The 113351-nt window shown below is 64.4% G+C and carries 112 protein-coding genes, 3 tRNA genes, 2 pseudogenes and 2 riboswitches (2 of these 119 cut by a window edge); of the genes and pseudogenes, 58 read left to right on the forward strand and 59 right to left on the reverse strand.

The window, feature by feature from the left end; all coding sequences use genetic code 11:
* The 3 genes from G4223_RS01815 to G4223_RS01825 form a co-directional block, all read right to left on the reverse strand.
* Positions 1-3220, reverse strand: the 5' portion of a protein-coding gene (locus G4223_RS01815) for a beta strand repeat-containing protein (RefSeq protein ID WP_163674192.1). It extends 4988 nt beyond the left edge of the window; 3220 of the gene's 8208 nt are visible here — the first part of the coding sequence; it begins with the start codon at positions 3218-3220; its stop codon lies beyond the left edge, outside the window.
* A gap of 366 nt (positions 3221-3586) precedes the next feature.
* Positions 3587-3775: a hypothetical protein gene (locus G4223_RS01820; protein ID WP_163674194.1), complete on the reverse strand. Its 189-nt coding sequence runs from the start codon at positions 3773-3775 to the stop codon at positions 3587-3589.
* Between the two features lie 104 nt (positions 3776-3879).
* Positions 3880-6138 (reverse strand): nitrate- and nitrite sensing domain-containing protein, encoded by a 2259-nt coding sequence (locus G4223_RS01825; RefSeq protein WP_163674198.1) that lies wholly within the window; start codon positions 6136-6138, stop codon positions 3880-3882.
* A gap of 171 nt (positions 6139-6309) precedes the next feature.
* On the opposite strand from G4223_RS01825, the gene G4223_RS01830 reads away from it, so the two are divergent.
* Positions 6310-7062, forward strand: a complete 753-nt coding sequence (locus tag G4223_RS01830) for a Crp/Fnr family transcriptional regulator (RefSeq protein ID WP_163674200.1) — start codon at positions 6310-6312, stop codon at positions 7060-7062.
* 7 nt (positions 7063-7069) lie between these two features.
* On the forward strand, positions 7070-7852 hold the full coding sequence (locus tag G4223_RS01835) for a Crp/Fnr family transcriptional regulator (protein ID WP_163674203.1): 783 nt from the start codon (positions 7070-7072) through the stop codon (positions 7850-7852).
* A 106-nt stretch (positions 7853-7958) separates the two neighbouring features.
* Here the strand turns inward: G4223_RS01835 and G4223_RS01840 are convergent, their stop codons facing one another.
* From G4223_RS01840 to G4223_RS19825, 4 genes and pseudogenes are all read right to left on the reverse strand, one after another.
* Entirely contained in the window at positions 7959-8537 is a 579-nt protein-coding gene (locus G4223_RS01840) for a heme utilization protein (RefSeq protein ID WP_205762324.1), read from the reverse strand.
* An 85-nt stretch (positions 8538-8622) separates the two neighbouring features.
* A complete protein-coding gene (locus G4223_RS01845) occupies positions 8623-9642 on the reverse strand; it encodes a glycosyltransferase family 4 protein (RefSeq protein WP_163674206.1) in 1020 nt (339 codons plus the stop codon).
* Between the two features lie 83 nt (positions 9643-9725).
* The gene (locus G4223_RS19820; RefSeq protein WP_241003909.1) at positions 9726-9965 is read right to left on the reverse strand and encodes a hypothetical protein; all 240 of its coding nucleotides are present in this window, start codon (positions 9963-9965) and stop codon (positions 9726-9728) included.
* A 121-nt stretch (positions 9966-10086) separates the two neighbouring features.
* A pseudogene (locus G4223_RS19825) lies at positions 10087-10665 on the reverse strand (glutamate racemase); the annotation flags it as partial.
* Between the two features lie 155 nt (positions 10666-10820).
* Here G4223_RS19825 and G4223_RS01855 point away from each other — a divergent pair.
* From G4223_RS01855 to G4223_RS01890, 8 genes are all read left to right on the forward strand, one after another.
* Positions 10821-11594: a hypothetical protein gene (locus G4223_RS01855; protein WP_163674209.1), complete on the forward strand. Its 774-nt coding sequence runs from the start codon at positions 10821-10823 to the stop codon at positions 11592-11594.
* A gap of 8 nt (positions 11595-11602) precedes the next feature.
* Positions 11603-13705 (forward strand): MFS transporter, encoded by a 2103-nt coding sequence (locus tag G4223_RS01860; RefSeq protein ID WP_163674211.1) that lies wholly within the window; start codon positions 11603-11605, stop codon positions 13703-13705.
* Positions 13702-14730, forward strand: coding sequence for an ABC transporter substrate-binding protein (locus tag G4223_RS01865; protein ID WP_163674214.1), 1029 nt, complete (start codon positions 13702-13704; stop codon positions 14728-14730). Before G4223_RS01860 ends, G4223_RS01865 begins: the two co-directional genes overlap by 4 nt.
* On the forward strand, positions 14727-15647 hold the full coding sequence (locus G4223_RS01870) for a formyl transferase (protein ID WP_163674218.1): 921 nt from the start codon (positions 14727-14729) through the stop codon (positions 15645-15647). The genes G4223_RS01865 and G4223_RS01870 overlap by 4 nt, the downstream gene beginning before the upstream one ends.
* Positions 15626-18433 (forward strand): SpoIIE family protein phosphatase, encoded by a 2808-nt coding sequence (locus G4223_RS01875; RefSeq protein WP_163674220.1) that lies wholly within the window; start codon positions 15626-15628, stop codon positions 18431-18433. The genes G4223_RS01870 and G4223_RS01875 overlap by 22 nt, the downstream gene beginning before the upstream one ends.
* Before the next feature lie 62 nt (positions 18434-18495).
* Positions 18496-18822: an STAS domain-containing protein gene (locus tag G4223_RS01880; RefSeq protein ID WP_163674223.1), complete on the forward strand. Its 327-nt coding sequence runs from the start codon at positions 18496-18498 to the stop codon at positions 18820-18822.
* Positions 18823-19069: 247 nt separating this feature from the next.
* Positions 19070-20173 (forward strand): tetratricopeptide repeat protein, encoded by a 1104-nt coding sequence (locus G4223_RS01885; RefSeq protein WP_163674225.1) that lies wholly within the window; start codon positions 19070-19072, stop codon positions 20171-20173.
* A gap of 82 nt (positions 20174-20255) precedes the next feature.
* Positions 20256-21164 (forward strand): SphA family protein, encoded by a 909-nt coding sequence (locus G4223_RS01890; RefSeq protein ID WP_163674228.1) that lies wholly within the window; start codon positions 20256-20258, stop codon positions 21162-21164.
* Here G4223_RS01890 and G4223_RS01895 read toward each other — a convergent pair.
* A complete protein-coding gene (locus tag G4223_RS01895; protein WP_163674230.1) occupies positions 21161-21673 on the reverse strand; it encodes a hypothetical protein in 513 nt (170 codons plus the stop codon). The two genes, G4223_RS01890 and G4223_RS01895, sit on opposite strands and share 4 nt — an antisense overlap.
* A 148-nt stretch (positions 21674-21821) precedes the next feature.
* Here G4223_RS01895 and G4223_RS01900 point away from each other — a divergent pair, with 148 nt between their 5' ends.
* The 3 genes from G4223_RS01900 (at position 21822) to G4223_RS01910 (ending at position 24481) form a co-directional block, all read left to right on the forward strand.
* Positions 21822-22529, forward strand: coding sequence for a phosphatidylserine decarboxylase (locus G4223_RS01900; protein ID WP_163674233.1), 708 nt, complete (start codon positions 21822-21824; stop codon positions 22527-22529).
* Entirely contained in the window at positions 22529-23353 is an 825-nt protein-coding gene (gene pssA / locus G4223_RS01905; protein WP_163674235.1) for a CDP-diacylglycerol--serine O-phosphatidyltransferase, read from the forward strand. The genes G4223_RS01900 and pssA overlap by 1 nt, the downstream gene beginning before the upstream one ends.
* A 171-nt stretch (positions 23354-23524) precedes the next feature.
* Entirely contained in the window at positions 23525-24481 is a 957-nt protein-coding gene (locus G4223_RS01910) for an OmpA family protein (protein ID WP_163674238.1), read from the forward strand.
* Positions 24482-24634: 153 nt separating this feature from the next.
* On the opposite strand, the gene modC is transcribed toward G4223_RS01910, so the two are convergent.
* From modC to G4223_RS01925, 3 genes are read right to left on the reverse strand one after another with little or no spacing between them, the layout of a single operon-like run.
* Positions 24635-25723 (reverse strand): molybdenum ABC transporter ATP-binding protein, encoded by a 1089-nt coding sequence (gene modC / locus G4223_RS01915; RefSeq protein WP_163674241.1) that lies wholly within the window; start codon positions 25721-25723, stop codon positions 24635-24637.
* 4 nt (positions 25724-25727) lie between these two features.
* Positions 25728-26420 carry a molybdate ABC transporter permease subunit gene (gene modB, locus G4223_RS01920; RefSeq protein ID WP_163674242.1) on the reverse strand — a complete coding sequence of 231 codons (693 nt, stop codon included), beginning with the start codon at positions 26418-26420 and terminating at the stop codon, positions 25728-25730.
* Positions 26408-26809 carry a winged helix-turn-helix domain-containing protein gene (locus G4223_RS01925; RefSeq protein ID WP_163674245.1) on the reverse strand — a complete coding sequence of 134 codons (402 nt, stop codon included), beginning with the start codon at positions 26807-26809 and terminating at the stop codon, positions 26408-26410. Before G4223_RS01925 ends, modB begins: the two co-directional genes overlap by 13 nt.
* 134 nt (positions 26810-26943) lie before the next feature.
* On the opposite strand from G4223_RS01925, the gene G4223_RS01930 reads away from it, so the two are divergent.
* Positions 26944-27681 carry a DUF6125 family protein gene (locus G4223_RS01930; RefSeq protein WP_163674248.1) on the forward strand — a complete coding sequence of 246 codons (738 nt, stop codon included), beginning with the start codon at positions 26944-26946 and terminating at the stop codon, positions 27679-27681.
* A 57-nt stretch (positions 27682-27738) separates the two neighbouring features.
* On the opposite strand, the gene G4223_RS01935 is transcribed toward G4223_RS01930, so the two are convergent.
* A complete protein-coding gene (locus tag G4223_RS01935) occupies positions 27739-28101 on the reverse strand; it encodes a hypothetical protein (protein ID WP_163674251.1) in 363 nt (120 codons plus the stop codon).
* 195 nt (positions 28102-28296) lie between these two features.
* On the opposite strand from G4223_RS01935, the gene G4223_RS01940 reads away from it, so the two are divergent.
* The 6 genes from G4223_RS01940 (at position 28297) to G4223_RS01965 (ending at position 35135) form a co-directional block, all read left to right on the forward strand.
* Entirely contained in the window at positions 28297-29421 is a 1125-nt protein-coding gene (locus G4223_RS01940) for a porin (RefSeq protein ID WP_163674254.1), read from the forward strand.
* Positions 29412-30803: a diguanylate cyclase gene (locus G4223_RS01945; protein WP_338086796.1), complete on the forward strand. Its 1392-nt coding sequence runs from the start codon at positions 29412-29414 to the stop codon at positions 30801-30803. The genes G4223_RS01940 and G4223_RS01945 overlap by 10 nt, the downstream gene beginning before the upstream one ends.
* A gap of 86 nt (positions 30804-30889) precedes the next feature.
* On the forward strand, positions 30890-32272 hold the full coding sequence (ccoG, locus tag G4223_RS01950; RefSeq protein WP_163674256.1) for a cytochrome c oxidase accessory protein CcoG: 1383 nt from the start codon (positions 30890-30892) through the stop codon (positions 32270-32272).
* A gap of 52 nt (positions 32273-32324) precedes the next feature.
* Complete coding sequence (locus G4223_RS01955; protein ID WP_163674259.1) at positions 32325-33713, forward strand: aminotransferase-like domain-containing protein; 1389 nt, start codon at positions 32325-32327, stop codon at positions 33711-33713.
* A gap of 110 nt (positions 33714-33823) precedes the next feature.
* The gene (gene arfB, locus G4223_RS01960) at positions 33824-34243 is read left to right on the forward strand and encodes an alternative ribosome rescue aminoacyl-tRNA hydrolase ArfB (protein WP_163674262.1); all 420 of its coding nucleotides are present in this window, start codon (positions 33824-33826) and stop codon (positions 34241-34243) included.
* A gap of 818 nt (positions 34244-35061) precedes the next feature.
* A tRNA-Gly gene (locus G4223_RS01965) sits at positions 35062-35135 on the forward strand.
* 125 nt (positions 35136-35260) lie between these two features.
* Here the strand turns inward: G4223_RS01965 and G4223_RS01970 are convergent.
* Together G4223_RS01970 and G4223_RS01975 are read right to left on the reverse strand one after the other, a co-directional pair.
* Positions 35261-35440, reverse strand: a complete 180-nt coding sequence (locus G4223_RS01970) for a helix-turn-helix transcriptional regulator (RefSeq protein ID WP_163674265.1) — start codon at positions 35438-35440, stop codon at positions 35261-35263.
* 64 nt (positions 35441-35504) lie between these two features.
* The gene (locus G4223_RS01975) at positions 35505-35645 is read right to left on the reverse strand and encodes a hypothetical protein (protein WP_163674031.1); all 141 of its coding nucleotides are present in this window, start codon (positions 35643-35645) and stop codon (positions 35505-35507) included.
* Between the two features lie 167 nt (positions 35646-35812).
* Between G4223_RS01975 and G4223_RS20330 the strand changes: the two genes are divergently transcribed.
* Together G4223_RS20330 and G4223_RS01985 are read left to right on the forward strand one after the other, a co-directional pair.
* Positions 35813-36109, forward strand: coding sequence for a RepB family plasmid replication initiator protein (locus G4223_RS20330; RefSeq protein WP_163674268.1), 297 nt, complete (start codon positions 35813-35815; stop codon positions 36107-36109).
* A gap of 9 nt (positions 36110-36118) precedes the next feature.
* The gene (locus G4223_RS01985) at positions 36119-36892 is read left to right on the forward strand and encodes a hypothetical protein (RefSeq protein ID WP_338086799.1); all 774 of its coding nucleotides are present in this window, start codon (positions 36119-36121) and stop codon (positions 36890-36892) included.
* Here the strand turns inward: G4223_RS01985 and G4223_RS01990 are convergent.
* From G4223_RS01990 to G4223_RS02070, 17 genes are all read right to left on the reverse strand, one after another.
* A complete protein-coding gene (locus G4223_RS01990; protein WP_163674274.1) occupies positions 36831-37295 on the reverse strand; it encodes a HEPN domain-containing protein in 465 nt (154 codons plus the stop codon). The two genes, G4223_RS01985 and G4223_RS01990, sit on opposite strands and share 62 nt — an antisense overlap.
* A 1-nt stretch (position 37296) precedes the next feature.
* The gene (locus G4223_RS01995; RefSeq protein WP_163674277.1) at positions 37297-38412 is read right to left on the reverse strand and encodes a GmrSD restriction endonuclease domain-containing protein; all 1116 of its coding nucleotides are present in this window, start codon (positions 38410-38412) and stop codon (positions 37297-37299) included.
* Positions 38413-38542: 130 nt separating this feature from the next.
* Positions 38543-38956, reverse strand: a complete 414-nt coding sequence (locus G4223_RS19830; RefSeq protein WP_241003899.1) for a helix-turn-helix transcriptional regulator — start codon at positions 38954-38956, stop codon at positions 38543-38545.
* Complete coding sequence (locus G4223_RS02005; RefSeq protein ID WP_163674280.1) at positions 38883-39323, reverse strand: hypothetical protein; 441 nt, start codon at positions 39321-39323, stop codon at positions 38883-38885. The genes G4223_RS19830 and G4223_RS02005 overlap by 74 nt, the downstream gene beginning before the upstream one ends.
* Positions 39324-39560: 237 nt before the next feature.
* A tRNA-Phe gene (locus tag G4223_RS02010) sits at positions 39561-39636 on the reverse strand.
* 97 nt (positions 39637-39733) lie between these two features.
* Positions 39734-40078 (reverse strand): AzlD domain-containing protein, encoded by a 345-nt coding sequence (locus tag G4223_RS02015; RefSeq protein ID WP_163674283.1) that lies wholly within the window; start codon positions 40076-40078, stop codon positions 39734-39736.
* A complete protein-coding gene (locus G4223_RS02020; RefSeq protein ID WP_163674286.1) occupies positions 40068-40769 on the reverse strand; it encodes an AzlC family ABC transporter permease in 702 nt (233 codons plus the stop codon). Before G4223_RS02020 ends, G4223_RS02015 begins: the two co-directional genes overlap by 11 nt.
* Positions 40766-40951 carry a DNA gyrase inhibitor YacG gene (locus G4223_RS02025; protein WP_163674289.1) on the reverse strand — a complete coding sequence of 62 codons (186 nt, stop codon included), beginning with the start codon at positions 40949-40951 and terminating at the stop codon, positions 40766-40768. Before G4223_RS02025 ends, G4223_RS02020 begins: the two co-directional genes overlap by 4 nt.
* Complete coding sequence (locus G4223_RS02030; protein WP_163674292.1) at positions 40948-42261, reverse strand: ribonuclease E/G; 1314 nt, start codon at positions 42259-42261, stop codon at positions 40948-40950. Before G4223_RS02030 ends, G4223_RS02025 begins: the two co-directional genes overlap by 4 nt.
* The gene (locus G4223_RS02035) at positions 42251-42847 is read right to left on the reverse strand and encodes a Maf family protein (RefSeq protein WP_205762325.1); all 597 of its coding nucleotides are present in this window, start codon (positions 42845-42847) and stop codon (positions 42251-42253) included. The genes G4223_RS02030 and G4223_RS02035 overlap by 11 nt, the downstream gene beginning before the upstream one ends.
* Positions 42847-43065 carry a translation initiation factor IF-1 gene (infA, locus tag G4223_RS02040; RefSeq protein ID WP_163674295.1) on the reverse strand — a complete coding sequence of 73 codons (219 nt, stop codon included), beginning with the start codon at positions 43063-43065 and terminating at the stop codon, positions 42847-42849. The genes G4223_RS02035 and infA overlap by 1 nt, the downstream gene beginning before the upstream one ends.
* A gap of 825 nt (positions 43066-43890) precedes the next feature.
* Positions 43891-44337 (reverse strand): arsenate reductase ArsC, encoded by a 447-nt coding sequence (locus tag G4223_RS02045; protein WP_163674298.1) that lies wholly within the window; start codon positions 44335-44337, stop codon positions 43891-43893.
* A 1-nt stretch (position 44338) separates the two neighbouring features.
* Complete coding sequence (locus G4223_RS02050) at positions 44339-44812, reverse strand: UPF0262 family protein (protein ID WP_163674300.1); 474 nt, start codon at positions 44810-44812, stop codon at positions 44339-44341.
* 6 nt (positions 44813-44818) lie between these two features.
* Positions 44819-46120, reverse strand: a complete 1302-nt coding sequence (gene hisD, locus G4223_RS02055; RefSeq protein ID WP_163674305.1) for a histidinol dehydrogenase — start codon at positions 46118-46120, stop codon at positions 44819-44821.
* On the reverse strand, positions 46107-46775 hold the full coding sequence (gene hisG, locus G4223_RS02060; protein ID WP_205762326.1) for an ATP phosphoribosyltransferase: 669 nt from the start codon (positions 46773-46775) through the stop codon (positions 46107-46109). The genes hisD and hisG overlap by 14 nt, the downstream gene beginning before the upstream one ends.
* Before the next feature lie 55 nt (positions 46776-46830).
* Positions 46831-47865, reverse strand: a complete 1035-nt coding sequence (locus tag G4223_RS02065; protein ID WP_163674310.1) for an SGNH/GDSL hydrolase family protein — start codon at positions 47863-47865, stop codon at positions 46831-46833.
* An 89-nt stretch (positions 47866-47954) separates the two neighbouring features.
* Complete coding sequence (locus G4223_RS02070) at positions 47955-48371, reverse strand: hypothetical protein (protein WP_163674313.1); 417 nt, start codon at positions 48369-48371, stop codon at positions 47955-47957.
* Between the two features lie 194 nt (positions 48372-48565).
* Between G4223_RS02070 and G4223_RS02075 the strand changes: the two genes are divergently transcribed.
* The 4 genes from G4223_RS02075 (at position 48566) to G4223_RS02090 (ending at position 51650) form a co-directional block, all read left to right on the forward strand.
* Positions 48566-49306: a response regulator gene (locus G4223_RS02075; protein ID WP_163674316.1), complete on the forward strand. Its 741-nt coding sequence runs from the start codon at positions 48566-48568 to the stop codon at positions 49304-49306.
* A complete protein-coding gene (locus G4223_RS02080) occupies positions 49303-50679 on the forward strand; it encodes an ATP-binding protein (protein WP_163674319.1) in 1377 nt (458 codons plus the stop codon). Before G4223_RS02075 ends, G4223_RS02080 begins: the two co-directional genes overlap by 4 nt.
* A 104-nt stretch (positions 50680-50783) precedes the next feature.
* Positions 50784-51305, forward strand: coding sequence for a hypothetical protein (locus G4223_RS02085; RefSeq protein ID WP_163674322.1), 522 nt, complete (start codon positions 50784-50786; stop codon positions 51303-51305).
* A gap of 174 nt (positions 51306-51479) precedes the next feature.
* A complete protein-coding gene (locus G4223_RS02090) occupies positions 51480-51650 on the forward strand; it encodes a hypothetical protein (protein WP_163674325.1) in 171 nt (56 codons plus the stop codon).
* Between the two features lie 88 nt (positions 51651-51738).
* On the opposite strand, the gene G4223_RS02095 is transcribed toward G4223_RS02090, so the two are convergent.
* The 3 genes from G4223_RS02095 to galU all read right to left on the reverse strand — a co-directional run bounded on the left by G4223_RS02095 (position 51739) and on the right by galU (position 55172).
* Complete coding sequence (locus G4223_RS02095; protein WP_163674327.1) at positions 51739-52863, reverse strand: NapC/NirT family cytochrome c; 1125 nt, start codon at positions 52861-52863, stop codon at positions 51739-51741.
* A gap of 88 nt (positions 52864-52951) precedes the next feature.
* A complete protein-coding gene (locus G4223_RS02100; RefSeq protein ID WP_163674329.1) occupies positions 52952-53953 on the reverse strand; it encodes a cytochrome-c peroxidase in 1002 nt (333 codons plus the stop codon).
* A 343-nt stretch (positions 53954-54296) separates the two neighbouring features.
* Positions 54297-55172, reverse strand: a complete 876-nt coding sequence (gene galU, locus G4223_RS02105; RefSeq protein ID WP_163674331.1) for a UTP--glucose-1-phosphate uridylyltransferase GalU — start codon at positions 55170-55172, stop codon at positions 54297-54299.
* A gap of 208 nt (positions 55173-55380) precedes the next feature.
* Between galU and G4223_RS02110 the strand changes: the two genes are divergently transcribed.
* Both G4223_RS02110 and recQ read left to right on the forward strand, forming a co-directional pair.
* The gene (locus G4223_RS02110; protein WP_163674333.1) at positions 55381-56058 is read left to right on the forward strand and encodes a Crp/Fnr family transcriptional regulator; all 678 of its coding nucleotides are present in this window, start codon (positions 55381-55383) and stop codon (positions 56056-56058) included.
* A 53-nt stretch (positions 56059-56111) separates the two neighbouring features.
* The gene (recQ, locus tag G4223_RS02115) at positions 56112-57899 is read left to right on the forward strand and encodes a DNA helicase RecQ (protein WP_163674335.1); all 1788 of its coding nucleotides are present in this window, start codon (positions 56112-56114) and stop codon (positions 57897-57899) included.
* Here the strand turns inward: recQ and G4223_RS02120 are convergent.
* From G4223_RS02120 to G4223_RS02130, 3 genes are all read right to left on the reverse strand, one after another.
* Entirely contained in the window at positions 57896-59962 is a 2067-nt protein-coding gene (locus G4223_RS02120; RefSeq protein ID WP_163674337.1) for a methyl-accepting chemotaxis protein, read from the reverse strand. The two genes, recQ and G4223_RS02120, sit on opposite strands and share 4 nt — an antisense overlap.
* An 81-nt stretch (positions 59963-60043) precedes the next feature.
* On the reverse strand, positions 60044-62059 hold the full coding sequence (locus tag G4223_RS02125; protein WP_163674540.1) for a YgiQ family radical SAM protein: 2016 nt from the start codon (positions 62057-62059) through the stop codon (positions 60044-60046).
* Between the two features lie 83 nt (positions 62060-62142).
* Complete coding sequence (locus G4223_RS02130) at positions 62143-62346, reverse strand: hypothetical protein (RefSeq protein ID WP_163674339.1); 204 nt, start codon at positions 62344-62346, stop codon at positions 62143-62145.
* 96 nt (positions 62347-62442) lie between these two features.
* On the opposite strand from G4223_RS02130, the gene G4223_RS02135 reads away from it, so the two are divergent.
* The 4 genes from G4223_RS02135 to G4223_RS20335 all read left to right on the forward strand — a co-directional run bounded on the left by G4223_RS02135 (position 62443) and on the right by G4223_RS20335 (position 66340).
* Complete coding sequence (locus G4223_RS02135; protein WP_163674342.1) at positions 62443-62850, forward strand: DUF1489 family protein; 408 nt, start codon at positions 62443-62445, stop codon at positions 62848-62850.
* A gap of 55 nt (positions 62851-62905) precedes the next feature.
* On the forward strand, positions 62906-63322 hold the full coding sequence (locus G4223_RS02140) for a DUF2946 family protein (protein ID WP_163674346.1): 417 nt from the start codon (positions 62906-62908) through the stop codon (positions 63320-63322).
* Between the two features lie 85 nt (positions 63323-63407).
* Positions 63408-65576, forward strand: a complete 2169-nt coding sequence (locus G4223_RS02145) for a TonB-dependent receptor (RefSeq protein WP_163674350.1) — start codon at positions 63408-63410, stop codon at positions 65574-65576.
* A gap of 62 nt (positions 65577-65638) precedes the next feature.
* The gene (locus G4223_RS20335; RefSeq protein ID WP_163674352.1) at positions 65639-66340 is read left to right on the forward strand and encodes a TonB family protein; all 702 of its coding nucleotides are present in this window, start codon (positions 65639-65641) and stop codon (positions 66338-66340) included.
* On the opposite strand, the gene G4223_RS02155 is transcribed toward G4223_RS20335, so the two are convergent.
* Positions 66341-66769, reverse strand: coding sequence for a DUF2141 domain-containing protein (locus G4223_RS02155; RefSeq protein WP_163674355.1), 429 nt, complete (start codon positions 66767-66769; stop codon positions 66341-66343).
* Between the two features lie 109 nt (positions 66770-66878).
* Here G4223_RS02155 and G4223_RS02160 point away from each other — a divergent pair, with 109 nt between their 5' ends.
* From G4223_RS02160 to G4223_RS02210, 11 genes are all read left to right on the forward strand, one after another.
* Positions 66879-67400 carry a ferritin-like domain-containing protein gene (locus G4223_RS02160; RefSeq protein ID WP_205762328.1) on the forward strand — a complete coding sequence of 174 codons (522 nt, stop codon included), beginning with the start codon at positions 66879-66881 and terminating at the stop codon, positions 67398-67400.
* Positions 67401-67586: 186 nt separating this feature from the next.
* Positions 67587-69152, forward strand: a complete 1566-nt coding sequence (locus G4223_RS02165; protein ID WP_163674358.1) for a tetrathionate reductase family octaheme c-type cytochrome — start codon at positions 67587-67589, stop codon at positions 69150-69152.
* Positions 69145-69795, forward strand: coding sequence for a cytochrome b/b6 domain-containing protein (locus G4223_RS02170; RefSeq protein ID WP_163674361.1), 651 nt, complete (start codon positions 69145-69147; stop codon positions 69793-69795). The genes G4223_RS02165 and G4223_RS02170 overlap by 8 nt, the downstream gene beginning before the upstream one ends.
* 12 nt (positions 69796-69807) lie before the next feature.
* Positions 69808-70104 (forward strand): hypothetical protein, encoded by a 297-nt coding sequence (locus tag G4223_RS02175; RefSeq protein WP_163674364.1) that lies wholly within the window; start codon positions 69808-69810, stop codon positions 70102-70104.
* A complete protein-coding gene (locus G4223_RS02180) occupies positions 70101-70955 on the forward strand; it encodes an alpha/beta hydrolase (RefSeq protein WP_163674366.1) in 855 nt (284 codons plus the stop codon). Before G4223_RS02175 ends, G4223_RS02180 begins: the two co-directional genes overlap by 4 nt.
* A 92-nt stretch (positions 70956-71047) precedes the next feature.
* Entirely contained in the window at positions 71048-72037 is a 990-nt protein-coding gene (locus G4223_RS02185) for a dihydroorotate dehydrogenase-like protein (protein ID WP_163674369.1), read from the forward strand.
* Positions 72038-72051: 14 nt separating this feature from the next.
* A complete protein-coding gene (locus G4223_RS02190) occupies positions 72052-72222 on the forward strand; it encodes a hypothetical protein (RefSeq protein ID WP_163674372.1) in 171 nt (56 codons plus the stop codon).
* A gap of 88 nt (positions 72223-72310) precedes the next feature.
* On the forward strand, positions 72311-72769 hold the full coding sequence (locus G4223_RS02195) for a DUF2946 family protein (protein WP_163674375.1): 459 nt from the start codon (positions 72311-72313) through the stop codon (positions 72767-72769).
* 63 nt (positions 72770-72832) lie between these two features.
* Positions 72833-73411 carry an RNA polymerase sigma factor gene (locus G4223_RS02200; RefSeq protein WP_163674378.1) on the forward strand — a complete coding sequence of 193 codons (579 nt, stop codon included), beginning with the start codon at positions 72833-72835 and terminating at the stop codon, positions 73409-73411.
* Positions 73412-73418: 7 nt separating this feature from the next.
* Positions 73419-74252, forward strand: coding sequence for a FecR family protein (locus G4223_RS02205; RefSeq protein ID WP_163674381.1), 834 nt, complete (start codon positions 73419-73421; stop codon positions 74250-74252).
* Between the two features lie 77 nt (positions 74253-74329).
* Complete coding sequence (locus G4223_RS02210) at positions 74330-76699, forward strand: TonB-dependent siderophore receptor (RefSeq protein WP_163674384.1); 2370 nt, start codon at positions 74330-74332, stop codon at positions 76697-76699.
* Positions 76700-76820: 121 nt separating this feature from the next.
* Here G4223_RS02210 and G4223_RS02215 read toward each other — a convergent pair whose 3' ends face one another.
* From G4223_RS02215 to kdpF, 8 genes are all read right to left on the reverse strand, one after another.
* Positions 76821-77501, reverse strand: coding sequence for a response regulator (locus G4223_RS02215; protein WP_205762338.1), 681 nt, complete (start codon positions 77499-77501; stop codon positions 76821-76823).
* The gene (locus G4223_RS02220) at positions 77501-80197 is read right to left on the reverse strand and encodes a sensor histidine kinase (RefSeq protein WP_205762329.1); all 2697 of its coding nucleotides are present in this window, start codon (positions 80195-80197) and stop codon (positions 77501-77503) included. The genes G4223_RS02215 and G4223_RS02220 overlap by 1 nt, the downstream gene beginning before the upstream one ends.
* 10 nt (positions 80198-80207) lie before the next feature.
* Positions 80208-80549, reverse strand: a complete 342-nt coding sequence (locus G4223_RS02225; RefSeq protein WP_163674391.1) for a potassium-transporting ATPase subunit C — start codon at positions 80547-80549, stop codon at positions 80208-80210.
* The gene (locus tag G4223_RS02230) at positions 80539-80688 is read right to left on the reverse strand and encodes a winged helix-turn-helix domain-containing protein (RefSeq protein WP_163674393.1); all 150 of its coding nucleotides are present in this window, start codon (positions 80686-80688) and stop codon (positions 80539-80541) included. Before G4223_RS02230 ends, G4223_RS02225 begins: the two co-directional genes overlap by 11 nt.
* On the reverse strand, positions 80670-81287 hold the full coding sequence (gene kdpC / locus G4223_RS02235; RefSeq protein WP_163674397.1) for a potassium-transporting ATPase subunit KdpC: 618 nt from the start codon (positions 81285-81287) through the stop codon (positions 80670-80672). Before kdpC ends, G4223_RS02230 begins: the two co-directional genes overlap by 19 nt.
* Before the next feature lie 114 nt (positions 81288-81401).
* The gene (kdpB, locus tag G4223_RS02240) at positions 81402-83453 is read right to left on the reverse strand and encodes a potassium-transporting ATPase subunit KdpB (protein WP_163674400.1); all 2052 of its coding nucleotides are present in this window, start codon (positions 83451-83453) and stop codon (positions 81402-81404) included.
* An 11-nt stretch (positions 83454-83464) separates the two neighbouring features.
* A complete protein-coding gene (gene kdpA / locus G4223_RS02245) occupies positions 83465-85156 on the reverse strand; it encodes a potassium-transporting ATPase subunit KdpA (RefSeq protein WP_163674402.1) in 1692 nt (563 codons plus the stop codon).
* 16 nt (positions 85157-85172) lie between these two features.
* The gene (gene kdpF / locus G4223_RS02250; protein ID WP_163674406.1) at positions 85173-85262 is read right to left on the reverse strand and encodes a K(+)-transporting ATPase subunit F; all 90 of its coding nucleotides are present in this window, start codon (positions 85260-85262) and stop codon (positions 85173-85175) included.
* A 335-nt stretch (positions 85263-85597) separates the two neighbouring features.
* Between kdpF and G4223_RS02255 the strand changes: the two are divergent.
* Positions 85598-85813, forward strand: a pseudogene (locus G4223_RS02255) (transposase); the annotation flags it as partial.
* A 417-nt stretch (positions 85814-86230) separates the two neighbouring features.
* Here the strand turns inward: G4223_RS02255 and G4223_RS02260 are convergent.
* Positions 86231-86306: transfer RNA gene (locus tag G4223_RS02260), tRNA-Thr, on the reverse strand.
* A gap of 134 nt (positions 86307-86440) precedes the next feature.
* On the opposite strand from G4223_RS02260, the gene G4223_RS02265 reads away from it, so the two are divergent.
* The 8 genes from G4223_RS02265 (at position 86441) to G4223_RS02300 (ending at position 93616) form a co-directional block, all read left to right on the forward strand.
* Positions 86441-86626, forward strand: a complete 186-nt coding sequence (locus tag G4223_RS02265; protein ID WP_163674408.1) for a hypothetical protein — start codon at positions 86441-86443, stop codon at positions 86624-86626.
* Between the two features lie 122 nt (positions 86627-86748).
* A complete protein-coding gene (murA, locus tag G4223_RS02270; protein ID WP_163674411.1) occupies positions 86749-88044 on the forward strand; it encodes a UDP-N-acetylglucosamine 1-carboxyvinyltransferase in 1296 nt (431 codons plus the stop codon).
* Positions 88045-88127: 83 nt separating this feature from the next.
* A complete protein-coding gene (locus G4223_RS02275; RefSeq protein WP_163674412.1) occupies positions 88128-88568 on the forward strand; it encodes a BLUF domain-containing protein in 441 nt (146 codons plus the stop codon).
* A 33-nt stretch (positions 88569-88601) separates the two neighbouring features.
* Entirely contained in the window at positions 88602-89471 is an 870-nt protein-coding gene (locus tag G4223_RS02280; RefSeq protein ID WP_163674415.1) for a diguanylate cyclase, read from the forward strand.
* A gap of 104 nt (positions 89472-89575) precedes the next feature.
* Entirely contained in the window at positions 89576-89890 is a 315-nt protein-coding gene (locus tag G4223_RS02285; protein ID WP_163674418.1) for a hypothetical protein, read from the forward strand.
* Between the two features lie 128 nt (positions 89891-90018).
* On the forward strand, positions 90019-91776 hold the full coding sequence (locus tag G4223_RS02290) for a peptide ABC transporter substrate-binding protein (RefSeq protein WP_163674420.1): 1758 nt from the start codon (positions 90019-90021) through the stop codon (positions 91774-91776).
* Positions 91773-92729: an ABC transporter permease subunit gene (locus tag G4223_RS02295; protein ID WP_163674423.1), complete on the forward strand. Its 957-nt coding sequence runs from the start codon at positions 91773-91775 to the stop codon at positions 92727-92729. Before G4223_RS02290 ends, G4223_RS02295 begins: the two co-directional genes overlap by 4 nt.
* On the forward strand, positions 92726-93616 hold the full coding sequence (locus G4223_RS02300) for an ABC transporter permease (RefSeq protein WP_163674426.1): 891 nt from the start codon (positions 92726-92728) through the stop codon (positions 93614-93616). Before G4223_RS02295 ends, G4223_RS02300 begins: the two co-directional genes overlap by 4 nt.
* On the opposite strand, the gene G4223_RS02305 is transcribed toward G4223_RS02300, so the two are convergent.
* A complete protein-coding gene (locus G4223_RS02305) occupies positions 93613-93834 on the reverse strand; it encodes a helix-turn-helix domain-containing protein (RefSeq protein ID WP_163674428.1) in 222 nt (73 codons plus the stop codon). The two genes, G4223_RS02300 and G4223_RS02305, sit on opposite strands and share 4 nt — an antisense overlap.
* 2 nt (positions 93835-93836) lie before the next feature.
* Positions 93837-94409 carry a DUF2975 domain-containing protein gene (locus G4223_RS02310; RefSeq protein ID WP_163674431.1) on the reverse strand — a complete coding sequence of 191 codons (573 nt, stop codon included), beginning with the start codon at positions 94407-94409 and terminating at the stop codon, positions 93837-93839.
* A 205-nt stretch (positions 94410-94614) separates the two neighbouring features.
* Here G4223_RS02310 and G4223_RS02315 point away from each other — a divergent pair, with 205 nt between their 5' ends.
* Positions 94615-97071 carry a putative bifunctional diguanylate cyclase/phosphodiesterase gene (locus tag G4223_RS02315; RefSeq protein ID WP_163674434.1) on the forward strand — a complete coding sequence of 819 codons (2457 nt, stop codon included), beginning with the start codon at positions 94615-94617 and terminating at the stop codon, positions 97069-97071.
* Here the strand turns inward: G4223_RS02315 and G4223_RS02320 are convergent, their stop codons facing one another.
* From G4223_RS02320 to G4223_RS02335, 4 genes are all read right to left on the reverse strand, one after another.
* Positions 97072-97452, reverse strand: coding sequence for a hypothetical protein (locus tag G4223_RS02320; protein WP_163674435.1), 381 nt, complete (start codon positions 97450-97452; stop codon positions 97072-97074).
* The gene (gene bluB / locus G4223_RS02325) at positions 97449-98162 is read right to left on the reverse strand and encodes a 5,6-dimethylbenzimidazole synthase (protein WP_163674438.1); all 714 of its coding nucleotides are present in this window, start codon (positions 98160-98162) and stop codon (positions 97449-97451) included. Before bluB ends, G4223_RS02320 begins: the two co-directional genes overlap by 4 nt.
* Before the next feature lie 59 nt (positions 98163-98221).
* A riboswitch (cobalamin riboswitch) is annotated at positions 98222-98376 on the reverse strand.
* A 33-nt stretch (positions 98377-98409) separates the two neighbouring features.
* A complete protein-coding gene (locus G4223_RS02330) occupies positions 98410-99600 on the reverse strand; it encodes a hypothetical protein (protein ID WP_163674441.1) in 1191 nt (396 codons plus the stop codon).
* 83 nt (positions 99601-99683) lie between these two features.
* On the reverse strand, positions 99684-100508 hold the full coding sequence (locus tag G4223_RS02335; protein WP_163674444.1) for a universal stress protein: 825 nt from the start codon (positions 100506-100508) through the stop codon (positions 99684-99686).
* 167 nt (positions 100509-100675) lie between these two features.
* On the opposite strand from G4223_RS02335, the gene G4223_RS02340 reads away from it, so the two are divergent.
* The 5 genes from G4223_RS02340 to G4223_RS02360 all read left to right on the forward strand — a co-directional run bounded on the left by G4223_RS02340 (position 100676) and on the right by G4223_RS02360 (position 106430).
* Complete coding sequence (locus tag G4223_RS02340) at positions 100676-102052, forward strand: aspartate aminotransferase family protein (RefSeq protein ID WP_163674446.1); 1377 nt, start codon at positions 100676-100678, stop codon at positions 102050-102052.
* Between the two features lie 121 nt (positions 102053-102173).
* A complete protein-coding gene (gene hemA / locus G4223_RS02345) occupies positions 102174-103397 on the forward strand; it encodes a 5-aminolevulinate synthase (protein ID WP_163674449.1) in 1224 nt (407 codons plus the stop codon).
* A 123-nt stretch (positions 103398-103520) separates the two neighbouring features.
* The gene (locus tag G4223_RS02350; RefSeq protein WP_205762330.1) at positions 103521-105347 is read left to right on the forward strand and encodes a sensor histidine kinase; all 1827 of its coding nucleotides are present in this window, start codon (positions 103521-103523) and stop codon (positions 105345-105347) included.
* Positions 105348-105424: 77 nt separating this feature from the next.
* On the forward strand, positions 105425-105790 hold the full coding sequence (locus G4223_RS02355) for a hypothetical protein (RefSeq protein ID WP_163674453.1): 366 nt from the start codon (positions 105425-105427) through the stop codon (positions 105788-105790).
* 4 nt (positions 105791-105794) lie between these two features.
* The gene (locus G4223_RS02360; RefSeq protein WP_163674455.1) at positions 105795-106430 is read left to right on the forward strand and encodes a LysE family translocator; all 636 of its coding nucleotides are present in this window, start codon (positions 105795-105797) and stop codon (positions 106428-106430) included.
* Positions 106431-106577: 147 nt separating this feature from the next.
* Here the strand turns inward: G4223_RS02360 and G4223_RS02365 are convergent, their stop codons facing one another.
* The 6 genes from G4223_RS02365 to ppdK all read right to left on the reverse strand — a co-directional run.
* The gene (locus G4223_RS02365) at positions 106578-108008 is read right to left on the reverse strand and encodes a tetratricopeptide repeat protein (protein ID WP_163674457.1); all 1431 of its coding nucleotides are present in this window, start codon (positions 108006-108008) and stop codon (positions 106578-106580) included.
* Between the two features lie 88 nt (positions 108009-108096).
* Positions 108097-108714, reverse strand: a complete 618-nt coding sequence (ribB, locus tag G4223_RS02370; protein ID WP_163674459.1) for a 3,4-dihydroxy-2-butanone-4-phosphate synthase — start codon at positions 108712-108714, stop codon at positions 108097-108099.
* A 94-nt stretch (positions 108715-108808) separates the two neighbouring features.
* Positions 108809-108961: riboswitch (FMN riboswitch) on the reverse strand.
* Between the two features lie 41 nt (positions 108962-109002).
* Positions 109003-109458 (reverse strand): response regulator, encoded by a 456-nt coding sequence (locus tag G4223_RS02375; protein WP_163674461.1) that lies wholly within the window; start codon positions 109456-109458, stop codon positions 109003-109005.
* 37 nt (positions 109459-109495) lie between these two features.
* Positions 109496-110227: a hypothetical protein gene (locus G4223_RS02380; RefSeq protein WP_163674463.1), complete on the reverse strand. Its 732-nt coding sequence runs from the start codon at positions 110225-110227 to the stop codon at positions 109496-109498.
* Positions 110228-110274: 47 nt separating this feature from the next.
* Entirely contained in the window at positions 110275-110823 is a 549-nt protein-coding gene (locus G4223_RS02385; RefSeq protein WP_163674465.1) for a sugar O-acetyltransferase, read from the reverse strand.
* Positions 110824-110892: 69 nt separating this feature from the next.
* Positions 110893-113351, reverse strand: the 3' portion of a protein-coding gene (gene ppdK / locus G4223_RS02390; protein WP_163674468.1) for a pyruvate, phosphate dikinase. The gene runs 226 nt beyond the window's last position; the window shows 2459 of its 2685 coding nt (coding positions 227-2685); its start codon lies off the right edge, out of view; its stop codon occupies positions 110893-110895.

The raw sequence follows: 113351 nt of genomic DNA on the forward strand, positions 1-113351 counted from the left end.
CCACCACCTCGACCGGCAAGGCGGCCATTTGGGTGCTGGTCAACGCCCGCAACTGGGTCGAGCCCAAAGCCGCCATCTGTTCAATGCTGATCCCCGCCAGGGACGCGCTTGACAACGCCGCGACCTGACTGGCCGACAGCGCCGCCAATTGGGCCGTTCCCAATTGCGACAATGTGGTCGAGCTCAGACCGCGCAATTGGGTGGTGGTCAACATGGCCATGTCGCCGACGTCCAGCATGGCCAATTGTTCTTCGTTCAACGCCGACAACTGACCGGCGGACAAGGCCCGCAACTGGCTGCTGGTCAGGGCGTCAAGCTGGCTGGTCTCGAGCCCGCTCATCTGGTCGGCCGACAGCGCCGACAACTGGCTGGAATTCAGCGCGGCGACCTGGGTGGCGCTCAGCGCGTCCATCTGTTCGTCCGACAGCGCGGCCACGGCGGCGGTGTTCAAGGCCGCGATCTGGGACGTGGTGAAGGCGGCGATCTGGCTTTGGCTCAGCCCCTGGATGTTGGTCGCGCTCAGTCCCTTGACCTGGATGGCGCTCAGCGACGACAGTTGGGTCGGCGACAGCGCGGCCACGGCGCTGGCGGACAACGCCCCCAGCTTGGTCATGGTGAAGGCCTGAAGCAGGGTCTGGGAAATTCCCGCCATCTGCGTGTCGGTCAGACCAGCCAATTGCACGATGTTGAGCGCGCTCAGATGCGACAGCGACAGGGAGTTGAACTGGGCGGTGCTCAGGGTGCCAAGCTGGGTCGAGGTCAAATGGGCGATCTGGGTGACCGACAACCCCGCCACGGCGGTCTCGGTCAGGCCGCCCAGGCCGAATTCCGACAACGCCCCGATCTGGGTGGCGGTCAGACCGCGCAATTGGGTCGAGGTCAGGGCCGACGTCTGTTCGGCCGACAACGCGGCGATGACCGTCCGCGACAGCCCGCCCACCTGCTGCGAGCTCAGCGCCTGCATCTGGGTGGAAGAGAGCGCCGCCAACTGGTACTCGCTCAACCCGCCCATGGCGGTGACCGACAACGCCTGCAACTGGGTCGAATTCAACGACCGCAATTGCTCGTCGCCAAGATAGCCGGCCTGGGTGCTGGTCAAGGCCGCCAACTGGGTGGTGCCCAGCCGGCCAAGCAAGGTGGCGGACAGGGCCGAGACCTGCATCTCGCTCAGCGCCGCCATCTGGGTGGTGGTCAGGGCGCGAAGCTGGGTGTCGGAAAGCGATTCCAGTTGTTCGACGCTCAGCCCTTGAATCTGCCCGATGTTGAAACCGGCGATCTGGGTCTGGGTCAGGGCCGCCAGTTGATCGGAGGTCAAGGCCCCCATCTGGTTGGCCGCCAGCCCCTTGAGTTGGGTCGAGGTCAGACCGGCCAGTTGCTCGCTGGTCAGTTCGTCGATCCCCAGGGCGCGAACCTGAAGGGCGGAAAGACCGGCCAGTTGCGTCCGGCTCAGCGCCGCGACCTGGGTGGCTGTCAGCCCTTCCAGTTGGGTGGTGGTCAACCCGCCCACTTGTGTCGAGGTCAGCGCCGTCATCTGGGTCGAGGACAGGTCGGACAACTGGACCGCATCCAACGCCGCCAGCGCCGTGGTGGAAAGCGACCGCAACTGCTCGCTGCTCAGCGCGCCCAGTTGTTCGGCGGTCAGGCCCGCCGCCATGGTCGAGGTCACACCCTTGATCTGGGCGGCACTCAGGCCGGCCACCTGTTCGGCGGTCAGGGCGTAGACCTGATCGGCGGTCAGGGCGCCAACCTGAAGCGAGGTCAAGGCCGCCAGTTGCGACGTGGCAAGCGACCGCACCTGTTCCTGGGTCAAGCCGGGAATGGCCACCAGCGACAAGGACGCCATCTGCGCGGCACTGAACGCCCCCAGTTGGGTGTCGGACAGCGCCGCCATCTGGGTCGAGCGCAAGCCCTTGATCTGGGTCGCCGACAGAACCGAAATCTGGGTTTCCGACAGCACCGCCAACTGTTCCTGGGTCAGGCTGGCTATGGCGGTGGCCGACAACCCCTTGATCTGGGTCAGGGTCAGCCCCGCCACTTCCTCGACCGTGAAGGTGCGGATCTGATAGATGCCCAACGCCCCCATCTGGGTCGCCGACAGGCCGTCGATCTGGGTGGCGTCCAGGGATTCGACCGCCTCGGTCGCCAGGGTGCGGACCTGAGTGGTGCTGAGAGCGGCGATCTGGGTGGTGGTCAGGCCATCCGCCTGGGTCTCGTCGATCGAACCGATGGCCGACGTGGTCAGATAGGGCACCTGTTCGGCGGTAAAAGCCGAAATCTGGGTGCTGGAAAGCGAATCCACCATGGTCTGCGTCAGCATGGCCACCTGGGTCGTGGTCAGCGCCGCAATCTGAGCGGAGGTGAAGGCGCCGATCGCCGTTCCCGACAACAGCTTCATCTGGCTGGTGGTCAGACCGGCAAGCTGACTGGCGGCCAGACTGGCGACCTGGGTGGATTGCAGCGCATAGATGCCGGCGTTGCTGATGGCACCGATCTGGGTGGCGCTCAGCGCCGCCAATTGCTCTTGCGTCAGCGCACGTACGCCGGTGGTGGTCAATCCCTTGATCTGGGCCGGGGTCATGGCCCGGACCTGGGTCACGGTCAGGGCCGCCACGCGGTCGCCGTCCAGGGCGGCGAAATCGGCCGCGACCAGACCGGCCATCTGGGTGGTGGTCAAGGACGCCAGGGTTTCGGGCTGCAAGCTGCCGACCTGCGCCGAGGTCAGGGCCGACAATTGGGTCGAGGCCAACCCCGCCACCTGGGTCGAGACCAACGCAGCCATCTGATCGTTGCCCAGCGCCGCCAATTGAGTGGAACTGAGCGCCGCCAACTGGGTCGAGGTCAAGACCTGGATCTGCGACACGCTGAAGCCGGCCAACTCGGTTTCGGTCAGTCCCTTCATCTGAAGGGTGCTGAAAACGGCGATGTCTTCGACCCCGAAGGCGTCGATCTGGGCGTCCAGCAGCACCGACAATTGCAGGGGACTGAACGAAACGATCTGGGCGGCGCTCAGCGCGTCGATCTGCGCCGGTGTCAGCGCGGTCATCTGGCTGGTGGTCAGCGCCCCGATCTGGGTCGCATCCAGCACCTCGATTTGCGCGACCGAAAACGCGCTGACCTGCGTAGTATCAAGAGAGGCGATATCCGACGCGCTGAGCGACTGGATGCTGGTCAGGCTCAATTGAGCGATCTGCGCGGCGCTCAGAGAGGAGATTGACGACATCGCCGGACCTTTCGACCTTGGAACGCGCCCTCCAGGAAGGGCACGTACACTGGCGCGTGGGTTAAACACGCGCCCCCCAACAAAACCTGCGTCTTCCGAACGACTTCCCCGAAAAGTGCCCGCCAGGCGGACGCAATCAGAACGCGCAGGTGCGTCACCGCCCATGCATGCTCCGTGCCGTCAGTTAAGGTCACGTTAAGTATGTTGGTTTTCCGCCATTTTCGACGGTTTCAGAACGGTTGCGCCACCGGCTGACGGCAAGAAATGCCGCGTCCTTCCGACCCGGTCGGAAAAAATTTCCCAGTTCGCCCCACCGGACAGAGGTGCCGCGCCCCTACTCACTGACCGTGCGGCCCGACAGGAACCTCAGCCTTCGGGCAAGGGCGGCAAGACACCGGCGACGATCTGGTCGGGGCGCTTACGTTGGCGTTCCAGCACACACAGCGCATAGCGGGCGGCGCGCACTTCGTCGGGATGGGCGCGAGGGTTGCGGATCACCTTGCGGGCCATCGACTCAACCTCGGCATCACCGCCACCGGCCGCGAAATCCGCCATGTTCGCCTCCGCTCAAACGATACCTTGGAACTATGCGCAATGGCATGGCGCAAGACCATCGGGTGAAGACCCTATATTTCGCCATTGCAACATGCCGGAAACGCTCAGGTCTTGCCCTTGAACGGAATGACGGTGGCCGAAGCCTCACGCGGGCCGTCCCGGTCGTCGGCCAAGGCCGGGACCGTCAGCTCGGAAACCAAGCGTTCCAGCCGACGGACGTCGGCCAGGATGGCCTGGATGTCCTCGAAACCCGGCGTGTCGGGCGGCAGGTTGCGCAACGCCTGCTCGGCATGTTGGGATAACGGCCGCAACCCCAGCGACACCTGGATGGCGACGCCACGGGCGGTCGGCACCGGTTGAGAGGGGGCAGCGCCCAGACGCCCCGCCTCTCCGGCGATACGGTTACGTTCGCGTTCCGCCGCCTTGAGGCCGCTGACGTCCAGCGCCACCCCGTCCCACAGCCAGCCGCCTTCGGTCGGCGTGGGCGACACCACCACACGCAGCCAACGGGGCGCACCCGGCCGGTCGTGGCGGATCTGGAACTCGAAGCTCATGGATGACGGTTCCTGCCGTCGCATCATGTGCAAAAGACCGCCCCAATCGCTGGGGGCGACCATCCGACGCAACAATCGCCGGACCGGGATATCGACGATGTCGGCCGGCGACAGTCCCAGGATGTCGCGCGCCTTGCGGCTGGCGCAAACCACCACCGAGGACCCGGTTTCCGCCTGGAACACCCGAAAGACGATGCCGGGCGTGTTGTCGGCGACCACGCGCAGACGTTCGGCGTTGGCGGTCAGGCGGCGGGCGTCCAAAAGGTCGCTGTGCACCAGCCGTTCCTTGAGCTGTTCGACGAAACGGGCCACCCCGCCCAACTCGTCGCGCGAGGCCAGGCCGGGAATGGAGACGGCGCGTTCGCCGTTGGCCAGCCGCCGCACCGCCGCAGCCAGCCGCGCCAGGGGAGGCAGGATGCTCCACCCCAGGCTCAGCACCATGACCAGCGACATCAGCATCAGCACGGCCATGCCGGAAACCATGACCAGATAGCGCTGGTTGGTGGTGCGGTCCAGATTGTCGGCCTCGGCGTCCAGGCGCTCGGTCAGCATGCTTTCGACGTCGCGCATGGCGTCGATGCGATGGCTGGTCACCTCGAACCATTCCTGGGCCGAAAGATAGGTCAGCTCGCCGGTTTCAAGAGCGTTGCGCATCCACGTCATGGGACCTTCGTTCAACCGTTCGGCGGCGCGATACGCGGCCGCCAGATCGGTCGGGGCCAGGGCCATGAAACCGGTGGCCAGGGCGCGCTGTTCGGCGGCGAGGTCGCGCACCGACACGATCGGCCGCCCCGGCGCCCCCGACGACAGGATAGCCACGCCCGCGGCGCGCTCGTGCCCGGCGCGTTCCTTGACCTGTTGCAGGAAAACCTGGGCGAAGGTCAGCTTGGCGAAATCCGACGGCAGGAAGGTCCGCACCACTTCGGGAACCAGAAGCGCCAGATCCTCGATGGCGGTGGTATAGAAATCCATGTTCTCGACGGCGTCGAAGCTGCCGGTATCGACGTCGTCGCGCACCTCCTTGATCAAATCCAGCGAATGCAGGGCACCATCCAGCTTGCGGGCCGCCGCCCCGGCCGGCAGGTCGGTCTCCAACTCCGTGGCCAGGTCACGGAAGCTTTGCATGGCCGCGTCGGTGGCACGATACTGGTCCTGCAACTTGTCGCGTCCCAGGCGGCGGTCGTAATAGACCAAGGTGGCAAGGCCGCGCTCGTGCTGCAATTCGTGCATCAGGTCGCTGATGTGGGCGTTCAGGTGGTTCATGCGCGACATCAGCCGCATGGCGGCGGCGTTGCGTTCCAGTTCCATGCCGGACACCACCACCAGCCCGGTCAACGCCACCAACGGCACCAGCGCCAGGGCGGCGATGCGCCAGCGCAGCTTGATCACGTCGAACCGGAACCGCCGTCGCTCCATCGCCGCCGGCGGCGCCAACAATCCCCGCACGGGGCTGTCCTGGCGGACGATGTGGTCCAGCAACCAGGCGTTGGCGTAATTCAGCAATTGGCCGATGACCTCGACGTCGTCGGCCTCGAGCGGATGGGCGGCGAAGATGAAATGCGACGTGCTGTATTCACGCTCACGCTCGGTCACCGTGTCGCAACCGAGTTCCGTCAGCCGGCGCTGTTCGTCGGCGAAATGAGCGGCGAACTCGGCCAGGAACCGGCGCAACAGCAAAACCGCGCCCCGCACGTCACCGGTTTGGAAGGTCGCGTTGGCGTCGGACAGGACATCGACCAGCACACGGTGCTGCACGTCCACCTCGGCCGCTCCGAGTGCGAGGTCGTCGCTCCACACTATGCCCGTCATGCGCCTGCTCCCACGAGACGACAGCACAGTATAATCGGCGCCACGTCCCGGTAGTAAAGCCGAATGCGCGCGCGCGTCATGTCCTGGGGCCGGAACTGACTTGACGCACGTCATGTTCCGCCCGCTCCAGAGATGGCACACTCGGGGTCGGACGTTCAGGGGGTTCCACGCATGGCCACACATCCCGAAGACGACGGCTACGCCGCACTTCCCGCCCTTACCGCGCGCTTCGTCGCGGCGGCCGAGCTTCTGTGCTCGGCACCGGGACAGCCTGTGGTGTCCTGGGTGCGCAAGGGCAACTGGCTGTTCCAGGCCGGCCAGGACGTGGGGGCCGTCTACGCCATCCTGGACGGGTCCGTGGTCCGCCGCAAAGCCAACCTGGGCGGCGATCCGCTGGCGCTCGACCTCTTGTCGCGTGGGACGTTCGCCGGCTTCCGCGCCTATCTCAGCCGCGAGCGCCGCCATCGCATGAGCGCGCAATGCGTCACCGACTGTCTGGTGTGCCGGGTCGAGCTGGGCAACCTGGACACGCTTTTGGAGGCCGACCGCGTGCTTGAGCACGAATTGCTGGCCGCCGTCGCCCAAGACCTGGGCAACGCCCAGGAACGCATGCTTCAGGTCGCCACCTTGTCGGTGCGCGACCGGCTTCTGGTCCTGTTGGCCCAGTTCAGCCGCGATTTCACCACCATGAACGACGAACGGACCGTGGTCCTGGCCCCTCCGGTCAGCCGTACCGACATGGCGGCGCTGGCCGGCATGACCCCGGAAACCCTGTCACGATGCATCCGCACGCTCGAAGGGGAAAAACTGGCGCATTTCTCGCGCCATCACGTGGTCATCCCCTCGTTGCCGGCCTTCCGCGCCGCGTTGGTCGACATCGGCGTCGAGAACGAGGAATATCGCCAAATCCCGCTCGCCAGCTGAAAGTCAGATGCCCAACCAGAACCAGTGCCCCCATGGTGGGGACCACAGCGAAAGCTGCGACGCCTGCGACTTCGCCCCCGCCTCTGTCTGGAGCGACATGCCGGCTGATTTCATGACGTCGTTGGCCGAACGCAAGACAGTGCGCAAACTCAAACGCGGAAACTACCTGTTCCATCAGGGCGACCCCTGCGACGCGGTGTTCCGACTGCTGTCGGGGGTGTTGCTGCTGCGCAAGGGCGACCACGACGGAAACTCCCTGGTGGTTCGCATGGTGCGGCCGGGATCGACCCTGGGCTATCGCGCCCTGGTGCGGGGCGAAGTCCATTCGGTGTCGGCCCATTGCGCGACCGAGGTGGTGGTGTGCCACATCCCCGCCCGCGCCGCGCGCTGGGCGTTCGAACAGAACCGGGCGCTCGAACGCGACTTCGTCGCCAATCTGGTCCGCGACATCGACCAGATCGAGGATCAGGCGCTCAACATGCTGACTCTGTGCGTGCGGGATCGGGTGCTGGTCCTGTTGTACCAGATGGCCGAACATTTCGGCCGCGACGAGGGCGAGGCGCTGTGCATCGACACGCCGGTGTCAAAATCCGACATGGCGGCCATGCTGGGCATCGCCCGCGAATCCATGTCGCGCTGCATTCGCCTGATCGAGGAACAGGGGTTGTTGCGGTTCCACCATGATGGCGTGGTCGCACCGTGCCGTAAACGCTTCCAGGCGGCGGTCGACGCCATCCTGGGCGAAGTGGCCCCCAAGTCAGAGGATGACCGGCCGGCATCGAACGGATAGCTGACGCGACAATCGTCGGCTGACTGATGAACGAAAACGGGGGCCGTCCGATGGACAGCCCCCGTCTGTTTCTTATCCTGCCGTCAGCGCGCAGGCCGCAAGCGGCTCACCCCTTGGGGGCGGCCTTGTCCTTCTTGTCCATCTCGGCCTTTTTTTCGGCCTTGGGCTTTTCCAGCTTGGCCGAAGCCTTGGGCTTGATCTGTGCGCTGGCCTGCCGGACCGGGGCGGACGCGCAGACCGGACGGTCGGGCTTGTCCACGGTGGCGGCGGCGAAATGCTCCAACTCGGCCGGCTTCAGGCCGGACAGCTTCTCGAACAGCGGCACATGGCTTTCGCAATAGCCTTCGACCAGATGGGCACGCTGGGATTCGTCATTGGCCAACACCGTCTGATAGCGGTCGATGCTGCCGCCGCTGCGGGCGAAATGCCCCCGCAGGACTTTGGCGTTCTCGCTCAGTTGGCCGCCGAAACGCTGAATGTAGGAGGCATACTTCCCCGGCAGGCTGGGGTCGTCGGTACGGCAGTTCAGGGACGCGACCTGAAGCTGGATGTGCAATTGCCGCACCTGAAGCGCGCGCGCCTCGGTGGGGTTGATGCATCCGGCAGCGCCGGCAGGCAACGAGGCGGTCAGCGCCAGCAAGGCGACGGCGGCGGCACAGGAGAAACGGGTCAACGGCAACCTCATGCATCGTTCGAAGAGGCGAGCGGGCGCCAGTTTGGAGAAGCGGGCCGGAAATAGCAACACTTGCGGTAGGGAACATCGACCAACGTCAGGCGCAGCGCCGCCTTTCCCCTGCCAACGGCCGCAACAGCGACAGGAACTGGCCGGCGACCCGCTCCCAGGAAAAGCCCGCGGCATAGTCGCGACAGGCATCCGGGTCCACGTCAAGCGCCGCCAGCGCGGCAGCCTTGAGATCAGGCCCCAGCACCCCCACCGGCGCGTCGCCGACCACGTCCAGCGGACCGGGCACGGCGAAGGCGGCCACCGGCACGCCCGAGGCCAGGGCCTCCAGCATCACCAGCCCGAACGTGTCGGTCAGCGACGGAAACACGAAGCAATCGGCGGCGGCGAAATAGCGCGACAATTCGGCGTCGCCATTGGCGATGCGCCAGTCCACGTCCGGGTAACGCTTCATCAGCGCCGCCCGTGCCGGACCGTCGCCCACCACCATCTTGGTCCCCGGCAGATCCAGCGCCAAAAAGGCCGGCAGATTCTTTTCCACCGCCACCCGCCCCACATACAGGAACAACGGACGGGGGACGTTCAGGAAATCCTTGGGCTGCGGCCGGAACGTGCGGATGTCGACGCCATGCGACCATTCCACCGCGTTGGCGAAGCCCCATTGCCCCAATTCCTCGAACACGCTGGGCGACGGGCACATCACCGCCGAGGACGGCGCGTGGAAGCGCCGGATCAAGGCATAGGGCCACGCCAGCGGCACCCCGGTCCGGGCCCGCACGTAATGGGGAAACTTGGTGTGATAGGCGGTGGTGAAGGGATGGCCGTTCTTCAGGCACCATCCCCGCGCCGCCCAACCCAGCGGGCCTTCGGTGGCGACGTGCACCGCGTCGGGGGCGAAGTCCTCGATCATCGTCGCCAGCCGCCGGCCGGGAAACAGCGCCAAGGGAATTTCAGGGTAGCTGGGGCACGGCATGACCCGGAACTGGCCGGGTTCGAACACCGCCACCTGATGGCCCATGCCCCCAAGGGTCGCGGCCAGGGTGTCGAGCACGCGCACCACGCCGTTGCGTTGCGGATGCCAGGCGTCGGTCACGATGGCGATACGCATGAAACCACTCCGTCACGGAACCTTCCGCATGCCTAGGACCGGGCGCCGGCCGGAGCAAGTGACAGGATGGTGAATTCAACACGCTACAGGTTGGCCAGTTCCACCGCCGGCACCGCCCCCAGGGCGGGAAACAACCGGCTGGCGATACGGGCGAAGCGGTCGGGAGCGTCGGTGGCGATCAGCGACAGCCCCCCTGCCCCCTCCGGCGGTGCCGCCAGACCGGCGGCAGCCAGCACCGTTTCGGCCTCGGCCGCCACCGCCTCGGCACAATCGACCAGCGCCGGGCCGCCCCCCAGGACACGCCGCAGGGTCCCGGCCAGCAACGGGAAATGGGTGCAGCCCAGAACCAGACAATCGGCCGCCGCCCCCCCCCCGGAAGTAATCGCCCAGATAATGGCGTACCATGGCCTCGGCGATGGGGCCTTCGGTCAGCCCTTCCTCGGCCAGGGCCACGAACATGGGGCACGGCACCTGGATTACCTCGGCGTCGGGACGGTGGGCACGGATGGCCCGGACAAAGGCGGCCGACCGGCACGTTCCCTCGGTCGCCGCCACCACGATACGGCCGGAACGCGATTGCCGCGCCGCCGCCGCCGCGCCGGCTTCCACCACCCCCAGCACGGCCAGCCCGGAATGCACCGAGGCCAACGTGTCCAGAGCATGGGCCGAGGCGGTGTTGCAGGCCACCACCAGCATCTTGATGCCGCGCGCCGCCAGGAAGTCCGTCGCCTTGCCGGCATAGCGCACCACCGTCTCGGGCGATTTGGTGCCATAGGGCAACCGCGCCACGTCCCCCAGATAGAGCAATTGTTCGGATGGCAATCGGCGGCGCAGGGCAGCGGCCACCGTCAACCCACCGACGCCCGAATCGAAGACGCCGACAGGTTGCAGAGAATGCGGGCACGCTACGGTATTCACCGGAGACGGCACTGGACTACCCACGTCGCCCCCTGGCCATTTGGCATAATCTAGCGATGATTTACACGAGTCTGACACGATATTACAACCTGCCCCCACCGCCATCTTGGCCGGTGAACGTAAATGTCCTATAAATCCAGCTTAACAGAGGCAAGCCCTTTCACGGGGCGCATCGGATTATGGCGGGGGGCGACGTGACGCACAGTGCATTCTTGGCATGGCTCCCTTCCGGTGCCGCCTTGGTCGCGGGGAACTGAAGCATGGCGTGGTCGTTGTCGCGCAAGGTGTCGGTGGCGTTGCTGGGCATCTTGCTGTCCACCATGGTGATGACCGGGGCGTTCGGCTATTACAAGTTCCAATCCGTCCTGTCGGATCAGGTCAACTCGCGCTACAGCTTCGTCGTCTTCACCATCAAGCGCAAGATCGAGGACCGTCTGGCCTTGGGCCTGGCGCTGCGGGCGCTTCGCCAGATCCAGGAACTGGCCGAACTGGAAAAAGCCCGAGACAGCCAAATTCTTGGCATCCAGATATACGATTCCAACCGCGAGGTGCTGTTCGACACCGACCGCGGCACCATCGGCTCACGGGTGCCATCCACTTGGCTGGAACCGCTGTCGGCGCAGGGCACGCAACCCTTTTCACTGACCGACGAGGATTCGGCCCTGGTGGGGCTGCCGCTGGTCAACACCTTGGGCAAGGTCGAGGGCGCGGTGGTGCTGCGCTATCCCGCCACATACCTCGAACAGGAGTTGGGGCGACTGTTGCAACGTCTGGCCGGAGAATTCGCCGTGGTCTTGCTGGGCAGCGCGGTCCTGTCCGTGATCGCCGCGTCATGGCTTCTGCGCGACGTCCGCCAGCGCCTGGTCGCCATGGAGAACACCTTGAACCAGAGCGTGACCAAAGGGGCGCCCGCCAAACCCGGCCGCGACGCCTTCGAAGGCGACTTCGTGCGTTTTTGCGGCAAGGCGCGCGAGGCGGTGGAGCAAATCGGCGAAGCCTCGGACGAGGTTGAACGCCTGGACCGGCTGGCGTAGAGGACATCATGAAGCTCGACAGCTCGCGTTCCCTGCTGATCCGCCTGTTCGCCCTGGCCGTCCTGGTGCTGGTGACGCCGCTCTCCATCCTGTCCCTGCGCGCCTTGGGCGAATTCGAACAGGGCATGGTCCCGGAACTGGACAAGAAAGCGGCGGCCATCGGCCGCGACGTCGCCGGACAGGTGTCCCGCGCGCTCGGCTACGGCATTCCGGTGGACCGGCTGGTCGGCGTGGACGAATTCTTTTCGCCCATGCTGGAAGCCAATCCCGAGATTCGCTATCTGGCCATCACCGACCCGGTCGGCCGCGTCAAATTCATCAACGGCGTCGACCGGGACGAACTGGAGCCCCATTACCGTTCGGCCGACATGAACGCCGTCGGCGCCGACGGCGTCAAATCATCCATCGGCGCCTATATGGATCTGGCCTTGCCGCTGACCGCCGGCCAAACCGTCGCCGGCCACGTCCATGTCGGCTTCGACCAGAACCATATCGCCACAAGGCTGAGCGACATCCTGGCCGATGTGGCGGTGGTGATCGTCTCTTCCCTGATCATCGCCTTCGAAATCCTGTTGTTCGTGGTGTTCGTCAACGTCACCGGCCCGCTCAAGCTGTTGCGTGATCTGGTGAACCGTGCCGGACACGGCGACTTCACCCATGTCCCGACCAGCGGCTCGGACGACGAGGTCGGGCGCTTCCTGCGGGCTGTCCAGGGAACCTTGCGCCAACTGGACGGCCGTTACCGGCAATTGATGGCCTATGTGGACGAAGTCCGCAGCGGCCATTTCGACAAGGGCGTGGTGGCCAAGGTCGGCGATGTCGCCGACCGCATCAACTTCCTGTACCGCTTCTCGCCTTCGGGCAAGCCCGAACCCATGGTCGAGCGCCGTGCCACCGACATTCGGCTGGCACTGTTCCTGTTCGTTTTCGCCGAGGAACTGTCGCGTTCGTTCATGCCGCTGTTCGCCGGCCGACTGGCGTCGTCGGTACCGAACGTGCCCATCGATCTGGTGATGGCCTTGCCCATCGCATTGTTCATGGCCGCCATCGCCATTGCCAGTCCGCTTGCCGGACAATTGGCCGAACGGGTCGGCCCGCGCAGATTGTTCCTGATCGGTGCGGTGCCGGCGACCATCGGCTCGCTGATGACCGCCGCGTCGTTCGGCATGTTCGACCTGATATTGTGGCGGACGCTGACCGGCTTCGGCTACGCCATGGCGACCATGGCCTGCCAAAGCTACATCTCGCACGCGGTGAAATCCGACCGCCGGGCCCAGGGATTGGGCGTCTATGTGGCGGCGGTGCTGACCGCCGGCATCGGCGGCAATGCCCTGGGTGGGGTCATCGCCGACCGCATCGGCTTGCGCCCGACCTTCGTGGTGTCGGCGATCCTGGTCGTGCTGGCCGCCATGCTGGTGTCGCGTCTGTTGTCGTCGGCCGATCCGGCGCCTGGGGAAGACCAGCCCCGCCCGCCCGGTGGACGGCATCTGCTCAGGCTGTTGCGCAACTGGCGTTTCACTGTGCTGATGGTGTTCGCCGCGGTGCCGGCCAAGATGGCGCTGACCGGCTATCTGTTCTTCCTGGTGCCGGTGACCCTGTCGCAACAAGGCTGGGAAGTGGCGGAAATCGCCCGCATCATGGTTCTTTATCCGCTGGTCATGGTCGCCGTCTCTCCGCTGGCGGCGCGGCTGGCCGACGGCCTGGGATGGCGGGCCGGCCAAGTGGCGGTGGGCGGCCTGATCGGCGGCGTCGGTTTGCTGGCGCCGTTGCTGCTGGGGGGCGGCCCCTTGTCCATCGTGGTGTCCATCACGGCCTTGGGGGTTTCACACGGTATGTCCGCCTCGCCACAACTGGCCCTTCTGCCCGACTTGTGCTGGACCGAGTGCCGCCGTCTGGGCAACACCCGCGTACTTGGCTTCTCACGCTTCGTCGAGCGCCTGGGTTCGGTGGCCGGCCCGATCCTGGCGGCACTGTTCATTCCACTGTGGGGGATGTCGGGGGCGGTGGCCGGATTAGGCGTTGTCGTGCTGTCCATGGCCGTGGTGTTCGCCATCGCCTCGGCCGCCTACGGCTCGGGTCCTCACATCGAAACCGAGGAGGACCCGGCATGAAGCGGCGCCACCTGATCGCCGGGCTGGCGGGACTTGGAATCGGCGCCGCCAATCCGGTCCTGGCCCAGCCCCGCCCGCGCTCCGGCGAGAAACCCTTCCGCATCTACATGGCGCTGTTTCGCGGCTGGGAAGATTGCGCCCAGGGGTTCAAGGATTACTTCGTCAACCAGGGCATCCCGGTCGAGCTGATCGTGCGCGATGCCGGCCAGGATAAAAGCAAGCTTGCCGGCTTCGTCGCCGAAGCCAAGGAAATGAAGGTCGACCTTGTGTTCACCTGGGGCACCACGGTCACCCAGGAGATGCTGGGTCCCTGGGACAAGCCGGACCCGGCACGCCACATCACCGACATCCCGGCGGTGTTCGCCATCGTGTCGCAGCCGGTGGGGGCCAAGGTGGTGCCCGATCTGGTCTCGTCCCGGCGCAACGTCACCGGCACCACCTATCTGGTGCCGCTCGAGACCCAGATGGCGCTGATCCAGTCCTATCGCCCGTTCTCGGTGCTGGGCATGGTCTACAACCCGCTGGAACCGGCGTCACGCATCACCATCGACGAGTTGACGGCGCTGGGACGGCAACTGGACTTCCGGCTCGAGGCGGTTCCGGTCGACGTGGCCGACGGCAAGCCGCAGCCAACCTCGATCCCGGCCAAGGTCGCCGAGGTCAAGGCGGCAGGCGCCCTGTTCCTGTACATCCCGCCCGACACCTTCATCAACGTCAACCGCGACGTGCTGACCGGCGCGGCGCTGGAGGCGGGGCTTCCCAGCTTCGCCGCCGCCGAGAACCCGGTCGTCAACTCCAAGGCCATGTTCGGTGCGGTCTGCCGTTATTATCCGGTGGGACAACTGACCGCCTATAAGGCGGAACAGATTTTGGTGCAAAAGCGCGCCCCCGCCGACATTCCCATCGACGCCCCAAAACGCATGGCGATCATGATCAACATGCCGGTGGTCCGCGCGCTGGGCTTCTATCCGCCCATGAACCTGTTGGGATTGTCGGAAGTGATCGACCCGGAGAGCCGGCCATGAACATCGTCATCTGCACCAAGCGCGATCTGGCCGGCGCGCTGGTTCTCAACCACCTGATGCCGCATCTGGCCGAAGACCGGGTCATGGTCCTGTTGTCGGACAAGACCCGGCCGGCGGAAAAGGCCCAGCCGGAACTGGCCGAAATGAAGTTCCTGGAACGCGAATTGCCGGTCGACGTGCTGTTTCCGCTGATCGACCGGCTTGGCGGAAACGGCGACGCGCCTTTGGCCACCTTCGCCGGCCTTCAGAAGCGTTACGGCATCTCGTTCCACACCTTGTCCGACATCAACGCCCCCGAGGCGCAGACCCTGCTTGGGGACTTCGCCCCCGACGTCGTGCTGTCGGTGCGGTTCTCCCTGATCTTCAAGCGCCCGGCCCTGGATATCGCGCGGCTCGGCACCTGGAACGTCCATCCCGGTGCTCTTCCCCGCTATGCCGGATTGTTCGCGCCATTCCGCGCCCTGGTGGACGGCCAGGATCGCATCGGCTGCACCTTGCACCGCATCGACGATGGCATCGACACCGGCCCCGTGGCCGGCATCGGCTGGCTGCCGGTCCAGCGGGAGCGTTCCTTGCTGTGGCACGTGGTCAACACCTACGGCCCTGGGCTGGAGCTGTTCTTGTCCATGCTGTCCGACATGCGCCGGGACAGGGTGCCGGAACTGTCCGCCCAGGACCGCACGCAACGCCAATACCTGTCCATGCCCGACGCCGCCCAGTTCGCCGCCTTTCACCAACAGGGGCTGCGCCTGTCCGACCGCGAGGAATACCTGGAGATCGTCGCGGGTTTCCTGGCCCCCGGCCAGACCATGCCGACAGCGGTGCACGAAGCGCTCGACGCCGTCGAGGCCGGAACCCTCGGCGCGGCGGCGCCGGTTGAGAAGGTGGGAGCGCCATGCTGCTGCGCACGCGCGTAACGCTGATCGTCTCGGCCACCTATTGCCTTTTGGTCGGTGGCTTGCTGTTCGCCGGCATCAAAAGCGAGGAACTGGCCAACGAGCGCTATTCCCAGGCCACCCTCAACGGCCAGGAAATCTTCTGGCGCAAGCTGGTGGAAAATTCCGTCCAGCGGCTGGAGACCGACGCCAACACCGTCGCCTCAGACAGCCATCTGGTGCAGGCGGTGGAAAAGGGCGACCCGACCACCGTGCTGGCGGCGGTGGCCCCGGTCGCCGACGCCTTGCGCGCCCGCGGCACGGTCGCCCGCTTCGAGGTGATGAACCGCGACGGCCTGTTGCTCTATTCCACCCGCTCGTTGCTGGAATCGGCCTCGATCGATGTCGGCACTGTGCGCGGCATCGTCGAAAGCCGCCAGGCGGTTCGCGGCGTCATCCAGGATGCCAACCGGACCTTTTCCGCCACCCTGGCCTTCCCGCTGACCTCGGACAAGGGGGTCGTCGGAATCGCCGTGCTGGCCGCGGATTTGCGGCCGCCGCTGAACGAATTCAAGGCATCCACCGGTTCCGACATCTTCATGGTCGATCATTCCGGCGTCATGGCCATGGGCACCGACGACACGCTGTGGCAGCACTTCGTCGGCAACATCTCGGCCCGCAAGAGCCGGATGGAAACCCGCGAGGAAGGCGGGCGCTTCTATTCCGTGGTGGTGCTGCCGCTGCATGACGGTGTCGGACGGGTGATCGGCGCCTTGGTCACCGCGCGCGACTTCACCGAGACGCAAAGCCGCCAGAACCTGATCCGCAAGGTGTCGGTCGGCACCGTGGCGGGCTTTCTGGTCCTGGTTCTGGCGCTGTTCACCATCTATTTGCGGCGGTCGTTCAATCCGCTGAACGAGGCTATCGCCGTGCTGAACGCCCTGTCGCGCGGCGACACCACGGTGGCGCTCGAGGTCAGGAACGAACAAGACGAAATCGGCCGCATCGCCGGCACGGTCGGCGTGTTCCGGGAAAACGCCATCGCCCTCGACATGATGCAGCAACGGCGCGAGCGCCAGCGCCGTCGCCAGGAATTGTTCATCCGCATGCAGATGCAAAGCCTGTCGGGCATGCTGGACGAAGAGGCCCGCGCCGCCGTTCTGGCCGACCTGAAACAGATCGAGGAATTGTCCAACCGCAAGCTGTCCGCCGATGGCGAGGTCCAAGACAGCGGCAAGGGCGAGTTGGAGGTGCTGGGCGTCGCCTTCCAGACCATGTCCGACCGCATCCGCGAACAGCACCAAAGCCTGGAAGCGCTGATCGCCGAACGCACCCGCGACGTCGAGGTTCTGCGCGAAGCCTTGCACAACCGCGATCAGTTGGCGGCGTTGCGCCAGGAATTGGACTTCGCCCGCGAACTGCAATTGTCGTCGCTGCCCCAGGTGTTCCCGCCCTTCCCCGACCGCGACGAGTTCCAGATTCACGCCTCGATGGTGCCGGCCAAGGAAGTGGGCGGCGATTTCTACGACTTCTTCCTGATCGACCGCCATCATCTGGGCTTCGTCATCGGCGACGCCTCGGGCAAGGGCGTGCCGGCCGCCATGTTCATCGCCATCACCCGTTCGCTGATCAAGGCGGTGGCGCCGCTGTCCTCGACCCCCGGCGAGTGCCTGGCCTTCGTCAACACCATGCTGGCGGCCGACAATCCCCAGACGCTGTTCGCCACCTGCTTCTATGCCGTGCTTGACGTGCGCAACGGCGAGGTGGCGTTCTGCAACGCGGGCCATCCGCCGCCGCTGATCCTGCGGGCGGGAACCGGTGTGGTCGACGCCATTCGCGACGTATCGGGCGTGGCCCTGGGCGTGATGGAGGACCTGGACTACGAAACAGGCAGCTTCCAACTGGCGTCCGGCGACATGGTCGTGCTTTACACCGACGGCGTCACCGAAGCCCAGGACGTGGCCGAAGCGCTGTACGAAGAATACCGCCTGATCGACAAGGTGGCGACGTTGGGAGGACGCGAACCGTCCGAGGTGATCACCGATGTCGAAACGGCCGTGGCCGCCTTTGTCGGCGACGCCCCGCAATTCGACGACATCACCATGCTGACCCTGCGCTTCGACCGCCCGTCCGAGGACAAAGGCGAAGAGAGCGAACCCCAACGCCGCTTGCGCCTGACCGGATTCCAGCCGGTGCCGGAAACGGTCGCCCCCCCGGCGCCTCAGCCCGCCACGGCGCCTGCCGCCCCAGCCCCCGCCCCCGCCAAGGCGGCGCCCAAGCCGCTGGTCATCCAGTTGGGGCCGATCCGCTCCAAGATGAAGCCGACGCCGGCCCCTGTCGAACAACCGTCGGCCCCGCCGGAGGAACAGCCCCACCCCACCACCCCTGCCGTCCCCGAGACGACCGCGCCCGCACATCCCCATCTGGACATCACCATCGGCAACGACCTGGACGAGTTGGGCCGTCTTGCCGTCATGGTCGATGACTTCGTCGAAAAGAACGGCCTGCCCGAACGTATCGCCTTCAACTTGAACCTGTGTCTGGACGAGTTGATCACCAACATCGTGTCGTACGGCTACGACGACGACAGCCGGCACGAAATCAACCTGCGGCTGGCGGTCGAGAACAATGTGCTGAGTTGCCGGATCGAGGACGACGCCAAGGAATACAACCCCTTCATCGAGGCCCCGGAACCCGACCTGGAGCTCGACGTCGACGACCGTCCCATCGGCGGGCTGGGGGTGTTCCTGGTCAAGGAATTCATGGACCGCACCGAGTATCGTCGGGACGGAAACCACAACGTGATCACGCTGTGGAAGAACACGTAGTTTAAAGGTATCTCTTAAGTCCGCCCAGGATGGACGGATGGCGTAACAGGAGCTTTGAAGTTATGGAGATCAAGCTAGAGACCTTTGGCGAGGCGACCGTGGTGATCCCGGTGGCCCGCGTGGACAGCGCAACCGCCAAGGCCTTCGAAGCCAAGGTTTTGCAGGTGGTCAACGCCGGTGGCCCGCGGGTCATCCTGGATTTTTCCGAACTGGATTACATTTCCAGCGCCGGGCTGCGCGTGGTGCTGGTTGGTGCCAAGATGACCCGCGCCCCGCGCAAGTTCGTGCTATGCGGCATGAAGCCGCACATCCGCGAGGTCTTCGACGTGTCCGGTTTCGCCAAGATCCTGTCCATTCAGCCCGACCGCGCCACCGCCGCCGCGATCTGAGCGGACATTCCGTCCGGGTTACGCCAGAGCCGCCCGCCGATCCGTTCGGCGGGCGGTTCCCGTTACGGATGCGCACAGGATGCGCACACCACTCTTCATCGATGCATGAACACCGCGAGCACCTTGCCCATCCGCCCGCCCCGCCCGGCGATGCCAGCCCCGCGAGGGCAGCCATTTACAGGCAACGGACGGTATGGAATCATGTGATCAAGATACACTCCCGCCCCATGTGAAAGCCGCCCCCATCATGAGGATCGCCGCCGCCGCCGCCCTGCTCGCCGTCTTGTTCGCGAGCCCGGCCCTGGCGCAGAAAAGCCGTCCGGCCAAGGCACCGGCCGTTTCAACCTTGTTGCAGCAGGCCACCGGCGGCGACGCCGCCGCGCAATATCAGTTGGCCCAGGCCTATCTCGACGGGAAAAGGGTCAAACGTAACGCGCAGACCGCGACGGAATGGTTCGCTTTCGCTGCCGCCAACGGCCAGGCCGGGGCCGCCACCGAGTTGGCCCAGATGTTCGAACGCGGCCAGGGTGTCAAGCGCGACGCCAAGCAAGCCGCGCTGTGGTGGTTCCGGGCCGGCATGCTGGGAGACGAAGCCGCCAGGAAACACTTCGTCGAAATGTTCCTGGACGGCGAGACCGACGACATCGGCGGCCCCACCGGCGCGGCCTGGCTTGAAGCCGCGGCCAATGCCGGCGACAGCCGGGCGCTGCTGGCATTGGGGTTGGCCTATGAACAGGGATCAGGCATTCCCGCCGACCCGCAATCGGCTCGCCACTGGTACGAGCAAGCCGCTTTTGCCGGTGACGCCGAGGCCATGTTCCGCCTGGGCAGCATGCTGCTGCATGCCCCCGGTTCCTGGCGTCTGGTGTATGTCGATCCCGAACGCGAGGCCAAGAACACCGAACGCGACGTCTATTATTCCGACCGCGACACCGCCGCCAAGGCCGGTGGCAAGGACCGCGTTCCCGACCCGATGCGTCCGGGCATGATCGAGGGCGAGCAATGGCTGCGCCAAGCCGCCCGCCAGGGACACGCCGAAGCCCAATATACCCTGGGCATGGCGTTCCTGAACGGATTCGACCTGCCGTTCGACATGGCCGAAGCGGTGCGCTGGCTTTCCGCCGCCGCCTTCGGCGGCCACGCCGAAGCGTTCATGCAAGTGGCCGAACTGGCCGCCAAGGGCCAGGGCTTTGGCGCCAAGGACCCGATCCGCGCCTGGGCCAGCTACGACCTTGCCGCCGCACGCGGCATCAAGGGGGCCGACGAAGCGCGCGACCGGATCGCCAAGTCCATGAATCAACGCCAATTGTCCCGCGCCAGACAGGTGGCGCAGGAAATGCGCGGTAACTGAGCGCGCCGCCCCCTTCTGCCCAAGGTCAATTTCCCGCCCGCTTCAGCACGTTACTTCTTGGGGAAACACAAGGAGGGGCGGCATGCGGTTGGCGTTGACACTTGGCACGATGGCCTGTTTGGCGGCAGGGGCGGCCCTCGCCCGCGAGCCGGGGATCGCCCCGCAATTCCCACCGGGACAGACCCTGGGGCTGACGGTGGCCAAGAACCCGCCGCCCGGCCTTTATCTGACCAACCGTCTGGCATGGTACGACGCGCAATTGCGTGACGACCAGGGGCGGGCCATGGGCCAGCACGTGATCGCCCGCTCCGAGGCGGTGCAACTGACCTGGGTGCCGGGCTGGCGGATCTTGGGGGCGTCGTACAAGACTTTCGTCAACGTCCCCTTCGTCGACCAGACGGTGACCCGCACCTCCCCTGCCGCCGGACGGATGGGCCGTTACCACAGCTCGGGACTTGCCGATCCCAAGGTCCAGCCGTTGGACCTGACCTGGGACGTGGGCGACGGCTGGCATGTGGGCGCCGGACTGGGCGTATACCTTCCGGTCGGCACCTGGGATTCTGGAGCCGACATCAACATCGGCCAGCATTTCTGGACCGTGGAACCGGGCCTGTCGCTGACCTACCTGCAAGACGGATGGCACGCCTCGCTGCATGTCCTTTACGACGTCAACGCCGAGAACCCGAACAACCACTACCGCTCGGGCGACCAGATGTTCGTCAACGCCACCCTGACCCGTTCGCTGTCCGGCTGGGAAGTCGGGCCGGTGGCCTATGGTCAGAAACAGGTGACGGGAGACGAGAACAACGGCGGCGCATCCACCTTCCGTGGCACCACGGCCGAACCGTCGCGGCAGGTTGGCGTCGGTCTGCTGGCCACTCACGCTCTGGGACCGGCAAAGGTAACGGCCTTCGTCACCCGCGACGTGGACGCCCGCAACACCTTGGGCGGCGACAAGTTCTGGCTGAACCTGTCGCTTCCTTTGCGTTAACGCTGTTTTTCCGGCTTGGGCAGCGGTTTGCGCCGCCATTCGGCGCGCAACGCGCTTTCGCCCGGCCGAGCCTTGGCCAAAGGCGGACGGATATAGACCGAAATCAGGTCGAGATAGGGCCTCGCGGGAATCAGGATGGTCGCCGCCGCCGTCACCACGTTGGTGGCGGTCAAAGGCGGCATGACCGGCTCTCCCGCCAGCAACAGGATGCGGCCCTGACTGAAACGGAAGGTTGGGCCCAACACGTCGTTGGCGTCCAGCACGATCTGGGCGAGGCCGGCACGCGCCGCCGGACTTTCGGCGGAATAAGGCAACGGCCCGACGTCACCGGCCAAACGCAGGGTCCCGCCGCCGCCGTTTTCGTCCTGGTAGCGGCAGGTAAAACGGATGTCGCAATAGGAGAAATCGAACTGGATGATGCCGCCGGGCGGCACCGGAAGGGTTTCCAGAGTTTCGATGTCCAGCGGCAGGGCGATACCGCCCAGGGTCATCTTCTTTGCTTCGGCCATCCGTGTTTCGGACCCAAAATGCACAACGTCGCGCACACTATCATGGTGTCATGATGGATTGAACCGTGAAGGAGGGGTATTGCTGGCTATTAACGTCGGCGCGCGGGCGGTCTAATATGCCTGCCGTCTTTCATCGATCGAGGTCACCGTGCAGGCTCAAGACATATCGCTGGCGAAGTACATTTGGCCCACCGTCCACCGTGAGGGCTATCCGTTCATCGCCTTGTTCGCCGTCGCCTCGGGTCTGCTGGGCCTGCTGTGGGGTCCGCTGTTCTGGGTCGGCCTGGTGTTGACCGTGTGGTGCGTCTACTTCTTCCGCAACCCCGACCGGGTCACGCCCAGCCGCGACGGATTGGTGATCAGCCCAGCCGATGGCGTGGTGTGCCTGTTGGGTCCGGCGGTGCCGCCGGCCGAACTGGGCATGGGCGAAGAAGCGCGGACCCGCATCTCGGTCTTCATGAGCGTGTTCGACGTGCATGTGAACCGCGTCCCGCTCAGCGGCAAGATCCTGCGTCTCGCCTACAAGTCGGGCAAGTTCCTGAACGCCGCCCTGGACAAGGCCAGCGACGACAACGAACGCATGGCGATACGCATGCAGACCGAAAGCGGCGCCGAGATCGCCTTCGTCCAGATCGCCGGATTGGTGGCGCGGCGCATCAAATGCGACCTGTCCGAAGGGCAAGAGGTCCGCACCGGGGAGCGTTTCGGCCTGATCCGCTTTGGATCGCGCGTCGACGTCTACCTGCCCGACGGCGTCGCACCGTTGGTTGCCTGCGGTCAGCGCTGCATCGCCGGCGAAACCGTTCTGGCCGACATGGTGTCCGCCGAACCCGCCCGCCAGGGAGAAATCCGCTGATGTTCAAACCCAAGGCGGATCGCGTCCGCCGCGCCAGGGGATTGCGCCCGCCGCGCATCCCCGGCCTGTCCATCAACCGGCTGATTCCCAACATCCTGACGCTGCTGGCGTTGTGTGCGGGGTTGACGTCGATTCGCTTCGGGCTGCACGGCTCGTGGGAAAAAGCGGTGCTGTCCATCATCCTGGCCGGCATTCTGGACGGCCTTGACGGGCGGGTGGCGCGGCTGCTTCAGGGAACGTCGAAATTCGGCGCCGAACTGGATTCGCTGTCGGATTTCGTCAGCTTCGGCGTGGCCCCGGCCATGCTGCTGTATTTCTGGACCATGCAAGGCGCCGGTGGCCTGGGATGGGCCCTGGTAATGCTGTACACCGTGTGCTGCGGCCTCAGGCTGGCGCGGTTCAACACCATGCTGGGCCAAGCCGACCTGCCGCCCTATGCCTACAATTTCTTCACCGGGGTTCCGGCGCCGGCGGCGGCGGGCGTGGTGCTGTTGCCCATGGTCGCCAGCTTCGAATTCGGAAACGGCTTCTTCGACAGTCCCACCGTGGTCGCGGTGTTCCTGTTGGGGGTGTCGTTCCTGATGGTCAGCACCATTCCCACCTTCTCGTTCAAGAAGGTTCGCGTTCCCAATAACTGGGTCCTGCCGATCCTGCTGATCATCGGCGTGCTTGCCGCCTTCCTGGTCACCGAGCCGTGGAAAACCCTGGCGATGATCGGCGCCGGCTACGTGCTGATGATCCCGCTCAGCATCCGCTCTTTCCGCCGCCTCAAGGCGCAGGCGGACAAGATGGCCGAGAGCGGAGAGCCCCCTCCGGCCGCGTGACCTCCCTCGGCCGGCCGCTGTGCATAACGCGCTGTGCGCGTCACAGCGTTGCTCCAATGCAACAGTAAGGGGGAATCTATGGGATCATCCCGATGCCGGCTTGAGAGTCGAACCGCGCTGGGGTAGAAACTTTCCAAAGCTTGCGAACCAGCCTAAAGGAAGGCCGCAGACATGCGCACCATGAAGTCTTTGATCGCCGCCGCCGCGCTGACCGTCGCGGTCCCGGCCGTTGCCAACGCCCAGTGGTACCTGGGTGCCGATGCCGGCGCCAACTATATGGAAGATCCGGGCGTGACCGGTTCCGATTCCGAATGGGGTGGCGTGGGTGTCGCCCAGTTCGGTTACAATTTCGGCGGCCCCAAGGCTGAGTTCGAAGTCGGTTACCGTGACAACGACGACATCTCGTCGTGGAGCACCATGGTCAACGGCATCTACGAGTTCATGCCCAACAGTTCGTGGCATCCCTTCGTCGGTGCCGGTATCGGTTGGGCTTGGCTGGACGGCGACTTCAACACCGCCGGCTCCAAGAACTCGGACAACCAGTTCGCCTATCAGGGCTTGGCCGGCGTGGCCTATGACCTCAGCACCAATTGGGCGCTGAAGGCTCAGTACCGCTACTTCGCCACCCTGGACACCGACCTCGGTCCGAACAACCAGGACGCCGATTACCACAATCACTCGATCATGGTCGGCTTCACCTACAAGTTCGCCAAGCCGGCCCCGGTCGCCGCTCCGGCCCCCGCTCCGGTTCCGGTCGCCGCCCCGGCCCCGGCCCCGGTTGCCAAGCCGGCCGCCGTGCAGAAGCAGTATCTGGTGTTCTTCGACTTCAACAAGTCGAACATCACCCCTGAAGCCGCCAAGGTCATCGACCAGGCCGCCGCCGCCGCCAAGCGCGGCAACGTCGCCCGCGTCGCCCTGACCGGCCACGCCGACCGCTCGGGTTCGGACAAGTACAACATGGCCCTGTCGCTGAAGCGCGGCAACGCCGTCAAGGACCAGTTGGTCAAGCTGGGCATCCCGGCCGACCAGATCTCGGTCATCGGCAAGGGCGAAAGCGAGCCGCTGGTGGCCACGCCGGACGGCGTCCGCGAGCCCCAGAACCGCCGCGTCGAGATCGTCCTGCCCTAATCCGGCAGCGGTCAGAAGCTGAAATCGGCCAGCCTGGAGAACCCTCCAGGCTGGCCGAAGCTTTTTTAAAACTCACAGCCGTTGCCGCCGAGGGCATGCAAACGTCACGGAGCGGCCCTTGCCGCGCCGTCACCAAGACCGTTTCTGTGTCGGCTATTGTTCCGCCAGATCGCCGCGGGTGATGGTCGCGGCCTTGATCAGGGCGGTGACATGCATGCCCGGCCGCAACGCCAGACTGGCCTGGGCGCTGGCGGTGATCTGGGCCCAGATGTCGCTGCCACCACATTCCAGCATCACGTCCACCAGCCAGTCCTCGGCGGGAGTGACCGACTTGACCACCGTCGGCAGGGCATTGCGCATGCTGATGCGCGATGGCGGGTCGACGGCGATGGCCACGTCGCGGGCATGGATACGCACGCGGACCTTGGTGCCCACCGGCAAGTCAGTCTTTCCCACCTGCAACACCCCGCCGGCAAAGGCCAGCATGGTGTCGCCATAGGTGGAATCGTGGCCGGCAATGGTGGCGCGAACCACCGCCCCCGCCTCGTAACGCCCGGTCAGCGGCCTGAGATCGGTCCGTGACAACAACTCCTCGACCGCCCCCACCGCCGCCGCCTTGCCGTCATCCATCAGGACCAGCGTGTCGGCAAGACGCAAAACCTCGTCCATGGAGTGGCTGACGTAGAGGATAGGAATGGCGAACTGGCGCGACAGCTTGGCGATGAAGGGCAACAATTCGGCCTTGCGCGACGAATCCAACGCGGCCAACGGTTCGTCCATCAGCAAGATGCGCGGGCTGGCCAACAACGCCCGGCCGATGGCCACGCGCTGTTTCTCGCCACCCGACAGCTTGGCCGGGCGACGATCCAACAGATGACCGATACCCAACACCTCGACCACCGACTCAAAGCCGATCCGGCGTTCCGCCGCCGCCAGCCGGTTCATGCCGAAGGTCAGGTTGCCGTGAACCGACAGATGGGGGAACAGCCGGGCGTCCTGGAACACATAGCCCAGACGGCGCCGTTCGGGCGACACGTCCACCTTGGCCGAAGAGTCGAACAGAACCTTGCCCTCGACCGTGACGTGACCGCTGTCGGGGCGCGACAGCCCGGCAACCATGTTGATGACCGAACTTTTGCCCGATCCCGACGGACCGAACAGGGCGGTGGTTCCCGATCCGGCGACAAGCGCCAGATCCACCAGGAACGGGCCTTGCTGGCGGCGCAACAAGATATCCAGCATGCGCCTACCCCCTCAACCGCGCCTGAACCCGGCGCGACAGGATTTCCGAAGCGATCAGCGCGGCGAAGGCCACCGCCACCGAGATGACACACAGCCGAAGCGCCTCGACCTCGGTGCCGGGAATCTGGGTCATGGCGTAAAGGGCGATGGGAAGCGTCCGGGTCTCGCCGGGAATGTTGGAAACGAAGGTGATGGTGGCTCCGAATTCCGACAACGAGCGGGCAAAGGCCAGGATCACCCCGGTCAGCACCCCCGGCGCCACCAGCGGAAGCGTGACCGTGAAGAAGGTTCGCATGGGACCGCAACCCAAGGTCCGGGCCGCCTGTTCCAAACCCCGGTCGACGCCTTCCAACGACAGTCGGATGGCCCGGACCATCAGCGGGAAAGAGATCACCGCGCTGGCGATGGCCGCGCCTTTCCAGGTGAAGGCCAAGGTGATGCCGAACCAGTCGAGCAACGCCGAACCGACCACGCCACGCCGCCCCAACACCACCAGCAAAACATAGCCGACCACCACCGGCGGCAACACCAGCGGCAGGTGGATCAAACCGTCGAACAGGGACTTTCCGGGAAAATCACGCCGGGCCAGCAACCACGCGCAGGCTATGCCCAACGGCAACGACCCGACAACGGCCCACCCCGACACCAGCAATGAAAGACGAAGCGCCTCGATCTCCAACGGGGTCAGGGTGAACATCCGCCCTCGTCCTCCTCTTTCCCTTGGGCCTCGGCTTCTTCTTCGACTTCGGGAGCCAGCATGGCGCTCAGCGCCGCCAGTTCGTCGGCGACGGCAGCGCGCGTCTTGTCCTCGATGCGGCGATAAAGCTCGACCACGGCCACGCCGCTGGGGGTCAGCCGCGCACCGCCGCCCTTGGCGCCGCCGAAGCTGGCCTCGACCACCGGCTCGGCCAAGGCGCGATTCATTTCATCCAACAGGAACCAGGCACGGCGATAGGACATACCCTGGTCCTTGGCGGCGGCGGTGATCGAGCCAAGGCGTCCCACCGCCTGCAACAGCGCCACCTTGCCCGGCCCCAACGCCGCCCAGGCACACAACCTGATCCTGATCTTGAGGTCCCGCGCCATCACGCCTCTCGCTATATATGCTGCGTATACTACGCGATTGAACGGACCCTCGCCAGATTTGTTGCAACGCCAATATTCGTGGTATTTAAGCGTGCCCTAAAATGAAACCGATACGTCCAAGAGGGATACTGGAAATGGAAAACGACACCCGGCAACTTGCTCAAGCGGTCATCGACGCCGTGCGCCGCATGGCCGTCCATTACGGCTTGTGGTTCTCTGGTGCCGCCGACAAGTTCGGCATCGACCGTGCGCTTGAAATGGAAAAGGACGCCGGCGACCGCGCCACCGCCATCATGATTGACCGCCTGTGCGCCACCTTGGGGGCCGACAAGGACGAGAACGGGATGCCGACGGCGTTGACCGCGCTGGGGTCGGAAAAGCTGTCCAAGCTGCTGGAGGCCATGGCCGTCAACTGGCTGGCGCTGGACGGCGTGTGGTTCCAGGCGGTGGAAACCCGTGAAGGCATGGACGCCGCCAAGACCATCAACGACGCCTGCTGGTCCCGCTTTTCGCCGCTCGAGGCGGCGCGCATCAAGGAACTCAAGGGACTGCCCGAAAGCGGTGGCCTGGAGGCCCTGGCCGGCACCTTCCTGCACCGCATGTACGGCGCCATCAACGAACAGAAAGTGTTCTTCGAGGAAGATGGCGCCCTGGTCATGCAGATGACTAAATGTCGGGTTCAAAACGCCCGCCAGCGCAAGGGACTGCCCGACTATCCCTGCAAGTCGGCCGGCGTGGTCGAATATTCCACCTTCGCCGCCACCGTGGACAAGCGGATCGAATGCGAATGCATCGCCTGCCCGCCCGACCCGCATCCCGCCGATTATTTCTGCGCCTGGCGCTTCCGCCTCAAGGAAGACGGCGCCGCCTGACGCAAACGAAACGGGCCGGGGTTTCCCCCGGCCCGCATTGTTTCAGCAACCCCGCCTTTATTCATATTCGGCCGAGGTTTCCTCGGTCTTGCGATCATACTTGATGATGATCTTCGAGGTTTCACACAGGTTGAAATCCTCCCATTCCGCATCCTCGCCATCGGAATAGACCACCTTGATGTCCCATTTGCAGGTCTTGGCCGCACGATGGAAGCGGATATGGATCTTCTGGCCGTTGCCCAAGGCGTCTTGGCCCAACACGTCCTCTTCCCAATCGTCCCCATCGGACGGAGACACGAACACCTGGTCGATGGTATAGCCGGTCTTGTTGACCAGGTCGAAATCCTGCTTGGCCTGGGCCCAGGCCGTTCCCGCGACGACCATCCCCATCGACGCCAGCACCGCGATCTTGCGCAACATGTGCCCCCTCCTTGTTTAGCCGGGGCCACCCCCGGCTTGGCCATCACCATACCCCACAGCCAGCCATCATCGAAAGAGAGGTCGGAGTATATCCAACCACAGCGTTCATTCCAAAGTGTCACAACCTGTGAGTGGCCGACCGCATCATGACCATTGTATTATAGCGGCCTCTTACGCGAAGGAAGCATTGGAAGGATGCAAAAGCTGGCGGCAACCGCGGCGATCGGTCTTGCGACCCTGGCCCAGGGCATTTCATCCGCCGCGGCCGAACCGGTTCGGCTGCGGATTGGCGGCTATGCCAAATGGTGGGTGTCGGGCGGCACCAACGATGCCGGCTATCTGGCGGCGAGCGGTTCCGACGTCAATTCCATGGACGTCAAGGGCGACGCCGAAATCCACATCCTGGGAACGGGTCGCCTGGACAACGGCCTGATCCTGGGCTTCAAAAGCGAACTCGAAGCCGGCGGCGACACCAGCCAGAGCAGCGATCCCATCGACAAGTCGTTCGTGTGGATCGAGGGCGGCTTCGGCAAGATCGAGGCCGGCACCGACTACAACGCCGCCTCGCTGTTGCATGTGGCCGCACCCGAGGCGGCGGGATTGTGGAACGGCCCGCCGGTCGGGCTGATGGCCAACACCAACGTCGCCCGACCGGCGGCGGTATCCACCATGTACAGCGGTAACCAAACCGAACTGGACCACGACGACAACGCCGACAAGGTCCTTTATTTCACCCCAAGCTTCGCCGGCCTCGCCGCCGCGCTCTCCTACACCCCCTCGGCCCTGGCCGAGGACCGGCGCGAACCGACACGCGCGTCGGAGGTCTATGCCCTGGGCCTGGGTTGGAACGGCACGGTCGGGCCGGTGACGGTCGCCGCGTCCTCGGGTCTGTTGACCGGCTCGTTGGCTTCCGCAGCCGGCGGCTCCACCGTCCGCGCCTTCTCCGCCGGCCTGCAACTGTCCTATGACGGCGTCACCATCGGCGGGTCGATGGGCGACGACCACCACGATTACGGACCCGGCGCACGAATCGCCACCGACGACAGCGGCCGTTCGTGGGACATGGGCATCATGGTGGAACGCGGGCCTTGGGCGCTCAGCCTCGACTACTACCACTCCTCGGTGCGGGGAGAGGTGATCAATCCGGCTGACGACCGCATCGATGTCTGGCAGATTTCAGGGAAGTACGTACTGGGGGAAGGCGTGGCGCTGATGGCCGCCTTTGGCCATGTCGCCTATGACGACGAAGGACCAGACACCGACCACGCGGCCCACAATGACGGTACCAGCCTGATGACCGGACTTGGACTGTGGTTCTGATCGCCGCGCTTTTGGCCATGGTGATGGCCTGGGCAACGGTTCCGGCACAAGCGGCCGGGCTGACCGAGGCGGAGCGTGCCTATGTGGCATCGCACGGCCCCTTTACCTATTGCGTCGATCCCGATTGGCCGCCTTACGAAGTGATCACCCCCCAGGGCGAACACCAGGGCATCGCCGGCGACCTGTTGCGGCTGGCGGCCGAGCGGGCCGGCATCCAACTGACCTTGTTGCCGACCAAGGATTGGAGCGATTCCATCGCCGCCTCGCAAGACGGGCGCTGCCAGTTCCTGTCCTTCCTCAACAAATCCCCCAAGCGCGAGGAATGGCTGAGCTTCACCCGGCCGCTGTTCACCGACCGCAACGTCATCGTCACCCGCGAGGACCACCCCTATATCGACGACCTGGCCCACGAAACCGGCAAGGTGATGGTGCTGCCGCGCGGCACCTTCATCGAGGAGATGGTGCGCCGCGACTTTCCCGGCCTGAAACTGGTCACCACCAACAGCGAGGCGGAAGCCTTCTTCATGGTGTCCAACAAACAGGCGGACATGACCGTGCGATCCATGATCGTCGCGGTCTACACCATCAAGAAGGACGGCTGGTTCAATCTCAAGGTCTCGGGCGAGATACCGGGATACGAGAACAACCTGCGTATCGGCGTGCGCAAGGACATGGCGTTGTTGCGCGACATCCTGGACAAAGGCGTCGCCGACATCAGCCCCAGCGAACGCAACGCCATCGCCAACCGCCACGTTTCCATCAGCGTCCAATACGGCGTCGATTACGGCTTGATCGCCAAGATCGTCGGCGCCTTCATGATCGCCTTGCTGACCAGCCTGTTCTGGCTGTCACGGCTGCGCGGCATGAACCGCAAGCTTCTGGCCTTGTCACTGACGGACCCGCTGACCCTTCTGGCCAACCGTGCATGCCTGAACCAACGCCTGGAACAGGAGTGTCAGCGCGCCCGACGCCACGGCACGGCCTTTTCGGCGATCCTGTTCGACCTTGACCATTTCAAGCGCATCAACGACGAATTGGGCCACCTGACCGGCGACACGGTTCTGGTGCAGTTCGCCGCCATCGCACGAGCCACCGTCCGCACCCAGGACGTGGTCGGCCGCTGGGGCGGCGAGGAATTCCTGGTGCTGTGCCCGGAAACCAATTTGGAACAGGCGGCCATCCTGGCCGAACGGTTGTGCCGGGCGGTGCGGGAGCATGATTTCCAGACCACCCGCCGCCATACCGTGAGCGCCGGCGTCGCCGAATTGTCCGAAAGCGACACCGTCGATTCCTTGCTGAACCGCACGGACCAAGCCTTGTACCAGGCCAAGAACGGCGGCCGTGACCGGGTCCAGGCACGGGCCGCGACCGACAGGCAATAACTTTCCGCAATCAATCTACATACATTATTGCATTCCGTGAAATTTAAGGACATACAATTCCGGCACACAATGCCGGAGGCGTTTCCGTGAACCATCTTGCCAACCAATCCCAGGCTCCTGGCGGTCTGTACGCCCATCGCCCCACCATCCATCCACGCACGGTCACGGGGGCCAACCGACGCCGCAAGAACGCGGTCAACCTGACCATCCTGGGCCTGTTGGCCATTGTCCCCTGGCTGCGCTGGGACCGCGGCCACGGCATGCCGAATCAGGCCGTTTTGTTCGATTTCGCCGCCATGCGCGGTTATTTCCTGGATCTCGCCATCTGGCCCCAGGAATTCTATTTCCTTACCGCCATCCTGATCATCGCCAGCTTCGGATTGTTCCTCGTCACCGCCTTACGGGGACGGATGTGGTGTGGCTTCGCCTGCCCACAAACCGTATGGACGGATATATTTGTATGGATAGAAAATTCCATACAAGGCGACCGCAACGCCCGCCTCAGGCTTGAGCGCATGCCGCTTTCGTTCGGCAAGGCGGTAAAAAAGGGAATCACCCACGCCCTGTGGCTGACGGTGTCCGCCGCCACCGCCCTATCCTTCGTCGTCTTCTTCACCGACGCCCCCACCGCGTTGACCGCCCTGACAAGCGGCACGGCCAGCGTCACCTTGCTCGGGTTCGTGCTTTTCTTCACGCTGTCCACCTATTTGCTGGCGGGTTGGGCGCGCGAACAGATGTGTTTCTGGATGTGCCCATGGCCACGCATCCAGGGCGCCATGCTGGACCACCACACCGTCATGGTGGAATACGACCGCGCCCGTGGCGAAACCCGTGGCCAGGCACGAATCGGCCAGGACATGAAGGGACGCGGCCATTGCGTCGATTGCCGCCTGTGTCTTCAGGTCTGCCCCACCGGCATCGACATCCGCGAGGGATTGCAGATGGAATGCATCGGCTGCGGTCTGTGTGCCGACGCCTGTGACGGGGTGATGGCGCGTTTCGGACTGCCTTCCGGTCTGGTGGGATGGAAGGCGCAGATCCCGAAGCCATGGTTCCACCGCCCCCGCGTGCTGCTCTATGCCGGCCTGATGGCGGTGGTGATCGCCTGCATGGTGGTGGCCGGCGGCCGGCGCAACATGCTGGAACTCAACCTCTTGCACGAACGGTCGCCGTTGTTCGTGACCCTGGCCGACGGCTCGACCCGCAACGACTACACCGTCAAGGTGATCAACCGGGAGCGACGCGAACGCGACCTGCGCCTCAGTCTGTCCGGGCTTGACGGCGCCACCGCCGACCAGGACCGAATTCGGACCACGGCCGACGACGTCACCACCTTTCGACTGGGAATCCGGGTTCCGGCCCGATCCGTTCCCGGTGACAGCGCTGCCTTGCGGGTGCGTCTGACCGACACCGAAACCGGCGAGTGGACCGAGGCGCAGACCTTCTTCGCCGGTGGAGTGGCGCGGTGACGGACAGCCTGACATAATCCCCCCGGCAATCGGAAAGGCAGGACGGCAGGCAATGGATTCGGGCAAAGGGTGGACGCCACGGCTGAATGGCGACGGCAAACCCATCTACCAGGCCATTGCCGACGCCATTGCCGCCGACCGCGACAATGGCGTGCTGTCTCCCGGCACCCGCCTGCCTCCCGTGCGAACCCTGGCCGAGCGGCTGGGACTGGACTTCACCACCGTGTCACGCGCCTATGGCGAAGCCCGGCGGCGGGGACTGGTGGTCGGGCGGGTCGGACAGGGAACCTTTGTCTGCGCCGCCCCGCCGGCCGCCGAGACGGCACCGGCGACGGCCATCGACATGAGCATGAATGCCCCGCCGATTCCCGCCGATTCCAAGATGCTGGAACGCATGCGGCGCGAGATGGCGGAGTGCGCCGCCGACATCCCGCCGCGAATAATGTTCGGTTATGGCACCACCGCTGGGGCCGGGGAAGACCGCGCCGCCGGCATCACCTGGCTGAACCGCCGCCTTGAAGGACTGGACCAAGAGCGTGTCCTGGTCTGTCCCGGCGCCCAAGGGGCGTTGCTGGCGCTGTTCTCGTCGCTGGCGCGGCCGGGCGACACCGTGCTGTGCGAGGCGCTGACCTATCCCGGCGCCAAATCCCTGGCCGCCCATCTCGGTCTGAAACTGGCGGGGGTCGCCATGGACGACCAGGGCTTGCGACCCGACGCCTTCCGCGCCGCCTGCGAAACCCTGGGCGCCAGGGTGCTTTATTGCAACCCGACCCTGCACAACCCCACCACCGTCACCTGGAGCGAGGCCCGCCGCGTCGAGATCGCCGCCATCGCCCGGCATTTCGGCGTCGTCATCGTCGAGGACGACGCCTATGGCATGCTTGCGCCACAGTCGCCGCCGCCTCTGGCGGCGCTGGCACCCGACCTGACCTATCATGTCGCCGGCCTGGCCAAATGCCTGGCGCCGGGGTTGCGGGTCGCCTATCTGGCCGTTCCCGACCGCCGTCTGGCGTTGCGGGCGACGGCGGCCTTGCGGGCGACATCCATGGCGGCGTGCCCGGTCACCACACGGCTGGCCACCCGCTGGATCGCTTCGGGACTGGCCGACGCCCTTTTGCACGCCATCCGCGCCGAGGCCCGCATTCGCCAGGGCATCGCCCGCGACATCCTGCCCGCCGACAGTTTCCGCACGGCCGACGGCGCCTTCCACTTGTGGCTTCCCCTGCCCGCCGGCTGGCGCCCCACCGAGTTCGCCGACGCCTTGCGCGCCGCCCGCCTGATCGCCGCCGGCACAGACGCTTTCGCCGCCACGGACGACGCGCCGCAGGGGGCGCGCCTGTGCCTGGGCACCCTGAACGGCGCCGACGAAACCCGCCGCACCCTGGAATTGCTGGCCGAGTTGCTGGATCAGGCACCGGCCCTGACGCGCTCGGTGATCTGAACGAGCCCTGCGATCAGTAGGTAGCAAATGAGGTCCCCTCCCTTGCCCGTCTACCAATAGCGCTTCACCGACCAGTGGACGAAGGGGCGCCAGCGTCGATATAAAGCCGGATGATCCGCATCACCCATCGCATCAGCATCGACGAGAAGGAACTGGAGGAGAGCTTCGTCCGTTCGTCCGGGCCAGGGGGCCAGAATGTAAATAAATTGGCCACCGCAGTTCAACTGCGGTTCGACGTGCGGAACTCCCCTTCCCTGCCGGACAGGGTCAAGGAGCGGATGGTCGCCATCGCCGGTGGCCGCATGACCCAAGACGGGGTGCTGATCATCATCGCCCAGCGCCACCGCACCCAGGAGCGCAACCGCGCCGACGCGCTGGAGCGCCTGATCGATATGCTGCGCGACGCCGCCGCCCCACCGCCGCCAGTGCGCCGCCCGACCAAGCCCACCAAGGGATCGCAAACCCGCCGGCTGGATAGCAAATCCAAGCACTCGGCGACAAAGCGCCTGCGGTCAGAGCGCCTGGATTAGGTATGGGCTGGCCCGCGCCTCTCGAAACGATCGGGTAAGATCGCTGAGCTTTGAGAGAGGGAGAGGAGCGGACCGATGGATATCGTGGTTCTTGGGATCGATCTGGGCAAGAATTCTTGCAGCGTGGCCGGACAGAATGCGGCGGGGCAGGTCGCTGGTGTCTGCGGGTGGTGGAAACAGATGGCCTGACAGTCGAACGGCAGCACGGAAACCGGGCCCATTGAACGGCCTTCGAGGCCGGTGTGATTATGAGGACCGGGCTGCACGGATCTCCATCTTGGCCGGGGGCATCGCTCCGAGGCCGGATACGTTGAAGCAGACTGATCGAAGCCGGAGCATCAAACCACTTGCGGACGGGGCGGGCCATACGGTCAATGGCTCCCGCTGCGAACGCGGGGTGGATATCACCTGCGCCGGTTCAGCCTGGCATCGCCGTCAAGGCCTATCATACAGCTTCATGACTGGCGGGATTTCACCGCCTGCACAATGCTGAAAGGCTTCTGCTCACGATCAGCCGTGAACTGTGTGCGACTGGATCGTAGGCACCTCTGCGTTGGGTCGTGCCCATAAGTTTCCGCCCTGTTCCACAAGCACGGGGGCCACTTTCGGGAAATTTGGCACAGTTCCGCAGTCGGTTATGCCCAGCGTGGCCGGAACCGGCATCCTGCCACTTTTGGGGTGGGTGAAGGGAAGCGAACCCTCGGCGGAAGCTGGGCAAAAGCTGCCACTCCGAACGCCGTACTTGCCTAAAAACGGGGTTCTGGCATAATGCCGGTCCCATCGTGGGAATGGCAGTTTTCCGCCAACTCCCAGCGGACGCGGGTGTAGCTCAATGGTAGAGCAGAAGCTTCCCAAGCTTACGACGAGGGTTCGATTCCCTTCACCCGCTCCAAGCCTTTCCCCTTAAAAATCAAACAGTTAGTGACGCGCCGCAAGGCGCGATGACTACCTTTCCCCGTGATGAATACGCCTATAGTACGTTCGTCACCGGGATTTCAGGGGAAGGGGCGGGAAGGCTCACGCCTCCCCATTCACCCATGCCTGAAGGTCTTCGATAGCGTACAGGACCAGCTTGCCGCTGGGCTTCCTGAACTTCGGCCCCTTGCCCTGGCTGGCCCAATTGGCAAGTGTCTTCGGCTGGACGTGCAGGAAGGCGGCGGCTTGTTCACGGCTGAGATAGGTGGGGCGGATGTCCATAGCGTCTCCATGAAATGAGAAAACCCCCGCCAGTTTCCCAGCGGGGGCACCATGTCCGGCATTGTCACCAGTTGGCGACAACCCGGCTGTCTTCGGCGTAGCTGTTGCGCTTGCCGCCCACGAACAGGTTGGTGGCCTTCTGCCAGCCTTCGGTGTGGCGGGTCGGCGGGCGCGCATTCGGCGCCTGGACCGAAACTTCGATCACCGCCTTAGGCAGGGCGATGCACCATATCGCTTGTGCAACCAGGTTGAAGGCGACCCGTAAAGGCCTGGAGCTTCGAAATCTCCTCACCGGCTTTGCCAGAAAGGAGGATATCCAGGCTTTGTGGGTGGAAGCCGGCGAAACCGAGGAATGGGCAGGGCGCATCATTGATGGGCACCGGGCGCCTGCGCAAGCGCGAGATCGACCTGGAAGACATCGGGCGCAACGTCATCGTCCAGGCCACCTGGATAGCCTCGGCCGAGTACTATTTGAACGAGGGAATGGTGGAAATCTGCCTTGCACCCGCGCTCATGCCGTACCTGCTCGACCTCAAGCGCAATTTCACCACCGTGGCGCTGAAATACGCCATCGGCATGAAAAGCGCCCATGCCATCCGCATCTATGAACTGTTGAAGCAATACCAGGGCATCGGCCACCGCCTTGTCACCATCGCCGATCTGCGGTGATTTTGCGGCATCGGGGCGGGGGATTATCGCTTCTACAAGGATTTTCGCGTGCGCGTGGTGGACATGGCGCGGCGCGAGATCAACGCCAAGACCGACATCGCTTTCGAGTACGAGGAAATCAAGGAAGGCCGCAAGGTGGCGGCGCTGCGCTTCACCATCACCCGCAACGCCCGCGCCGACAAACCCGACCCGCTGCGCGACGATCCCCGCCTTGCCCGCCTCGTCACCCGCCTGACCACCCACGGCATGACCGAGGACGCCGCCCGCGCCATTGTCCAGACGCACGAGCCGGAATTGGTGGAATGGGCGACAACGACCTTGGCCCGCAAGCTCAAGGCCAAGGAGCCGGTGGAAAACCCCGCCGGATGGCTGCGTAAGGCCATCGAAGAAGATTGGCGACCGCAACCCACCCTATTTGCCCAGAAGCAAACCCAGGCCCGCGAAACCGAGCGGCAGGCCGAACGGGAGCGCCTGGACTTGGAGGCAAAGACAGCGGAGGGACGCAAGGCAGACGCTGCCCACGAAAAAGCCGCCATCATGGCCTATGTCAACTCACTGTCCCCGGAGGAACGGGAAGCCCTGGAACAGGGCTTCCGGGAACACCTCACTGCCACCGTCCCGGCGATAGTCGCGAAGCGGTTTACCGGTGGGGAGACGTGGGGGTTGGACCCTTTAATAAGAAAGCAAGCAATTCTATTACTGACAGATATAAAACAAAAAACTACACCGTTGATGAAACAACTCCATCTACAACAACTTTTGCAGCTAAATACAATTCCCTAACGCCTGCCAACCCCCTATTCTGTTCGCCGCCATGTGCAACAGAATTTCTGAGTGTGTACGCGGAATCAAGCTGATCAACAACCATTCCATTTTCATCCATAAAAACTTTGAAATTTCTTGACCAATTTACATCAAACTTCTCAAGCAGCTGCTTTATTTGTTCGCACGAATAATTCGTTCCCTTTTTAAAATACGACTGTATGAATTTTGTAATTCTCGGGTGGGCACGCCCAGACAGTCTTTCAAGAACGATTATCTCAACAGAACGCTCCACAAAACCACATATTAATATGGCACCGAATTTTGCCATATCTGCTCGAATTTCATCGTCAACACTGTTCGCCCCCGCTCGCGAGAAAAAACTATCAAGCTTTTTGACGCGAGATTCGATAGCAAACCTCATCTTAAACTCCCGAAAATGCTTCAACCGCCAACATAAGGCGCTTTCTTACATTATCTTCCAGTGATGTGGACTGCTCACAAGCCTGCTTAAATTCATCATTAGCAATTAGAGAGTCGTAAGCAAATTCAAGTTTGCTATCATTGATGGGATCACTACGGTCTAGTCTTTTTGCCACTCCGACCATCACCGAATCGAATACAGCGGCATTTAGAGCCCGGACAAGGCGAAATGCTCTTGGGCCAATGACACGATCAATCACCTCTATCGTATTAGAAAATACGCGCCCCAACACATCCAAATCATCCTTATTTGACCTATTAATTCGCGCAGAAAAGTCATTCAAAAATTTATTCATTGGCCTGCTATACGTATCTCCAGACGCATAAAATGCCAAAAACCTAACAATCAGCTCCTCATCCTTTGCTCTGTTATTAACTGAACCAAAAACACGCCTCCAGGCAACATTACTGTTGAGTCGTTTTGCCATTAAAATAAACGGGCCGAGATTAACGCAGTTTCTTATTTCCTGTGGAGACAAGCGAATCCCACCGGTGTTAATCCGCTCAAAAACAAAATATATGCTATCAAGCACATCTTGCGGCTGATCTTGCTGAAAAATTGTTGCGTGAACAATTGAGTCATCAAGCTTCAATACATCAGCCATATCGAGCTCGGAATAGGATTTTCCATTCCAAGGCTCCCTCACTCCCGACAAGCGGAATTTTTTATCATTAAAAAGGCCATCATAATAGGCTTGAAGAGTTCTTAATCTCTGCTGCCCATCGATAACCAAGTGTTCATTAGTTTCAGATTCTTTGTATAGAAAAACTCCCGGAACAGGTAGTCCCATCAGTAGCGATTCTATAAATCTAGATGCATGCTTAAGACTCCAAACATAACGGCGCTGGAACTCCGGAACCTTAAAAGCACCGCCGCGCATCCTCTTTACGAGCGAATCAACAGTGTAATCAGCCCCATAACTGTTAATGGAAAACTTCCTAAGACCGGGATTTTCTAAAAGAGACTCGTCCTCAATGCCTTCTTCAAGTGCCAGCTCGTATTCATCTTTGGATACGTCATCATCGCGAATAGTGTCGGCGGCGTTGGCTTGAGTCACAAAGTCCTCCATAGGAAGCAAAAGCTGTTCACTGAAATGACTGTTAGTAGAGCAGCGCGCATCACATTTGGCAAGACGCTGAAAACATAATTGGGCTGGCCGGTTGTGCACACCGACCAGCCCAGCCCCGTCAAAAGGAAGGATCGTGAGAGGGTGTATCGCGTTCGGCGATACGCTCGCGCAGCCACGCATCCACCTCAGCCAACACCCATGCGACCCGACCCGGCCCGAGATTTACCCGCTTGGGAAATTTCCCCGCCGCTTCCAATCGCCCGATGTGCTGGGGCGTGTACGGGATGCCGCAAACGCTCTTCAGCTCCTTTTTCGACACGAGCCGCTTTTCGTACTGAAACATCGGATTTCTCCCTTTCGGGAGGCATCGCGATGCCTCGGTTTGAAATAGCCGCACCGGTAGGCCCGTGAAGGCTACCGCCACCACCTGGAGGATGTCGAGACGAGAAAAGAAAACATCATTGATCGCATCGGCTCGATAGAGCGGCGGCAAGGGCTTGAGAGAGCTGTTGTGCATCGCCGATACCAACATAGTCCCCACCTTGCGGCGGCGGCTCATCCCCCCGCAAAACTCGATTCAGATTGGCGGAGCGCAGATTTAGCCACCTGTCTTGTAATTCCAGCACCTTAGGGCGCAGATCAGCCGGTACGAGGGCGATCATCGGGTGAATGTTCCCCAAAACAGGAAGAATCGGCCAATTCTGATCTTCGATCAGTTCCCCACGCCGGAGCGCGGCAATCGTTTTCTCGACAACGCGCACATCCTGGAGGATCGGGCAAGAAATCTCAGCCTCTTTGTCTCTTGCCTCCTTCCACGTCCAGATGACGAGGGATAGCAAGGAAGCCAAAACACCGCTCAACACGGCCAAGGCAAAATCACGCCAAATGGACTTAGACATCCGCCCCCCAAAAAAAGCCACCACGCTTCCAGGCTAGATGACCGATTAAAGGGTGTCGAGGGCACTACATATTCACGCCTTGCGCTTTTTGCCCATGCGCCACCCCGGAAACGAAAAATATTTTTCGTTTCTGCGGCCAAAAGCCGGTTGTTACCTGGGATGTTACCTAGAAGGGGGATGCGGGATACCGCTTGAAATGGAAAGGCCCTGAAACCGGTTTGGTTTCAGGGCCTTAGATGGTGCCCAGGGGCGGAATCGAACCACCGACACTGCGATTTTCAGTCGCATGCTCTACCAACTGAGCTACCTGGGCACACCGCGAAGCGAGGTTGGTAAGTTGCCCTCGCGGCGAAGAGGAGGCGCTTATAACGGGATTTCCTGAGGCTGGCAAGAGGGGGACCGCATTTTTTTCAGGAAAAATTCAAAGCCTGTCCCAGGCCCACCGCCAGCGCCCCCGCCAAGGTCGCCAGGGCCGGGTTGTGGGTCAGCCGCTGCACGAGAACGACCACCGCCGCACCAGCCGCCAACACCCCAAAAGGAAGGGACAGCGTGTCGCCATCGGCCACGATCAGGTCGCGTGCCGACAAGACCAGCAAGGCCACGATGGCCGATGGTCCCAACGCCAACAGGAAACGGCGCGACCGCCCCTTCCCGCTCAGGGCCGCCAGACGGTCGCCGGCCAGCATGGGCAGGAAACGGATCAGATAGGTCCCTACCCCACCTGCGACAGCGGCCAGCAACAGCTCAGTCCGCATCGTCACCTCCGCCTTGCGGCCGTAGGGCCGCCACCGCAGCCCCCGCCACCATGGCGACAAGCATGGTCACATGGCCGGGCAGCCATCCCGCCAGCATCAACGCCGTTCCACCAGCGACCACCAGCGACAGGACGTGGCGACGGGTCAGCATCGGCAACAACAGAGCCAGGAACAGAGCCGGCAGCACGAAGGCCAAAGCGGCGTCCACCGCCGGCAAACGAGCCACATCCCAACGGCTGGCGAAAGCCCCCGCGGCGGTTCCGGCCAGCCATGCGCCATAGGCCGCCATCTGAACCCCGAACAGCCAGCGATCGCCATGGGCACGTGTCAGGCTGGCCGAAGCCAGCGCGAACACTTCGTCAGTCATGCCAAAGGCCAGAAGCGGGCGTGGCAGACGCGGGCCATCGGCCGGCATCCGCGACAGCAAGGCCGGACCATAGAACAGATGGCGCAGGTTCATGGCCACCACCACCCCGGCCACCGACCACGCCGAGGCTCCCACGGCCAACAACGACACCAAGGCGAACTGGCTGGCCCCGGCATAGACCACGGCCGAGACCATTTGCGCCTCAAGTGGAGAAAAACCGAGACGGACGGCCAGCAGACCGAACGACAGGGCGATGGAGAAATATCCCACCACCAGCGAGATTCCGTCCCACAAACCACGCCGGAACCCCGCCTGAGCGGTCATTGCCGGCCTTCGCCGTCGTCGCCGTCGCCCGTCTCCTCGGTTTCAACCCGATAGACCCCACCCAGCCACCGGTGCAGATCGATGTCGGCACAGCGTGCCGAACAGAACGGCTTGAACGTTTCCGCCGCCGGCTTGCCGCAGATGGGGCACGGCTTGTTGGAATTGGCCGCCGGCTTGCTCATGGCTTGTCCTCGACGCCGATGTCGGCACGGGCCCGCCCCGCCTCGGCCCGGACCGACAAGGCATAGCCCAGACGTTCCCCGGCCTCGGCCACCGCCGTCGGGCGGTTATAAAGCGCCGCCGCCACGTCGGGCGCCACCACCAGGGACAGAACCCGGCCAGGACGCCCCCGCTGTGCCGACAGAACCCGGCGCAGCGCCTCGAGCGCCATGGAATCGGCGCAGGGGCCGTGGTTGCGTTCCTGGGTCAACTCGGCCAGCGACGGTCCCTTGCGCTCGCGGGTCATCTCGACCAATCCCAGCGGCGTGACGCCGATAACGTGGGTGGCGACCGAATCGCGGGTCACCGCTTGCTTCAACGAGGCCACCAGCTTGAACAGCGCCCCCTTGCCCTTGCCGGTGGTGACGAAATCGACGACGATCTGACCGGCAATATTGCGCAGCCGCAACTGGCGAGCGATCACCGCCACCGCCTGGGTGTTGGCCTCGATCCCCGAGGCGCCGCCGGAATCCACGTCGATGGCGGTCAAGGCCGCCGTCTGCTCGATGGTGACACGCCCGCCGCAAACCAGTGGGACCACCGGGTCCAGGGCGGCGGCGATGGCGTCCTCGACATCGTGAAGGTCGAACAGCGGTCCGTCGCGGTAATGCTCGACTGGACCGTCGAACACCGCCCTGGCGGCCGGCAGCAACACCGGGTCGTCCACCAGCACCCGCCCAACGCCGGGATTGTCGGCCAGCAGCCGGAGCAACGGATCGGGGCGCCACAACACCGCCGGCGCCCGCTCGCTTTCCGCGGCGTCCCCGATCGCCGCCCACGTCGCGCGCAACGACAGCAACTCGGCCTCCAGCACGCCATCGGCGGCCGTGCTGGCATGAGTCCGCAGCACCACCCCCTCGTCCGGTTCCATCAACGGTTCCAAACGTTCCAACAGGCGTTCGCGCTTTTCGTCGGACAGCTTGCGCGACACCGCAAGGCCCGGATGGCCAGGGGTATAGGTCAGAACGCGGCCGTTCAGCGAAATGTCGGCGGTCAACGCCGCCCCCTTGCCGCCCTGGGGGTCGGCCTTGACCTGGGCCAGCACCAGCGATCCCTGGGGCACCCCCTTGGCATGCAGGAAAGCCGGCTGGTCCTGGCCGATGTCGACGAACACCGCCCCCAGCTTGGGCGCCACCTCGACCACCCGGCCCAGCACCACGGCACCGGCCATCAATTCCGGCCGGGCCAACACCAGATCGGCCAGACGGCCGTCACGCACCAGGGCGATCCGGGTTTCCCCCGGCCCCCACGACATCAAGATTTCAGTGGCCATGAAGCCCGACACCCTTGAACAGTTGCGCGGTCTCGAACAGCGCCAGGCCGACCACGTTGGAATAGGACCCACCCAGATAGCGCACCAGCGCCGCCGCCGATCCCTGGATGGCGTAGCCGCCGGCCTTGCCGTGCCATTCGCCCGAAGCCAGATAGGCGGCGATTTCGCCGTGATCCAGGCTCTTGAAGGTGACGATGGTGGTGACGGAGCGGGTGTGAAGATACCCCTCGGGCGTCAGCAACGCGATGCCGCCATGGACGCGATGGCGCCGCCCCGACAACAGCGACAGGCAGCGTTTGGCGGTTCGCTCGTCCTCGGCCTTGGGCAGGATGCGGCGGCCACAGGCGACCACCGTGTCAGCCGCCAGGACGAACTTGCCGGGATGGCGCGCCGCCACGGCGCGAGCCTTCTCCTCGGCCAAACGCATGGCGTGAGGCAACGGCAGTTCGCCTTTTTTCGGTGTTTCGTCCAGTTCGGCGGGATCGACGGCACCAGGGACAATGCCGATCTGTCGCAGCAGATCCAGACGGCGTGGAGAGGCGGAAGCCAGGATCAGTTCCGCGATCTCGACGGGTTCTCCCGTCATCACTTGAATCGAAATGTAATGCGCCCCTTGGTCAGGTCATAGGGGGTCATCTCAACGTTGACCCGGTCGCCCGCCAGCACGCGGATGCGATTCTTGCGCATCTTGCCTGAAGTGTGGGCAAGAATCTCGATCTCATTGTCGAGCTTGACGCGGAACATCGCATTGGGCAGCAGTTCGACCACCGTACCCGAGAACTCGATCACGTCCTCTTTGGCCATCTTTCCTTCCATCGGCTGAAGCTTGAGGAATCGCGCGAAAAGTGAGCGTTCGAGACCGTAAGGTCAAGCGATTTCAGGGGATTTTCCATTCCCGCGACAGAGACCTGGAACGTTGCCCGGCAATACTCCGGCGTTTTCACCTACAGCATGCTGACTATCATCGACGCCACGCCGTGCCAGGATTCCGACCTGCCAGAGGTGATGAGACATCACCCACGGCGAACAGCCAAATACACCAATGGTAGACAATATATTGACGATATGCTATTTTATGACATAAAATTTAGGAGACTTGCGATGAACAAGCGCATAGCCCTTGTTGTCGCCGGTGTGCTTGCAGTTCTGATGGCAGCGAGTCTGTGGGGCGGCAAGACGGTAGCCCGTAGCGAGGACTGCACGGCTTATCCCTCCGGCAGTTTCGAATCCCAACTATGTTACGCGAGAAATTGCGATAGGGGCGATACCTCCCAATGCGGTTTTGTTAATGCCTCGCCACGCCACCCCGCTCCGGTGATCAACGAGCGCTACAGCAAAGCCAGTTGCGAATCCGACTGTCGGCGCAGCCAGTCAGCATGCAGTAAATCGTGCTCCTTCGCCCTCGTGGAGGATCGGCCAGACTGCCGCAGGGAATGCGACAGGGAATACTCGACTTGCAAAAGGCGGTGCTGAACGACGCGGACGACGACCGGCCTGATCATTTTCGAAAACGCTGGGCCGCTGAGCTGACGGCGAGCATTTGCTTCTGTTGTCGCCCCTCAACCGGACGCCCGTGAGATCAAACCCAGGGATAACGTAGCAGAGGTTCCCCACCGGAAGCTCTTTCGCCTATTCCCGCGCCAGACTTTGGGTGGGGAAACGCTGGAGGATATGGCGCATCAACTCGTCACGCACCTGACGATAGGCGTCAAGCCGCGCCTCACGCGATCCTTCGACCAAGGTGGGGTCGAAGGTGGGCCAGAACTCGACCTCGCAGGAATTGGTGCGCGTCAGTTCGACCGCCTTGTGCTGGGCCTCGGGACTCAGGCTGACGATGACGTCGAAGCTGTCGTCCTCCAGTTCCTCGAAGGTCTTGGGCTTGTGGCGCGAGATGTCGATGCCGATTTCATCCATGACCTGGATGGCGAAGGGATCAACCAGGTCGGTCTTGACCCCCACCGAATCCACATAGACGCTTTTACCGTGGAAACGATGGAAGATGCCGGCCGCCATGGGAGAGCGGATGGCGTTGAAGGTGCAACAGAACAAGACGGCCGAAGGCAGGTCGCCGGCCATGTCAGCCCCGGATATGCAGGACACAGACCAGCGTGAACAATCGCCGGGCGGTGTCGAAATCCACGTCCACCTTGGCCCCCAGCCATTCCCTGAGCAGTTCCGAGCCCTCGTTGTGCAGACCGCGCCGCCCCATGTCGATGGCTTCGATCTGCGACGGCGTCGCCTTCTTGATGGCCGAGTAGTAGCTCTCGCACATCAGGAAGTAATCCTTGACGATGGATTGGAACGGCCGCAAAGGCAGCCCGAAATCCATCAGGTCGGTCCCCTCGGGCGTACGCACGTCGAACATCAGCCGGTTGTCGGCCAGACTGAGATGCAGATGGTAGGGGCCGACGAACTCGCCGTGAGGAGCGAAGTAGTTCTCCTCCAGCAGGTCGTAGATGGCGATGTTGCGCTCGTGCTCGACCTCGGGCCGGCGCCGCACCATGGTCTTTTCGTCCAGTTGGACGTGTGCGATGCGGCTGCGGTGCGGCACCCGACCCTAGCCCCTGGGCAGGTTGAGCCTGAGCGCCACCGACAGGCCGTGGGCGCTCAACCCCTCGGCCCCGGCCAGGGCGACCGCCGCCGGCCCGATGGCCCGCAGGGAATCCGCGTCACAGCCCAGCATGGTGGTGCGCTTCATGAAATCGTGCACGCCAAGCCCGGACGAGAACCGGGCCGAACGCGCGGTCGGCAGCACATGGTTGGGTCCGCCCACGTAATCGCCCACCGCTTCGGGGGTGTAGCGGCCGAGGAACATGGCGCCCGCGTTGCGGATCTTGGCGGCCAGGGCATCCGGGTCGGCCACCGCCAGTTCCAGGTGCTCGGGCGCCATCCGGTCCACCAGCGGCACGGCGGCCTCTAGGTCGGGAACCACGATGATGGCGCCGTGCGCCTCCCAGCTTTCGCGGGCGATGGCTGCGCGCGGCAGCACCGCCAGATGGCCTTCGACAGCCCCGGCCACCCGGTCGGCGAAAGCGGCATCGTCGGTGATCAGGATGGATTGCGCGGCGGTGTCGTGCTCGGCCTGGCTGAGCAGGTCGGCGGCGATCCAGGACGGATCGTTGGCGCCGTCCGCCACCACCAGGATTTCCGATGGCCCGGCGATCATGTCGATGCCGACGGCACCGAACACCTGACGCTTGGCGGCGGCCACATAGGCGTTGCCGGGGCCGACGATCTTGTCCACCGGGCGGATGGTCGCGGTGCCAAAGGCCAAGGCGGCCACCGCCTGGGCACCGCCCACGCGATAGATTTCGTCCACACCGGCCAGACGGGCGGCGGCCAGGACCAGCGGATTAAGCTTGTCGTCGGGGGTGGGCACCACCATGACCAGACGTTCGACCCCGGCCACCTTGGCCGGAAGCGCGTTCATCAGCACGCTGGACGGATAGGCGGCGGTTCCGCCCGGCACGTAAAGGCCGGCGGCCTCGACCGCGCTCCAGCGACAGCCCAGCCGCACGCCCGCGGCGTCGGTATAGGCATAGCTTTCCGGCAATTGGCGACGGTGGAAATCGCGGATGCGTTCTGCCGCCAGTTCCAAGGAACGGACCAGTTCCGCGTCCACCTGGGCGACGGCGGCGTCCACCTCGGCGGTGGTGATGCGCAAGGTGTCGGCCGACAATTGGACCAGACGGTCGAAGCGCTTGGTGTACTCGACCACGGCGTCGTCGCCACGCTTGCGCACGTCGGCGATGATGGCGGCGACGGCGGCGTTCACGTCGGCGTCGTTTTCCCGCTTCATGTCCAGCAATTCGAGGAAGCGGTCCTCGAAATCGCCCTGGGATGCGTCAAGCCGCAACATTGACGGCCTCCACGGCGGCACGGAACTTCTCGATCCATCCGGTCAATTCGCCCGGACGGGTTTTGAGCGCCGCGCGGTTGACGATCAGCCGGCTCGTCACCTGGGCGATCACCTCGACCTCCTTGAGGCCGTTGGCCTTCATGGTCGAACCGGTGGACACCAGATCGACGATACGCGAGCAAAGCCCCAGGCTGGGCGCCAGTTCCATGGCGCCGTTCAGCTTGACACATTCCGCCTGGACACCGCGTTCGGCGAAGAACCGCTTGGTGGTCTCGGGATACTTGGTGGCGATGCGCACATGGCTCCAGCGGCGCGGATCGTCGTTTTCCGCCATGTCCACGGGTTCCGCCACCGACAACCGGCAGGCGCCGATGCCAAGGTCGAGCGGCGCGTAGATCTCGGGATAGTCGAATTCCATCAGCACGTCGTTGCCGGCGACGCCCAAATGGGCCGCGCCAAAGGCGACGAAGGTGGCGACGTCGAACGACCGCACCCGGATGATGTCGATATGGGGATGGTTGGTGGCGAAACGCAACAGACGGGTCTTGGGATTGTCGAACTCCGCCTGCGGCTCGATGCCGGCGGCCCGCACCAAGGGCATGCATTCGTCGAGAATGCGCCCCTTGGGCAACGCGATCACCAATTTGTCTTCCATCACCACGATCTCGGAACTCCGCGAAAGGGGGGCATCTTTACCCAAAAACCCCCCGCTATACCAGCCCCGCCAGCTTGGTCGCCAGCCAATGGCCAACCTTGGCCGCGCCTTTCGGGGTATTGTGCAGATAGTCGTAGAAGTCGCCCACTTCAAATGTCACTTCACGGGCCATGTCCAGGCACACCCAGCCTTGCTCGGCGCACACCTCGCGCAGGGCGGCGTTGAACGCGCTGACCCGGATATAATGATCCACGCCGTTCAGGCCACCTTCCTCGACCATCCCCAGAACCTTGCCGTCCACGACCTTGAAGTCGCCACGGGTCTGGGTCACGAACACCGGAACCGCGTCCATGTCGTGAGACAGCCGCGCCAGTTCACGCAGCCGATCCTTGTAGGAATCGATGTCCGCCGCAGCCTTGGACGGCCAGTCGGGCTCGACCGCGATGTCCGTCCACTGCGCTGTGTCATAATCTACCCGCTGGTGGGTCAACCGGGCACGGCGGGCGACGAACATGCCCACGACCTTGGTTCCCGCCTGCCACAGGGCGCTGTGCTGGCGGAACCATTTGATACGGCTGGAATGACGAAGGGTGTCGACGGAACCACCGCCGGTGTGCACGTCGTTGAGGCCGACATAGAACAGCACGAATCGCGGCTTGAGCCCCGGCACATGGGGAAACCATTCGGTCATGGCGCGCAGGTGGCCGATGGTGCTTTGCCCGTCGATGCCAGCATTGGCCACGACCACCGCGTGCCCGCGTTCCGCCAATTCGCGTTCCATCACCGCTTGCCAGGTGGCATCGTCGGGCAGGTAAAGCTGGTTGGTGGTGCTGCCGCCGACGGTCAGGATGATGACTTGCGCCGGATCGACGCCGGGACCGCGAAAGCCCCATTGGTCACGCTGATAGGCGAAATCGCCGCCGCCCTCGTACAGGCTTCCGGCGGAGATGGTGGTCTTGAGGTTACGCACCAACCCCAACTGGTCCAAAGGTTCCGAACTGAACCATGTGCCGAACACCAGTTCGGCGACGACGGCCGCGCTCAGCAGCAGACCAAGGTTGACGGCGATAACGGTCAGAATCTTGCGCATTGCGCCTTATAGCCGCCTGGGCGGTAACGGTCAAATGAACCAAGGCGGGCGGAGGGGAAAGGGGGGAACCCCTCCGCCCGTCCCCTCGGTCAGCGCTGGACGGCGCCGGGACCGAACGCGGCGGGACCGAAGCCGCCCATGGCACAGCCACCGGGGCCGCCGAAGCCATGATGACGGCCGAACCGGCCCATCTGAAGGGCGCCCGAGGGACGGCCGAAAATCTTGTCGACCAGCGCGTGTTCGGCAATCGTGCCGTCAGCCTTGAGCAACTCGACGTCATAGGTGTCGGCGTCCTTTTCCGTCACCTTGCCGACCTTGAGGTCGCTGCGCATCTGGATCAGGCGGGCGGAAACCACAACCTTCATCTGTTCGGCGGTCAGCGGGGACGGCAACTCGGCTTTGGCCGGCGGGGCGGGGGGAACCGGCGCGTTCTGGGCGCTGGCGTCGATGGCGCCAATACCAAGACCGATCAGGGCGGCGGCGGCGATACGGGTAAGAATCTTCATGACATCCTCCGATGGGGGAAATGAGTGGGGAAGAACCGATGGCCTCATTCCACCGCCGGCGTGTAACAGGACGATTGTGAAAATGGTAACGACGGGTATCGTCTCTGTTACCCGCCGTTACCAACTTCCACGACGGAAAACCCGGCCTCGCGCTATACTGAAGCCGAGGAAAGCCAACCCCATATACTGAAGCCATGGAAAACCAACCCCACATCCTGGTGGTCGACGACGACCGCGAAATCCGCGATCTGCTGGCCCGCTTCCTGGACAAACACGGTCTGCGCGTCACCACCGCCAAGGACGGCGTCGAGATGGAGCGCGCCCTGGCCGATTGGCCCATCGACCTGGTGGTGCTGGACCTGATGATGCCGGGCGAGGACGGGCTGAGCCTGACACGCCGGCTGCGCGGCCAGGGCGTGGTGGTCCCCATCGTCATGCTGACCGCCATGGGCGAGGACACCGACCGCATCGTCGGATTGGAGATGGGGGCCGACGACTACGTTCCCAAGCCGTTCAACCCACGCGAATTGCTGGCCCGCATCAAGGCGGTGCTGCGGCGGGCCCAGCCGGGCGGCACCCCTGTCCCCTCCTCCGCTCCGATGGCGGAAGGTAGTGGGCAACGATACCGTTTCCAGGATTGGGTCCTGGACGTGGCGACCCGCGACCTTCTGGGCGCCGACGGCGTGGTGACCACCTTGTCGGCCGGCGAATTCGACCTGTTGCTGGCTTTCGTCGAACATCCGCGCCGGGTGCTGTCCCGCGACCAGTTGCTGGACTTCGCCCGTGGCCGACAGGCTATTCCCTTCGACCGCTCCATCGACATCCAGGTCAGCCGGCTGCGCCGCAAGCTGGGCGACGACGCCAAGGACCCGCAACTGATCAAGACCGTGCGCGGTGGCGGCTACCTGTTCACGCCCGAGGTGACGCGGTCATGAGGTTCAAGGTCTTGCCGGACACCCTTTTGGGCCGGACCGCGCTGGTCCTGGTGGCGGCGCTGGTCGGAGCGTTGGGAGCCGCCCTGCTCACCTTCGCCAACCAACGTTCCGAGGCGCTGGCCGCCTTGGGCGGACGCAACGCCGCTGAACGGGTGGCGTCCATGGTCAATCTTTTGGAAAGCACCGCCCCCGAGGCCCGGCGGATCACCTTGCACAACATGGACACCCCCGGCTTCCGTGCCGGCTGGGGCGTCAACCCGGTGGTGCCCGAGAACAGCGACCCGGACGGGCTGGGCGCGGCGGTGGCCCGCCATCTGGGGAAGCACCTCGAAGGCCACGAGATCCGCGTCTCGATCAAACCGCCGCCGGAACCGCCACCGTCCGAGGAAACCGGCCGGCGCTACAGCCGCGGACGGGGAATGATGGGCGGCTTCGGCTTCGTCCATGGCCCGGCCTTGCGCATCTCGGTACGGCTGGTGGACGATTCTTGGTTGAACGTGATGGTGCCGCTTGAAGGCGGCGAAACCATGTGGCAACCGCGTTTCCTGGTCCTGCTGCTCGGCGTGCTCGCCATGGTCACCGGCGCCGCCCTGTGGGCCGTCCGCCGCGCCGCCCGCCCCTTCGCCACCTTCGCCGCCGCCGCCGAGCGGCTGGGCACCGACGTCGCCGCGCCGCCGCTGCCGGAAAAAGGCCCGCGCGAGATCCGGGCCGCCGCCCACGCCTTCAACGTCATGCAGGCACGCATCCGCCGCTTCGTCGAAGACCGCACCCAAATGCTGGCGGCCATCAGCCACGACCTGCGCACGCCGATCACCCGCATGCGGCTCAGGGCCGAATTCGTCGAGGATGACGGGGAACGGGCCAAGATGCTGGCCGACCTGGAAGAGATGGAGCACATGATCGCCGCCACCTTGGCCTTCGCCCGCGACGACGCCACGCGAGAGGCGCGCCGGCCGGTGGATGTCGCCGCCCTGGTCCAGGGATTGGCAGACGATCTGGGCGCCAGTTACGACGGTCCCGAGCGTCTGGTGCTGCCGGCCGGTCCGCTGGCGCTGAAACGGCTGATGGCGAACCTTTTGGACAACGCCCGCAAATACGGCGGCAACACCCGCGCGACCTTGTCCGAAACCGGCAGCACGGTAACGGTCACCGTCGACGATGATGGCCCCGGCATCCCGGAAGCGGAATTCGAACGGGTCTTCGCCCCCTTCGTCCGGCTCGAGGCCAGCCGTAACCGCGAGACCGGCGGCACCGGGCTGGGATTGTCGGTGGCGCGGGCCGCCGCCCGCGCCCACGGTGGCGACATCACTTTGTCCAACCGGCCGGAAGGCGGTCTCAGGGTCACCCTGACCCTTCCCCGCCCACGAAACTGAACCCACGCGACAATTCGATTCTTTTCGCCGTTGGACGACGGAAGCGCACAGTGGGAGAATGCCAACAGGTTGGGGGACGGGGCGTCCACCCGAGGGAGAACAGGTTGAGACGCAAAGCGGTACTGGTCATGATCTCGGCCCTGTCCCTGGCGGCGCTTGCACCCGCGGCGACCGCGTCGTCGGGCAGCGGCGACAAGGAAGCGCCCCCCGCCATCGCCATCCAGCAGGCTCGGCTACAGCCTCCCGCCATCGTCACCGACCGGGTGGAAGGGCTGAAGATCACCGTGACACAGGTGATGTACCCAGGCGTGCCCGACCGGGCCGCCTGCCGTTTCGTGGTGCGTTCGGTCAATTCCGGTTCCGCCACCATCTCGACCTACGCGCTGATGCGGACCCTGGACCGCGAGAAATCGGAACTGAATACCTGGATGGTGCCTACCGGCGCGCTGGCGCCAGGGCAGGCATCGGAACGGCTCTACTCGTGCAAGACCGCGCAGTACCTGGTTTTGGACCAGGAAAGCCTGGGCGGCTGGCCCGGCCGCTGCATCGTCAACGGCGAGGAACGCGCCCCCTGCCCGCTGACTTTGGCGCTGGAGGCCAATCTCAACATCGTCTCAAAGCAATAGCCGCCGCCCCAAAAACAGATCGCATTTTATGCGTCTTCGACGGGTTACTATACCAAGGCTGAAGAAAAAAACCGTTCGCCACCGTTCCGGCGAAGCATATACCTCCGATTTCTTTCTCTTCGCGTTACAGCATGGTCAAATTCGACCAACGAACTCCGGTGGCGGGAGAGAAAAATGAAGACTTACGACGACATGATTCAATTGGCGAAGTTGCTGGAAGTGGAGTTCAACTCCGGTTCCATCGACCGCGTGCGTGCCCATGAACTGGCCGAACGCCTTCTTCCCCACCACCCGGAGCTGCGTAACACCCTGACCAGCGTCCGTAACCGCATGCTGCGGCGCTGAGAGTATTTGCCGCTCCTTGTTTCCTGGGAAAACCAACGCCGGGCAAGTTCCCCCCTTGCCCGGCGTTTTCATGTTCACCCGACGCCGTTCAGCGGGCATCCTTGGCGTTGGCCTGCATATAGGACAGCAACATCCGCGCCTCGGCCTCGGTCAGTTCTGTCTGGCGTTTCATGGAATTGATGTGGCCGATCCAACGGCTGACCGTGAACTCCTCGCCGCGGCGCGCGTCGTGACACAAGGTACAGGCGTCCTGGTTGATGTGCGCTGCATAGTCCCAGAGCGGCGCCGGATCGGACAGGAAACGTCCATCCTTGACCCACGCCTCCACACGCACCTTGGTCCATTCCTCCTCGCTGTCGGGATCGACGGCCTTGTCGCCTTTCACCACCCCTTCCTGGGCGGCAACGGCCAGGGTCGCCAGCGTGTTGCGGCGTCCCAGCTGACTGAAGACCGTATCCGTCATGTCCTCGCGGAACCAGCCGTCCAACCGAACCTTGAGGACGTCGCCGTCGCGCGCCAGCACATGCAACGCGACAGCCGCCGAAAACTGTCCATCGGCGGAATCGGGATCGGATGGCGGCTGCTCCAGCCCAAAGGACAAGGGCTCGACGGAATAGACCACGTCTCCCGGCTTGATCTCGGTCGTACGGGCGGTTTCCCGCAAGGCGGCCAGGCGTTTGCGATGCTCGGCGTTGACGTCGGGCATGGCGTGGGCCACACCCTTGTGGCAGTCGATGCAGGTGCCGCCGGCGCGGGCCGCGTCGCGCATGGCGCGGGCCGCCTTCATGGATTGCTTGTGGAAATCCATGGCGTCGAAGGAATGGCAGTTGCGGCATTCCCGCGAGTCGCTGTCACGCATGCGTTGCCATTCGCGCTTGGCCAAGGCGTGGCGTTTGTCCACGAATTTCTCGCGGCTGTCGACGGACCCGATCGCCCAATGGAACAACTCGCCGCTGGCTTGGGCCTTGCGGATCAGCTTGTGGGTCCAGTCCTTGGGAACATGGCAGTCGGGACAGGTGGCGCGAACGCCGGAGGCATTCAGGTAATGGGGCGATTTCTGGTATTCGGCATAGACGTTGTCGCGCATCTCGTGACACGAAACACAGAATTCCATGCGGTTGGTGGCCTCGAGCAATGTGTTGAACCCGCCCCAACCGATCACGCCGACAACCATGCCGGTCACGGCGACCCACACCCAATTCTTCGTCCTCAACACTGGCGACCCCGTCCCACAGAAAGGATCGGGCGGCATTTCTGCCGCCCGATTGTGTCACACTTTGTTCGTACCGTTTCTCGCTGCCTTACTCGAACGGAGTCGGACGCGGGGTGGCGTCGGTCGACGGCGGCAGGATCGGCAACAGGAACGACGGCTGGTCGCCGGTCAAGGACTTCAGGAACGCGACGATCTTGGCGTTCTCTTCCTTGGTGAAGCTCTTGCCCAGCTGGATGCGGCCCATGGTGTCGACCGCCTGGGTCAGGGTCGCGGCTTCGCCATCGTGGAAGTAGGGATAGGTCATCTCGACGTTACGCAGGGTCGGAACCTTGAAGTTGAAGCGGTCGGCCTCTTCCTTGGTCACCGCCACGCGGCCTTCGGCCTTGCTGGTGGACTGGTACGGCTCGACCACACCCATCTTCTGGAACGAGTTGCCGCCGACGGCCGGGCCGTTGTGGCAGGCGGTGCAGCCCGAATCCTTGAACAGTTCGTAACCGGCGATCTCGTCCTTGGTCAGGGCCTTCTTGTCGCCCTTCAGCCACTTGTCGAAACGCGAATTCGGGGTGATCAGGGTTTCCTCGAAGGCAGCGATGGCCTTGGTGACACCTTCGATGTCGACCTTGTCGGACCCGAACACCTTCTTGTATTCCGCCACATAGGCCGGGATCGACTGAAGCACGGCGATGGCCAGGGTATGGGTCGACGCCATTTCACCGGGGTTGGCGATCGGGCCGCCGGCCTGATCCTTCAGCGTCATCGCGCGGCCGTCCCAGAACTGAGCCAGGTTGAGGCTGGAGTTCAGCACGGTCGGGGAGTTGATCGGACCCTGCTGCCAGTGGTCGCCGATCGAGGTCTTGAGGTTGTCGGTGCCGCCCATGGACAGGTTGTGGCACGAGTTGCACGAAATGAAGCCGGACTTGGACAGACGCGGATCGAAATAGAGCTTCTTGCCCAGCTCGACCATGCCGGCATTCTTTACCTTGGGCGCCTCGAGCGGCTGGATCGGCTCGTCGGAAGCCGGAGCGGCATGGGCAAGGCCCGCGGTGGCGGCCAGCACGACGGCCAGGGACAAAGTGTGGCGCAAAGACATTGCAATCCCCCTTTGGATGGTAGCGGTGCCGTCCCCTGTCATCAGGAAACGGAAAACTGAAACGCCGGTCCCGACCCACCCCCGGGTCATGCCCGACCTAGCGCCGAGGGGACCACGTCTCGAGCCACACGCTCTTCCCAAAGTGATTGCGCTGCATTGAGATACGTCAATGATTTGAGTGATTCCAACTACACATTGGAGAAATTCCAATCTGAAAAACACCCACCTCCCCTTTCGGGCTGCCCCTTTCCCACCCTCGGCCAGGGAAAGTACCTAAGCCAAAGGGCTGGACACAAAAAAGGGCGGCCAAAGCCGCCCCATCTTTGCTTGAAGGGATCGCGGGTTACGCCACCCGACGTCCCGACAGCGCCGCGAGATGCGCCGACAGCGCCGCCGCAGTCTCGGGATGGGCCAGGGCGGCATCGACGATCGCCGCCACATAGCCGGCCTTGTTGCCGCAGTCATAACGGGTGCCGGCAAAACGCAGTCCCGACAGACCGACCTGAGCGATGGTGGCGGCGATGGCGTCGGTCAACTGGATCTCGCCCCCCTGCCCCTTGTGCCGGCGTTCCAGGAAGTCGAACACCACCGGTTCCAGGATGTAGCGACCAATCACCGACAAAGTCGAGGGAGCCTCGTCCGGCTTGGGCTTTTCCACCATGCCCCGCGCACGGGCCAGCGAGCCAACCTCCTCGATCACGTCCAGAATGCCGTAGCGGTCAACCTGGGACAGCGGCACGTTTTCCACCGCCACCAAATGGCCGCGGGTTTCCCGCCACTGTTCCACCATCTGCTTCAGGCAACCGGGCTTCCCAAAGATCAGGTCGTCGGGCAACAGCACCGCGAAAGGCTCGTCGCCCACCACGGGACGCGCACACCATACCGCATGTCCCAGCCCCAACGGCGCCGGCTGGCGTACGGTGGTGACGGAGACGCCCTTGGGACAGGTGGAACGGACGATTTCCAGCAATTGCGCCTTGCCGCGCGCCTCAAGCTGACGCTCCAACTCGGGGGCGGTGTCGAAATGATCGGCCAGCAATTCCTTGCCCTTGGCGGTCACCAGAACGATCTCGGTGATGCCCGCCTCGGCCGCCTCCTCGACCGCGTATTGAATCAGCGGCTTGTCCACTACCGGAAGTAATTCCTTTGGCAATACCTTGGTCGCGGGCAACACCCGCGTTCCAAGACCGGCGACGGGAAGAACGGCTTTACGGACCATGGACGTCATGTCCTCGCATGTTGTTCGATAGGTGCAAGCATCTTCTTTCAATGTGTTGCGACCATGGTTCGATGAAGGCGAATTTGGGGCATACCTCTCCTACAAAGTGGTATGTTGCCGACCCCTCTAGATGCATGCGATAAATAGGACTGGGATCGGGTGAACGTTCGCAGGGAATGACATGACCTTAGGGTGCAACTGCGATTTAATGAATGTTCGCATCCGTTGCGAAGACCTCGGCCACACCATGTGCCGCCGGGACCTGTGCAACTGCACCGGAATAACTTCATGCATCTACACCCGTAACGTGCCGGCACGGACCGTGTTGTTCCGAAGCGGTCAGGCCAACACCGGCCTTTACCAGATGCTGTCCGGCGTGGTCGCCCTGGTCCAGGAGGACGAGGACGGCAACGCGCCGCTGGTGCACATGGTGCGCCCGCACGATTTTTTCGGCCACCGTTCGCTGGTGGCCGAGGAAAGCCACGCCACCACCGCCACCACCTTGACCGATTGCGTCATCTGGCATGTGCCGGTACGGGTGATCGCCTCTGCCTATCAGGACGATCCCCGGCTGCAAGGCATCTTGCACCGCGATCTGGCGCAAACCCTGCGCACCGCCTGGGAACATCGCAGCCGGGTCAACCGCCTGTCGCTGGGTGACAGGCTGATGTATTTCTTCCGCGAATTGGCCGCCGTGGTCGGACAGGCGGAAAAGGACGGCACGACGTCGCTGGTGCTGCCTATGTCCTATCAGGACGTCGCCCTGTTGCTGGGGCATTCGCCGGAAACGGTGTCGCGTGCGCTCAGCCAACTTGCCGCCGCCGGCCGGCTCAGTTACGACCGGCGCGGCGTCGTCAAGCTGCCCCCCCAGGAAAGCGGCGCCTGACCCTTGCGCAAGCGTGACATTGGCGACGGCCGGGCGCTATAGTCCCGGCCGCCATGCTTGATCGCGCCCGCGCCCTGCTTCGTTCCGTCTTCGGCTTCGATTCCTTCCGTCCCGGCCAGGACGCCATCATCGGCGCCATCCTGGATGGTCAGGATGTGCTGGCGATCATGCCCACCGGTGCCGGCAAGTCGCTGTGCTACCAATTGCCGGCCTTGATCGGCAACGGCCTGACCGTGGTGGTGTCACCCCTGATCGCCCTGATGCGCGATCAGGTGGCGCAGCTCACCAATTACGGCGTCAACGCCGCCGCGCTGAATTCCAGCAACGACCCGGCGGAAAGCCGCCGCATCTTCGATTCCTTGCGCGACGGTGACTTACGGCTGCTGTATCTGGCGCCGGAACGGCTGGCGCGCCCCGATACGGTGGAATTGCTGCGCAACGCCGGCGCCACCCGGCTGGCCATCGATGAAGCCCATTGCGTCAGCCAGTGGGGACACGACTTCCGTCCCGAATATCTGGCGCTGGGGGAACTGCGCCGGGAACTGGGCGGCATCCAGACGGTGGCCTTCACCGCCACCGCCGACGCGGCGACACGATCCGACATCGCCCAACGGCTGTTCGATGCCGAGCCTCGGCTGTTCATCGGCGGTTTCGACCGCCCCAACCTGTTGCTGTCCATGGCCCCCAAGAACAGCGCGCGCAAGCAATTGCTGGAATTCCTGGCTGCGCGCAAAGGGCAGTCGGGAGTGGTCTATTGCGCCTCGCGCAATGGCTGCGAGGATCTGGCGGAAACCTTCAACGCCGCCGGCCACCGCGCCCTGGTCTACCATGCCGGCCTGGACAAGGCTGTCCGCGAAGCCAACCAGGATGCCTTCCTGCGCGAGGACGGCATCACCATGGTCGCCACCATCGCCTTCGGCATGGGCATCGACAAGCCCGACGTGCGCTTCGTCGCCCATGCCGATCTGCCCAAAAGCATCGAGGCCTATTATCAGGAAATCGGCCGCGCCGGCCGCGACGGCCTTCCGGCCGAAACGCTGACCCTTTACGGCCTGGGCGACGTGCGGCTGAGGGCGTTGCAGATCGAGGAAAGCCAGGCGTCGGACGAGCAAAAACGCATCGAACGGGCCAAGCTCAACACGTTGTTGGCACTGTGCGAGGCACCGCGATGCCGGCGCCAGACGTTGCTGGCCTATTTCGGCGAACAATCGGAACCTTGCGGCAATTGCGACCTGTGCATTCACGGCGTCGAAGTCTATGACGGCACCATCGACGCCCAGAAGTTCCTGTCGGCCATCTACCGCACCGGCCAGCGTTTCGGGGCCGAGCACCTGATCAACATCCTGGTCGGCACAGAGAACGACGCCGTCCTCCATCACGGCCACCACCAGCTTCCCACCTTCGGGGTGGGCCGCGAGCGGACCCGCGACCAATGGCGCTCGATCCTGCGCCAATTGTACGCGACCGGCCTGGTGACCCAGGACCTGAGCGAATTCGGCGCCTGGCGCCTGACCGAGGACGGCGGCAACGTGCTGCGCGGCCGCGCCCGCATCGACATCCGCCGCGACGCCCTGCGGCCGAAGGGCAAGAAAGCCAAGGCCCCCGCCGCGCAATTGCCCGACGAATACGATTCCGAATTGCTGGCCGAGCTCAAGAAGCTCAGGCGCGAACTGGCCGCCGATCAGGGGATTCCAGCCTATGCGGTGTTCCCCGACCGGACATTGCTGGAACTGGCGGCCCGCCGTCCGTTGTCGCTTGACGACATGCGCGGCGTCCACGGCATCGGTGAATCAAAGCTGGCCCGTTACGGCGAAATCTTCCTTGAAGTGCTGCTGAGTTAGCACCCCTGGCCGCGCACCAGTTCCAGAACGTGGCCGAACTCGCCGCGCAAGGTATGGGTCTGTTCGGCCAGCGTCGCCGACACCTGCCCGACCTCGGCCGCCGAACGTTCGGTGGAATCCACGCTTTGCCGCACTCCGGCGATGTTCTCGGCCACCGCCGCCACCCCGTCCGAGGCGTGTTGGATGGCCCGCGCGATCTCGGCGGTGGCGCTGTTTTGCTGTTCCACCGCCGCGGCGATGGTTGTCGCCATCTCGTTCATCCGCCCAACCGTGGCATCGATCACCGAAATGGCCTCGACGGTGGTGGCGGTGCCGCCCTGGATGGCGACAACCTGGGACTGGATCTGTTCGGTCGCTTGGGCTGTCTGGTTGGCCAGAGCCTTGACCTCGCCGGCCACCACCGCGAAGCCCTTGCCGGCTTCGCCGGCCCGCGCGGCCTCGATAGTGGCGTTCAACGCCAACAGGTTGGTCTGGCTGGCGATGGCGTTGATCAACGCCACGATCTCGCCGATGCGGCCGGCGGCTTCGGTCAGGGAGGCGACGGATTGCTTGGTGTGCGCGGCCTCGCGCACCGCGTCGCGGGCGGTATCGGCCATCTTGCCTACCACCTGGGAAATCTCGCGGATGGACGCCAGCAATTGTTCGGTGGCGTCGGCGATGGCCCGCACGTTGCCGGCCGCGTCGTCAGCGGCAGAGGCCACCTGTTGCGAGCCGTCGGCAGCGCCCACCGCCAACCCGGCCAGGGCGACGGCACTGTCCTTCAACGCCTCGACGTTGGCGTCGGCCGAACCCAACAGGGAATCCACCCGATCTGCCAGTTGGCGCAACATGTCGTCGGTGCCATGCCTGGCCTGTTCGCGGGCCGCGCGCTCGGCGGCGCGCTCGGCCGAGGCGGCACGCGCCGCCAAGGCGTTCAATCGCAAGGTTTCCAATGCCCGGCCGATTTCACCGATCTCGTCTTGGCGCTCGCACCCGGTCACCGTCAGGTCAAGCTGGTCGGCGGCCATGGCGGAAATGGTCCGCGCCGTGGTCATCATGGGCGAAACCACATGGCGGTTGAACAACATGGTCACAACAAAGACCAAAACAACGATCAACGACAGACCACCCAAAGCCAGCATCAGCGAACGCCCCGCCGCCGCCAAGCTGGCGTCGCAGACCTCAAGGCCGCGCGCGATGAAAGCGTCGCGCAATTCGGCCATCGCCGAGAAATACGGCAAGGTCGCGTTGCGGAACTGGGTCGCCGACAGGGCATAGGGCTGACCTGCGCGGCTCGCGTCCTCTTGGGCGCGGATCACCGCCAGGGCGTCGCCGAAGACGCCTTTCTCGACCTTGGCCAAGGCTGCGGCCACCTGGTCGCCGTGCTCCAGGCGCTGCACCTGTCCTTTGATGCCGTCCCAAATCTGGTCGATGCCCCCGGTGAAGCGGTTGTGCCGCTCCACCTGCGCCAAGGTCATGGGCCGACCGTCGGCGATGATGGTCAGCAAGGTGGTGTTGCGCTGTCCGACCACGTTGCGCAGGTTGGCGCTGGCATGGGCCAAGGCCACGTAATCCGACACCTCGCCCGATTGTGCGGCCAAGGCCGGCAATATGGCGGTCGCCACCGCGATGACGCCGTCCCCCACCTTGAAATTGGCGGCCACCCAAGCCTTGGCCATTTTCGGCTCACGTTCGTTGGGCGCCTTGGCGATCTCTCGTAGAACCGGAGCGCGGGCTTCGACCAAGCCCTTTTGCAACGCCGCGATGCTCTGCGCCTCGCTTCCCGAAGCCAGGGACAGAGCCAGAGCGAAAGCCCCGTCGGTATTTTTGCGTCCATCGGCCAGCGTGGCCGTCGCCCCGTCGTCCAGCACTTGTCCGCCGGTCACCGCCAACGCATGGGCGCCACGTTCCAGACTGACCCGCTCGGCCAGTTGCAGCAAGGCCCCTTGCAATTCGGTCATCTGACGCCCCCGCGCCAGACGTGACCGGTCCCCCACCGCCTCGACCACCTGCGACAACGCCGCCAGCACGGCCAAGGCAGCCACCACGGCCATGCAGACGAAGAAAAAACCGCGAACGCGCATACCCTATCTCCACACAAACATTATGGAGATTATACCCCTGCGCGTAATCTTCGTATGCACAGAATTGTCAGAATATGGAAGTCACCGCCCCTTGCGCGGCGCGGGTTTCCCCCCCCGTGCCGGCCGGGTGTGCTGGGTCATGAACGGCTTTCCGCCCCCCGCTCCCCGGCTCCCTTGCGGTGCCGTTCCCGCCGGCACCAGCTGATGCTGGCCCGGCCCGATCAGGTCGGCACGGCCCAGCGCCTTGAGCGCATCACGCAGGATCGGCCAGTTGGCGGGATCGTGATAACGCAAGAACGCCTTGTGCAACCGGCGTTGACGCTCCCCACGCGCGCTGAACACCACCTCGCCGCCCTGACGACGGATGGGCACCAAGGGATTGCGGCCGGAATGGTACATGGCGGTCGCCAGCGACATGGGCGACGGCAGGAAGGTCTGCACCTGGTCGGCCTTGAAGCCGTTGCGCTTGAGCCACAGCGCCAGATTCATCATGTCGGTGTCGGTGGTTCCGGGATGGGCGGCGATGAAATAGGGGATCAGGTAATATTTCTTGCCCGCCTCGTGCGCCGCCTGTTCGAACAATTGCTTGAAGCGGTCATAGGCGCCCATGCCCGGCTTCATCATCTTGGACAGCGGCCCGTCCTCGGTGTGTTCGGGGGCGATCTTCAGGTATCCGCCGACGTGATGGGCCACCAGTTCCCGGACATAAGCCGGACTTTTGACCGCCAGATCGTAACGAACACCCGAACCGATGCTGATTCGTTTCACCCCCTTGACCGCGCGGGCCTTGCGATACAGCTGGATCAAGGGATCGTGGTTGGTTTCAAGGTTCTTGCAGATGTCTGGATAAACGCAAGACGGCCGGCGGCACACCGCTTGAATCTCGGGATCCTTGCAGTTCAGCCGCCACATGTTGGCGGTGGGGCCGCCCAGGTCGGAAATGGTGCCGGTAAACCCCTTGGTCTTGTCGCGAATCGCCGCGATCTCTTTCAGGATCGAAGCTTCCGAACGGCTTTGGATGACCCGCCCCTCGTGTTCGGTGATGGAACAGAAGGAACAGCCCCCGAAACAGCCGCGCATGATGTTGACGGAAAAACGGATCATCTCCCATGCCGGTATCTTGGCATCGCCGTAGCTGGGATGCGGAGCGCGGGCATAGGGCAGATCGAAGACGCCGTCCATCTCGGCCGTGGTCAGCGGGATCGGCGGCGGCGTCAGCCATACCTCGCGGTCGCCGTGGCGTTGCACCAGGGCGCGGGCGTTGCCGGGATTGGCTTCCTGATGCAAGACCCGCGAGGCATGGCCATACAATACCGGGTCGGCCGCCACCTGCTCATAAGACGGCAACCGCACCACCGCATGCTCGCCCCTGGCCCGCGGCGTCTCGGCCGGTTCCGGGTCGGACCAGTCGGCCACCTGCCAGTCGGCGGGTACCGCGTCGCGCATCAGCGCCACGCCACGGACGTCGAACATGGCCTTGGGATTTTCCCCGGCGGCAAGGCGATGCGCCACCTCGACCAACGCCCGTTCGGCGTTGCCGTACAACAAGATGTCGGCCTTGGCGTCGACCAGTACCGAACGGCGGACCTTGTCCGACCAGTAATCGTAATGGGCGACACGGCGCAGACTGGCCTCGATGCCGCCCAACACCACGGGAACGTCCTTGAACGCCTCACGGCAACGCTGAGCGTAGACCAGAACCGCACGGTCGGGCCGCTTGCCCCCCTCTCCACCCGGCGTGTAGGCGTCGTCCGAGCGGATCTTGCGATCCGAGGTGTAGCGGTTGACCATGGAATCCATGTTCCCCGCCGTCACCCCCCAGAACAGGTTCGGACGTCCCAAGGCCCGAAACGGTTCGGGACCGTGCCAGTCAGGCTGGGCGATGATGCCGACGCGGAACCCCTGAGCCTCGAGCAGACGGCCAATGATGGCCATGCCGAAACTGGGATGGTCCACATAGGCGTCGCCGGTGACCAGCACCACGTCGCAACTGTCCCAGCCCAGCGCGTCCATTTCGGCGCGCGAGGTGGGCAGGAACGGGACCGCGGCAAGGTCGCGGGAGCGGGGATAGGAGAACAAGGGCTTGGTAATCCGCATCATGGCCATGCATATCGGCCCGCGGCCAAGCTGGCGTCAAGGGGACGATGTCCCCTCGACGCGTATGGCTTTGGCAAGACCGGCTATTTCGCCGCCGGCTTGTTCCAGGAACAGTTCTCCCTGGTGGCGAGCGGCTTGGTGTATTCACCCTTGTCGTTCGCCAACTGGCGCCAGGACACCGAACCGTCCGGCATGCAAACCGGATCGAAGAACGAACCTTCCGGTTCGCCGCGGCTGGCACAGCCAGCAAGAAGAACGATCATGCCAATGGCGGCAACAGCCTTCATCTTGACCTCCTGATTCGAGACAGGTAGTGAAGCTTTGCGCGTCCGGGCCGCCGTGTCCATAGGCATTCATTACATCCCCATCGAAAGTCGGAGGTCATGCTCCACCTCGTCAAACTGGCCGCCGGCTGTGACGGCCTGGACATGCTGCGGGCCTTCCAGGCGGAGCGCCTGCGGTTATCTGGACAGGTGTTTCACCTGACCCGTCAGACACCCAAACGAGCCGACGAACTGTGCGACGGCGGTTCCATCTACTGGGTGGTCAAGGGGCAGGTCGCCGCCCGGCAGCGGATCTTGGCGGTGGAAACCGAAACGGACGAGGACGGGCGCTCCCGCTGTCGCCTGATCCTGGACCCTGGGATCGTCGAAGTAAGGCCCACCCCCATGCGGCCGTTCCAGGGTTGGCGCTACCTGGAGGCGAAAGACGCCCCGAAAGACCGCCGTGGCGGCGAAAGCGAGCCGCCGCCGGAAATGGCGGCGGAATTAAGGGCTCTCGGCTTGCTCTAAGTCAATTGACACAGGTCATACTTGGCCGCATGGTGCCCCCATCATGCGTGGGGGTATGAACACACGAGCTTACGACACCAGCAACGACCCGTCCTTGGGACGGTGGCGACGGGCGGTTTCGTCCTGGCTGGGTCTGTTCCTGCTGGTGTTCAACCTGACGGCGGGCGGCGCCCTGCCGGTCCAGTCCAGCACCCTCGACCTGAGCAGCGACCACATGATCGTCTGTACCGTTGGCGGTATGGCGGTCGTCGATCGCAACGGTACTCCGGTCCCCCCCGAACATGCCGGCGTCAACGGTTTCTGCGGCGCCTGCCTGCCGTTGCTCCACGGCGCCGTGATCACCCCGATCGCGACGCTTCTGCCGCAACCCTTCGTCCAGCCCCTGCCACGGGTCCACCACACCGAAGCCGAACCGGTCCTGGTGGAACGCCCGCTCCGGCTGGCCAATCCCCGCGCGCCCCCGGCCGCCTGACCGTATACAGCCAGAACCGGCCGCTTCCTTGGCGGCCATACACTGTATTCGGCCGGGCCGTCAGCCCGGTGCGGGGAGAGTATCTATGATCGACCGCTTGCAACGCGGGTCGCGGGCCACGTCCTGCGCCCTGATCGCCCTTGCCCTTGCTTTGCCGGCCAGCGCGCTGGCCCAATCCGCCGTCGAACTGCCGCCGGTGCCGGTGGACACCGCCGAGCCGGAGCCCCAGGCCACCCTGGGCACCACCGAGATTTCGGGTGACGAACTGAAGGCCAAGCAAAAGGCCAGCGGCGACACCGCCGACCTGTTGAAGGGGGTGCCCGGCGTCAGCCTGTATTCCGCCGGCGGCGCCTCCAGCCTACCGGTCATCCACGGTCTGGCCGACGACCGCCTGAACGTGCGGGTCAACGACATGCCGATCACCTCGTCGTGTCCCAACCACATGAATCCGGCCTTGTCCTACATCTCGCCGACCCAGGTCGGAACCATCGAGGTGCTGCCGGGCGTCACCCCGGTCAGCTATGGCGGCGACAGCATCGGCGGCACCATCAAGGTGGAAACCCCCGATCCCAAATTCGCCGCGCCGGGCGAGGATTTGCTGACCACCGGCCAAATGTTCCTGAACTACAGCAGCAACGCCCACGCCTTCACCACCGGCGGCGACATCACCGCCGCGACCGAGAACGTCAGCGCCAAATATTCCGGGTCCTGGACACGAGCCGGCGACTACCATCGCGGCGGCGACGGCGCCCCCCAGCAAACCAGCCGCTACGGCATCCAGGACCATGCCGTCACCGTGGCCGCACGCAAGGACGGCGACCTGTTGGAAGCACAGGTCGGCTACCAGTTCCAGCCCTATCAGGGCTATCCCAACCAGCGCATGGACCTGACCGACAACGAAAGCATGTTCGGCAACCTACGCTACAAGGGCCAGTTTGGCTGGGGCCGGTTGGACGCCAGCGCCTATCTGCGCCACGTCGAGCACGAGATGAACTTCATCGGCGCGGTCAAAAGCTCCAGCACCATGCCCATGAACACCGAATCCGACGAATTCGGCTACAACCTCAAGGGCGACATTCCGCTGAACCAGAAGGACACCTTGCGCGTCGGCAACGAGTTCCAGCGCTATACCCTGGACGATTGGTGGCCGCCGACCAGCAACACCGCCAACGGCGGCATGAGCCCCGAGGATTTCTGGAACATCAACGACGGCGAACGCAACCGTATCGGCACCTTCGCCGAATGGGAACGCAAGTGGACGCCGCAATGGACCTCGCTGCTGGGCATCCGCAACGACACCGTGTGGATGGACACCAGCACCGCCAAGGGCTATTCCAACAACAACAACGCGGGCATCTCCTATCTCTCGGACGCCGCCGCGTTCAATGCCCAAAACCACGCCAAGACCGACGTCAACTTCGACCTGACCGCGCTGCTCAAGTACGAACACGACAAGAGCGCCGCCTACGAAGTGGGCTATGCCCGCAAGACCCGCTCGCCCAACCTGTACGAGCGTTATGCGTGGTCCACCGGCTCGATGGCCTCGACCATGACCACTTGGTTCGGCGACGGCAACGGCTATGTGGGCGACATCAACCTGAGTCCCGAAGTGGCCCATACGCTGAGCGTCAGCGGCGACTGGCACGACCCGGCCAAGAAGGTCTGGGGCATCAAGGTCAGCCCCTATTACACCTATGTCCAGGACTACATCGACGCCGACAAGATGTGGGACTACACCGTTCCCAACGCCAACTGGAGCGGGTATAGCCTGTACAAGTTCGCCAACCACGACGCCGAGATGTTCGGCATCGACATCTCGGGCAACCGCGAGCTGTGGGACGACCTGGATTGGGGCCGCTACGTCTTCACCGGCAGCCTGTCGTGGGTGCGTGGTCGCAATCTGGACACCGGCGACAATCTTTACAACATCATGCCGCTCAACGCCCGGCTGGGCGTGGACCACAAGCTGGGCGGCTGGTCCAACGGCATCGAGGTGGAAGCGGTCGCCAGCAAGGATTTCGTGTCCAGCAACCGGCATGAGAACACCACCCCGGCCTATGCCCTGTTGAACCTGCGCACCGCCTACGAATGGGACAACCTGATCCTTTCGGCCGGCATCGACAACGTGTTCGACAAGCGCTACCACCTGCCGCTGGGTGGTGCCGATCTGGCCTACCGCAGCCCCAAGCCCCAAGGCAGCAACGTCTACGGCATGGGCCGTTCGTTCCTGGCCGGGATGACCCTCAAGTTCTGATGTTCCATGGCCCCGGCGCATCCGCGCCGGGGCTATCCTTCGCCCAAGGAGTACTGTTCGCCGTGATCGCCGACCGGCCGGACGATGTCACCATTCAACGACGCACCCCGGGATGGGCGTTGTCGGTGATGGTGCACGGCATGGCCGCCGCCGTCTGGATCATGGCCCCACCGTTGAACGCCGACCTGGCCGGCCCCGATTCCTTACAGGTGGAGATCCTGTTCGAACAGCCACCGCCGCCCGAACCGGAGCCCCCCCAGCCCGAACCGCCGAAACCGGAACCACCCAAACCCGAGCCCCCCAGGCCCGAGCCGCCAAAACCGGCGCCGAAACCCCGGCCGGCCGCGAAACCGTCCACCCCGGTCGTTTCCGAAACCCCGGTGTCTGAGCCGGCGCAGCCGGTGATGTCGGAGCAGCCCCCGCCCACCACCGCGCCGACGACAGCCAGCGCCGCCCCCGTGGCGGTGGCGACGCCGGTGGCTCGCAATGCCGGACGCGACGACTATCTGCGGATGGTCTGGAGCCGCATCATGCGGTTCCGCCCGGACAGGGTCCCCTTTGCCGGCACCACCCGGTTGTCCTTCATCCTGGGGAGCGACGGTTCCCTGTTGTCGGTGGAGATCGCCGAAAGCTCGGGCAGCGGCCTGTTGGACAGTGCCGCCCTTGAGGCGGTGCGGCGCGCCGCCCCGTTTCCGCCCCCCCCGACGACCTTCGGCAACGACTTGGCCTTCACCATTCCGTTCCAGTTCCGCCCCAGACGCTGATCAGTAGCGCAGTTCCACCACCGTCTTCGTCGGCGCGCCCTCGCTCACGTCAAAGGCGCTGGGCTCGAATTTCGGCGGCCCCGACACCTCGGGATTGTTGGACAGGCCATAGCCTTCGGTCGGGATCATGCCGAGAAAGCGGTCCATTTCGCCGTTGCCGTTCTCGTCATGGTAGACCACCACCGCGTAGCGGCCCGCGGCGAGACCGGAAAAGGTGAACACCTGTTGCCCGACATGGGCGGGCTGGCTTTGACGCGCCAACGCCTTGTCCTCCTTGCGGAAGGTCGCCGGGTCCACGTAAAGGGCCACCTTCACCGCTCCCTTGTCGTGTTTGACGCCGTCCACCACCACCTGAACCTCGGCGGCGGAGGCCGCCGTATTCCAGACGACGGCGGCCAGCAACAGACCAACACCCGACCTGACATTCATCCTCTGTCTCCCGTGGTTTCACGCAGCCCCCAGGCCACATGAGTTATCACTATTCCAAACAACACCGTAACACATTGCCAATGATGCATTTATTAAGGAAAGGAAATCCATGCGAATTGTCATGGAGGCAATTCGTGACCATCGCCATGGTGGTCCAGCCCCTTTCCGCACCGAGGTCGCCGGCATGTCCGCCTCTTTTCCCGTTTCCCAGCCCCCCGATTTCCAGGCTCTTTGTGAGGCGCTGGACGACGAATACCGGGCCCGCGCCACCTATCGCGCCGTCATTGGCCGCTTCGGCCCGGTACTGCCATTCGCCAACATCGTTCACGCCGAACAACGCCACATCGACACCTTGCTGGGGCTGTTCTCCGCCCGTGGTTGGGAAGCCCCGGCAGACCGCTGGAACGCCAACGTCGAACCTCCCGAAACCGTCGCCCAGGCCTGTCGCGCCGGAGCCGAGGCCGAACGGGACAACGTCGCCCTTTACGACCGCATCACCGCCCAGGCGTCCGACCCGGAGATTCTTGCGGCGTTCACCAGTTTGCGTGCGGCTTCGCAGGAACGGCACCTGCCTGCCTTCCTGCGCCATATCGAAGGCCGAGGCTGTGGTCAAAGACATGCCGTTCCCTGAAACGACGGCTGCAACCATTTCAATATAGGTATAAATCACAATATTAGTGATTGCGAATTATCAACGCGCATTTTTGAAATGGTCCGTAATTGCTGGATTTTGCGCACCCGTTTTCACGAACTGGCGCGCGAAAGCTGTTGCAACAATCAAAAAGCGCGCCAACGGCGCCTCGGGACGTCCACCGTCATGAGAAAGATACTCCACGCCCTGGGCATGGTCGCCCTGCTGTGCTTGCCCGGCGGTGCCGCCTGGGCCAGCAGCACCGCCGACCACAGCAAGTTCGAATCCCTCAAGGGACCGTTCGCCTCGGGCCCCGAGGTGACCAAGGCCTGTCTGGCCTGTCACACCGAGGCCAGCCATCAGGTGATGAAGTCGGTCCACTGGACCTGGGACATCACCAATCCCCAAACCGGCAAGCGTCTGGGCAAGGCGCGCACCGCCAACAGCTTCTGCGGCTCGCCGGTGTCGAACGAGCCGCGCTGCACCTCGTGCCATGCCGGCTACGGCTGGACCGACGTGCGCCAGCCGGCTCCCACCGACCCTAATGCCGTCGATTGTCTGGTCTGCCACGACCGTTCGGGACAATATTCCAAGGTCGCCACCGACGCCGGCCACCCGCTTTACGAACCGCGCATGATCGGTGGCAAGCTCAAGCAGCCGCCGGACCTGATCAAGGCGGCGCAAAGCGTCGGCGACCCCGGCCGCGACAATTGCGGCGCCTGCCATTTCAACGGCGGCGGCGGCGACGCGGTCAAGCACGGCGACCTGGATTCGTCGCTGAAGAAACCGTCGCGCGAGTTGGACGTGCACATGTCGGCCGATGGCGCCAACATGACCTGCGCCACCTGCCACACCTTCAACGACCACATCCCATCCGGGTCGCGTTACATGACCCAGGCCAAGGACCCGCACGGCCTTGACCTGCCCAAGGACGACCACAACCGCGCCACCTGCGAATCGTGCCACGGCGACACGCCGCACCAACAGGCCAAGCTGAACGACCACACCGACAAAGTGGCCTGCCAGACCTGCCACATCCCGGAATTCGCCCGTGGCGGCATCGCCACCAAGACGTGGTGGGACTGGTCGACCGCCGGGCGCAAGGACGCCGACGGCAAGCCCATCTTCATCAAGGACGAGCACGGACATCTCAGCTATTCCGCCGAAAAGGGCGACTTCCGCTATGGCGAGAACGTGCGGCCGACCTATCGCTGGTACAACGGCATCATCGATCCCATCAACATGGGCGAAAATATCGACGATTCCGGCATCCTGGTGCTGAACACGCTGCATGGCGGCCCCGACGATCCCAAGGCTCGCATCTGGCCGTTCAAGGAAATGCGCGGCAAGCAGCCTTATGACCCGGAACTGAAGACGCTGTTGATCAACCACGTCTTCGGCCAGGACGACAGCGCCTTCTGGACCCATTTCGACATCCAGAAGGCCATCAAGTTCGGCATGGAATATGCCGGCATGCCGTGGAGCGGCAAGATCGACTTCATCGAGACGCGCATGTACTGGCCCATCACTCACATGGTGGCGCCCAAGGAACAGGCGGTGAAGTGCGGCGAATGCCATACCGGTTCCGCCGACGGCCGGCTGGCCGACCTGCCCGGCTTCTACATGCCCGGCCGGGATGGTTCCAAGCTTCTCGACATTCTCGGTTTCCTGGCTCTGGGCGGCGCCATCGCCGGCGTCATCGTCCACGGCCTGCTGCGCATCGTGTTGAAGGGGAAATCCCGCCATGAATAAACGCGAAGTCATGATCTACACGCGCTACGAGCGCTTCTGGCACTGGTCCCAGGCCATCCTGATCTTCACCTTGTTCTTCACCGGGCTTCGGGTACACGGCAGCCACGAGTTGATTCCGTTCGGTCTGGCGGTGAACATCCACACCTGGGCGGCCATCGCCCTCATGGTGCTGTGGGTGTTCACCACGTTCTGGAACTTCACCACCGGCCAGTGGCGGCAATACCTGTTCAAGAAGGGGATCATGAAGGTGATCCGCTTCTACGCCTACGGCATCCTGGTGGGCGAGCCGCACCCCTATAAGAAGTCGTTGCAGCGCAAGCAGAACGCCCTGCAATCCCTGGCCTACATGACCTTCATGACGCTGATCGGCCCGGCGTTGTGGCTTACCGGCATCCTTTACCTGCTCTACAACCTGTGGAGCCATTTCTCGTGGTCGGGCGAGGCCCTGTGGGTGGTGGCACTGCTGCACACCGCCGCCGCCTTCGCCATGGGGACCTTCGTGGTCATCCACGTCTACATGACGACCACGGGCAAGACCCCCTTGCACTACGTCAAGACCATGATCACCGGCTACGACGCCGTCGAACTGTCCGAGGTCGAGGAAGCCTATCTCAAGGAAACCAAGGCGGCGGATATCCGCTAGGAACGGCCCGGAATGCTGAATGTCTTTTCCGAGAACGTTCCCTTCGTCTTTCGCCCGGCGCCATTGACGCCGGGCGAAGTTTCCCTGTTGCTGGCCGCCCGCCCCCGGCCGGTCGCGCGTCATCAGTTGACCCGCGACCAGTTGCGCGTCGCCGAGGAGCTTGTGCGACTCGGCTATCTCAGCAAGACTGCCGAGGAACGAAAGCGGCGGGACCGGATGTTCCGGCTGACCCGCCGGGGTCTCGACTGGCTGTACGACAACGGCCTGTTCGACGGCCCGCGATTTGTGGAGCAACCGCACGATCCATGAGTCTGGGTGTGGCGATGACGGGTCTGGCCGGCGGCGTGGCACTTGTCGCCGGGCTGCGCTGGGTGGTGTGGCGGGGGTTTCGCGCCCCGCGTATGGCCGTTGACGCCACCCCGGCCACCCATGGACTGGCCTTCGACGACGTTTCCTTTGCCACCGCCAACGGCAAGACCTTGTCCGGCTGGATGGTGCCGGCGGCTCCCGGCGCCCCCTTGGTGGTGATGATGCATGGCTGGGGCGCCAACGCCGCCACCTTGCTGCCGCTGGCCGCCCAACTGCACAGCCACGGCTTTTCCCTTCTGCTGCTCGACGCCCGCAGCCACGGCCGCAGCGAGGAGGACACCTTTTCCTCGATGCCCCGATTCGCCGAGGACATCGAGGCGGCCTTGTCCTGGCTGGGTCCCCGGCGGGAAAAAATCGTGCTGCTGGGGCATTCCGTGGGCGGCGCCGCCGCGATCCTGGCGGCATCACGCCAAAACGGCGTGGCGGCGGTGGTCAGCCTGTCGGCCTTCGACCATCCCGAGCGGGTGATGCGTACCTATCTGGACCGCGCCCACATCCCCTTCCGTCCCTTCGGCTGGCTGGTGTGCCGCTATGTCGAACGCATCATCGGCCACCGTTTCGACGCCATCGCCCCCGTCGCCACCATCGGCCACGTGCGCTGCCCGGTACTGATCGGACACGGCACCGACGATTCCATGGTGTCGCCCGACGCCGCCCAGGCCATCGCCGCCAGATCCGAAGGCCGGGCCGAACTGGTGCTGCTGGACGGAATCGGCCACGAAGGCCCCGAGGACTACACCGCCCTGGGACAGCTTCTGGCGGACTTCCTGCGCCGCGTCTTATCGGTATAAGTCCCCTTCGCCGTCATGGTCTTGCTCAAGGGTCGGCGGGGGGCTAACCTGCGGGAATGTTTCGCCTCCGGCGCCCGACACAGGAGCATCCCATGGACCTGAGTACCCGTTATCTCGGCCTGTCCCTCAAGTCGCCGCTGGTGATGTCGGCCTGTCCCCTGGGCCTTGACCTCGACGCCATCCGCAAGGCCGAGGAATGCGGGGCCGGCGCCGTCGTCCTGCCGTCCATCTTCCAAGAGGACATCGAGAACGAGATCGAGGAGATCGAGCATCTCGCCACCTTGGGCGATTCCGAGGCGCTGTCCTATTTCCCCACCCGACTTTCCGACAATCTGGGTCCCCAGAACTATCTGAACCTGATCCGCAAGGCGCGCGCCGCCGTGGACATGCCGGTGATCGCCAGCTTGAACGGCACGTCACGTTCGGGCTGGATCGACTATGCCCAACAGATGGAGGAAGCCGGCGCCAGCGCCATCGAGCTCAACGTCTTCTTCCTGCCCACCGACCTGGAATTGACCGGTATCGAGGTGGAAAACCGCCATGTCGATATCCTGAAGGCGGTCAAGCAGGCGGTATCGATCCCGGTTTCCATCAAACTCAGCCCCTATTTCAGTTCGCCCGGCGCCATGGTCCGCACGCTGGACGAAACCGGCGCCGACGGCTTCGTGCTGTTCAACCGCTTCTACCAGCCCGACATCGACCTTGAGGAACTGACCCTGCAACGCGACCTCAGGCTCAGCCATCGCGGCGAGATCCGTCTGCCGCTGCTGTGGATCGCCGCGCTTTCGGGCAAGGTCAAGGGCTCGCTGGCCGCCACCTCGGGCGTGCAAAGCGCCGCCGAAGTGGTGAAATACCTGTTCGCCGGCGCCGACGTGGTGATGACCGCCTCGGCGCTGATCCGCCACGGGGTGGGCCACCTCAAGGTGTTGCACGACGGCTTGGTCGCCGACCTCACCCAGCGCGAAGCCAGTTCGGTGGCCGACATCCGTGGCCGCCTGAGCCGCGACAAGGTGGCCGACCAGACCGCCTTCGACCGCGTGAATTACATCCGCATCCTGCGCGGCGGCCGTTACATCGCCTGAAGCACGAGGGAAACATGAGCGAAGACCTGATCAGCGCCGGCAACATCGCCAAGGAACTGGGCGTGTCGGACGCCAAGGTAAAGAAGGCCATCAAGGAATTGGCCATCGAACCCGCGGCCAAGCGTGGCGTGTGCAGCTTCTACAGCCGCGACGCGGTGAGCAGGATCAAGGCCGCCCTGAGATGACGCACGGGGAGCGGAGCCCAAAGAAACCCTTGGGTTCCGCCCTCGTCACCTTGACATTCATCAAGGGCGCCGCCACAGTCCCGTCATCATGAGTGGGGCCATTCACCGCCAGCGTCACACCACCAGCACGGGGCCGTCCCTGGGACACGCCCGGCGGATGGTCGTGTCCTGGCTGGGCCTGATCCTGCTGGCCCTCAACATCCTGGGAGCCGGCGCCCTGCCCGCCCAGGCCGAGGGGGGCACTCCGCTTTTCGCCCAGGAACTGCTGGGTGACCGCATCATGATCTGTACCGCCGCCGGCATGGTGGCGATGGATCGCGACGGCAACATCATCGACACCCAAGGCCCCTCTTCGGGCTATACCGGGTTCTGTGTCTACTGCCTGCCGCTGATGCATGGCGACGCCGCCGCCCCGGTACCGGCCGTGGCCGTCCAGCCCCCTGCCGTACCGGCACAAGAACCGGTGCCGGTTCCAACGGCGCCGCAAACCGTCGCTTCGGCGTCGCTTCGCGGCGCCGCCACCCCCCAGGCCCCCCCAGCCATCTGACACGGAACGCATTGCGCCGCCGGCCTTGCCGCCGCTGCCACTTTCCTCCGTCCCGAGGTTGGAATGCCCCTGTCCGATTCCCCGCCGCCCACGGACCACCGTGGCGGAGATTGGTCCTACGACCAACTTTACTCCCATAGTCGCGTCACCCTGCGCCCGGCCCTGGCCGGCCGTCTGGGCAGTGCGCACGAAGCCGACGACGTGCTGCATGACGCCTTCGTGCGGTTGCTGCAAAATTATGCTCGCGACGACTTGCGCAACCCACTCGCCATGCTGGCGCGCATCGCGCTCAACATCGTGCGCGACAAGGCACGACGCAACACCGTTCGCCGCGAGGCACTGTCGCGCGAGATCGAGCCACCCTGCTGCGTGGCACCGCCGCCCGACCCCGAGGCCGGATTGATCGAGCGCCAACACCTGGCCAGCCTGCGCGACGCCATCGATTCCCTGCCCCCACGCTGCCGCGAGGTATTCTTGTTGCATCGGATCGAGGGGCTCCCCCAAGGCGAGGTCGCCAGCCTGCTCGGCATCTCGCGCAGCGGCGTCGAGAAGCAATTGCTGCGTGCCAACCTTAAGCTGCGCAGCACGTTGTCTCATCCATCCCCTCGTGCCATTGACAGCCCCCAGGATAACAAGGCTTGATGGCAGCATGTCCGCCGATCCTGACCACATGATAACCTGGGCGAGCGCGGAGCTGCGGCGGCATTACGCCCCCGAGATCGCCGCCCTGAAACAGCGTGCCGCACGCAACCGTTTGCGTCGTCGCGTCCTGGCCGGAGCGTTGGCCGCGATCATGCTGGCAATGGGCACGACTTTGTCCATGGGCTGGCGAACGGTGGCGGCGCCAGCCACCGCACCGTTGACCCTGACCCTGGCGGACGACATCCGCCTGGACCTGGATGCCGGAGCCTCGGTGGAATTGCCGTTGCTGCCGTGGCGCCATCGGGCACGGGTCGTGGACGGCGAAGTGGTCTTCGACATCCGCCACGATGACAACCGTCCGTTCGAAGTGGTGGTCGGCGACACTCGCCTGACCGACCTGGGCACCCGCTTTCTTGTCAGCCGTACCGGCGACACCCTGTCTTTGGCGGTCTATGACGGCAAGGTCATGGTGAATACCGCCCAGGGTTTGGCAGCCATGGTGACGCCCGGCCATGCGGTAAACGTCACTCGCGACACCATCACGCCACATCCGTTGACCGACGAAGCCCTGGCCATCGGATGGCGCGATGGCCTGCTGATCTTCCGGGACACTCCACTGTCCGATGTCGTGGTACGGCTGTCACGCTATCGCGCCCAGCCAGTGCAGGTTGGTGCCCCCGTCCTGAACAGGCTCAAGGTCAACGGTGTGTTCCACATCGCCGACGCCGACTCCAGCCTTGCCATCTTGCAACAGGCTCTGCCGGTGCGCGTACAGCAAGAAACGAATCGTATCCTTCTGTTCCCCGCCACCGGCCGGACCACCCCACCCAGCCGCCGCTGACTTTTTTCCGCCGCCCAGGTGAGGATTCCCGAAGGCCGTCCGTCTATAGCCGTCAGTTCAGTCGAACGGACCGCGTCATGGATTGCCGAAAAGGATCGGACATGCTGGGGGATTACTGGAAAAGCCGCCCGTCACTGGCGGCAATGGTGGCGATGGCGATGACGGTCATAGCGGTGCCGGAAGCTTGGGCCGCTGAAACCCGCGTCATGCTGGACCTGCCGGCACAGTCCTTGGCCTCGGCTCTGGAATCCCTGGCCACCGCCACCCACACCCAGTTTTTGTATTCCGCCGAATTGGTGCGAGGCCGGAACGCCCCGGCGGTGAAAGGCCCCCTGACCCCGTCCGAAGCCCTGTACGTCCTGCTGTCGGACAGCGGTCTGGAAGCCCGTGCCACCGGTGAAGATTCCTTTACCCTGGTCAACGCCTCCGCCTCTGCGACACAATTGGCCCCGGTCGTGGTCACCGCCCAGCCGGAGGACCTGAATTACAAGGCCAGCACCGCCACGATCGGCGGCAAAAGTCCGGTTCCATTGCGCGAGATCGCCAATTCGGTGTCGGTCATCACCCGAGAGCGCATGGACGACCAGAACCTGACCGACGTGGACCATGCCCTGACCTGGGCCACCGGCGTCGAGACCCGCCCCAACGACGGCGCGCAAAGCCAATATTATTCGCGCGGCTTCGCCCTGTCGGTGATGAACGACGGCATGCCGTCCTATGACAGCGCCTCCGGCTATCAGCAATTCGATCTGGCCATGTATGAACGCATCGAGGTCCTGCGCGGCCCGACGGGCCTGATGCAGGGCAGCAGCGAACCGGCCGGGTCGATCAATCTGGTGCGTAAGCGGCCGACCGACACGGTACAGGCGTCCATGACCGCCTCGGCCGGAAGCTGGAACAACTACCGCACCACCGCCGACGTCAGCACGCCGCTGACCGACGACAAGACGCTGAAGGGCCGCTTCGTCGCCACCTTCACCGACCGCGACTATTTCTACGACAACGCCCACAGCCAGAAATGGTTCGGCTACGGCATCCTGGAATACGCCCCCAATCCCGACTGGAAATTCGACTATTCCGTCGCCTACCAGAACGACGACAACCAACCGCTGGGCGGGCTTCCCACCTATTCCGACGGACAGCCCATCGATTTCAGCCGCTCAGCCAACACCAACACGCCGTGGACGTGGTCGGAATGGGTGACGCACGAGGAAAAGCTGGAAGCCGAGCGCCGTTTCAGCAACGGCTGGACCGCCAAGGTTGGGGGCAGTTGGCGCGAACAGACCTTCGCCTGGAAGGATGGTTATGCCGCAGGGGTGAACCGCGCCACCAACACCGCCAACTACACCCTGCGCGACCGCGACTACGTCTATTACCGCAAGGCCGCCGACGCCTCGATCGAAGGACCGTTCAAACTGTTCGGGCGCGAGCATTCGCTGCTGCTCGGCACCAACATCGACATCTTCAATTACCAAGGCGATTGGGGCAACAACCTGACCGTCAACAATGTCAACATCTTCAACACCGGCGGCATTGCCGAACCCACGCTGGCCCACACCGAGGGCACCGAAACCCGCACCACCCAATACGGCCAATACGGCCAGTTGCGGTTCCGCGCCCTCGACCCGCTGTTGTTGATCGTCGGCGGCCGCAACACCAGCTTCGATTCCAAGAACCACTCCATGACCGGCTCGAACTGGGGTACCTGGAAACAGGGCGCCAAGGCCATGAACGAGTTCGTCCCCTATGCGGGCGCCGTTCTCGACGTCACCAAGGAAACCTCGGTCTACGGCAGTTATTCGGAAATCTTCGTGCCGCAAACCAATATGACCGTATCCGGCAGCGTGCTGCCACCGCGCAAGGGCTGGCAGACCGAGGTGGGCGTCAAGAACGACTTCCTGGACGGCAAGCTGTCGGCCACCCTGGCCGCCTTCCTGGTGCGCGACGTCAACCGCGCCATCACCGACCCCAGCAACAGCAATTATTCCATCGCCGCCGGCGAGGTCGAGAGCAAGGGCTGGGAAGCCGAGGTCACCGGCAGCCCCGTGGACGGCCTCAAGCTGACGGCGGGCTATACCTACCTGACCACCCAATACGGCAATTCCGGCAACAGCACCGGCAACACTTTCCAGACCTGGATGCCGCGCCACAGCTTCAAGACCTGGGGCGTCTACAGCTTCGGCGAGGGCAGCGGGCTGGGCGGTTTCAGCGTCGGCGCGGGCGTCATCGCCAAAAGCCAGACCTACAGCAGCAACACCCAGCTTCACCAGAACGCCTATGCGGTGGTGGACGCCCAGATCGGCTATCAGTTGAACGATAATCTGGCGGTGACGCTGACCGGCACCAATCTGTTCGACAACGAATATTGGGCCAAGATGCTGACCAGCACCAACAACCTGTACGGCGAGCCGCGCAGCTTCGTCCTGGCGATCAAGGCCTCCATGTAATACCAAGGCTCGCTGATTGGAACTCACGTAGGGGATTCCCCTTTGCCCGTGAATGTGATTCACCATGGAAAACGCAGCGAGGTTTCGCCACCCTCGGCATGCTCATCGAGGGTGTGCCCACCTAATCGCGGGCTTTCAACCGGTAGCCGACACCCGGTTCGGTGACCAGCAGGGTGGGTTGCGCCGGGTCGTCCTCCAGCTTCTGGCGGAGTTGGTTGACGTAGACTCTGAGATAGGCGGTGTCGTCGGTGTGGGCCGGCCCCCACACCGCCTTGAGGATCTCTTTATGAGTCAGCACATGGTCGGGGGAACGGGCGAAGAATTCCAGCAATTCCCATTCCTTCTTGGACAGATGGAGTTCCACGCCGTCGCGCGTCACCACCCGGCGGGTGAGGTCGATTTGCACGCCTCCTGTCTTCACCACCTCGTCGCCCCCTTTGGCGGCGTGGGGCCGCAGCACGGCGCGGACACGGGCCATCAGTTCTGCGACGCCGAAGGGCTTGACCACGTAGTCGTTGGCGCCGCGGTCCAGCGCCTCGACCTTATCCAGCTCCTGGGCGCGCACCGACAGGATGATGATCGGCACCTCGGATTGCTCGCGTACGGCGCTGATCACCTCCTGACCGTCGAGGTCGGGCAGACCGAGGTCGAGGATCAGCAGGTCCGGGGACTGGGTTCGGGCGGCCTCGATACCTTGTGTCGCATTCTCAGCCTCGACAACCTCATAGCCGTTGGCGGTGAGCGAAATACGCATGAACTTGCGGATCTGCGGTTCGTCATCGATGACCAGAATGCGCGGCATCATTCGTATCCCTTGATGTCGGCGAGATCGGGCGGCAGCGGCAAATGAATAATGATACAGGTGCCGGCTCCATGCAGGCCGGGTTCGGCATGGATGCTGCCGCCATGGGCCTCGATGATGCCCCGGCAGATGGCCAACCCTAGCCCGGTGCCGGCGGTCTGGCTGTCCCCCAGATTAACCCGGTAGAACATGTCGAACACTTTCTCGCGGTCCTCGGGCGGGATACCCGGCCCCAGGTCGGAGACCTCAATAGCGACGTGCTTGGGCGTCTTGATGGCCCATACCTTAACCGGCGTGCCGGGTGGGGCATACTTGCAGGCGTTGTCAAGCAAGTTGAAGAATACCTGCTCCATCAGGACGGCATCCAGGCACAGCAAGGGCATATCCGGCGCGATCTCGATACGGATGCCATGTCGGCGGGCCAGTCGTTCCGTCCGCTTGACTGCGGAAGAGACCACATCGTTAAGATCAACCCAGTCAACTCGGGGCTTCAAAGCCCCCGATCCCAACTTGGTCATGTCCAGCAAGTTCTGGACGAAACGATTTAGCCGTTCGGCCTCGTCCTGGATGGTCTGGATCAGATCCTGTCGCCCTTCGGCCTCCAGCTTCTCGTCATAAGTGCCGAGCGTGGTGGCTGCGCCCATGATCGACACCAGCGGTGTCCTCAGGTCGTGGGACAACGACGACAGCAGGGCTGCGCGCAGCCGTTCACGCTCGGTGGCGACGCGGGCGGTTTCGATGTCGGCCACCAGGGTTGTGCGTTCGACGGCGACCGCCGCCTGGTCGGCCAGCGTCTCCAGCAGACGCAGTTGCGCCGGTGACGGCATGTCGGCGTCCTCGGTCATCTGCACGCCCATCACCCCCACCGGACCGCGCCCGGTCTTCAATGGCAAGAACAGCCAGTCGGCGGTGGGCAACGTTGTCGAGCCGCGTCCAGCTAGCTTGCCGTGCGTCCAAGCCCAGTCGGCGGCTCCCGCCGACTTGTCGTCGATCTCGTCTTCCGGCGGATAACCAGCTGCTATGGCCAATCCCCGTTCACCCGGCATCAATACCAACGATCGACCATGGATGGTTGTGGCGACATGATGGACAACCGCCCATAGCACGTCGTCGAGGGTGGCGGCGGCGGTGATTTTGCGGCCGAATTCGTATAGATTGGTGGTGCGTCGGGCACTTTCACGGGTGGCCTGGATCTGTGTGCGGAGTCTCGCCGCCATGTTGCTAACGATGAAGGCCGCAATCAGGAAATAGGCAACGGTCAAGATATTTTGGACGTCGGTGATGGCGAAGGTGCGTCGCGGTTCGGTGAAGAAAAAGTTGAAGGCGAGAAAACTCCAGATCGACGCCATGATTCCGGCACGTAGCCCAAACTTTATTGCCACGATCATCACGGCCAGCAGATAGGTGACCGAAATGTTGCCGATCGGCAGACGGGCGTCGATCAGGAAGCCAATGCCGGTCGCCGCTGCCGTGGCCACCAGGGCGGCGAGGTAGCCAAGCCATAACCGCCATCCGGTCTGGGGTTTGTGCCGCGTCATCACCGACTTCGGCCTGTCTTCGTCCTCGCCACCAACCACCACGACGGTGAACTCACCAGCCTTCTCAATCAGGCTTTCAGTGACCGACTTGCCCATGCGGCCGAACCACCGAGCCTTACGGGCGCGCCCGACCACGACCTGAGTACAGTTGCGCTCGCGGGCGTAGCCCAAAACGGTATCGACAACCTCGTCGCCCTGTAGCGTCGCCGATTCTCCGCCTAACTGAATCGCAAGGCGCATGGCAGCATCGATACGGTCCTTCTCGGCTTCAGTCAGGGCATGGGCGTGCGAGGTCTCGATGGTTACCGCCACCCAGGCGGCGCCACGCCGCTCGGCCGAGCGCTTGGCGAAGCGGACCAGACGGTCGGCATCCACCTTCTCGTCGATACACACCAATACCCGTTCCCGCGCCGGCCATGGGCCAGGAATGGCGTGGGCGCGCATGTAGTCCACCATCTGGCGATCAACCCGCTCGGCGGCATGGCGCAGGGCCATCTCGCGCAAAGCAGTCAAATTGCCGGGCGAAAAGAAACTGTGAACGGCACGCCTAGCCTGCTCGGGGACGTAGACCTTGCCTTCCTCCAGCCGCTTGATCAGATCCTGCGGTGACAGGTCGATCAGTTCGATCTCGTCGGCGGTGGACAGCACGCTGTCGGGCAAGGTTTCGCGTACCTTGACGCCGGAAATCTGCTCGACGATGTCGTTGATGGATTCCAGGTGCTGAATATTGAGGGTCGAATAGACGTCGATACCTGTGGTCAGCAGTTCCTCGACATCCTGCCAGCGCTTGACATGGCGTGAGCCGGGAATGTTGGTGTGGGCCAACTCGTCCACCAGGGCGATCCTGGGGCGGCGCTTGATCAGGGCGTCCAGGTCCATCTCGCGGAAACTCTTGCCGCGATACTCGACCATCTGCGGGGCCAAGATATCGACTCCCTTGAGCAAAGCCTCGGTTTCCTTACGCCCGTGGGTCTCGACCACGCCCGCGACTACGTCGACGCCCTCGCGCACCCGCTCGTGCGCAGCTTCCAACATGGCGTAAGTCTTCCCCACCCCGGGGGCGGCACCAAGGAAGATCTTCAAACGCCCGCGCCCCTCTCGCTGGGCTTCGGCGAGAAGGGCTTCGGGGGAGGGGCGGTCGTCGCGGTCGTCGTTCATGATCTCCAGTTCACTTCATCGGCCATCGTTCGTCCAACGCCTGATTAAGGCGCGGGATATCGACCATTTGCCTGCCTCTTCCCCGTCCACCGCGAGTTACGACGTATTCTTCCATCAGATGACGAACATCCCACATGGGAACATGGCGATAGGCAGAGACACGTTTTACCTGCATCGAGGCGTCACTGACGTCGAGCATCTGATCCGTCGCGTCCGGGTGAAGATGGAAGTAACGAAGATCGACGGCAGGCTGTGGCGGTTCTTGTCGGCCGGCCACCGCCAGGATGATACCGACGAACGACAGGACGACAAGGATGACAATCGACGGGGACCAACCGGGTTCACGAGACATCGCCACCGTTCCGCAGGCGATAGCCGATGCCACCCTCTGTAACAATAATGCGCGGAGCAGATGGAACGGCTTCGAGCTTCTGCCGCAATTGTTGAATGTATAGCCGGTTCGGCCTCTGTCTCACTTCTTCAGCGGCCACTTGTCGTCCAGCGCTAGGTTGAGCTTCAACACGTTGACGCGCGGCTCGCCCAGGATGCCCAGGTCGCGGCCCTCGGTATAGTCGCCCACCAGTTGCTGGACCGCGTCAAACGGCGCATGGCGGGCGCTCGCGATGCGCTTGACCTGCCATGCCGCCGAGGCCGGCGTGATGTGGGGGTCGAGACCGCTGCCCGAGGCGGTGACCAGATCGGCCGGAACCGGCCCCTTCTGATCGGGGTGGGCGGCTTTCAGTGCCTCGATATTGGCTGCGGCGCCGTCGATCAGGGCCTTCGAGGTCGGGCCATAATTGCTGCCACTGGAATTAGCGGCGTTATACGGGACCGAAGTGGTCTTGGCCGGGTCATTGGGATCGGCGCCGCTGGTGGCCGACGGGCGGCCCCAGAAATAGCCGGGGCCGGTGAAGGGCTGGCCTATCAGTTCCGAACCGATCACCTTGCCATCCTTCTCGATCAGGCTGCCGCCCGCCTGGGATGGAAACACCGATTGGGCGATTCCAGTCACGGCGAGGGGGTAAGCAATTCCGGTGACGACGGTCATGGCGATCATCATCGACAGAGCGGGACGAAGTTCCTTCAACATGGATCAATCTCCGAATTCAGCAGGGGCGGCCAAGGGCGGCAAGGACCAGAATGAGGACCAAGCAGAGCGCCATGGTCAGGGCGGGGACGCAGTCCTTCATCCCGGATTCTCGCCTCAGGCCAACCCGAGGGTGGCAACAAGCACGTCGATCACTTTGATGCCGATGAACGGCACCGCCAGACCGCCGACGCCATAGACCAGCAGGTTGCGGCGCAGCAGCGTCTCGGCGCTGGCCGGCCTGTACTTGACGCCCTTCAGCGCCAGCGGGATTAGGGCGATGATGATCAGCGCGTTGAAGATGATCGCCGAAAGGATGGCGCTCTGTGGGCTGGCCAGATTCATGACGTTGAGCGCCTGAAGCTGCGGGTACGAAGCCAGGAACAGAGCTGGGATGATGGCGAAATACTTCGCCACGTCGTTGGCGATGGAGAAAGTGGTCAAGGATCCTCGGCTCATCAGCAATTGCTTGCCGATCATCACGATCTCGATCAGCTTGGTGGGATCGCTGTCCAGATCCACCATGTTGCCGGCCTCACGCGCCGCTTGGGTGCCGGTGTTCATGGCGACGCCGACATCGGCCTGAGCGAGTGCGGGGGCGTCGTTGGAACCATCGCCGCACATGGCGACCAGGCGGCCGCCCTTCTGATAGTCGCGGATCAGCTCCAGCTTCTTTTCCGGCGTCGCTTCGGCCAGGAAGTCGTCGACGCCGGCCTCGGCGGCGATGGCGGCGGCGGTCAGCGGGTTGTCGCCGGTGATCATCACCGTCTTGATGCCCATGGCGCGCAACGTGGCGAAACGCTCGCGGATACCGGGCTTGATGATGTCCTTGAGGTGGATGACGCCCAGCAACCGGTCACCCTTGGCCACCACCAGCGGGGTGCCGCCGACCTTGGCCACCCGCTCCACCGCCAGCACCAGCTCCTTCGGGATTCCACCGGGAGTCCGGCCGGCTTTCTCCGCCACATAGGCGGTGATGGAATCCGAGGCGCCCTTGCGGATCTCGGTGCCCTCGAAATCGACGCCGCTCATGCGGGTGTGGGCCGAAAACGGGATGAAGGTCATGGCGCCGTTCTTCGGCTCGGTCAGGCCGAAGCGGCTTTTGGCCAGGGCGATGATCGACTTGCCCTCGGGGGTGTCGTCGGCCAGCGAGGACAGGTACGCGGCTTCGGCCAAATCGCGCTCGTTGACGTTGGACAGCGGCAGGAACTCCGCCGCCTGGCGGGCACCGAGCGTGATGGTGCCGGTTTTGTCCAGCAGCAGCACGTCGATGTCGCCGGCCGCCTCGACCGAGCGGCCGGACTTGGAGATGACATTGAACTTCACCAGCCGGTCCATGCCGGCGATACCGATGGCGGACAAGAGACCACCAATGGTGGTGGGAATCAGCGTCACGAACAGGGCGATCAGGAACACCATGGGAATGGCGGTGCCCGAATACGACGCCCAGCCCGGCAGGGTGGCCACCACGATCAGAAAGATCAGGCTCATGCCCACCAACAGGATGGTCAGGGCGATCTCGTTCGGGGTCTTCTGCCGCTTGGCGCCCTCGACCAGGGCGATCATACGGTCGAGGAAGGATTCGCCGGGATTGGTGGTGATCTGCACCACGATGCGGTCGGACACCACCCGGGTGCCCCCCGTCACCGCCGAGCGGTCACCGCCCGATTCGCGGATGACCGGGGCGGATTCGCCGGTGATAGCGCTTTCATCCACAGTGGCGATACCGGCGACGACGTCGCCGTCACCGGGGATGACGTCACCCGCCTCACATACCACCAGGTCGCCGGCCTTGAGCTTCTCGGCCGGAAGGGTCTGGAAGTCACGCGCCTCGACCGAGGCGACCTTCTTGGCCACCGCGCTCGACTTGGTACCGCGCAAGGCGGCGGCCTGGGCCTTGCCCCGCCCTTCGGCGATGGCTTCGGCGAAGTTGGCGAACAGCACGGTGAACCATAGCCAGGCCGAAATCTGAACCATGACGGCGAAATGCTCGCTGCCGGCGTCGCGGATGGTCAGCGCGGTGGACAGCACGGCGACCAGGCCGGTGGCGAACATCACCGGATTCTTGATCAACTGACGAGGGTCAAGTTTGACCACCGCATCCCGTGCCGCCTGGCCCAGGATGGCGGCGTCGAACAGCGACAACTCTTTTGGACGATGGATACTCATCGGACCACCTATCAGAACAGGGTGCCGGCGCCGAGCATCAGATGCTCGACGATGGGCCCCAAGGCGAGGACGGGGAAGAAGGTCAGGCCGCCGACCACGGCGATGACACCCACCAGCAGCACCACGAACAGCCAGCCGTGGGTGGGGAAGGTGCCGGCCGAGGGCGGCACGACCTTCTTGGCCACCACCGCCCCGGCAATCGCCAGCGCCGGGATGATGACGACGAAGCGGCCCAACAGCAGGGCGGCTCCCATGAGACTGTTGTTCAACAGGGTATTGCCGGTCCAGCCGGCGAAGGCCGAACCGTTGTTGCCGGTAGCCGAGGCGAAGGCGTACAGCACCTCGGACAGGCCGTGCGGGCCGGAATCCTGGATGGCACCGGGCGCACCGAGCAGGCTGGCGGCGCCCAGACCCAGCACGCTGATCGGAAAGACCAGGAGGGCCAGCATGGCCAGCTTGACTTCCTTGGCTTCGATCTTCTTGCCCAGATATTCCGGGGTACGCCCGACCATCAGACCGGCGATGAACACCGCGACGATGACGAAGATCAGCATGCCATAGAGACCGGCGCCGACGCCGCCGAAGATGACTTCGCCCAGCAGCATGTTGACCATGGGCACCAGACCGCCCAGCGGCATGAAGCTGTCGTGCATGGAATTGACCGAGCCGTTGGAGGCCGCCGTGGTGGCGGTGGCCCAGATCGCCGAATTGGCGATGCCGAAGCGCACCTCCTTGCCCTCCATGTTGCCCATGGCGTAATCCATGCCTGCGGCCACCATGGCCGGATTGGCGTGGGTTTCCGCCCAAGTGGCGACGCCAAGGCCGATCACGAGCATCAGCCCCATGGCGGCGAAGATAGCCCAACCCTGACGTTGGTCCTTGACCATGCGGCCGAAGGTGTTGGTCAGCGCCGCCGCCAGCATCAGCAGAAAGGTCATCTCGACGATGTTCGACAAGGGCGTTGGATTCTCGAACGGATGGGAGGAATTGACGTTGAAGAAGCCGCCGCCGTTGGAGCCGAGTTGCTTGATCGCCACCTGCGAGGCCACCGGCCCCTGCGCAATCACTTGGTTAGCGCCTTCCAGCGTGGTGGCGGTGGTGTAAGGCTCGAAATTCTGCGGCATGCCCTGCCACACCAGGAACAGTGCGGCGACGAAGGACAGCGGCAGCAGGATGTAGAGGGTGGTCCGCACCAGATCGACATAGAAGTTGCCGACCGTACGGGCATTGGCCCGCGCGAAGCCGCGGATCAGCGCCACCAACACCGCCATGCCGGTGGCTGCCGAGACGAAGTTCTGCACCGTCAGCCCGACCATCTGGGTCAGGTAGCTGAGCGTGCTTTCGCCGCCATAGGACTGCCAATTGGTGTTGGTCATGAAACTGATGGCCGTGTTGAAGGCGAGATCGGGCGGCACCGCCGCCATCTCGGCCGGGTTCAGCGGCAGCATCCCTTGCAGGCGCTGGAGGCCGAACAACAGCGCCCAGCCGGCCAGGTTGAAGGCCAGCAACGACAGGGCGTAGCCGGTCCAGTGCTGCTCTCGGGCGGTATCGACGCCGCACATCTTGTAGAGGCCACGTTCGACCGGGCCGAGGAATCGGGCCTGCCCTTCATAGACCTTGGCCATGTAGCCGCCGAGCAGCGGAGTGAGCGCCGTGATGACGGCGAGGTAGATCAGGATTTGCAGGATGCCGGCGGCGTCCATGGCAACCTCACTAGCTCTAGAATTTTTCGGGACGGATCAGCGCATAGCCGAGGTAGACCAGCAGGCCGACCGCGGTGAGCGCGCCGAGGACGATGTCGAGGGACATGGCGCGGCCTCCCTCAGATGCGTTCGCAGGCGCGGACGAACACCGCGCCCAAGGCAAAGAACGCCACGACGGCGCCGATGAAAATGATGTCGAGCATCATGGCTCTCCGGTTGAGACTCCAGCGATGGAATCACTACACCCGGGGCGCATCAGCGTTCCATACGGGAGGGTATAAAGACGACGTTTATATACAGAGGCGCAATCGGGGGTAAAAGGCATGATCGCCGCAGATTGAGGTCACGTCCCATCGAGTGGTGTAGCATCATCCCCAGGCTTGCCCGCGCGTGTCGCGGGTGGTCATCGTCGATCTTCGGTAGGGTTTGGTTGCGACCTTCAATCCCATCGAGCGCCTCAACGGCGAGATCAAACGCCGCACCGAGGTCGTCGGCATCTTCCCCAACGAAGCAGCCATCACCCGCCTGATCGGCGCCATCCTCTTGGAGCAGAACGACGAATGGGCCGTCCAACGAGCCCGCTACATGACCCTGGAATCCGTCGCCCCCTTGGGTGATGATCCGCTGACAAGCCTGCCGCCCGTCGCGGCAGCCTGAGCAACCCGGCCAAGCCTGCCGGAGATCAAACGGCGACTGCGCTGTTACACCAATCCCTGGGACACGATCCCCGAATGAGATAGTGAGGCTGAGAGAATCGTCAAATCGCGCTCATTACGAAGAAAACCTACGAGCAATCGATTGGCGTGAGAAAACCCTGATCAGGACACAATAGACCAAAGTGTGTCCAGTTCTGGGGGCGCATGGCTCTGCTGCCCCGGACGGCGGATGCCCTGATTGTATCCAATTATCCAGAAATCCACCCCGCCCAGAATATTGAACTACACATGGCGGCGCTCGGTGGACTTTCCGAAAGGCGCGGAAACCCTTGGACACATCGGGGATACACCAGTATCCAGACAGCAAAAAGCCCCGCCTTCTGGGCGGGGCTTAAGTGCTTGAAATCCAAGCCTAAAATGGTGCTGCCGAATGGAATCGAACCATCGACCTTACCCTTACCAAGGGTATGCTCTACCGACTGAGCTACGGCAGCAATCTCGTTTCCGAAGCGTGGCGCCCCGTGGCGAGGCGCGCTTTATGCCAAAGGATTCCACCCCCGTCAACCAACTTTTTCGGATGCTGCCGCATATTCTTGACGTGCCCGGCTTTCCGGGGAAAATGCCGCTCATGAACAACAGCAAGACCCCGCCCGGCCTGAGCGACAAGGGCAAGACCGAAGCCGATTTGCGCCGCCAGCGCCAAGCCGAGGCGTTGCGGGCCAACTTGGCCCGCCGCAAGACGCAGACGCGCGCCCGCGCCGAGGAAGAAACCGCTCCGGCCACCGACGCGCCCCCCTTGACCGAAACGGAATAATTCCACGTTTCCACGCTTGCCGCCCCGGTCGCCTTGACCCGGAGCCGCAGGCGCGCTAAACGGGGCGCTTCGTTCGGGCGAGGCCGCGCGCGGACGCTCATTCCTGGGTAAGAGGTTTCAGCATGGACAGGATCCGCATTGTCGGCGGGACGCCGCTCAAGGGCATCATCCCGATCGGCGGCGCCAAGAACGCCGCCCTGGCTCTGATGCCGGCCTGTCTGTTGACCGATGGCACGCTGACCTTGTCCAACCTGCCCCATTTGGTGGACATCACCACCATGGCCAACCTGTTGGCCCAGCACGGCGTGCTGATGGCCCTGAACGGCGACAGCAAGAACGGCGGCCATACCGGCCGGGTGCTGGAACTGACGGCCAACACCATCGGCAACACCACCGCGCCTTACGATCTGGTGCGGCGCATGCGCGCCTCGGTGCTGGTGCTGGGGCCGCTTCTGGCCCGCTGCGGCCAGGCCCGCGTGTCGCTGCCCGGCGGCTGCGCCATCGGCACCCGTCCGGTGGACCTGCACCTCAAGGCGCTGGAACAGATGGGCGCCAAGATCGAACTGGACGGCGGCTACATCAACGCCCACGTCGACGGCCGCCTGAAAGGGGCGCACATCATCTTCCCGCAGGTCACCGTCGGCGGCACCGAGAACCTGATGATGGCCGCCACCCTGGCCCAGGGCGAGACCGTGCTGGCCAACGCCGCGCGCGAGCCCGAGGTGGCGGACCTGGCCCATTGCCTGGTGGCCATGGGTGCCAAGATCGAGGGCATCGGCACCGGCACCTTGCGCATCCAGGGTGCGGACAGCCTGCACGGCGCCGAATATTCGGTGGTGCCCGACCGCATCGAGACCGGCACCTACGCCGTGGCCGCCGCCATCACCCGCGGCGACGTGGAACTGGTCGGCACCCGCATGGATCTGATGGAGTCGGTGGTCAAGACCTTGCGCGAATGCGGCGTCACCGTCGAGGCCACCGAGCGCGGCATGCGCGTCGCCGCGCTTGACGGCATCAACGGCACCGACATCATGACCGAGCCGTTCCCCGGTTTCCCCACCGACATGCAGGCCCAGCTGATGGCACTGATGACCACCGCGTCAGGCGCCAGCATGATCACCGAAACCATCTTCGAGAACCGCTACATGCATGTGCCCGAACTGATGCGCATGGGCGCACGCATCAACGTGCACGGGTCCAGCGCCATCGTGCGCGGCGTGCCCAAGCTGTCGGGCGCCCAAGTGATGGCCACCGACCTGCGCGCCTCGTCGTCGCTGATCCTGGCCGGGCTTGCCGCCGAGGGCGAGACAGTGGTCAACCGCGTCTACCACCTGGACCGCGGCTACGAACGGGTCGAGGAAAAACTGGCCGCCTGTGGCGCCCACATCGAACGCATCAAGGGCGAGGCGGCGGAATAGCCTTCCATTCGTTGACGTCTTGTTCATCCGCCGTTAAAGCACGGCGGGAAGGGCGTTTGCGGCGCCGTGCTAGGGTCGTGGCCATGAAATGCATGGTCTACATCAGTCTGGAAAGCCGGCGGCTGACGCGGGCGGACATCCATGACATCCTCCACTCCTCGCGCCAGGGCAATCAGGCGCGCGGCATCACCGGCGTCCTGATGTTCTATGACGGCCTGTTCCTTCAGGTGCTCGAGGGCGAGGACGAGGTGGTCGACGACCTGATCAGCCAGTTGCGGGCCGATTCCCGCCATCAGGACATCCGCATCCTGCTGGACGAAACAATTACCCAACGCCATTTCCCCGACTGGTCCATGGCCTTGGTGGACATGGCGGACTTGCCCGCCGAAGACCGCTGGCTATATCGACACCTCGACCGCCCATTGCCGGAACTGGAATCGGCGCAACTGGCTGATCGTATCCGTCGCCTCGTGACCTCGTTTCAGGCTATGGTACGCGGCGCGCCGACCGCCCACGCGAGTTAGGCCGCACAGGTTCCATCGGGGGAATGACAGGGAATGAAGGCCGAAGACGCTTTCGCCAGCCTGACCGGCTTCCAGCACGCGCTGGCCGGCCATGTGGAATGGCTTCAGAAATGGTATCAGGCGGTCCTGCACCGTTCGTCCGGCACGGTGCTGCCGCCGGCCGACGGCGAACATTGCGCGTTCTCGCTCTGGCACACCCAGGCCGCCGGCGGTCCGCTGGCCGAGTTCTCCGGGTTCGCCGCCCTGGGTGAGGAACACGCCGCCGTCCACGCCAAGGCCGAACAGATTTCCGCCCGCGCCGCCGCCGGTCAGACCATCACCACCTCGGATTACGAAACCCTGATGGGGTCGGTTCTGTCGTTCGGCAACGCCGCCCAAGCGCTGGAACGCGAGGTGTGGAAGGCGCTGGCCACCGTCGATCCGCTGACCGGACTGGCCAACCGCCAGACCATGCGCACCCAACTGACCGGCGAACGCGACCGCGCCATCCGTCAGCGCCTGCCCCTGAGCCTGGCTCTGACCGACATCGACCATTTCAAGAAGGTCAACGACACCTTCGGCCATGCCGAAGGAGACAGCGTCCTGCGGGCGGTGGCCGGTGTCCTGCGTGGCGCGGTCCGGCCCTATGACGTGGTCTACCGCTATGGCGGAGAGGAATTCCTGATCTGCCTGCCCGGCACCAACGCCGAGAACGGCGCCATCGTCCTGGACCGCATCCGCCAGGCGATCGAGGCGCTGCGCCTGACCTCGGAAAAGGGCGAACCGATCCCGGTCACCGCCACCTTCGGCCTGGCCGAGGTGGACGCCGACACCTCGGTCGACGACGCCATCGAACGCGCAGACAAGGCGCTTTACGACGGCAAACGAACAGGGCGCAACCGCGTGGTCACCTACAGCGAATAGGCCGTTACACGACGTTACCCGAAAGTCGGCCGGACGACATCGTCCGGTTACCGGCGCGTGCTCTAATGATGGCAAGAGACAGGGAAGAGGAAGAGGAGGCCATCATGAAACGCACTCGCCTCGTTACCGCAATCGCCGCGCTGTTCATGGTCGTGGGCTTCGCTGCCGCCGCCCAGGACGCCACCACCCAGACCACGCCGCCCGTCTATGGACCCGGCTGGCGTCAGACCCAGATGATCCAGGCGCGCCAGAACGGCCAGTTGCCGCCGGCCATGATCGCCCCGCGCGGCCCCGGCATGGCCTATGGCCCCGGCTACGGCATGGGTCGCCGTGCCGCCACCAACGCCGACGGCACCCTCGACACCAGCCGCCTGCCCAGTTGGTGCCCGTATCGGACCGCCGCCCCGCAGACCAAATGACATGCTTCGTCACCGCCCCCGGCCCCAAGCCGGGGGCGGTCTTTTGCGGACGACACGTCGGCGAACGCTGACGGCGGCTTTGCGGGGTGCTAGGATCGTGCGCTTTTTTGCAACCGCCGGAGTATGGGATGTCGCCGCACCTGCGCAGCCTGTTTGCCGCCCTGGTCCTGTGTGCCGGCGCCGCCCTGCCGGCCACCGCCCAGCCGGAAACACGCGCCATCGAGGCTCGAACCAAGGACGAGTTGGTGATCGGCATCACCCAGTTCCCCGCCACCTTCCATCCCAACATCGAATCCATGCTGGCCAAGACCTATGTGCTGGACATGGCGACACGGCCGTTCACCGCTTTCGACCCGCATTGGAAGCTGGTGTGCATGTTGTGCGAGAAGCTGCCGACGCTGGAAAACGGACTGGCCACCCGCGAGGGCGAGCACGGCGTGGCCCTGACCTACACCATCCGTGCCGACGCCAAATGGGCCGACGGCACCCCGGTCACCACCGAGGATGTGCTGTTCACCGTGGATGCGGGACGCCATCCGCTGTCAGGGGTGTCCAATTCCGAATTGTACCGCCGCATCCTCAAGGTCGAGGTCCGGGACAAGAAGACGTTCGTCCTGCACATGGACCGCCTGACCTTCGACTACAACGCCATCAACGATTTACGGCTGGTGCCGGCACACATCGAACGCCCGCGTTTCGAGCTCCCGGCGGAATACCGCAACCGCACCGCCTACGACCAGGACACCACCAATCCCGGCCTTTACAACGGCCCCTTCCGCATCGCCGAGGTGGTCCAGGGCAGCCATATCGTGCTGGAACGCAACCCCTATTGGGACGGCCAAGCGCCAGCGTTCAAACGCGTCGTGGTCAAGACCATCGAGAACACCGCCGCGCTGGAAGCCAATCTGCTGTCGGGCGGCGTCGACATGGTGGCCGGCGAACTGGGTTTGCCGCTCGATCAGTCCCTGGCCTTCGAAAAGCGCGTCGGCAAGGATTGGAACATCATCTTCAAGCCGGGGCTGGTGTACGAGCACATCGACCTCAACCTCGGTTCACCCATCCTGGCCGACAAGCGGGTGCGTCAGGCGCTGTTGTTCGCCATCGACCGCGAAGCCATCAACAGGCAATTGTTCGGCGGCCGCCAGCCGGTGGCCCGCACCTCGGTCAATCCGCTGGACGGGGTGCACGCCGACGACGTGCCGACCTATCGTTTCGACCCCGCCCGCGCAGCCCAATTGCTGGACGAGGCCGGGTGGAAGATGTCCGGCAGCGTACGGCGCAACGCCGAAGGCGCACCACTGTCGCTGGAATTGAGCACCACCGCCGGCAGCCGCTCGCGCGAATTGGTCTCTCAGGTGCTTCAGGCACAATGGCGCAAGGCGGGAATCGAGGTGCGTCTGCGGGTGGAGCCGCCCAGGGTGTTCTTCGGCGACACGGTGACCCGGCGCAAGTTCCCGCACATGGCGTTGTTCGCGTGGTATTCGGCCCCCGAAAGCGTGCCGCGCACCACCCTTCATTCCACCATGATTCCGTCGGAAGCCAACAACTGGTCGGGCCAGAACTATCCCGGCTACGTCAATCCGCGCATGGACCAGTTGATCGACGCCATCGAGGTCGAACTGGACCGCCCCAAGCGCGTCGCGCTGTGGCACGAACTGCAACAGCTTTATGCCGACGAATTGCCGGCGCTGCCGCTGTTCTTCCGCTCGGACGCCTTCATCCTGCCCAAGGCGCTCAAGGGCGTCACCCCCACCGGCCACCAGGACCCCAGCACGCTGTGGATCGAGACGTGGCGGTGGCAACCGGATTCCGATCCCGTCCCCGCGCCCACGGAAAAATCGCCCTCCAAGGAAAAGAAGGTTCCGGCGAAAAAGGGCAAGCCGTGATCCGGCACGTAACCTCGCGCGGGCTGCAATCCCTGGCCGTGCTGGCGGTGATGTCGTTCGTGGTCTATGGACTGATGGGACTGATGCCGGGCGACCCCATCGACCTGATGATCGCTTCCGATCCCCACCTGTCGGCCACCGACGCGCTCAGGCTCAAGGCGCTGTACGGCCTGGACCGGCCGTGGACCGAACGCTATCTGGCGTGGCTTCTTCAGGTGCTTCAAGGGGAACTGGGCTATTCCCGTCTTTATGCCCGGCCGGTGCTGGACGCCTTGTTGCCGGCTTTGGGCAACACCGCGCTTTTGATGCTGACCGCCTTGGCGCTGGCGCTGACGGTGGCGGTGCCGGTGGGAATCGTTGCCTCGCTGCGGCCCGGTTCGGTGTTCGACCATGCGGTCAATCTGGTGGCTTTCGCCTCGGTGTCGCTGCCGACGTTCTGGCTGGGACTGATGCTGATCGTGGTGTTCGCGGTTTCCCTGGGCTGGTTGCCGGCATCGGGTATCGAGGACGTGGGCGGCGACGGCGGATTGGCCGAGCGGCTGCGCCACATGGCGCTGCCCGTCGCCACCCTGGCCCTGGCCGGCATGGGGCAGTACGTCCGCCACATGCGCGCCGCCATGATCGGCGAGGCCCACCACGATTATGTGCGCACCGCGCGGGCCAAGGGATGCAGCCCGGCCCGCATCGTGCTGCGCCACCAGTTCCGTAACGCCCTGATCCCGGTCACCACCATTCTGGCGCTGGAATTGGGGGGCCTGTTCTCGGGCGCGCTGATCACCGAAACGGTGTTCGCCTGGCCGGGCATGGGCCGGTTGATCTTCGAGGCGGTGATGGGCAACGACTTCAACCTGGCGCTGAGCGGATTGTTGCTGGCCACCGCCATGACCTTGCTGGGATCGATCCTGGCCGACCTCGCCTATGCGGCGCTCGACCGCCGGGTCAGCTATCGATGACCCCGGTCGCCGCACGCGCGCTCCGGCGGCTTCGCCACGACCGCCCCGCTTTGCTGGGGGTGGCGGTGCTGTTGGCGATGATCGGAGCGGCGGCCCTGGCGCCCTGGTTGTTCCAGGACCCCGAGGCCATGGACCTGACCGCCCTGTTCGCGCCGCCTTCGGCCGAACATTGGCTGGGCACAGACGAACTGGGCCGCGACGTGCTGGCCCGCCTTGCCCATGGCGGCCGGGTGTCGCTGGCGGTGGCTGGGGCCACCGCGGTGCTGGCGGCGGTGTTCGGCACGGCGCTCGGGCTGTTGGCGGGGTATCACGGCGGCCGTCTGGATGCGTTGCTGATGCGCCTGACCGACGGCGTCATGGCGTTGCCGCTGTTGCCGCTGTTGATCGTGCTGGCGGCGGTGGACCCGGCCAAGCTGGGCATTCCGCCGGAAAGCATGGGCGACGAGGCCTTCGCCATCGGCCGCATCGTGGTCATCATCGCCGCCGTCGGCTGGACCACGGTGGCCCGTCTGGTGCGTGCCCAGACCCTGTCGGTCAAGGCCCGCGACTATGTCCGCGCCGCCACCGCCATCGGCGCCTCGCCCGGGCGGGTGATGCGCCGCCACATCCTGCCCAACGTCGCCTCGCCCATCGTGGTGGCGGTGACGCTTTCGGTGGGCAACATCGTGCTGGTCGAAAGCGCGCTCAGCTTCCTGGGGCTGGGCATCCGGCCGCCGCTGGCGTCGTGGGGAAACATGCTGACCGGGGCCATGACCGTGGTGTGGAGCGCCCCCGCCCAGGCACTATGGCCGGGACTGGCCATTTTCCTGACCGTGCTGTCGGCCAACATGGTGGGCGACGGATTGCAACGGGCGCTGGACCCTCGGGCCGGCGACGCCGAGTTCTAACCGTCTTCTCCCGGTTCCGGTTCGAAGCACAAGAGATCGCCCGGCTGGCAATCGAGCGCGGCACAGATCGCCGCCAGGGTCTCGAAACGCACGCCCTTGACCCGCCCTTGCTTCAACAGGGACAGGTTGGCCTCGGTGATGCCGATCGCTTCGGCCAAGTCCTTGGACTTGACCTTGCGGCGGGCCAACATGACGTCCAAGGTGACGACGATGGGCATGATCAGACGAATTCCGCGTTTTCGCGGGCCATGGCGACAGCCTTGGCCATCACCGCGGCAATGATCCATACCATGGCGGCGAAAAACAAGGTTCCCACCTGATCCGACCCGACGCCGATCGAGATGAAGCGTTGCCCGGCCGGGTTTTGCCATGACAGCAAGGCGCTGAGCGGAGGCTGCAACACCATGCCGGCCGCACAGGACAAGGCCGACATTCCGGCGAAGCCGCGCAACCCGGTCACCACCGAACCGTCGAAGCACAGGCCGGCGGCGAAACTGTCGAAGCAACGGCGGACCCGAAGCAAGGCCACCATGGCAAGGGCCGTCGGCACCAGGGACAACACCGCCCCCACTCCCCGCTGCCAAGGTTCCAGGAGATCCGGCAGCGGCGACGCCCCCTTTTTGGGCACCATCGCGGCATAAAGTGAAGCCGGGTCGTCCAGCGCCCATTTCCCCACCACCAGGACCGGCAGGACGAAGACCGCCACAAGACAGCCCAACGACAGCAACCGGCTGGCGCGAGCCAGACGCGGGGACAAGGGGGATTGCATCCCAGGGACATTAATCACAGCCATGGCAACCTCTTGCGGCAACAACGTGAACGCAGCCAACCATGCCGGCGCACCCAGAGATTTGCAATAATTTATTTCTGCGAAACAGAAATTTTTATCCCTCCTACAATCACATTCTGGGCAGCAAACGGCAGACTGGAAATTTGAACGCACAAATGATACTGACTATCATTCGCATTTAAGGCGTGCCATTAGAAAGGCGGTAACCATGTGGAACAGCCTCCGGGGACGTTTCGTCGTCACCTCTGTCGTCTTGCTGGCGGCGTTTTCCGCCATGGCTTTCTATGCCAGCACGGTGGTCAGCGCCAACCGCGCCGACAGTCGCGACCTGATCGCCAGTTATTACCGCATCCACCGCCACCTCGAGGACGCCAAGGATTCCCTGCGCCAGATCGAGGCCGGTTCCTACCTTCTGGCGGCGGGCAACGATTCCGAAGGAGGGAAAACGGTGGAGCGCGCCTTGGCCCCCCTGCCCGAGATCGGCGAAAGCCTATGGCTCGACCCGTTGATGGCCACGGATGGCCGACGGGAATTGGCCGCCGCCGGTGGTCAGGCATTGCGGCAATTGTCTTTGTTGGCGGAAGCCTTGCAACGCATGGACCGCGCGCAGCGTCTTGCCATGGTCAAGGGCGAGATCACGCCGGCGATCCATGCCGCCTATCGCATCATCCATCTGACGGAACGCCAGATTTACGATTCGGTCCTGGGCCAGGCCTTTCAAAGCCAGGACATCTCGGAACAGGTGTCCCGGCTGGTGCGCTCCTCCATCGTCCTGGTTTGCCTGATGTTGGCGGCGGGATTCCTGGCCTTCGAATTCTCGATCCGCCGACCGCTGTCCCGCGTCGCCCGCGCCATGGACGTCGAAGGCAACGGCTTCGCCCCCGCACAACCATTGCCAGAAACCGGTCCGCGTGAAATCCGTACCCTGGTCGGCGCCTTCGAAGGCATGCGCCGACAGATCCGGTCGCGCCAGTCCCGGCTGGAATCGGTGCTGAACAACACCTCGGACGGGATCATTACCTTCGACCACGACGGCCGTATCCAAGGATTCAACGCCGCGGCGGCGACATTGTTCGGCTATGACGAAGGCGACGCGGTGGGCATGCGGATCGCCGAACTCCTGGTCCAGGACGACGAACGCACCACCCAGGCGGCAACAACCTTGCTGAACGGCCACAGTCTGGGGCGCGAGCAATATTTGACCGCCGTGCGGCGCGACGGCATACGCTTCGACCTGTCCTGCAAGGTCAGCGCCTTTGCCATCGACAACTTGCGGCTGTTCAACGCGGTTGTGGCCGACGTCAGCGAACGCAAGGCGATGTTCGACCGCCTGACCTATCTGGCGCAGCACGACCCGCTGACCTCGCTTTATAACCGCCGCCACTTCATCGAGGAACTGGCGCGCGCGACGGAACGCGCCCGGCGCGGCAAGACCGTGAACGCCGCGCTGTTGATGATCGACCTGGACCATTTCAAGTTCGTCAACGACACATTGGGCCACCAGGCCGGCGACCAGTTGCTGATCGAGGTGGCCGACAGGCTTCGGCAACGCAGCCGCGAGGCCGACTTCGTCGCCCGGCTGGGTGGCGACGAATTCGCCATCCTGGCCTTCGACGTGGACGCCGAAGGCGCGGCGGTGATCGCCGACAGCTACAACCGCCAATTGGCCGATTATACCTTCCAGGCCAAGGGCCGCAGCGTCGACATCGGCGGGTCCATCGGCGTGGCGCTGTTGGGGCCGGAATTGGGGCCGGGTGTCGATGTGCTGGCCCGCGCCGATCTGGCCTGTCACGTCGCCAAGCAACAGGGACGCAACCGCTTCCATTTCTATCAGCCAGAGGATGAGCAGGGCACGGCCCGGCTGACCGCCGAGATCGGTTATGGCAAGCTGTTGCGCGACGCCTTGGCCCACGGCCATCTGGAGCTGAACTTCCAGCCCATCGTCGAGCTCCCGAGCGGACAGGTGCGGCTGTACGAGGTGCTGGTACGGTTGCGCAACCCCGATGGCAGCATCCTGCCGGCCGGGGCCTTCATCACCGAAGCCGAGCGGCTGGGGCTGGCCACCGACATCGATGTCTGGGTGGTGCGCAACACCTTCGCCGCCATCGCCGCCGGACAGGTGCCGACGGGAGCGGACCGTTTCAGCGTCAATCTGTCGGGCCGCTCCATCGGCGACCAACGTCTGAGCGACGCCATCGCCTACGCCTTGCGCGAACACGCGGTGAAGCCATCCAACATCGTGTTCGAATTCACCGAAACCGCCGCCTTCACCAGTCTGGCCCACGCCAAGGAATTCATCCTTTGGCTGCGCGGCTTGGGATTCCAGACGGCGTTGGACGATTTCGGCGCCGGATACTCATCCTTCGTCTACTTGCGCGAGTTGGTCACCGATTACGTCAAGCTGGACGGGTCGCTGGTCCGCAACATCGATTCCGACCCCATGAATCTGGCGGTGGTGCGGGCCATGAGCGATGTGTCGCGCGCCTTGGGCCGCCGTCTGATCGCCGAATTCGTGGAAAACGCCGACATCGCCGCACGTCTGCACGAAGTGGGCGTCGTGCTTGCCCAGGGCTACCATTTCGGCCGCCCCGAACCCTGGCGCGGCCAGCGGCCCGACCGCGCCCCGGCCCTGATGCCGCTGATGACGGCGCCGTCATTGGCGTGATCAGTCGGGCAGGCGTTCGGCCAAAATCATGAACTGGCCGTGCTGCACCACCACCGCCTCGCGAGTACCGCCACCGGTGTAGCTTTCCTCGACCACCATGGCCGAGGGCTCCAGGCGCATCTTGGCCTGATGCAGCGAGGTGACGTAGATGTAGGGAACGGTGGTCCCCACCAGCGGGGCCACCGTGGTCTTCTTGAAATCCCGCTGCATCAGTTCGACGCTGACCAGCATCAGCGCGCTTTTGCCGGCACGCAGACCGACACAGCCGGGATCGTCGGTGTCCACCGCCTCGAACCCCAATGCCACGTACTGCTTCAACACCGGGGCGATATCGGGCAACACCATCATCGGCGTCACCTTGCGCACCAACTCTTCCATCATCCCTCCCTGATCTTGTCCAGCAGCGCCTCGTCCTCGGGCCGGCGGTGCCATTGATCGACCCAGGTCACCTGATCCAACGGCAGGCGCGGCAACCAGCCGGCGCTTTCCAGTTCCGGCTTCTCATAGAAATGCGACACCTTGCCCAGGCACAGATAGGCGATGGGCTGGATGTCGGCGGGAATGCCCAGGGCGGCACGCAGATCGTCGTAATGGGCGATGGACACCCAACCGACACCGATGTTTTCCGCCCGCGCCGCCAGCCACAGATTTTGCACCGCGCACACCGCGCTGAACAGATCCATCTCGGGCTGGTGGGTCCGGCCCAGAACCACCTTGCCGGTCCGGGCACGGTCGCAGGTGACACAGACATTGACCGGACTGTCCAGGATGCCTTCGAGCTTGAGCCGCTGGTAGGCGGCGCGGCGTTCGTCGGGGAACATAGCGGCCGCTTCGGCGGTGGCCTTGGCGAAGGCGGCGTGCACCTTTTCCCGCACCGCCCGGTCCCGGACCACGATGAAATCCCACGGCTGCATGAAGCCGACGGACGGCGCGGCGTGGGCCGCGCGCAAAAGCCGCGCCAGAACCTCGTCGGCGATGGGGTCGGGCAGGAACTGGCCGCGCACGTCGCGGCGCGTATGGATGCAGCGGTAGACGGCGTCGCGCTCGGTGGCGGAGAAAACGGGATCGGTCTGAACGGCGGAAGCGGGCATGAGTGTCCCTGTCATGCGAAAGGCCGGACACCGCCTGTCCACGACGGCGTCCCTATGGGTTCCCGGCCGGTCTTCTGACTGAGGATCGTCCCGATCCGGCGCCTTCCCGACTTGCGTCAGTGGCCTTCGCCGGCCGGTCCCCCTTCACAGCGTTGGGCACGTGGCGGACTCGCACCGCCTTCCCGATTCTCCCGCGCGTGGCGGGCACCTGGAACGGGGCCCGTTGTGCCAGAAAGGCGCGCCCGCATCAACGGCCGTCGCGCACCAGTTCCAGACGCGGCGCCCCACCGTCCTCGACCACCGGCCCGTTCATGGCCGCCACCATCAGCGACCGGCACAGCCCGGCCTGTCCCTGGGTGCGCAGGCCATGCACATGACAGCGGACGTCCATGCCCTTGAGCTTGGGCACGAAGCGGGCCAGCTTGGCTTCCGCCACCTCATCCTCGACACCGTCCAACGTCACCCCCAGCGACAGCACTTGCGCCCCGGTGAACGAGTTCAAGGTGGAAAAATCCACGTCCACCGTGGCCGAAACCGCCCGGCCATAGGGGCGCAGCCATTGCATGTGTTCGGTGACGCGGTTCGACGGCGTCCCGTCCTCGATGCCGAAGATGTCGAACACCAGCCGGCTTTTGTGGCGACCGAACAATCCGCGACAGATCTTGAGGTAAAGTTCGCGCCATTTGCGCGACGACAAGGTGGCGCGGTGCACCGGCACCTGGACCACACCGGGACGCCCCTGCCGTTCCATCTCGACCAGATGCCCCGCCGTCGCTTCGGCGGTCAGCGCGTCCAGTTCAGCCACCAGCGCGGGGTCGGGTTCGGGCGGCAGGCAATCGTAACCGCCGCGTATCCGCCCGTTCCCCAACTCGCACACCGCCATCGGCACCGTGATGGTGGTGGGGCGCCCATCGGCGGCCATCATGGTCCGCACCACGAAACGCACGTCGGCAAAGGAAAATTCCTCTTCCGGGGCAACCAGAGACCCCAGGATGCGTTCGATGTTGGAGACCGGGGCGGTCGCCAATGCCTTGGCTTCAGCCTCGGCCCTGGCCTTGGCTTCAGGGTCGGCGACGGTGATCGAGACGAACACCTTGCGGCTCCCCTCGCCCATGATCCGGCGGGTCACCTCGTCGCTGATGTGTTCCAGCGTATCGCGGATGTCGCCCGCACTGGTCGGCGAGCAGATGATGGCGTAGGACATGTCGTCCAAAGGAGCGAAGCTGTCGCCTTCAGACAGGCACTTGCGCAAGGTGCCCTCGACGATGCTGTGCACCTTGGCCGACAGACGCGGCCAATCGCCGCCGAAATGGGTTTGTGCCGGCGCCAGATCCAACAGGTTCAAGCGGTCACCGCCTTGCCCCAGGCTCTCGGACAAGCGCTTCAAAAGGTCCTGACGTTCGCCGGAACCCACGGGATTGGACGAGAAAGCTGCCATGGCCGTCGCTCCCTTTGGAGATGTTCCCCCCTAAGGTGCGAACTCTGAGCTTCGCTGCACATCCTCAAATGGGGAGCCCCCAGTCAATGACTGAGCAGCACCGGCACCGTCATATGACGCAGGATATGGCGGGTGGCGCCGCCCAGGACCATTTCCCTGAGCCGCGAACGGCCATAGGCCCCCATGACCAGCATGTCGGCGTCTTCGTCGGCGACGCGCGACAACAGCATCGCTCCGGCGTTCAAATCATCCGACGCCACATGCTCGCACACCGCCCTGACGCCGTGCCGCGACAGGTGCAGGCAGATGTCCGCCCCCGGCACGTCGCCATGACCGGCCATGCCACGCCCCGGATTGATGGCGATGACCCGCACCTGTTCCGCCGTCTTCAGCAGCGGCAGCGCGTCGTGCACCGCCCGCGTCGCCTCGCGGCTGGCATTCCAGGCCACCACCACCCGCCGCCCCACGGTGTCGAAGGTACCGGCGAAAGGAACCACCAGCAGCGGGCGCCCCACCTCCAGCGCCAGGGCGGCGACCGGAGCCGGATCGTCGGCGCCGGGTTCGGGTTGGCCGACCACGGTCAGGTCGGCATAACGGGCGTGCAGGATCAGGTTTTCCGCCAACGTTCCGTCAACGTCGCGCCATTCGGTGGTGATCCCGGCCGTCGGGACGGCGGCGTCGAAGGCGACACGCGCCTCGCGCGCCGCGGCGTCTTGCGAACGCCCCTGGACCTCCTGGATCTCGGGGCCGAACTGGTCGGCGATGAAAGGCGGCAGGTCGGGACGGCCGCGCACATTGAGCGCGGTCAGGTGGCCGTCATGGGCACGGGCCAGACCGGCGGCCAGACGCAGCCGGTTCCGGGCCTCGCGGGTGTTGTCGACGTGAACCAGGATGTCCTTGAACGTCATGACGCCCCCTGTTTTTATCGGGTTTCGTTGCCGGCCATTGTACCGCCGCGACCAAGCACATGGGAACCGGCCTTCCACCATTCCAGCCCCCCACCCTTGCGCCGGTTGCACATTGTGCCGGGCCTGGGATCGGGCCTAAACTCCCGCGTCCCCATCCCGGAGGAACCATGAGCACTGTCGCCGAGGCGGATTTGGCCGCCCTGTTCCACCCTTACACCAATCTGGTCAAGCACCCCGAGACCGGCCCCATGGTCATCACCCGCGGCCAAGGCGTCCGGGTCTACGACGAAGCCGGCAAGGAATACATCGAGGGCTTGGCCGGCCTGTGGTGCACCACCCTGGGCTGGGGCGAGGAGCGGCTGGCCGAGGTGGCGGCGGCGCAGATGCGCGAACTTCCCTTCTACCACCTGTTCAGTTCCAAGGCGCACACCCCCGGCGTGCGGCTGGCCGAGGCGCTGAAGGCGCTGGCCCCGGTGTCCGATTCCAAGGTCTTCCTGGCCTGTTCCGGGTCGGAAGCCAACGACACCGCCATCAAGATGATCTGGTACCGCAACAACGCATTGGGGCGGCCGCAGAAGAAGAAGATCATCTCGCGCGAGCGGGCCTATCACGGCGTCACCGTGGCCACCGGCTCGCTGACCGGCCTGCCCGTCAACCAGCGCGGCTTCGACCTGCCGATCGAGCGCATCTTGCACACCGGCTGCCCCCATTACTGGCGCTACGGCGAAAAGGGTGAAAGCGAGGAACAATTCGCCACCCGCCGCGCCGAGGAACTGGAGAAGCTGATCCTGGCCGAAGGCCCCGACACGGTCGCCGCCTTCTTCGCCGAGCCGGTGATGGGCGCCGGCGGCGTCATCGTGCCGCCCAAGGGCTATTTCGAGAAGATTCAGGCTGTCTTGAAGAAATACGACGTGCTGTTGGTGGCCGACGAGGTCATCACCGGCTTCGGCCGCACCGGCAACATGTTCGGCTGCGACACCTTCGGCATCCGCCCCGACATGATGACGGTGGCCAAGGCGCTGTCGTCGGGCTATCTGCCCATTTCCGCCCTGATCGTCTCGGGCGAGGTATTCGAGCCGATCAAGGCTCAATCGGGCGAGATCGGCTCGTTCGGCCATGGCCTGACCTATGGTGGCCATCCGGTGCCGGCGGCGGTGGCGCTTGAGACCCTCAAGATCTATGCCGAACGCGACATCGTCGGCCATGTGCGCAAGGTGGCCCCGGTGCTTCAGGACGGTTTGCGCGCCCTGCAACAGCACCCGCTGGTGGGAGAGGCGCGCGGCCTGGGCCTGATCGGCGCGTTGGAACTGGTGGCCGACAAGGACACCAAGACGGCGTTCGACCCGAAACTGGCTGTCGGCGCCCGCGTGGTCGCCAAGGCGCAGGCCCACGGCGTCATCCTGCGCGCCATGGGCGACGCGGTGGCCTTCGCCCCGCCCCTGGTGATCGAGGCGGACGACATCCGGCTGTTGCTGGAGCGCTTCCGCCTGGCGCTTGACGAAGCTCATGGAGAGCTGGTGGCGGCCGGCGCAGTGTCACATTAACCCTGCGTAAGGCGGGGAGATTAAAGCCATGTAAGTTGCGCCACATGTTTACGATCCTATAAAGTCGCCCGAGATGTGGTGCCGCGCAGCCCGGTTCCAGCGCGGATGGAGGCAAGGTCCGATGGATTACCAGCACTATTTCGCCAAGCGTATCGCCGACCTCAAGAGCGAAGGCCGCTACCGCGTCTTCGCCGACTTGGAACGTCAGTGCGGCCGCTTCCCCGTCGCCCGCAACTACCGCGACGGCCAGGTGCACGAAGTCACCGTCTGGTGTTCCAACGACTATCTGGGCATGGGCCAACATCCCGAGGTCCTGGCCGCCGCCAAGGAAGCGGTGGAGCGGTGTGGCGCCGGCGCCGGCGGCACCCGCAACATTTCGGGCACCAACCACTACCATGTGCTGCTCGAACAGGAACTGGCGTCCTGGTGCGACAAGGAAGCGTCGCTGTTGTTCACCTCGGGCTATGTGGCCAACGACACCACCTTGTCCACCCTGGCTTCGACCATCCCCGGCTGCGTGGTGTTCTCGGACGAGCTCAACCACAATTCCATGATCGAGGGCATCCGCCACTCCAAGGCCCCCAAGCACATCTGGCGTCATAACGACCCGGAAAGCCTGGACGAGCTGTTGTCGGCGTACCCCAAGGAGACGCCCAAGCTGGTGGCGTTCGAATCGGTCTATTCCATGGATGGCGACATCGCCCCCATCGCGGAAATCTGCGACGTGGCCGAGGCGCACAACGCCATGACCTACCTGGACGAAGTCCACGCGGCGGGCATGTACGGCGTCAGCGGTTCCGGCGTCGCCGAACGTGACGGCGTGCGCGACCGCATCACCATCATCCAGGCGACGCTCGCCAAGGCAGTGGGCGTGGTCGGCGGCTACATCGCCGCCTCGGCGGCGCTGGTGGACTATGTCCGCAGCTTCGGCCCCGGCTTCATCTTCTCGTCGTCCATGCCGCCCATGGTGGCCGCCGCCGCGCTGGCCTCGGTCAAGGTGCTGCGCAAGCACCCGGAAATCCGCGACCGGCACCAGGAACGCGCCGCCACCACCAAACGCCGTCTGGCCGAGGCCGGTATTCCGGTGATGCCGTCGGTCAGCCACATCGTCCCGGTGATGGTGGGCAACGCCGCCCTGTGCAAACAGGCCTCCGACCTGTTGCTGAACAAGCACGACATCTATGTGCAGCCCATCAACTATCCCACCGTGCCGGTGGGCACCGAACGGCTCCGCATCACGCCGACGCCGCTGCACACCGACGAAATGCTGGACCATCTGGTCAAGTCGTTCGTGTCGGTGTGGGACGAACTGGAACTGCACAAGGTCAAGGCCGCCGCCGAGTAACTCTCCTCACCCCTGGCGCTGTCACAATTCGTTACGGCGCCTCGGGTGGACGCCCTTTGACCACCTTGGCGTGCAAGGAATACCATGGTCATGCCATGGCCTTGCTGACAAGGGGGTGAAGGCATGGGGCACAGACCGGGAATCCGCCTGTATCTAGCGTTGCTGGTGATCGCCGCCTTCCTGCCGGTGGGGGGACTGGCGACGGCGGTATTCGTCTTGTCCTTGCGCTCCGATTACGAGGTGGCGTGGCAACGCGCAGAATCCCGTGCCGCCTTTCTGGCGGCGGCGGTCCATACCCAGATGGACACCCTGGCCGGCACCTTGGACGTGCTGTCCGCCTCGCCCGACCTGCTGGCCGGCAACCTCGCCGCCTTCCACACCCAGGCCCGCGCCATCACCGGCGAACGGCTGGACGCGGTCTCGCTGGTCCGCCCCGACGGTCTGACCCTTCTCAACAGCCGGGTGCCGCCGGGCAAGCCCACGCCGGCGTTCTCGGTGCCCCAGGACGAAGTCTTGCGGGCCCTGGACCAGAACCGCACCATCGTCACCGCCATCTTCCAGGGCGCCTCGTCGAAACGTCCCATCTTCGCCATGATCAAGCCGGTGATGGTGCAAGGACGGCCGCACGCCCTGGCCGTCGGCATGTTCGCCAGCCGTTTCGATCCCTTGCTCAGTTGGGCCGAGGCGCCGTGGACCGTCGCCTTACTCGACAACACCGCCGCCCAGGTCGCCACCTTCCCGGAAAATTCAGGGATCGCGGCATTGCACGCACCTTTGGCCGAAGCCCTGGGCGACGAAACAAGCGACCGGGTGCATCTGAAGCTGGGCCCGACCGGCGCCCAGGTCGAGCACATGACGGTCCTTCAGACCATTCACGACACGGACTGGATTGCCCTGGCCGCCTTTCCGGCGGAAGCCATCGAGGCGCCGGCCCGACGCCATGCCCTGCTCTATGGCCTGGGGGCCCTGGCCCTGGCGGTTCCCGGCGTGATGCTGGCGCTGTGGCTGGGCATGCGGCTGGCCCGGTCCATGGGCGCCATGGCCCAGTTCGCCACCGCCATGGGCACCGAACCGCCCCCCACCGACCTGCACCTGCCGACACTCAAGGGGGCGTGCCACGAATTGGACGTGGTGGCGGCGCAATTGGAACGGGCCGCCTGCGACATCGCCGCCCGCGACGCCCAGGTCCGCCAACAGCGCGACCTGGCAGAGGAAAACGCCATCCGCGTCGCCCGGAAATCCGAGGAACTGGCCCGTTCCAACGCCGAACTCGAACAATTCGCCTATGTCGCCTCGCACGATCTGCGCGAGCCGTTGCGCATGGTGTCCAGCTTCCTGACCCTGTTGGAACGCCGTCAGGGGGACAAGTTGGACGACGAAGCGCGCGAATTCCTGGATTTCGCCCGCGACGGCGCCTTGCGCATGGACCGCATGATCCTGGATTTGCTGCAATATTCCCGCGTCGGCCGGCAAGAAACCGTCGCCGAGATCGTGGACCTTGGCCATGTCGTCGCCCTGGCGGCCGAGGAATTGTCCACCACGATGGCCGAAGCCGGCGCCCAATTGCATGTGGACACGCCGTTGCCGCAGGTCATGGGCTGTCCCGGCGAGTTGGAACGCCTGTTTCTCAACCTGATCGGCAACGCCATCAAGTACCGGTCGCCCGACCGCGCCCCGGCGGTCAACGTCACGGCCAGCCCGGTGACCGAAGGCTGGCGCTTGACCGTGGCCGACAACGGCATCGGCATCGCCCCCGATTTCCACGACCAGATCTTCGCCCTGTTCAAGCGCCTGCACAGCCGCGACAGCTATGGCGGCAACGGCATCGGGCTGGCCATCTGCAAGAAGATCGTGGAACACCACGGCGGCCGCATCTGGGTGGAATGCCGGCCCCAAGGCGGCAGCGCCTTCCATTTCATCCTGCCGTCGGCGCAAGCGGCTTCGGGTTGACCCTGCCTTGCCCTAGGCATGGTCGCCAAGAGTTGCCGGGCGTGCTAGGGTCGCCCCCCTACAGGATGGAGGACGCGATGAAGCGGTGGTTGACGTTGGCCGCGACGGCCGTGCTGGCGGCCTGCGGCGACGGCGAAGTGACCGAGGTGGCCCGTTTCCCGTCACCGGTCGGCGGCTTGGACGCCGTGGTCGGCACCATGAAGGCCGGCGAGGCCGAACCGTTCCTGATCTCGATGACCAAGACCGGCGACAACCCCATCAAGGGAACCCGCGTGCTGATGGTGGACAAGAGCGCAGCCCCCAAGGTGGAATGGCTGGACGCCGACCATCTGCGCATCATCTGCGACGGCGAGGCACGGGTCTGGAGCTACCGCAACTTCTGGACCAACGGCACCGCCACCGTGGCGGTCGGTCTGGATTGCGGCACCCAAGGCTGGCGCTAAGGGCATGGATCACGGCGCCCTTCTGGGCCTCGGCCAGGTTTTGACTTTTCTAGGGGCGGCGGTGGCGGTGACGCTGGCGCCCGGTCCCGACAACCTGATGGTGCTGAGCCTGGGCGCCGCACGCGGCCCGAAAGCGGGCATGGCCTTCGGGATTGGTTGCGGCGTCGGCTGTCTCAGTCACACCGCCCTGGCGGCGGCGGGGGTCAGCGCGCTGATCGCCGCCTCGCCCACCGCCTTCCTGACGCTCAAGCTGGCCGGCGGACTGTACCTGATCTGGCTGGGCATCCAGGTATTGCGCCATCCAGCCATGGACAAGGCCCCCGCCGCCATGACCGGCGACGCCCGCGCCCTGTTCCTGCGCGGGGTGCTGGCCAATGCGGTCAACCCCAAGGTCATCGTCTTCTTCCTGGCCTTCCTGCCGCAATTCGTGGTGGTGGAACGCGGCCAGACGGCGCTTCAAACCCTGGTGCTGGGCACGCTGTTCGCCCTTCAGGCGGCGGGACTGTTCGCGCTGGTCGGGTTGTTCGCCGGCCATCTGGGCCAAAGCCTGTCACGCCATCCGGCCGCCGGCCGCTGGCTGAACCGGCTGGCCGGCGCCACCTTCGTCGGCATCGGCGCCAAACTGGCACTGGGGCGCTGATAGTCGTTTCAGAAATTCCCGACCTGTGGTCGGAAATTTCTTTTTGCCCCTCGCCGGACGTGGCCCTCCGGCCACTTGGCCGCGCCCGCAATGGCCGCAGACCGGTTCCGCGAGTCGGAACTTCGCGGAACCGGTATGATATTCGTTTCAGCCTTTGACGGTACGGCGCCGGGCCAGTTCGGTTTCGGCGCGACGCCGGTCCTCTTCGTTTAACAGCGCGTGCACTTCGTCGCGCTCTTTCGTGGTTTCTTCGCCCCCTTCGGCGGCAAGGGCCAGATAGACATAGGCAAGTACCAGATCGCGCCCGGTTCCCCGACCGTACCGGTACATGAAGGACAGGTTGTTCTGCGCCTGGGGAACCCCCTGATCGGCGGCCGCATGGAACCAGCGCACGGCCTCGGCGTCGTCCTGGGGTATGCCGTGGCCGTCGCGTAGCATGGCCGCCAGCCATGTCTGGGCGTTGGTGTCGCCCGCCTCGGCCGCCTTGCGGTAAAAGGCAGCCGCCTGGGCCAGATCCTTGTGCACGCCCAGCCCCTCACGATACATGGCCGCCAAACTCCGCTGCGCGGCGGCGTTGCCTTGTTCGGCGGCCAACCGAAACCAATGCACCGCTTCCTGATAATCCCGCTTCGTTCCCTCACCGTCCCGCAACATGGTGCCCAGCCACAACCGGCATGACGCGTCACCTTGCATTGCCGCACGGCGATACCAGTGCACCGCCTGCCCCAAATCCTGATCGACGCCCCGCCCCTCGCGATAAAGGGTGGCCAGACGGCCTTGCGCCGCCGCGCTTCCCTGCTCTGCGGCCAGTCGGAACCACCGGGCCGCCTCGGCCTCGTCACGGGTTCCCGGCCCTTCGCTCAGGGCGATGCCCAGCCATGTCTGGGCACGCCCGTCACCCTGTTCCGCCGCCTTGCGATACAAAGCCACTGCCTGGACGGGGCCGCAATCGGCGACCTTGCCCTCGGAACACAAGACACCAAGCGACACCTGCGCCGGCAGGTGTCCCCCTTCCGCCGCCTTGCGCAACCATTTCGCCGCCTGAACCACATCCGGCGCCGTTCCGGTACCGTCCCGCAACGCGGCTCCCAACCAGGCGGCCCCCTCGACATCTCCCTGCTCGGCGGCCTTGCGCAGCCACGCGACCGCCTGGGCCGGGTCCTTGGGGCGCGCGGCACCGTTCCAGAAAGCCAACCCATATTGGGTCTGGGCCGGGGCATAGCCTTGCTCGGCCGCTTTTCGCAGCCACTCGACACCTTCGCCCCATTTGCCACGGACAACCTTGCCGTGCCGCAGCATCCGCCCCAGCATGGTCTGGGCCGCAGGGTCACCGGCTTCAGCCGCCTGACGGAACAGGATCATCGCCTGCGCAGCGTCGCGTTCCACCCCGTCGCCCAAGCGATAGCGTTCGCCCAAACGCCCAATGCATTTGGGCACCCCGGCCCAGGCGGCGGCACGCAACGGCTCCAACGCCCCCGTGGCCAGTGCCCGTTCGCACGTTTCCTGCGGCGTCTCGGCGAACACCGCTCCGGGGACGAGAATTGCCAACACCAGAACGGTACGCCACAAACCTGCCATCGATCCACCTATCGCGGAATGACAGCCAAAGACGATACAACCATTGGAATTAAATTCAAGGCGGGGCCAGTGCCCCGCCTTGCCATGGTCACGCCGCCGCGCGCTCGGCCACATAGGCGATCAGGTCGGCGATGGTGACGATCACCAGACCATGAAGGCGGGCGTAATCCGTGACCTGTTTCCCGCGCGCCATGGTGCCGTCGGGATTCATCAGCTCGCACAAGACCCCGGCCGGCGTCAAACCGGCCAACCGCGCCAGTTCCACCGAGGCTTCGGTGTGGCCGGGACGTTCGCGCACGCCACCGGCGCGGGCGATCAACGGAAAGACATGGCCGGGGCTGACCACCCGCACGTCACCGTTCCCCGAAGCCAGGGCGGCCCGGATGGTCGCCACCCGGTCGGCGGCGGAAACCCCGGTGGTGACACCGCTTCGCGCCTCGATGGATTGGGTGAAGGCGGTGCCATAGCGCGAGCCGTTGTCCGCGACCATGGGCGACAGGCCCAGTTCAGCGGCCTTGGCCGGAGTCAGGCACAAACAGACGATGCCGCTGCCGTCGCGGATCATGCGGGCCATGATGGCGTCGTCGACGCTTTCGGCGGCGCAGATCAGGTCGGCCTCGTTCTCGCGGTCGGCGTCGTCCTGCACCAGGATCGGACGGCCGGCACGCAATTCCGCCAAAGCGGCGGCGATCGGGGAAGGGGACATGTGAAACGCTCCTTGGTCCTTGCGGTTGTCAGAGCGCTTCCGGGCATAGACACGGGTTCCCGCCCCGAGCCCAAGCGGCACGAGGAAGGAGCCTTGCCATCTTCTTTCATCCGGACTGTGACCGTCGGCGCCAGCATTCGACTGGCTCTGCTGACCCGGTGGCCGAAACCACCGGCGCTCGCGGGCTCGCGCGGGTTTCCCCGCGCCTACCGCCGGTGGGGAATTCCGCCCCGCCCTGAAGACGCGGAGCGCACTATAGCGCCCATCCCCCCAGGAACCAGGAAAAAATCAGGAGAACACCAGATCGGGCTCGCCCTCGCTGTCCGACTGGGCGCGGGTCTTGTCGCGAACCGCCATGGCTTCGGCCAGATAGGACGAGAACCCCTTGGGATTGAACGGTTTGACCAGATAGCCGGCGGCCTTCAGCGTCTTGGCCTTGGACAGCAGGTGGGCATCCTTGTTGCCGGTGAAGATGAACACCGGCGTCGCCGCCAGCAACGGATCCATGGCCGAGCGCACGCCCCCCAACAGCGACAGCCCGTCCACCGGGTCCATCTCCAGGTCGCACAGCACCAGACTGGGACGTTTCTGGCACACCAGCCGCAACCCTTCGGCGCCGTCGCTGGCCCCCCACACCTCCTCGGCGCCCATGTTGGTCAACAGACGCAGCAAAAGGGCTCGGGTGGTGTCGTCGTCCTCGACCACCACGGCATGCAGATCGTTGCGATGGAAACGTGCCAGCATGAAGAACTTATACCAAAGTTGTATTCAGCGATCCACCCTAGCGCGCATCGCGGAACCGGAAATCCAATCGCACGGAAAACGGCGCCTTGGCCTTGAGTGCCGGCGGCAACCGCACCGGCTGGGCCTTGCGGATAGCCGACAAAAAGGCGTCAACCGTGCGTCGCCGCACGTCGCCGGGGGGCAGGCTTTGGTAACCGTCGAACACCGCCCCCGGATTCCACGGCCGTCGCGCGTCATACAAATCGGCGAAATAACCGTCGGCGCCCACGGTGACGGTGACGCGGACATCGGCCTTGTCATAGGCGGAAAGCTCACGCGGCGGCGACCAATGACGCAGCACCTGCCCCAGCACGAAATCGCGCTCGTTCTGGGTGACCGGTTCGGGCTTCTTGGGCTTGGGTTTGGCGTCGGGACGGGCGACGACCGGCGCCTCGTCGCCGCGCTCTTTCTGTTTGGGCGTGCTGGAACGCTGCGCCAGCATGCCTTCCTCGAGTTGGGGAATGGGCGCCCCCGTCTCAGGGGCCGGCGACGGAGGCGGCGACGGAGGCTTGTCCTTTGGCGCTTCCGGCGGCTTGGCCGGTGCGGGTGGCGGCGGCATCGGCGCCAGATCGACGACCATCGCCCGCTCGCCATCGTCTTGGTGTTCGGGCACGGGAAAGCCCAGCCACGCCAATCCCAGCAACAGGTGCAGCGCCGCTGACAACAGCAACGGCATCCAGGCCTTGCGGCGGTTGTCGCGGGGAAGGTCGATCACGGGGGCGGCAAGCATGATGGCGCGCACCATAAGCCCAACGCCCCGTCACGGGGAAGAGGGGTTCAGCGCGGCCGGGCCGGGTTTCCCATCACCGTCATGCCGGCCGGGACATCGTGGGTGACCACCGCCCCCGCTCCCACCACCGCTTCGTCCTCGATGGTGACGCCGGGCAGGATGATGGCGCCACCGCCGATCCACACCCGCGCGCCGATGGAAATGGGACGGCCGAATTCCACGCCTTGGGCACGGGTGCACGGATCGCGCGGATGGTCGGTGGTCAATATCTGCACCCCCGGCCCGATCTGGGTGCCGGCACCGATGGAAACCGGAGCCACGTCCAGGATGACGCAGTTGAAGTTCAGGAAAGCACCGGCACCCAGACGGATGTTGAAACCGCAATCACAATGAAACGGCGGCAGGATGTCCGCTCCCTCGCCCACCGCGGCCAGCCGTTCAAGCAGCATGCTACGCCGCACCTCGGGCGGCACCGCCAGCGAGGCATTGTAGCGCGACAGCCAACGATGGGTGGCCAACAGCTTGGACTGAATTTCCGGCGTGTGGACCGAGAACGGTTCGCCCGCACACATCTTCTCGAACTCACCCGGCGCCATGGCGTCCCCCATCCGACAGACAAAGGGAAAGGGGTGGAAAGAAGCCTTCTTCCCACCCCCGTCTTTCACTCAGTGCATGCCGCTGCCGCTGGAATCGCCCAGGGCCGCCTGGGCGGCGGCAAGGCGGGCGATCGGCACGCGATAGGGCGAGCACGACACGTAATCCAGTCCCACCTTCTGGCAAAAGGCGATGGAACTGGGGTCGCCGCCATGTTCGCCACAGATGCCCAGCTTGATGGCCGGACGGGTGGCGCGGCCGCGTTCCGAGGCGATCTTGACCAGTTCGCCCACGCCTTGTTGGTCCAACTGGGCAAAGGGATCGTGCTCATAGATGCCCTTTTCACGGTAGACACCGATGAAGGGGCCGGAATCGTCGCGGCTCATGCCGAACGTGGTCTGGGTCAGGTCGTTGGTGCCGAACGAGAAGAACTCGGCGCTTTCGGCGATCTCGCCGGCCAGAAGGGCGGCGCGCGGCAACTCGATCATGGTGCCCACATGGTACTTGACCGCGTAGCCTTCGGCCTCGAACACCTGGGCGGCCACCTTGTCGATGCTGGCCTTGAGCAGGTCCAGTTCCTTCTTGGCGCCGACCAGCGGGATCATGATCTCGGGCGTCACCGTCCGGCCGGTCTCACGCGACACATGCACCGCCGCCTCGAAGATGGCCTGGGCCTGCATCTCGTAGATTTCCGGGTAGGTGATGCCCAGGCGGCAACCGCGATGGCCCAGCATGGGGTTGGATTCGTGCAAGGCTGCGTTGCGCGCCGTCACGGTGGCGACGTCCACCCCGGCCTCGCGCGCCACCTCGGCGACCTCGGCGTCGGTGTGCGGCAGGAACTCGTGCAACGGCGGGTCCAACAGGCGGATGGTCACCGGCAGGCCCTGCATGATGTTGAACAGATCGACGAAGTCCTGGCGCTGATAGGGCAACAGCTTGGCCAGGGCGGCACGGCGGCCCTTTTCGTCGGACGACAGGATCATCTCGCGCACCGCCAGGATGCGCTTGGGATCGAAGAACATGTGCTCGGTGCGGCACAGCCCGATGCCTTCGGCACCGAACTTGCGGGCGGTGGCGGCGTCCAGCGGCGTTTCGGCGTTGGCGCGGACCTTGAGGGTACGGATGGTGTCCACCCATTCCATCAAGGTGGCGAAATCGCCGGTCAGTTCCGGCTGCACCGTCGGCACGGCGCCCAGGAACACCTCGCCGGTGCCGCCGTCGATGGTGATGACCTCGCCTTCGCGGATTTCCTTGCCCGCCACCTTGAGCAGACGGGCGTTGTAGTCCACCCGGATCTCGCCGGCGCCGGCCACGCAGGGCGTGCCCATGCCGCGCGCCACCACGGCGGCGTGGCTGGTCATGCCGCCGCGGGTGGTCAGGATGCCCTGGCTGACGTGCATGCCGCCGATGTCCTCGGGGCTGGTTTCGACACGCACCAGGATGACCTTTTCCTTCTTGTCCTTGACCCAGGTTTCCGCGTCCTCGGCCGAGAACACGATCTTGCCCGACGCCGCGCCGGGCGAGGCGGGAAGACCGCGCGCCAACAGGTTGCGCGGCGCCTTGGGATCAAGGGTCGGGTGCAGCAATTGGTCAAGCGCGGTGGGATCGATGCGACCGATGGCGTCCTTGCGGGTGATCAACCCCTCGCGCGCCATGTCCACGGCGATCTTCAAGGCCGCCTTGGTGGTGCGCTTGCCGGTGCGGGTCTGAAGCATCCACAGGCGCTTTTGCTGCACCGTGAACTCCATGTCCTGCATGTCGCGGTAATGGGCTTCCAGTTTGTGACGGATGGCGTTCAGTTCCTTGAACACCTCGGGCATCACCTCTTCCATGGACGGCAGGTCGGACCGTTGCAGATTTTTGCCGTGGATGGTCAGTTGTTGCGGGGTACGGATGCCGGCGACCACGTCCTCGCCCTGGGCGTTGACCAGGAATTCGCCATAGAAATTGTTGTCGCCGGTCGAGGGATCGCGGGTGAAGCACACGCCGGTACAGCAATCGTCGCCCATGTTGCCGAACACCATGGCCTGGACGTTGACGGCGGTGCCCCAGTTTTCGGGAATGTCGTGCAGGCGGCGATAGATGATGGCGCGATTGTTCATCCACGACCCGAACACGGCACCGATCGCCCCCCACAGCTGTTCCTTGACGTCTTGCGGGAACGGCTTGCACAGATGGCGTTCGACCATGTCCTTGTACTTGACCACCACCGCCTTCCAGTCGTCGGCGGACAGATCGGTGTCGAGCGACAGGCCCTTGTCGTCCTTGTGGGCCTCGAGGATTTCCTCGAAATGATGGTGGTCGATCTCGAGCACCACGTTGGAATACATCTGGATGAAGCGGCGATAGGAATCATAGGCGAAACGCGCGTCGCCGACCTTTTTCGCCAGGCCTTCCACCGACACGTCATTCAGACCCAGGTTCAGGATGGTGTCCATCATGCCCGGCATGGAGGCCCTGGCGCCCGACCGCACGGAAACCAGCAGCGGACTGGATTCGTCGCCGAACCTGGCGCCCATGGTTTCCTCGA

This window comes from Magnetospirillum aberrantis SpK, from assembly GCF_011022235.1.
Lineage (GTDB): Bacteria > Pseudomonadota > Alphaproteobacteria > Rhodospirillales > Magnetospirillaceae > Magnetospirillum > Magnetospirillum aberrantis.

Excerpts from the sequence above, each read along its gene's own strand:
- G4223_RS01820 (WP_163674194.1), bottom strand. The coding sequence starts at position 3,775 with ATGGCGGATTTCGCGGCCGGTGGCGGTGATGCCGAGGTTGAGTCGATG.
- G4223_RS01825 (WP_163674198.1), bottom strand. The coding sequence starts at position 6,138 with ATGACGGGCATAGTGTGGAGCGACGACCTCGCACTCGGAGCGGCCGAG.
- G4223_RS01830 (WP_163674200.1), top strand. The coding sequence starts at position 6,310 with ATGGCCACACATCCCGAAGACGACGGCTACGCCGCACTTCCCGCCCTT.
- G4223_RS01835 (WP_163674203.1), top strand. The coding sequence starts at position 7,070 with ATGCCCAACCAGAACCAGTGCCCCCATGGTGGGGACCACAGCGAAAGC.
- G4223_RS01840 (WP_205762324.1), bottom strand. The coding sequence starts at position 8,537 with ATGAGGTTGCCGTTGACCCGTTTCTCCTGTGCCGCCGCCGTCGCCTTG.
- G4223_RS01845 (WP_163674206.1), bottom strand. The coding sequence starts at position 9,642 with ATGCGTATCGCCATCGTGACCGACGCCTGGCATCCGCAACGCAACGGC.
- G4223_RS01855 (WP_163674209.1), top strand. The coding sequence starts at position 10,821 with ATGGCGTGGTCGTTGTCGCGCAAGGTGTCGGTGGCGTTGCTGGGCATC.
- G4223_RS01860 (WP_163674211.1), top strand. The coding sequence starts at position 11,603 with ATGAAGCTCGACAGCTCGCGTTCCCTGCTGATCCGCCTGTTCGCCCTG.
- G4223_RS01865 (WP_163674214.1), top strand. The coding sequence starts at position 13,702 with ATGAAGCGGCGCCACCTGATCGCCGGGCTGGCGGGACTTGGAATCGGC.
- G4223_RS01870 (WP_163674218.1), top strand. The coding sequence starts at position 14,727 with ATGAACATCGTCATCTGCACCAAGCGCGATCTGGCCGGCGCGCTGGTT.
- G4223_RS01875 (WP_163674220.1), top strand. The coding sequence starts at position 15,626 with ATGCTGCTGCGCACGCGCGTAACGCTGATCGTCTCGGCCACCTATTGC.
- G4223_RS01880 (WP_163674223.1), top strand. The coding sequence starts at position 18,496 with ATGGAGATCAAGCTAGAGACCTTTGGCGAGGCGACCGTGGTGATCCCG.
- G4223_RS01885 (WP_163674225.1), top strand. The coding sequence starts at position 19,070 with ATGAGGATCGCCGCCGCCGCCGCCCTGCTCGCCGTCTTGTTCGCGAGC.
- G4223_RS01890 (WP_163674228.1), top strand. The coding sequence starts at position 20,256 with ATGCGGTTGGCGTTGACACTTGGCACGATGGCCTGTTTGGCGGCAGGG.
- G4223_RS01895 (WP_163674230.1), bottom strand. The coding sequence starts at position 21,673 with ATGGCCGAAGCAAAGAAGATGACCCTGGGCGGTATCGCCCTGCCGCTG.
- pssA (WP_163674235.1), top strand. The coding sequence starts at position 22,529 with ATGTTCAAACCCAAGGCGGATCGCGTCCGCCGCGCCAGGGGATTGCGC.
- G4223_RS01910 (WP_163674238.1), top strand. The coding sequence starts at position 23,525 with ATGCGCACCATGAAGTCTTTGATCGCCGCCGCCGCGCTGACCGTCGCG.
- modC (WP_163674241.1), bottom strand. The coding sequence starts at position 25,723 with ATGCTGGATATCTTGTTGCGCCGCCAGCAAGGCCCGTTCCTGGTGGAT.
- modB (WP_163674242.1), bottom strand. The coding sequence starts at position 26,420 with ATGTTCACCCTGACCCCGTTGGAGATCGAGGCGCTTCGTCTTTCATTG.
- G4223_RS01925 (WP_163674245.1), bottom strand. The coding sequence starts at position 26,809 with ATGGCGCGGGACCTCAAGATCAGGATCAGGTTGTGTGCCTGGGCGGCG.
- G4223_RS01930 (WP_163674248.1), top strand. The coding sequence starts at position 26,944 with ATGGAAAACGACACCCGGCAACTTGCTCAAGCGGTCATCGACGCCGTG.
- G4223_RS01935 (WP_163674251.1), bottom strand. The coding sequence starts at position 28,101 with ATGTTGCGCAAGATCGCGGTGCTGGCGTCGATGGGGATGGTCGTCGCG.
- G4223_RS01940 (WP_163674254.1), top strand. The coding sequence starts at position 28,297 with ATGCAAAAGCTGGCGGCAACCGCGGCGATCGGTCTTGCGACCCTGGCC.
- G4223_RS01955 (WP_163674259.1), top strand. The coding sequence starts at position 32,325 with ATGGATTCGGGCAAAGGGTGGACGCCACGGCTGAATGGCGACGGCAAA.
- arfB (WP_163674262.1), top strand. The coding sequence starts at position 33,824 with ATGATCCGCATCACCCATCGCATCAGCATCGACGAGAAGGAACTGGAG.
- G4223_RS01970 (WP_163674265.1), bottom strand. The coding sequence starts at position 35,440 with ATGGACATCCGCCCCACCTATCTCAGCCGTGAACAAGCCGCCGCCTTC.
- G4223_RS20330 (WP_163674268.1), top strand. The coding sequence starts at position 35,813 with ATGGGCACCGGGCGCCTGCGCAAGCGCGAGATCGACCTGGAAGACATC.
- G4223_RS01990 (WP_163674274.1), bottom strand. The coding sequence starts at position 37,295 with ATGAGGTTTGCTATCGAATCTCGCGTCAAAAAGCTTGATAGTTTTTTC.
- G4223_RS19830 (WP_241003899.1), bottom strand. The coding sequence starts at position 38,956 with ATGTTGGTATCGGCGATGCACAACAGCTCTCTCAAGCCCTTGCCGCCG.
- G4223_RS02005 (WP_163674280.1), bottom strand. The coding sequence starts at position 39,323 with ATGTCTAAGTCCATTTGGCGTGATTTTGCCTTGGCCGTGTTGAGCGGT.
- G4223_RS02015 (WP_163674283.1), bottom strand. The coding sequence starts at position 40,078 with ATGCGGACTGAGCTGTTGCTGGCCGCTGTCGCAGGTGGGGTAGGGACC.
- G4223_RS02020 (WP_163674286.1), bottom strand. The coding sequence starts at position 40,769 with ATGACCGCTCAGGCGGGGTTCCGGCGTGGTTTGTGGGACGGAATCTCG.
- G4223_RS02025 (WP_163674289.1), bottom strand. The coding sequence starts at position 40,951 with ATGAGCAAGCCGGCGGCCAATTCCAACAAGCCGTGCCCCATCTGCGGC.
- G4223_RS02030 (WP_163674292.1), bottom strand. The coding sequence starts at position 42,261 with ATGGCCACTGAAATCTTGATGTCGTGGGGGCCGGGGGAAACCCGGATC.
- G4223_RS02035 (WP_205762325.1), bottom strand. The coding sequence starts at position 42,847 with ATGACGGGAGAACCCGTCGAGATCGCGGAACTGATCCTGGCTTCCGCC.
- infA (WP_163674295.1), bottom strand. The coding sequence starts at position 43,065 with ATGGCCAAAGAGGACGTGATCGAGTTCTCGGGTACGGTGGTCGAACTG.
- G4223_RS02045 (WP_163674298.1), bottom strand. The coding sequence starts at position 44,337 with ATGGCCGGCGACCTGCCTTCGGCCGTCTTGTTCTGTTGCACCTTCAAC.
- hisD (WP_163674305.1), bottom strand. The coding sequence starts at position 46,120 with ATGTTGCGGCTTGACGCATCCCAGGGCGATTTCGAGGACCGCTTCCTC.
- hisG (WP_205762326.1), bottom strand. The coding sequence starts at position 46,775 with ATGGAAGACAAATTGGTGATCGCGTTGCCCAAGGGGCGCATTCTCGAC.
- G4223_RS02065 (WP_163674310.1), bottom strand. The coding sequence starts at position 47,865 with ATGCGCAAGATTCTGACCGTTATCGCCGTCAACCTTGGTCTGCTGCTG.
- G4223_RS02070 (WP_163674313.1), bottom strand. The coding sequence starts at position 48,371 with ATGAAGATTCTTACCCGTATCGCCGCCGCCGCCCTGATCGGTCTTGGT.
- G4223_RS02075 (WP_163674316.1), top strand. The coding sequence starts at position 48,566 with ATGGAAAACCAACCCCACATCCTGGTGGTCGACGACGACCGCGAAATC.
- G4223_RS02080 (WP_163674319.1), top strand. The coding sequence starts at position 49,303 with ATGAGGTTCAAGGTCTTGCCGGACACCCTTTTGGGCCGGACCGCGCTG.
- G4223_RS02090 (WP_163674325.1), top strand. The coding sequence starts at position 51,480 with ATGAAGACTTACGACGACATGATTCAATTGGCGAAGTTGCTGGAAGTG.
- G4223_RS02100 (WP_163674329.1), bottom strand. The coding sequence starts at position 53,953 with ATGTCTTTGCGCCACACTTTGTCCCTGGCCGTCGTGCTGGCCGCCACC.
- galU (WP_163674331.1), bottom strand. The coding sequence starts at position 55,172 with ATGGTCCGTAAAGCCGTTCTTCCCGTCGCCGGTCTTGGAACGCGGGTG.
- G4223_RS02110 (WP_163674333.1), top strand. The coding sequence starts at position 55,381 with ATGAATGTTCGCATCCGTTGCGAAGACCTCGGCCACACCATGTGCCGC.
- recQ (WP_163674335.1), top strand. The coding sequence starts at position 56,112 with ATGCTTGATCGCGCCCGCGCCCTGCTTCGTTCCGTCTTCGGCTTCGAT.
- G4223_RS02120 (WP_163674337.1), bottom strand. The coding sequence starts at position 59,962 with ATGCGCGTTCGCGGTTTTTTCTTCGTCTGCATGGCCGTGGTGGCTGCC.
- G4223_RS02125 (WP_163674540.1), bottom strand. The coding sequence starts at position 62,059 with ATGCGGATTACCAAGCCCTTGTTCTCCTATCCCCGCTCCCGCGACCTT.
- G4223_RS02130 (WP_163674339.1), bottom strand. The coding sequence starts at position 62,346 with ATGAAGGCTGTTGCCGCCATTGGCATGATCGTTCTTCTTGCTGGCTGT.
- G4223_RS02135 (WP_163674342.1), top strand. The coding sequence starts at position 62,443 with ATGCTCCACCTCGTCAAACTGGCCGCCGGCTGTGACGGCCTGGACATG.
- G4223_RS02140 (WP_163674346.1), top strand. The coding sequence starts at position 62,906 with ATGAACACACGAGCTTACGACACCAGCAACGACCCGTCCTTGGGACGG.
- G4223_RS02145 (WP_163674350.1), top strand. The coding sequence starts at position 63,408 with ATGATCGACCGCTTGCAACGCGGGTCGCGGGCCACGTCCTGCGCCCTG.
- G4223_RS02155 (WP_163674355.1), bottom strand. The coding sequence starts at position 66,769 with ATGAATGTCAGGTCGGGTGTTGGTCTGTTGCTGGCCGCCGTCGTCTGG.
- G4223_RS02160 (WP_205762328.1), top strand. The coding sequence starts at position 66,879 with ATGCGAATTGTCATGGAGGCAATTCGTGACCATCGCCATGGTGGTCCA.
- G4223_RS02165 (WP_163674358.1), top strand. The coding sequence starts at position 67,587 with ATGAGAAAGATACTCCACGCCCTGGGCATGGTCGCCCTGCTGTGCTTG.
- G4223_RS02170 (WP_163674361.1), top strand. The coding sequence starts at position 69,145 with ATGAATAAACGCGAAGTCATGATCTACACGCGCTACGAGCGCTTCTGG.
- G4223_RS02175 (WP_163674364.1), top strand. The coding sequence starts at position 69,808 with ATGCTGAATGTCTTTTCCGAGAACGTTCCCTTCGTCTTTCGCCCGGCG.
- G4223_RS02180 (WP_163674366.1), top strand. The coding sequence starts at position 70,101 with ATGAGTCTGGGTGTGGCGATGACGGGTCTGGCCGGCGGCGTGGCACTT.
- G4223_RS02185 (WP_163674369.1), top strand. The coding sequence starts at position 71,048 with ATGGACCTGAGTACCCGTTATCTCGGCCTGTCCCTCAAGTCGCCGCTG.
- G4223_RS02190 (WP_163674372.1), top strand. The coding sequence starts at position 72,052 with ATGAGCGAAGACCTGATCAGCGCCGGCAACATCGCCAAGGAACTGGGC.
- G4223_RS02195 (WP_163674375.1), top strand. The coding sequence starts at position 72,311 with ATGAGTGGGGCCATTCACCGCCAGCGTCACACCACCAGCACGGGGCCG.
- G4223_RS02200 (WP_163674378.1), top strand. The coding sequence starts at position 72,833 with ATGCCCCTGTCCGATTCCCCGCCGCCCACGGACCACCGTGGCGGAGAT.
- G4223_RS02205 (WP_163674381.1), top strand. The coding sequence starts at position 73,419 with ATGTCCGCCGATCCTGACCACATGATAACCTGGGCGAGCGCGGAGCTG.
- G4223_RS02210 (WP_163674384.1), top strand. The coding sequence starts at position 74,330 with ATGGATTGCCGAAAAGGATCGGACATGCTGGGGGATTACTGGAAAAGC.
- G4223_RS02215 (WP_205762338.1), bottom strand. The coding sequence starts at position 77,501 with ATGCCGCGCATTCTGGTCATCGATGACGAACCGCAGATCCGCAAGTTC.
- G4223_RS02220 (WP_205762329.1), bottom strand. The coding sequence starts at position 80,197 with ATGAACGACGACCGCGACGACCGCCCCTCCCCCGAAGCCCTTCTCGCC.
- G4223_RS02225 (WP_163674391.1), bottom strand. The coding sequence starts at position 80,549 with ATGTCTCGTGAACCCGGTTGGTCCCCGTCGATTGTCATCCTTGTCGTC.
- kdpC (WP_163674397.1), bottom strand. The coding sequence starts at position 81,287 with ATGTTGAAGGAACTTCGTCCCGCTCTGTCGATGATGATCGCCATGACC.
- kdpB (WP_163674400.1), bottom strand. The coding sequence starts at position 83,453 with ATGAGTATCCATCGTCCAAAAGAGTTGTCGCTGTTCGACGCCGCCATC.
- kdpA (WP_163674402.1), bottom strand. The coding sequence starts at position 85,156 with ATGGACGCCGCCGGCATCCTGCAAATCCTGATCTACCTCGCCGTCATC.
- kdpF (WP_163674406.1), bottom strand. The coding sequence starts at position 85,262 with ATGTCCCTCGACATCGTCCTCGGCGCGCTCACCGCGGTCGGCCTGCTG.
- G4223_RS02265 (WP_163674408.1), top strand. The coding sequence starts at position 86,441 with ATGAACAACAGCAAGACCCCGCCCGGCCTGAGCGACAAGGGCAAGACC.
- murA (WP_163674411.1), top strand. The coding sequence starts at position 86,749 with ATGGACAGGATCCGCATTGTCGGCGGGACGCCGCTCAAGGGCATCATC.
- G4223_RS02275 (WP_163674412.1), top strand. The coding sequence starts at position 88,128 with ATGAAATGCATGGTCTACATCAGTCTGGAAAGCCGGCGGCTGACGCGG.
- G4223_RS02280 (WP_163674415.1), top strand. The coding sequence starts at position 88,602 with ATGAAGGCCGAAGACGCTTTCGCCAGCCTGACCGGCTTCCAGCACGCG.
- G4223_RS02285 (WP_163674418.1), top strand. The coding sequence starts at position 89,576 with ATGAAACGCACTCGCCTCGTTACCGCAATCGCCGCGCTGTTCATGGTC.
- G4223_RS02290 (WP_163674420.1), top strand. The coding sequence starts at position 90,019 with ATGTCGCCGCACCTGCGCAGCCTGTTTGCCGCCCTGGTCCTGTGTGCC.
- G4223_RS02300 (WP_163674426.1), top strand. The coding sequence starts at position 92,726 with ATGACCCCGGTCGCCGCACGCGCGCTCCGGCGGCTTCGCCACGACCGC.
- G4223_RS02305 (WP_163674428.1), bottom strand. The coding sequence starts at position 93,834 with ATGCCCATCGTCGTCACCTTGGACGTCATGTTGGCCCGCCGCAAGGTC.
- G4223_RS02310 (WP_163674431.1), bottom strand. The coding sequence starts at position 94,409 with ATGGCTGTGATTAATGTCCCTGGGATGCAATCCCCCTTGTCCCCGCGT.
- G4223_RS02315 (WP_163674434.1), top strand. The coding sequence starts at position 94,615 with ATGTGGAACAGCCTCCGGGGACGTTTCGTCGTCACCTCTGTCGTCTTG.
- G4223_RS02320 (WP_163674435.1), bottom strand. The coding sequence starts at position 97,452 with ATGATGGAAGAGTTGGTGCGCAAGGTGACGCCGATGATGGTGTTGCCC.
- bluB (WP_163674438.1), bottom strand. The coding sequence starts at position 98,162 with ATGCCCGCTTCCGCCGTTCAGACCGATCCCGTTTTCTCCGCCACCGAG.
- G4223_RS02330 (WP_163674441.1), bottom strand. The coding sequence starts at position 99,600 with ATGGCAGCTTTCTCGTCCAATCCCGTGGGTTCCGGCGAACGTCAGGAC.
- G4223_RS02335 (WP_163674444.1), bottom strand. The coding sequence starts at position 100,508 with ATGACGTTCAAGGACATCCTGGTTCACGTCGACAACACCCGCGAGGCC.
- G4223_RS02340 (WP_163674446.1), top strand. The coding sequence starts at position 100,676 with ATGAGCACTGTCGCCGAGGCGGATTTGGCCGCCCTGTTCCACCCTTAC.
- hemA (WP_163674449.1), top strand. The coding sequence starts at position 102,174 with ATGGATTACCAGCACTATTTCGCCAAGCGTATCGCCGACCTCAAGAGC.
- G4223_RS02350 (WP_205762330.1), top strand. The coding sequence starts at position 103,521 with ATGGGGCACAGACCGGGAATCCGCCTGTATCTAGCGTTGCTGGTGATC.
- G4223_RS02355 (WP_163674453.1), top strand. The coding sequence starts at position 105,425 with ATGAAGCGGTGGTTGACGTTGGCCGCGACGGCCGTGCTGGCGGCCTGC.
- G4223_RS02360 (WP_163674455.1), top strand. The coding sequence starts at position 105,795 with ATGGATCACGGCGCCCTTCTGGGCCTCGGCCAGGTTTTGACTTTTCTA.
- G4223_RS02365 (WP_163674457.1), bottom strand. The coding sequence starts at position 108,008 with ATGGCAGGTTTGTGGCGTACCGTTCTGGTGTTGGCAATTCTCGTCCCC.
- ribB (WP_163674459.1), bottom strand. The coding sequence starts at position 108,714 with ATGTCCCCTTCCCCGATCGCCGCCGCTTTGGCGGAATTGCGTGCCGGC.
- G4223_RS02375 (WP_163674461.1), bottom strand. The coding sequence starts at position 109,458 with ATGCTGGCACGTTTCCATCGCAACGATCTGCATGCCGTGGTGGTCGAG.
- G4223_RS02380 (WP_163674463.1), bottom strand. The coding sequence starts at position 110,227 with ATGCTTGCCGCCCCCGTGATCGACCTTCCCCGCGACAACCGCCGCAAG.
- G4223_RS02385 (WP_163674465.1), bottom strand. The coding sequence starts at position 110,823 with ATGGCGCCGGGTGAGTTCGAGAAGATGTGTGCGGGCGAACCGTTCTCG.